The sequence below is a fragment of the Streptomyces sp. NPDC018045 genome (assembly GCF_044327445.1).
GTDB lineage: Bacteria > Actinomycetota > Actinomycetes > Streptomycetales > Streptomycetaceae > Streptomyces.
In genome coordinates this window covers 1-115,343 of sequence record NZ_JBIRFL010000020.1, presented here as the reverse complement: position 1 = coordinate 115,343, position 115,343 = coordinate 1, and the positions used below count along the sequence as shown (strand labels likewise).

Sequence of the window (115,343 nt, the reverse complement as noted above, 5' to 3'; positions counted from 1 at the left end):
CGCGGTCCTCAACCGGGCGAGCGCGCGCATCGGGACCACGCTGGACGTGGCCCAGACCGCGCGGGAACTCGCCGAGGTCGCGGTCCCCGACCTCGCCGACGCGGTCTCGGTGGACCTGCTGGAGCCGGTCACCCGTGGCCAGGACCCCACCCGGGGAGCGTACGTGCCGGTGCACCGTACGGCCGTACGCTCCGCCGTACCGGAAGGGCTGGACGTGATGTACCCGGTGGGCGAGGTGTTCCGCTTCGCTCCGGGGACGCCGCAGGCCCGGTGCCTCACCGCGCAGCAGCCGATCCTCGAACCGGATCTGGAACACAGCCCCGGCTGGTACATCCAGGACCCCGAACGCTCGCAGCGGGCCCTGCGCCTGGGCGCCCACTCGCTGATCGTCGTGCCGCTGGCCGCCCGCGGCCTGGTGCTCGGTCTGGTGAGCCTGTGGCGGGCGGAACGGCCGCAGGCGTTCGAGCAGGACGACCTCGTACTGGCCCAGGAGTTCGTCTCCCGCGCCGCCATCTGCATCGACAACGCCCGCCGCTACACCCAGGAGCACCACGGGGCACTGACCCTGCAACGCAGCCTGCTGCCGCGCGAGCTGCCCGAACAACTGGCCGTCGAGGTCGCCCACCGCTACCTCCCCGCCGACCCCGCGGCGGGTGTCGGGGGCGACTGGTTCGATGTCATCCCCGTCTCCAGCGCCCGCGTCGCCCTGGTCGTCGGCGACGTGGTCGGCCACGGGCTGCACGCCGCCGCCACGATGGGCCGGCTGCGTACGGCGGTGCACACCCTGGCCAGCCTCGACCTCGCGCCCGACGAAGTGCTCTCCCGCCTGGACGACCTCGTCAACCGGCTCGCCGAGGAGCAGGAGACGGCCGGCGGCGGCCCGCAGAGCCCGCAAGTCATCGGTGCGACCTGCCTGTACGCGGTGTACGACCCGGTGTCCCGCCGCTGCACCATCGCCCGCGCGGGCCACGTACCGCCCGCCGTGGTGGACCCCGACGGGCGGATGAGCCTGCCCGACCTGCCCGCGGGACCGCCGCTCGGGCTGGGCGGCCTGCCGTTCGAGTCCGTCGAACTCGAACTCGCCGAGGGCAGCCTGCTGGCCCTCTACACCGACGGTCTGCTGGAGGTGCGCAGCCGGGACCTCGACGAGGGGCTGGCGCTGCTGCGCGAAGCACTGGAGCGGCCCGCCCGCCGCCTGGAGGACTGCTGCAAGGCGGCGGTCGACGCGCTGTTGCCCGTCCACCCACGGGACGATGTCGCGCTGCTCCTCGCCCGTACGCGCGCGCTGCCTCCGGAGAGCGTCGCCTCGTGGGAACTGCCCGCCGAACCGACCGCCGCGGCGGAGGCGCGCGAACTGACGGCCGAGAAGCTGACCTCATGGGGCCTGGAGGAGCTGGCGTTCACCGCCGAGCTGGTGGTGAGCGAGCTGGTCACCAACGCCTACCGGTACGGCGGCACCCCGATCACCCTGCGGCTCATCCGCGACCGTTCACTGATCTGCGAGGTCTCCGACCCCAGCAGCACCGCCCCGCATCTCAGACGCGCGCACAGCACGGACGAGGGCGGGCGCGGTCTCCTCCTGGTCGCCCAACTCACGGACCGCTGGGGCGCCCGCCACACCCGGGACGGCAAGACCGTGTGGACCGAAATGCCGCTGCCGTCCTCGGTGAGTGACTGAAACCGGCTGGTACGCGCGCTAACGCTGGGTCTTCGCCGCGTGTCGTCCCTGTAGCGAGGCGGCGGGCTGGGTGGCCGCGAACGAAGGCCGGGGCGGCCGCCGCCCCCGGATCGCGTTGCGCCTCGGACGTCACCGGGGCTGAGGAGGCGGGTACGGCAGCCGGTACGGGTTCATGACCGGCCCGTGCCAGGACGCTCCGGCCCGGCCTGCCCGCTCTGTCCGGCCGCCCGCCGTGAGACCAGCCCGGCCGGCCCGTCCCGCTCACCTTGTTCGACCTGCTCGGATGACCGGCTCGGCGGCGTTGTCAGACCCTCGTGTCACGATGACGGACATGACCACACCTGAACGCGCTTTCCCTCCCATGCTGGCCGATGAGCGGGCCACCTTGGAGGGTTGGCTTGACTTCTACCGCACCACCCTCGCCCAGAAGTGCGACGGCCTGACGGAGGAGCAGCTCCGCGAGGCGTCGGCGGAGCCCTCGCCGCTCACCCTGCTCGGCCTCGTCCAGCACATGGCGGAGGTCGAGCGACACTGGTTCCGCAGGGTTCTGGACGGGGCGGACATCCCGCCGATCTTCAGCACCGACCCCGACATCAGGCCCGCCGACCGCGGGTTCGCGCTCGCCGAGGACGCCACGTACGCCAAGTCCCGCCTCATATGGCAGGCCGAGATGGAGCACGCCCGGGAGAACGGCGCCGCCCACGCGCTGGAGGACACCGGCCTGTTCCGGGGCAGCCAGGTCAGTTTGCGCTGGATCTACTCCCACATGATCGCCGAATACGCCCGCCACTGCGGTCACGCCGACCTCATACGGGAGCGCATCGACGGCAGTACGGGCGTCTGACCACCGCCAGTCGCCGGGGAGCCGGTTCCGGCCGGGACACGGGGGAGCCGGGCCCCGGCGGAAGCGGGGGCCGGGGAAGCGGGCACCGCCGGAGCCGGAGCCGGAGCCGGGGTCGGTGGAGCTGGGGCCGGGGGTGGGGCAGAGGCAGGCGGTGAGACGGATTCACGTACACCGCGGGGCGGTCGGGACCCAGCAGACTGGCGCGCAAGCACGCGTCACCGCGCCACCGGTGCGGTGCGACGGCAGCGGCACCGCACGCCGGCACCGCACGCCGGCGCGGCCGCCCACCGCACCCCAGGCCACACCGAGCGGAGGGCATCGTGACGGACGACTCGACGGCACAGGACCGGCAACTGCTGCACGACTACTCGCGGGAAACCCACGACCCGTACGTCCAGCGCCTGCTCGGGGAACTGCTCGGTCACGTCAACCGGGCGGACTTCGAGCGGACGGCGGGCGCGGGCGGCGGCAACACGCGCGACCTCGGCGCTGCGCCGGGGCCGGGTGTTCGCGGCGTTCGGGGGTGTTCGCGGCGCAGCGCCGGGGCCGGGTGTGCGTGGCGGTTCGGGGCGCGCAGTGCCGCGCCGGGGTCGCGCGTTCGCGGCGGCCGGGGCGCGCCTCCGGCCTCCCGCCCCACCCACCGGCCGCCGACGGGTGCGCCTCCGGCCCTCGCCCCCCGATGGGTGCGCCTCCGGCCTCCCCGCCCCACCCACCAGCCGCCGATGGGCGCGCCTCCCCACCCCCCCGATGGGCGCGCCCCGGCCCCCGGCCCCCCCGGCTGACGGGCACGCCCCGGGTAAAGCCTTCCCCACGTTGTCGTAAGCGGCCGCCCATCCACCGCGCCCTCGTCGCCCCGCGCTCACCTCGCCCCACCCGCCGAACCCGCAGTTCAGCGCCCCGCCGGGCCGTCAAACGCCTCCAGCCCGCCGCGCGTTGAGCGGATCGGCCTGTGTTACGGCCAGGTTGACGGTGCGGCACGCGAGGAACACCCTCGTTATATAGGTGCTCGATACAACTGACCCGCGAGGGCGTCGAGCCGCCGGACATCGCCGTGCCCGCGCACGGCTCCGCTGCCCGGCGGAACCGCCTCGCGGTCGGACACAGGAGGACATGGCATGTGTGGCATCACCGGCTGGATTTCCTTCGATCGTGACCTGCGTTCCGAGCGGGAGACCGTCGACGCGATGACGGAGACGATGGCCTGCCGAGGGCCCGACGACCGTGGCACGTGGGTGCAGGGCCCGGCCGCCCTCGGCCACCGCCGCCTCGCGATCATCGACCTGCCGGGCGGACGCCAGCCGATGACCGCGCAGAAGGCGGACGGCAGCCCGGTGGCCATCGTCTACTCGGGCGAGGCATACAACTTCCACGAGCTGCGCGAGGAACTCGCCTCCCGGGGACACCGGTTCGCCACCGAATCCGACACCGAGGTCGTGCTGCGCGGCTACCTCGAATGGGGCGAGGCGGTCGCCGAGCGGCTCAACGGCATGTACGCGTTCGCCGTCTGGGACCAGCAGCGCCAACGGCTCGTCATGATCCGCGACCGGATGGGCATCAAGCCGTTCTATTACTACGAGACGCCCGACGGCGTACTGTTCGGCTCCGAGCCCAAGGCGATCCTCGCCAACCCGCTCGCCGAGCGCGGCATCGGCCTCGACGGCGTCCGCGAACTCTTCGCCTTCGTCAAGACACCCGGCCACGCCGTGTGGGACGGCATGCACGAGGTCGAACCCGGCACGGTCGTCACCGTCGACCGCGGCGGCCTGCGCCGGCACGTGTACTGGTCGCTGGAGACCCGCGCCCACGAGGACGACCGGGACGCCTCCGTGGCCCACGTCCGTACGCTGCTCGACGACATCGTCCGCCGCCAGCTCATCTCCGACGTCCCCCGGTGCACCCTGCTCTCCGGCGGCCTCGACTCCTCCGCCATGACCGCGCTGGCCGCCCGCCAACTGGGCGCGGTGGGGGAGACCGTCCGCAGCTTCGCCGTCGACTTCGTCGGCCAGACCGAACACTTCGTGGCCGACGAACTGCGCGCCACCCCCGACACGCCGTACGTCCACGACGTGGCCCGCCTCTCCGGCACCGACCACCAGGACATCGTCCTGGACTCGGACGCCCTGGCCGACCCCGAGGTGCGCGCGAAAGTCATCCGGGCCCGCGACATACCCATGGGCTTCGGTGACATGGACACCTCGCTCTACCTGCTCTTCAAGGCGATCCGGCAGCACTCGACCGTCGCCCTCTCCGGAGAGTCGGCGGACGAGGTGTTCGGCGGCTACAAGCAGTTCTTCGACGAGGAGGCGCGCCGGGCCGACACCTTCCCGTGGCTCGTCCGCGTCGCCGAGCACTTCGGCGACGACGGCGACATCCTCGTCCCCGCGCTCGCCGACTCCCTCGACCTGCGCTCGTACGTACAGGACGGCTACCGGACCGCGGTCAAGGACGTGCAGCGGCTCGACGGGGAGAGCGACTTCGAATACCGGATGCGCACGATCTGCTACCTGCACCTGACCCGGTTCGTGCGCATTCTGCTCGACCGCAAGGACCGCGCGAGCATGGCCGTCGGCCTGGAGGTACGGGTGCCGTTCTGCGACCACCGGCTGGTCGAGTACGTCTACAACACGCCGTGGGCTCTGAAGTCCTTCGACGGCCGCGAGAAGAGCCTGCTGCGCGAGGCCACCGCCGATGTGCTGCCGCGGTCGGTGTACGACCGGGTCAAGAGCCCGTACCCGTCGACGCAGGACCCCAAGTACGCGGTCGCGCTCCAACAGCACGCCAAGGACCTGCTGGCGCGCTCCTCGCACCCGGTCTTCGAGATCGTCGACCGCGACTGGCTCAAGCGGGCCGTCGAGCACGCCGCGCCGCAGGTCACCCAGGCGTCCCGGAAGGGCCTGGAGAAGACGCTGGATCTGGCCCTGTGGTTGGACATGTACCAGCCGCGCCTTACTCTTTCCTGACCCGAACCGGGCGGCGCGATGGGCTGAGCGATGACAATCGGTGACGATGCGGCACTCCAACTGGTGATCTCCCTGCACCGACTGACCCGCAGCCTGCGCAGGGCCGCCGCCGCGGGCGGCATCCAGCCGACACAGTTCGCCGTCCTGGCCATGCTGACGCAGCGTGGCCCCTCCCGGATCGGCGAGATCGCGGCCTGGGTCCCTTGCTCCCAGCCGACCGCCACCGCGGCCGTACTGGGGCTGGAGGCCGCCGGGCTGATCCGCCGCGAACCCGACCCCACGGACGGACGGGCCAGCCGCGTCCTGGCCACCGGACGCGGTGCCACCGCGCTCGCCGACGTCGCACGCCGCGAGGCCGAGGTGCTCTCCAAGCGCCTCGGCTCGCTGCGCCCCGACGAGATCCGCCAACTCGCAAAGATCGAACCCCTGCTGCGGCGTCTGGCGGAAGCGACGGACTGACCGGGCGGGGGCGAGGGACGGCCCGGCCGGCCGAGGGGGCGCGGGCAGCCGCCCCCCTGTCCGGCCCGCCATCGTCGTCCCACCCCGACTGCTCCCGGTTCGCGCGGGTAGACGGAGCCGGGGCGGCGAGATCCGCTGTTTCCCCGGTGCGATGGACCAGGCTGGGAGCATGACGGAGCGATCATCGACGACCGGACCGTCCGCGAAGGAGGGGACCGGAACGGAGGGGACCGGACCGTCCGCGAAGGAAGCGCACGGGACGGAAGGAACCGGACCGGAAGGAACCGGACCGGAAGGAACCGGACCGGAAGGAACCGGACCGGAAGGAACCGGACCGTCCGCCACGGAGGGGGCTTGGACGGGAAGCCCCGCGACGCAGGGGCCCGGAACGGGACCGCTCCCACCGGAGCCAGCCCCGCCCGCGTCCGCCCCCACATCCGTCCCCACACCCATGCCCGACGCGCGGCGCTGGACCGCGCTCGCGGTCATGCTGTGCGGGACGCTGCTGGCCAACCTGGACGTGTTCATCGTCGTGGTGGCCGTCCCGTCCTTCTCCCGTGACCTCGGTGCCGGCGCCGGCCAGCAGCAAATGGTCCTGGCCGGCTACCAGCTCGTCTACGCACTGGGCCTGATCACGGGCGGACGCCTGGGCGACAGATACGGCATCTTCCGTGTCTTCGCCGCGGGCATGGCCGTGTTCGTCCTCGCCTCGGTGGGGTGCGCGCTGGCGCCCACCGCCGCGGCGCTCGTCACGGCCCGGCTGGTCCAGGGAGCGGGTACGGCGCTCCTCGTACCGCAGGTCTACAGCGCCGCCCGCACCCTGTTCGGGGAACGCGAGCAGCGGGCGGCCTTCGCCGCGACGGGAGTCGTCATGGGGCTGGGAGCGGTGTCCGGGCAGTTGCTGGGGGGCTGGCTCATCGGCGCCGACCTGTTCGGCCTGGGCTGGCGCTCGGTGTTCTGGGTGAACGTGCCGATCGGGCTGGCGGCACTGTGCGCGCTGCCCTTCGTGGCCGTACGGGGTGGCCGCCGGCGGATGGGCCTGGACGGCGCCGGGCTGCTGCTCGGCGCCGTCGCGCTGGCGGCCTTCTCCGTACCGCCCGCGTTCGGCCGGGACCTGGGCTGGCCCTGGTGGATCTGGGTGTGCCTGGTCCTCTCCGTACCGGCGGGCGCCGCCTTCGCCCGCCACGAACGCCGGGCCCAGCGCCGGGACCGGGCCCCACTGCTGCCGCCCGCCCTCCTGACGGGCCGCTTTCCCACCGGCCTGCTGCTGATCGCCCTGTTCAACAGCGGCCTGAACGCCTTCTTCCTCGTCCTCGGGCTGCATCTGCAACAGGGCCTCGGCTGGGCGCCGATGGAAGCGGGCAGCGCGATGCTGCCCCTGGCCGGTCTCTTCGCCGTGCTGTCACTGCTCGTCCCGCGGCTGCGGAAGGTGAGTTCGAGGCATTTGCTCGTCCGGGGCGGTGCCACGGCCGCCTTCGGGTACGCGGCAGCCGCCGGCAGCGCCCTGTCCCAGCACCCGGGCTGGCTGCTGTGCTCGCTCGCCGTCATCGGCGCGGGCCAGGGTCTGTTCATCACTCCGGCCCTCACCGCGACCCTGCGTACCGCGCCGGAACGTTTCGCGGGCTCGGCCTCCGGCGTGGTCTCCACCGTCCAGCAGACAGCCGCCGCGGTCGGCGTCTGCCTCCTGGGGCTCATCTACTACGGCCTGACCGACTCCGGAACCGCCTCAGCCCCCGCCTTCGCCCTCACCTCAATCGCCATCGCCGCCCTCTCCGCCTGCGCCGCGGCACTGGCTCTCCGGCTCCCCGGTTAGTCCCTCAGCCCCCACGTACCGCCCCCACCTGTACGCATCCCCCGCCCCGCCACCTCGCCCGTACCCGTCCCGGTCACTCACCGACACGCATGGGCCCGAAGCGCGCGGGTAGTCGAATGCCGGACCGGACCAGCCCAGTTGACGGAGCAGCACCTTCAGCAAGCGTCTCACCGGAGGTACGCATGTCCAGCACGACGGCACGGGCCGATGATGTGATCGCCCGACTGCTGCCCGAAGTCTCCGCCTTCATCGACCGGCAGTTGGACGACTACCCCGACGCCTGCGGGCCGCTGCGTATCACCGTGCGGACGGTGATCGACCAGGGCCGCCACGAACGGAACGAGACCGCGCTGCCGCTGCTGACCCACGCGGCCATCACCGGCGTCCCGGAGCCCGCCGTGCCCGTCGCCGCCGCGCACGCGCTGTGGTGGCGGGCGGCCAACGCCTTCGACGACATCGCGGACGGGGACGCGGGGCCCGCGATGTACGGCATCGGCACCGGGCCCGCACTGATGGCCGCACTCGAATGCGGCCACGGGCTGCCGTTGCGGGCCCTCGCCGCCCTCGACCTCCCGGCCGCCCTGCGCGAGCGCCTGGTCAGCGACTACCTCGACGGCTGGACCCTGACCAACGACGGGCAGATAAGGGACCTGTTCAACACCGCGGCGACGGCCGACCCGCAGGCCGTGCTGACGACGTACGAGCACAAGAGCGGCTCCGCGTACGCCATGGCCTGCGGCATGACCGCGCGGATCGCCGGCTGTGACGACGCCGCGGTCGACGCGTGGCGCACCTTCGGGCACGCGGTCGGCACGCTGCTGCAGTTCCGCAACGACGAGGAGGAACTGCGGGACGAGCGCGAGGAGGACATCCGCAACGGCACCGCCACCTACCGTCTGGTGTGCGCCCTGCGGCAGCTCTCCGGCGAGGAACGGCAGCGGGCCCTCCGGCTCGTGCGGGAGGCGGCCGACAGCCCCGACGGGCGGGCGGAGATCAGGGCGATGCTCCTGGACCCCGCCGTGCAGGCCGCGACGCTCGCGGTGCGCGACGGCCTGCTCCGGCGGGCCCACGATCTGCTCGACCGGCTGGCCGTGCCCTCGGAGTTCACCACGGCGCTGCGCTCCCTGGTCGACACCGCCGCCGCGCGGGCGACCCCGGCGGACCGGGCGGATACGGCGGCCGACCCCGGCACCGATGTGCCGTCCCCTGATACGTCATTCCCTGATACGTCGTCGGCGCGCGCGGCTTCCGGCCGGCAGTCGGTGCTCACGGCCGGCCACGCCGAGTTCCGCGCGAACTGAGGAACGCGGCCACCGGTCCGTACCACAACAGTTGCCCGGACCACCCGGACCACCCGGACCACCCGGACCCGCCGGCCCGCCCAAACCACCCAAACGATCCGCCACGCCGCCCGCCCTCCCCGCCCCACCGCCCCCCGGAGGACCCCAGCTCGATGCCTGTTCCCTCCGCACGCCCGCATGCCCTCATCGTCGGTGCCGGCATAGCCGGTACGGCCGCGGCCTTGGCGCTGCGCGCTGTCGGCTGGGACGCGACGATCGTTGAACGGGCCCCGGCCCGACGCAGAGGTGGTTACCTGGTCTTCTTCCGTGGTGACGGCTACCGGGCGGCCCGCCGCCTGGGCGTGGCCGACGACCTGCGGGACCGGCTCGGCCCGGACAGCCGGTGGTTCGAGATCGACCGCCGCGGGCGCACGCTGCCGGGCATGCGCCTGCCCGCCGACGCGCGCCGCCGCTCCCTGACGCTGCTGCGCAGTGACATCGAGGCCGCGCTCCACGACCGTCTGCCCGACGACGTCCCGATACGGTACGGCCGCACCCCGGTACGCGTCAGCCAGGCCCCCGACCACGTGCTGACCACCCTCGACGACGCCACCGAGATCCGCTCCGATCTGCTCATCGGTGCGGACGGCAGCCACTCGGCGGTACGCCGGCTGGCCTTCGGACCCGAGCGGGCCTACCGCTACGACTTCGGCCATGTCGTCGCCGCCTGCATGGTCGGGCGGTCGCTGCCGGGGCTGGCCACGGGGGACACCGCCGTCATGCCCGACGCGGGGCGCGCCGCGTGGGTGGCCGGGTTCCGGGACTGCGGGCCGGTCGCGTACTTCCTGTACCGCAGCGACGACCCGGGGGCCGAGCTGAGGCAGTCGTCGGCCGCCGTACTGCGCCGGGTCTTCGGCGACCACCCGGGCCCGCTGATGCCCGGCCTGCTCGACGCGGCCGAAGCCGCCGGGGCCGTCCACTTCGACCAGGTCAGCCAGATCCGGATGCCGCGGTGGACGGACCGCCGCGTGGCCCTGCTGGGCGACGCGGCGTGGAGCCTGAGCCTGTACTCGGCGTACGGTGCCTGCCTGGCCGTGGAGGCCGCCGCGAATCTCGCGGACGAGGTCGCCGTACGTGACGGGCGCCCGCTCGTCCGGGCGGTCGCCGCATGGGAACGGCGGACCCGTCCCACGGCCCGCCACCACGCCGACCGGGCGCGCCGTATGCAGCACCTGTTCCTGCCTGCCAACCGCCAGGTCGCGCGGGTCCGCCGTGCCGCGATCCGGCTGTCCCACAGCCCGCTCACCCGGCCGCTGGCCCTGCGCCTCCTGCCGCAGCCGCTGTAGCGAGTGCCGATGCCCCGTGCCGGGGCCGGCCATGGAGGCGCCGAGGCGTCCGCCGGGGAGCGGGGGAGGGGGCGGCGCTCGCGAGGGGCCGGTTGGAGTAGCGGTGATGACCTGCTGTGCGGGTCGTCGTTCTCTGACCATGACAAGTCAAAGGACAGTCCCTACCCTTGCGGTCATGGCCGCAGCAGTAGCGGCAGCGTTCGTCGGTGCGGCCCCCGCGTCGGCCGGCGGGCTCATCGTCATCGGGTCCCCGTCCCACAACAACACCTGCATGAACGGCCCGCGGATGGACGCGCGGGGGGACGCCGGGGACGGCACCGGGAGCGTCGCCGGTCTGCTCGGGCAGATTCCTTTCGGCAGTCCGCTCAACCACTGCGGCAGTGCCGATCTGCCCGGCAACAAGCAGGGGAACGAAGCCCCGGACGACGACCCCGGCCTTGAGCACACGTCGTCCGAACCCGTCGTCGACAACCGGTACCCCGGGACGGGGCAAGTCGACTTCCTCAAGCTGCTGAGGTGACCGGGGCGGGCCGGGGCCGGAGCGGGGACGGGCAAGATCCGGGCCGGGACCGGGCCGGGGCCGAGACGTCAACGCCGTGCCCCTCTCCGCCCGCCACAGCCGCCCGCACCCTTCCGTATCAATGGAACACGTTCTACTGTGCCCACGACCCATTACCCGACGGCCCGTCAGAAATGCCCACCGCGCCACGCCGCGCCCACCGTGCCCACCGTCCGCGCCGCGCCCGCCGTGCGCCCGGGCGCGTACGCGTACGTGTCACCGCGTGAGCCGGGCCGGTCAGACCAGGAGGGGCCGTGCACCTCGAATACACCCCGGAACAGCAGCGGCTGCGGTCCGAACTGCGGGAGTACTTCGCCGCCTTGGTCCCCGACGACGCGTACGCGCGATTCCACGGCCCCGACGCCGCCGCACCGGACGCACCGGGGGAAGCGCCCGCGACGCGGGGCCCGAGCCCGCAGAAACGGTTCTACCGTGAGACGATCCGGCGGCTCGGGGCGGACGGGTGGCTGGGGGTCGGCTGGCCCGAGGAGTACGGCGGCCGGGGCCTGACACCGATGGAGCAGTTCATCTTCTTCGACGAGGCCGCGCAGGCGGGCGTGCCGCTGCCGCTGATGGCGCTGAACACCGTCGGGCCGACCATCATGCGGTACGGCACGGACGAGCAGAAGGCGTACTTCCTGCCGAAGATCCTCTCCGGGGAGATCGACTTCGCGATCGGGTACAGCGAACCGGAAGCGGGCACGGACCTGGCGTCGCTGAAGACCCGGGCCGTACGCGACGGTGACGCCTACCTCGTCGACGGACAGAAGATCTGGACCACCAACGGCGACACGGCCGACTGGGTCTGGCTCGCCGTACGCACCGCCCCCGTCGAGGACGGTGTGCCGCCCCACAAGGGCATCAGCCTGCTCCTCGTGCCGACCTCCGACCCCGGCTACTCCTGCACCCGCATCAACACCCTCGCCTCGCACGACACCACCGCCAGTTACTACGAGAACATCCGGGTCCCCCTCACCCGCCGCGTCGGCGAGGAGAACCAGGGCTGGCGCATCATCACCAACCAGCTCAACCACGAACGGGTGACCCTCGCGGCGCACGGCACGATGGCCGTCCGCGCCCTGCACGACGTACAGCGCTGGGCCGCCGGAACGAAGCTGGCCGACGGCCGGCGGGTCATCGACCTCGGCTGGGTACGCGGCCGGCTGGCCCGTACACACACCAGGCTGGACGCCATGAAGCTGCTGAACTGGCAGATGGTCGACGCCCTCCAGCACGGCACGCTCGCCCCCCAGGACGCCTCCGCGGCCAAGGTCTACTGCTCGGAGGCGCGCCGCGACGCGTACGCCTGGCTGATGGAGGTGGTGGGCGCGGCGGGCCCTCTCAAGGACGGCTCGGCCGGCGCGGTCCTGCACGGCGAACTGGAACGCGGCTACCGCTCCTCGGTCATCTTCACGTTCGGCGGCGGCAACAACGAGATCCAACGCGAGATCATCGCCTGGATCGGCCTGGGAATGCCGCGGGTACGGCGTTAGCGCACGGCGCGCCCCCGCCCCCTCCCCACCCCCTCAGCGCCCTACACCGCGTGCCGGCGCGCCGCCATACTGGGCGGGCGTAGGGGGCGGCTGGACGCGGTGGGGACGGGGGCGCGGGCGGGCGATGGTGGAGAGCAGGCTGGTTCAGGGGCGTTATTGGTTGCTCGACCTGATCGGGCGCGGGGGGATGGGGGAGGTGTGGCGGGCGCGGGACGAGTCGCTGGGGCGGCAGGTGGCCGTCAAGTGCCTCAAGCCGCTCGGGCCGCGGCACGATCCGTCCTTCATGCGGGTGCTGCGGGAGCGCTTCCGGCGGGAGGCGCGGGTGGCGGCGGCCCTCCAGCACCGCGGTATCACGGTCGTGCACGACTTCGGCGCGGACGACGGGATCCTGTTCCTGGTGATGGAGTTGCTCGACGGGCGCAATCTGAGTCAGTTGCTGGAGGACAACCGGCATGATCCGCTGCCCGTGCCGGACTTCGCCGACATCGCCGAGCAGGTCGCGGCGGCCCTCGCGTACACCCATGAGCAGTCGATCGTGCACCGCGACCTCAAACCCGCGAACATCGTGCGGATCGCCGACGGAACGGTCAAGATCTGCGACTTCGGCATCGCCAGGCTGGGGCACGACATCGGTTTCACCGCCCGGCTGACCGGTACGGGCGTGGCGATGGGCACGCCGCACTACATGTCGCCCGAGCAGATCGGCGCCGGTACGGTCGATCACCGCAGTGATCTGTACTCGCTCGGGTGTGTGCTGTACGAGCTGGCCACGGGCGTGCCGCCGTTCGACCTCGACGACGCCTGGGCGGTGCTCGTCGGCCACCGTGACACGGCGCCGGAGCCGCCGCGCGGGCACCGCCCCGATCTGCCCGAAGCGTATGAGCGCATCGTCCTGGACCTGCTGGCGAAGGATCCGGAGGACCGGCCCCGGGACGCCGCGGAACTGGTGAAACGACTCGTCTCCGCCCGCCGGCCGCCGGAGTACCCCACTGTGGGCGCGACGCTCCCCGCGCGACCGGCCGGCCGCCCGCCGACGCGTGCCGCGCACCGCCTGCCGTCCTGGACACAGGGGATGCGTGGCGGCTCACCGGCCGGCCTCCGCGCGCCCCGGACATCCGGCGCCGACGGGGCCGCCGAACTCACCGGCGCGTGGACGAGCGGCCTGCCGCCGCTCAGCCGTGACACCCCGGCGCCGTACGCCCCCGAGCGCCCCGCCCCCTCGCCCGCGCACCTCGCCGCGCTGGCCGCCCGCCACAACGCGGGGCTCAGCCTCGGCCGGCTCGGCCGCTGGGCGGAGGCGGGGGAGGTGCACCGCGCGGTCGCCGCCGAACGGGAACACGCGCTCGGGCCCGACCACCCCGACACCTTGGCGAGCCGGTTCGAGGTGGCCTTCACCCTCGCCCGGTCCGGCCGGCCCGCGGACGCGCTGCGCGAGTACGAGCGGGTGGCCGCCGGGCGCGGGCGGAGCCTGGGCCCCGAACACCTGGACACCCTGGCCGCCCGTCAGGAGACGGCGTACGCGCTGGGCCGGCTCGGCCGTCACTTCGAGGCGCACCAGGTGTACGTGTCCGTCCTGGCGGCCCGGGAGCGCACGATGGGCCCCGAGCACCCGGACGCGCTGCGCTGCCGGCACAACCTCGCCTTCAACCTCAGCCGTCTCGGCCGGCTGGAGGACGCGTACCGGATGGCGCGCGACGTGGCGTCGGCGCGTGCCCGGGTGCTGGGGGCGCAGCATCCGGACACCCTGGTGACGCGGTACGAAGTGGCGTACCTGCTCGGCCAGTTGGGCCGGTGGGCGGAGGCGCTGCACACGTACCGGGAGGTGGCCGCCGACCGGGCGCAGGCCCTGGGGCCCGGACACCCCGACACCCTCGCCGCCCGTTACGAGGTCGGCATAAGCCTGGGGCGCCTCGGGCGCGGTGCCGAGGCGCTGGAGCTGTACCGGGACCTCGTCGACGCCCGTACGGCCGCGCAGGGCCCGGCCGACCCCGAGACGCTGCGCGCCCGGCACGGCCTGGGCGTCAACCTCGGCCGCCTCGGGCGCTGGGAAGAGGCGCTGGCCGAGGCCCGGTCGGTGGCCGGGCTCCGCGAGCAGGTGCTGGGCGGCGACCACCCCGACACCCTTGTCAGTCGCCGGGAGATCGCGGTGGCCCTGGGGTGGCTGGGCCGCTGGCCCGACGCGCTGGCGGTCTACCGGCAGGTCGCCGCGGCCCGCGAACGGGTGCTGGGCGGCGACCACCCCGACACCCTCGCGAGTCGCAGCGACGAGGCCCAGTGCCTGGAGCAGCTCGGGCGCTCCGCCGAGGCGGTGGCGCTGTACCGCCGGGTCGCCGCGCTGCGGCAGCGGCGCGCGCCGGGCCGGGGCTGAGCCGGTGCGCGGAACCGGCGGGGCGGTGGGGCGCCGGGCCGGGGCCGAAGGCCGCGCCCGGCCCGGCGTCCGCTCAGCGCACCGGGTGCACCCGGTAGAGCACCGTCGCGTGCGCCGGCACCCGTGCGGAGATCGTCCCGGCGGTGCGGGAGGTGCGCTTGGTGACCAGGTCACGCAGCTCGTACGTGCCGCCGCCCTTGGACAGTCCGGCCGTCCTCGCCGTGATGGACAGCGTCCGCGGCGCGTCGCCCGAGTTGAACAGCGCGACCGCCCGGTCACCGTTCTGCAGCGGCTTGGACAGCACGTCGTACCCGGGGCCCTGCTGGACCACGCGCCCCTGGACGCCCTTCGGGTCCTGGTCGACGGCGATGACGTCCCGGTTGCCGAGGACCTTCAGCGCGGCCGGTGAGATCTTCGTCAGGTCGGTGCTGGAGATCAGCGGTGCGGCCATCATGGCCCACAGCGACATCTGGCTCTGGATCTGCCGGGTGGTCAGCCCGGAGTCACCGGCGAGCAGGAAGTCGGGGTCGTTCCAGCGGCCCGGCCGCTGGAAGTCCGCCAGCTTGGCGTTGTACGCGTAGTTGTACTTGATCGACGACCACTTCCTGGCGCCGCTGTGCTTCTCCACCGCGATGTCGCGGCCTTCCCGCCACAGGTTGCCGACCTGCGACGACCAGCGGATGACCTGGTGCCAGACCGGGTCGCCGTCGTACTGGAAGTAGGCGGGTGCCGACACCGAGAAGACGATGTCGCGGCCGGTTCTGCGCAGGGCCTGGCTGACCGCCCGATAGGCGTCGTGGTAGGTCCGCTCCTTCGTCTTGCCGGGGGCGGTGGGCAGGTTGCAGCCGTCCATCTTGAGGTAGTCGACCTTCCACTTCGCGAAGAGGTCGGCGTCCTGCTGGTAGTGGCCGAGGCTGCCCGGGTACTTCTCGCAGGTCAGCTTGCCGACATCCTCGTAGATGCCGAACTTCAGGCCCATCCGGTGCAGTTCCCGCCCCACGTACGCCATGCCGCGCGGGAACCGGGCCGGGTCCGGGACGAGGTTGCCCTTGGCGTCGCGCTGCTTGAGCATCCAGCAATCGTCGACGGTGACCGTGTCGTAGCCCTTGGCCGCGAGGCCGGACTTCACCAGGGCCCGCGCGTTGCCGAAAATCACCTTCTCGTCGATGTCGCACATGTAGTACGACCAGTTGTTCCAGCCCATCGGAGGTTTCGGGGTGAGGTTCGGGTAGGCCGCCGCGGCACGCGCGCCGGCCGCGGGCCCGGCCGGGCTTGCCGCGGTGGGGGTGGCCGCCGCGGGAAAGGCGGCGGCCGCGGACAAGACACCCGCCGCACTCAGGGCGGCGGCGCTCAGGCGGGTCAGGGTGCGCCTCGGGGGACGCGTTGCCGACAGAACGTGCACAGGTCACCTCACGGGGGGACGGAGCAGGCCGATACAACGCATCGTCGGACGTTAGGAACGTAGGAGAAGGCGGGGCAAGGCGCCGCGCTGCGGGGCTCCCGGAATTCAGCCGTCCGCACCTGGCGGCGGCGATCACCGCGTGCTACCAAGAGGCATGCCGGAACGGACTTCGTACGACGTGGTCATCGTCGGCGGCGGGCACAACGGCCTGGTCGCCGCCGCCTATCTCGCCCGCGCCGGGCGCCGGGTGCTGGTCCTGGAACGGCTCGGCCACACCGGCGGCGCCGCGGTCTCCACGCGCGCCTTCCGCGGTGTGGACGCGCGGCTGTCCCGCTACTCGTACCTCGTCAGCCTGCTGCCACCGAAGATCGTGAGCGACCTCGGCCTGCGCTTCGCGGTCCGCGGGCGCACCGTCTCCTCGTACACGCCCACGGTACGCGGCGGCCGCCCCACCGGCCTGTACGTCAGCACCGACGAGGCCGCGACCCGCGCCTCGTTCGCCCGGCTCACCGGCTCGGACCGGGAGTACGCGGCCTGGCGGCGGTTCTACGGCATGACCCGGCGGGTCGCGGAACGCGTCTTCCCCACCCTCACCGAGCCGCTGCCGGCCCGTACGGAGCTGCGCGCCCGTATCGGCGACGAAGCGGCCTGGGAGGCGCTGTTCGAGCGGCCGCTCGGCGAGACGGTCGAGGCGGCGTTCGCCGACGACCTGGTACGGGGTGTGGTGCTCACCGACGGGCTGATCGGCACGTTCGCGCACGCCCATGACCCGACGCTGGTGCAGAATCGCTGCTTCCTCTATCACGTCATAGGCGGTGGCACCGGCGACTGGAACGTGCCGATCGGCGGCATGGGCGCGCTGACCGACGCGCTCGCCGACGCTGCCCGCACGGCCGGCGCGGAAATCGTCACCGACTGCCCGGTGACCGGGATCGCCACCGACGGCCGTACGGCGGAGGTGACCGGCGCGCACGGCACGGTCGGCGCGCGCCACGTCCTGGTCAACGCCGCCCCGCACACCCTCGCCGGGCTTCTCGGCGAAGCTCTCCCGGAGCCCGCCGAGGGCGCCCAGCTCAAGGTCAACATGCTGCTCACCCGGCTGCCCCGGCTGCGGGACACGAGCGTCGACCCGCGCCTGGCCTTCTCCGGAACCTTCCACGTCGCCGAGGGCTACGGGCAACTGGAGACCGCCTACCGGCAGGCGGCGGCCGGCGGACTTCCCGCCGCGCCGCCCTCGGAGCTCTACTGCCACTCCCTGACGGACCCCTCCATCCTCGGACCCGGTCTGGTCCGCCAGGGCTACCAGACCCTGACCCTCTTCGGCCTGCACACCCCGGCCCGCCTCTTCACCGCGGACCACGACGCCACCCGGGAGCGCCTGCTCGCGGCGACTCTCGCCCAGCTCGACGCCGTACTGGCCGAACCGCTCACCGACTGCCTGGCCACCGACGCGGACGGCCGCCCGTGCATCGAGGCCCGCAGCCCGCTCGACCTGGAACGCGACCTCGGCCTGCCGGGCGGTCACATCTTCCACCGGGAGCCGGTGTTCCCGTACGGCACGGAGGCCGACGGGGACGACGTGGCGGCCCGGTGGGGCGTGCGGACCGCGCACGCCAATGTGCTGCTGTGCGGCGCGGGCGCGGTCAGGGGCGGCGGGGTGAGCGGAATTCCGGGCCACAACGCCGCCATGGCCGTCCTCGGCCGGGAATGACGGGCGGCGCCTCAGGCGGCGCCGATCGGCCGGCGGCCCGTGAGCCCGGCCGCCCGTACCGCCCCCGCGGCGGCCCGTACGGCGCTGTTGACCGCGATCTCGCCGCGCATGCCGGGCGCCGCGACCATGTCCCCGGCCAGGAACAGCCCGTCCCCGCGGTCGATCGTCGGCCGGTCCCGCCAGGTCAGCCCCGGCAGGTCCAGCGCGCCGGTGCGGCCGCGCGCGGTGCCCTGGCGCCGCCACACCGCGCGGTCGCGCCATCCGGGCACGGTCACTTCGGCGAGGTCCGCCAGCCGCTGCCGGGCGCCGGGGAGGCTCTCCCCGGCGCGTACCGGCATGTCGAGCTGGAACAGTGACGTGCCGCGCGGCGCGGTGGTCGGGTCCTGCATCGAGTAGCTCTCGTGGAAGCCGCCCGCGTCCAGGTCGAAGGTGAGGAACCGATCCTTCTCGCCGTGCGGTACCGCGAGGTCCAGCAGGACGCAGTGACCGCTCTCCCAGTGCAGTGAGGCGTCGCCCAACAGGGCGCGCGCGGACGAGAGTTCCGTCGCCACGACGGTGGGGCCACCCGGGAGGCAGGTGATCCGGGAGCCCAGCTCGACGCGTACGCCGAGCTGCCGGGCGCGGACCGCCAGCCGGTCCACGACCGCCTGCCAGCCTCCCACCACCCACCGTACGGTCGGCACCCCGGGTGCGAACACACGGCGGATCAGTCGCCACACGAACGCCGCCGAGAGCCGGCCGGTGTCCGCGTCGTACGTCACGGCGGCGATGGCGTTGGCCGCGGCGCGCGCCGCTTCCGTGCCGAAGTGCCGGGACGCCCAGCCGTGGAAGTCCTCGTCGACGGGGGCGGTACGGAACCGGCCGACCGTGATCATCCGCAGGAACCCGGCCGGTGGCCGGAGCGCGCGCCGCCCGTCCCGCACGAAGGAGACCCGCAGCAGGTCGCGGGCCGACGGCCGCCCCAGCCGGCCGGTCAGGCCGCGTTCCGCCAGCCAGGTCCAGTGCGGGCCGTCGCAGTAGAAGACGTGCGGCCCCTCGTGGGCGACGTAGGGCGCGGCCGTGGCGCGGCCGCGCCCGCCCAGTGAGCCGTGCGCCTCGTGCAGCGTCACGGCCGCCCCGGCCTCCGCGCAGGCGATGGCGGCCACCAGGCCCGCCGTACCGCCGCCGATGACGGTGATGTCCGTCCGCATGCCGTGCCTCCCTGGTCCACTGTCTGCATCTCGCCCTCGGGACGGATCGCGCCCCGGCGGATGTGACATCGGGAGCGGCCCGCTTTTTCTGACGGAGTATCAGAAACCCTCTTCCCCCGTACGCGTCCCTGCGGCATCCTGCGGCCATGCAGACGGAGCTGAGCAACCGGCTGGGAGTCGAGCACGCCGTCTTCGGGTTCACCCCGTTCCCGGCGGTGGCCGCCGCGATCAGCCGGGCCGGGGGCTTCGGCGTGCTCGGCGCGGTCCGCTACACGGCCGCCGACGACCTCGCCCGCGACCTGGACTGGATCGACCGGCACACCGACGGCAGACCGTACGGCCTCGACGTCGTGATGCCCGCGAAGAAGGTGGCGGGCGTCACGGAGGCGGACATCGAGGCGATGATCCCGCCCGGACACCGCCGCTTCGTCCAGGAAACCCTCGCCGCACACCGGGTGCCCGAACTGCCCGCGGGCGAGGCGTCCGGCTGGCGTATCACCGGCTGGCTGGAGCAGGTGGCCCGCGCCCAGCTCGACGTCGCCTTCGAGCACCCGATCCGGCTGCTGGCCAACGCGCTCGGCCCACCGCCCGCCGACGTCGTCGAGCGCGCCCACGCACACGGCGTCCTCGTCGCCGCCCTCGCGGGCAGCCCCCGGCACGCGCGGCATCACCGGGACGCCGGCATCGACATCGTCGTCGCCCAGGGCTACGAGGCCGGCGGCCACACCGGCGAGATCGCCACCATGGTGCTCACCCCGGAAGTCGTCCGTGCCGTGGATCCGCTGCCCGTGCTCGCGGCCGGCGGCATCGGCACGGGCGAGCAGATCGCCGCCGGTCTGGCGCTCGGCGCCGAGGGCGTCTGGCTCGGCTCCGTCTGGCTGACCACCGAGGAGGCCGGGCTGCACTCCCGGCGGCTCACCGAGAAACTTCTCGCGGCGGGCTCCGGCGACACCGTCCGCTCGCGCGCGCTGACCGGCAAACCCGCCCGCCAGCTCCGCACGGCGTGGACGGACGCCTGGGACGACCCGTCCGGTCCCGAGCCGCTGCCCATGCCCCTCCAGGGGCTGCTGGTCGCCGAGGCCGTCTCCCGTATCCAGAAGTACGAAGTCGAGCCGCTGCTGGGCACACCGGTCGGCCAGATCGTCGGGCAGATGAACTCCGAACGCAGTGTGCGGGCGGTCTTCGACGACCTGACCCGCGGGTTCGAGCGGGCCGTCGACCGTATCGACCGCATCGCCGGGCGCGGCTGAGCCGAGGAGGACACCCATGTCGGCATCCATGGCATCACCACCCCCCAACGGCTTCTGGGCGCAGGCCGCCGCCGACCCGGGGCGTACGGTCCTGATCGCCCCGGACGGCGCGAAGTGGACCGCCGCCCGGCTGCACGCCGCCTGCAACCGCCTGGTGCACGGCCTGCGCGCCGCGGGCCTGGAGCGGGGCGACGCCTTCGCGGTGGTGCTGCCCAACGGTGTGGAACTCTTCACCGCCTACCTCGCGGCGTCCCAGGCGGGGTTCTACCTCGTGCCGGTCAACCACCACCTGGTCGGCCCGGAGATCGCCTGGATCGTCGGTGACTCGGGCGCCAAGGCGCTGATCGCGCACGAACGGTTCGCCGACGCGGCCCGTGCCGCCGCCGACGAGGCCGGGCTGCCGCCGCGACACCGCTACGCCGTCGGCGAGGTGCCCGGTTTCCGGCCGTACGCCGCACTCCTCGACGGACAGCCGAAGACCGCCCCGGCGGACCGCACCCTCGGCTGGGTCATGAACTACACCTCCGGCACCACCGGCCGCCCCCGGGGCATCCGCCGCCCGCTCCCCGGAAAACCGCCCGAGGAGTCCCCGCTCGGCGGCTTCCTCGGCATCTTCGGCATCCGGCCCTTCGACGGCAACGTGCACCTGGTGTGCTCACCGCTCTACCACACCGCCGTACTCCAGTTCGCGGGCGCGTCCCTGCACATCGGGCACCAGGTCGTCCTGATGGACAAGTGGACGCCCGTGGAGATGCTGCGCCTGATCGACACGTACCGCTGCACCCACACGCACATGGTGCCGACCCAGTTCCACCGCCTGCTCGCCCTCCCGGAGGAGGTACGGGCGCGCTACGACGTGACCTCGATGCGGCACGCGATCCACGGCGCCGCGCCCTGCCCCGACCACGTCAAACGGGCCATGATCGACTGGTGGGGGAGCTGCGTGGAGGAGTACTACGCGGCGAGCGAGGGGGGCGGGGCCTTCGCCACGGCCCAGGACTGGCTCAAGAAGCCCGGTACGGTCGGCAGGGCCTGGCCCATCAGCGAACTGGCGGTCTTCGACGACGACGGCAACCGCCTGCCGCCCGGCGAACTGGGCACCGTCTACATGAAGATGACCACCGGCGGCTTCAGCTACCACAAGGACGAGGGCAAGACCCACAGGAACCGCATCGGTGACTTCTTCACCGTCGGCGACCTCGGGCACCTCGACGAGGACGGCTACCTCTTCCTCCGCGACCGCAAGATCGACATGATCATCTCGGGCGGGGTCAACATCTACCCTGCCGAGATCGAGGCCGCCCTCCTCACCCACCCCGCCGTCGCCGACGCGGCGGCCTTCGGCGTCCCGCACGACGACTGGGGCGAACAGGTCAAGGCCGTCGTCGAACCCGCCGACGGGTACCCGGCCGGGCCGGCGCTCGCCGACGCGATCCTGGCCCACTGCGCGGAGCGGCTGGCGGGCTACAAGCGCCCCAGGTCGGTCGACTTCATCGCGGCCCTGCCCCGCGACCCCAACGGCAAGCTTTACAAGCGGCGGCTCCGCGACCCGTACTGGACGGGCCGGGAGCGCGCCGTGTAGAGCGGCTACCGCTGCCGGACGCGCACCACCCGCAGCTCCGGCGAGGCGAGCACGTCCCGCTCGCAGAACCGCGAACGCAGCAGCCGGTTCGCCGAGTACAGCTCGGTCTGGTCGCTGTAGTGCGGCGAGCGCGGATTCGAGGACTGCGAGTACGTCAGCAGCGTACGGGCGTCCACCGGGCAGCCGCCGCCCTGGAAGGACACCGCCTGGATGTAGCTGGAACCGTGCCGCACCTCGGTGTAGCCGCCGCCCGCCGGATCCCACTGGCCGGCGGTCATGTTCCAGACGCCCAGCCCGTGCGCGCCGCCGCTGACCGGGATGCGCTTGCCGTTGCGTACGACGAACTGGTGCTCGCCCAGCGGGGCGGCGAGCGGGATGCGGGCGGCGCGCAGCTCGGCCACGGCGTCGGCGAGCGCGGTCGCGAAGCCGGGCGCGGCGGTGTTCAGGGTGCGCGGGGTGCGCACGGGGTCGGCCGGGTCGAACGGCGTCCTCCACAGGTCGGCCGGCGGCACCGTGGCGGACAGCCGGCGCCAGAACCGGTCGAAGAGGAGCGCGCCCTTGCTGTCCGTCCGCACCGTACGGTCCCAGGCGCCGATCACCCGGCACGCCTCGGACACGTCGACGGCCTTGCCGTCGCGGCCGGTCGCCGTGCCGCCGGGGAGCGCGGCGCAGGCCCGCGCGGTGTCGGCGGCAGCCAGGTCACCGGCGGGCACCCGGTTGGCGAACTGCTGGCGCCGGAGGTCGGCCGGCGTCAGCCCGCCCCGCTTCGCCATGGCGGAGACATCCTCCAGGGCGCCGCGGGTGCGCAGTTCGCGCGGGGTGCCGAGGTCGCCGAAGACGCGCGGGTAGCCCGTCACCGGCCGGTCCGCGTTGGCCAGCCACGCACTGTCGTTGGAGTTCTCCACGTACGGGGCGTCCGCGAGCGTGGGCATCGCGGACGGGCCGAAGATGCCGGGCTGTACGGCGTCCCGGTCGCGGCCCAGCGTGCAGCCGGAGCGCGCGCCGTCCAGCACGGCCAGGCCGGAGAGCGGGTACAACTCCCGGCCCAGCGCGGTGGAACAGCGCTCCGCGAGGTCGTCGGTGATGCGCGGCAGCACCTGCGACTGGGAGAAGAGCGTGCGGCCCGCGGAGTCGGAGGCGATGGTGTTCACCCAGGGCATCCCCTGCGAGCGGCGCAGCGCGCGCTGCACGCCCGCCACGTCACGGGCCTTGCCGAAACCCAGCCCGGTGTCGAACATGCGCAACTGAGCCGCGTTGGGGTCGTTCAGCGCGTACGCCGTGCGGTCCGTCCACGGCAGGCCGAGATCACCGTAGCCGGTGGTGACCGGGCCGTACCGGGTCCACCACTGGGTGCGCCGGACGTCCGCGCCGCCCTTGACCGCGACGGTGACGGTCCGCCGCGTCATCCGCTCGGACTTCCCGTCCACGAGGTACGCGGTCGGGTCGGCGGGGTCCAGGGTGAGCTGGTGGATGTTGAAGGGCACGCCGGTGGAGACCGTGTGGCTCCAGGCGACCTGGGCGTTGTGGCCGATGGAGGGGGTGGGGGCGCCGAGGATCGAGCCGCCCGCGATGTCGAGTTCGCCCGGGATGGTGACCTGCGACTGCCAGAAGCGGCGGCCGCCGTGCCACGGGTAGTGCGGATTGCCCAGGAGCAGGCCACGGCCGTTGGCGGTGGCCGTGCCGCGGAAGGCGACGGCGTTCGAACCCATGTCGCCCGCGCCGTGCGCCAGACGGGAACGGACGGCCGATACGGCCTTCCGTGGGTCCGGCTGCCGGAACGGGCGGCCCTCGGGCGCCTTCCCGGCCGCGGGCGGCGCGGCCGCGGTGATGCCGTCCACCGCGCTGCCCTGACCGGAAGTGATCGCGAGCGCGTGGGCGCCGGCCGCCACGTCGAGCCGGGTGACGGGCTTGACCCAGGGCTTGCCCGCGCAGGCCGGATCGGTGATCTTCTGCTGCGCCAGCCACGCGTTGTACCCGGCCGCCCAGCCGCGCATCAGCTCTTTCATGTCGTCGCTCGGGCCGGCCGGCGCCGGCTGCCGCAGCAGCTTGTCGACGGTGCCCGCCCGTCGGACTCCCTTGAAGAAGAGGTCGCTGGCCAGGTTGGTGCCGGCGGAGGAGTGCGTGCCGTCGGGTCTGCCGTCGGCGCCGAAGTACCGGGAGCGTTCGCCGCGTACGGTGACGAAACCGTCCGCGAGGGTGCAGACCTGGTCGGCGGCCTGAGCCCAGCCGACGCCGAAGCCCAGGTCGGGGTAGTCGTCGGCGACGATGTGCGGAATGCCGTACTCCGTGTAGCGGATCTCGGCCGTGAGGCCGCCGCCCGACGGGTGGGACGCCTCGGCGGCGGCCGCCGCGCCCGGAGCGGGCGCGAGCGCCGCTCCGGACAGCAGCACCACCCCGGCCACGGCGAGCCTTCTGAGTCGGTCGCGCATATCGGGTGATCTCCCTGTGGTCCTGGCGTGAGCCGTACGTGTCTCATCAGTCAACAGTTGGGAGTGCGGAGGCCGTTGAGGATATCCGCGATCGATCGTCGGGGCGTCGCACACCCCACCCTTTGGCGCGGAACCTCCCATCCCGTCCCGCCTTGCGCCCTTGACCAGGCCCGGGCCGGGGCACAGGATCGCGCCATGACGGGAGTGCGGGCGAACACGGTCGACGGAGTCCTGCGGCGCAGCGCGCACCGGACACCCGGCCGCACGGCGGTGCGCTACGGCGACCGGTCCTGGACCTATCGGGAACTGGACGACGGGGTGACGGCCGCCGTGCGCGCCCTCCTGGACAGCGGGGTGCTGCCCGGCGACCGGGTCGCCGCATACGGGCACAACTCCGACGTGTACCTGATCGGCTTCCTGGCCTGCGCCCGCGCCGGGCTGGTGCACGTACCCGTCAACCACAACCTGGCCGGCGACGAACTGCGCTACCTCATCGAGCAGTCGGGCAGCTCCCTCGTCCTCAGCGACCCCGCGCTGGAGCACCGGCTGCCGCCCGGCGTCCGCACCATGGCGCTGCGCGACGCCACCGGGTCGCTGCTGGAACGGGCGCGGGAGGGGGTGCCTGAGGGGGTGGCGGGCGACCGGGTGGGGGGCTCGTACGGTGCGGGTGGCTCGTACGGGTCGGGTGGCCCGAGTGGGCCGTACGGTGCGGGCGGCTCGGGTGATCCTTACGGCCCGTACGGGTCGGCATCGGACGAACTGGTCCAGCTCCTCTACACCTCCGGCACCACCGGGCTGCCCAAGGGCGCGATGATGACGCACGGCGCGCTCGTCCACGCGTACACGTCGGCGATCGTCGCCCTGGACCTGAAGGCGACCGACCGGCCGGTGCACAGCCTGCCGCTCTACCACTCGGCGCAGTTGCACGTGTTTCTCATGCCGTATCTCGCGGTGGGCGCGGAGAACGTCATCCTCGACGCGCCGGACCCGGAAAGGATTTTCGAGCTGGTGGAGGCGGGGCGGGCCGACAGCCTCTTCGCTCCGCCCACCGTCTGGATCGGCCTCTCCCGGCACCCGGGGTTCGCCACGCGCGACCTCGGCGGCCTCCGCAAGGCGTACTACGGCGCGTCGATCATGCCGGTGCCCGTCCTGGAGCGGCTCCGCGCCCGGCTGCCCGGCCTCGCCTTCCACAACTGCTTCGGGCAGAGCGAGATCGGCCCGCTGGCCCTCGTCCTCGGGCCGGACGAGCACGAGGGCCGGATGGACTCGTGCGGCCGGCCGGTGCTGTTCGTGGCCGCCCGGGTGGTGGACGAGGAGGGTGCCGAGGTGCCGGACGGCACCCCCGGGGAGATCGTCTACCGCTCGCCCCAGCTCTGCTCGGGCTACTGGGACAAGCCGGAGGAGACGGCGGCGGCGTTCCGCGACGGCTGGTTCCGCTCGGGGGACCTGGCCGTGCGGGACGCGGCGGGCTACTTCACCGTCATCGACCGGATCAAGGACGTCATCAACTCGGGCGGTGTGCTGGTCGCCTCACGGCAGGTCGAGGACGCGCTGTACGCGCATCCGGCGGTCGCCGAGGTGGCGGTGATCGGGCTGCCCGACGAACGCTGGATCGAGGCGGTGACCGCCGTCGTCGTGCCCCGTACGGAAACCGGGGCGCCGGACGAGGCAGAGCTGATCGCGGCCGCGCGGGAGCGGCTGGCCGGGTTCCAGGTGCCCAAGCGGGTGCTGTTCGTCGAGGCGCTGCCGCGCAACGCCAGCGGCAAGATCCTCAAGCGCGCACTCCGGGAGAGGTTCCGTTCCGGCGGGAGCTGAACGATTCTGTCGCCGGCCGGCCGCGGAGGGCGATTGTCAGACCCCCCTGCCATGCTGAAAGTGCCGGGGGAAAGGCACCGACCGACACCGCGTGTTCCCCGGTGACGAGGGCGTACGTGCTCGCTCGGCGGCCGCCCGCGTCGCGCCGCGACGACAGGACGCCGAAGGAGATCATCATGCTCACGACCCGGTACGTCCCGGGCGCGCCGAACTGGCTCGACCTCGGGGCTCCCGACATCGACGCGGCCGCCGCGTTCTACGGCGACGTCTTCGGCTGGACGTTCCGGTCGGCCGGCCCCGACGCCGGCGGGTACGGCTTCTTCCAGCTCGACGGGAAGACCGTCGCCGGGGCCGGACCGCTGACCGAGGAGGGCGCGAGCCCGGCCTGGACCGTCCACTTCCACAGCCCGGACGTGGACGCCCTGGCCAAGACGGTGGAGCAGGCCGGCGGCACGGTCCGCTTCGGCCCGTGCGATGTGTTCACCGCCGGCCGGCTGGCCGGATTCACCGACCCGACCGGCGCCGATTTCGCGGTCCGGCAGCCCGGCGACATCCAGGGGTTGGACGTGGTCAGCGTCTCGAACGCCATGTGCTGGACGGAGCTGTACACGACCGACGCGGCCGCCGCCAAGCGCTTCTACCGCACGGTCTTCGGGTGGGAAACGGCGGACAACCGGGTGGGCGAGAACATGATCTACACGGTCGCCTCGCCCACCGGCACCGACCCGTCCGGCGACGCCGGCCACGCCGGCATCCTGCAACTGGGCGCAGAACACCTGGAAGCGGGCTCCACGCCGGAGTGGCACCCGTACTTCGCCGTCGAGGACTGCGACGCGACGGTCGCCGCCTCCACGGAGCGCGGCGCGACAGCCATCGTCCCGCCGGCGGACGCCGAAGGCATAGGCAGGCTGGCCATGCTGCTGGACCCGTTCGGCGCTCCGTACGCACTGCTGACGCCGAGTACTCGGTAGGGAGAGAGGGGGAGGGGCCTGGGAGGGGGCGTGGCTGCCTTGGGTGCGGACGCCTTAGCTGCGGATGCCTTTGGGGGGCGGCTGCTGTAGGTGCGGCTGCTGCGGGTGCAGGTGCAGGTGCGGGTGCGGGTGAGTTGGAGGTGGGAGGGGGCGGGTGGGCCGGGGGGGAGGGAAGAGAGCGGGGGAGGAGTTGCCGCAGCTCAGGCGCGTGCGTCTACGATGCGCTTCAGTTTGCCGACGGAGCGTTCCAGGGTTTCCGGGGGGACGATTTCGACGGCGATCGAGACGCCGATGCTGTCCTTGACGTCGCGGGCGATCTGGCCGACGGCGGCTGTCCGTTGTTCCGGGGTCGCGTCCGGGCGGGCTTCCGCACGTACGGTCAGGTGGTCCATCCGGCCCTCCCGGGTCAGCCGTAGCTGGAAGTGCGGGGCCACGCCCGGTGTACGCAGCACGATCTCCTCGACCTGGGCGGGGAAGAGGTTCACGCCCCGCAGGATGATCATGTCGTCGCAGCGGCCGGTGACCTTCTCCATCCGGCGGAAGGCGGGGCAGGCGGTGCCGGGCAGCAGCCGGGTCAGGTCCCGGGTGCGGTAGCGGACCACCGGCAGGGCCTCCTTGGTCAGCGAGGTGAACACCAGCTCACCGTGCTCGCCGTCCGGCAGCGGAGCGCCGGTGACCGGATCCACCACCTCCGGATAGAAGTGGTCCTCCCAGATGTGCAGCCCGTCCTTGGTCTCGACGCACTCCTGCGCGACGCCGGGCCCCATGACCTCCGAGAGGCCGTAGATGTCGACCGCGTCGATCGCGAAGCGCTCCTCGATCTCGCGGCGCATCTCCTCCGTCCATGGTTCCGCGCCGAATATCCCGGTCCTGAGGGAGGTGGTCCGTGGGTCGATGCCCTGCCGTTCGAACTCGTCGAGGAGCGTGAGCATGTAGGATGGTGTCACCATGATGATCTCGGGCCGGAAGTCGCGGATGATCTGCACCTGCCGCGCGGTCATCCCACCGGAGGCCGGGACGACCGTACAGCCGAGCCGTTCGGCGCCGTAGTGCGCGCCGAGACCGCCGGTGAACAGGCCGTATCCGTAAGCGATGTGCACCTTGTGCCCCGGCCGGCCGCCTGCCGCGTGGATCGAACGGGCGACGACATCGGCCCAGACGGAGAGGTCGTGCTCGGTGTAGCCGACGACCGTCGGGCGGCCCGTCGTCCCGCTGGAGGCATGGATACGACGGATCTCGTCCTGCGGTACGGCGAACATGCCGAAGGGGTAGTGGGCCCGCAGATCGTCCTTGACGGTGAAGGGGAAGCGGGGCAGGTCCGCGAGTGACCGGCAGTCGTCGGGGCGGACTCCGGCCTGGTCGAAGGACTGCCGGTAGAAGGGGACGTTCTCGTACGCGTGCCGCAACGAGGCGCGTAGCCGCTCCAGTTGGCGGGCCCGCAGTTCCTCGGCGGACATCCTCCGCACCGCGTCGACCGTGACCGCGTACGCAGCCGTAGCCGTAGCCGTAGCCGCAGCCGTACCTGCGCCCGCGCCCGCGTTCTGGGCCGGGCCGCATCCGCCCGTCCCTCCGCGCGTGCCTCCGTCCGTTCCCGCGCTCGGATCCGTCGTCGACCCACCCCTGCTTCGCCCATCCGGCATGTGTGTCACCGTTCCACGTCCCGACCGATCATTCGGTAGCTGAGTGGGGTCCAAGTAATCAGCGGGCGGCGAACGCGTCAAGGGGCGTGACGAAGCCCCTCGTGGGTAGCTTCGAGCGCATGAGTGACGTTCAGAAGATGCAGGTCGGTGACGTCCGCCTGGCATACCGGTGTTGGGGCGACGCGGACGCGCCCCCGGCGGTGCTGCTGCACTGCCTCGGTGAGGACGGTGAGGACTGGCGCGGCGTGGTCGGTCAGCTCGCCACCACCCACCGGGTGTACGCGCTGGATCTCCGGGGGCACGGCCACAGCGACTGGCCGGGGGAGTACGGCTTCGAGCGGTGGCGCGACGATGTGGCCGGGTTCCTCCGGGAACTGCGGCTGGGGCCGGTGGCGCTCATCGGTCACTCCCTCGGCGCGATCGCCGCGCTGCTGCTGGCCGCCGACCGGCCGGAGCTGGTGGAGCGTCTGGTGCTGGAGGAGGCCGTACCGCCCCTCCCGGCGTCACCGCCGCAGGAGATTCCGGACCCGCCGCCGGGCCCGCCGGGGTTCGACTGGCAGGCCAAGGTGGCCGTGGTGGCGCAGCGCAACGCGCCGGACCCCGCGTGGTGGGACGGTCTGGCGAAGATCACCGCGCCGACTCTGGTGATCGCCGGCGGCTCCACCAGCCACATCCCGCAGCAGCACCTCCGGGACATGGCCGAGCGCATCCCGGACTGCCGGCTGGTGACGGTCGAGGGTGCGGGCCATCTCGTGCACGAGGAGCGGCCCTTGGAGTTCCTCGACGCGGTCCGGACGTTCCTCGTTCCCAGCCCTTGAGGCCCTGGGCTTTCGGGGAGGCCTGCCTCCTGAGGGCCCAGGGCGCGCCCACGCACGGCGTAATGCCGCAGCGGTGTTCCTTTCCTGTGGTGCCCTGACCGCGCACCCCTCGAAAGGAACATCATGCGTCCATCACTTCGTATGACCATCCGCGCGGCGCTCGGCCTGCTGGCCGCCGTGGCCCTGTCCGGCGCGGTGCTGCCCGCCGTGGCGCACGCCGACTCGGACGACGGAGCGGGCTCCCGTCCCGCCTCCGGTAATCACGGTGGGTTCGAGCCACCCTCGCAGAACGGGTTCCTGTTCCCGGTCGACGGCCTCGCCAAGAACGCCAACGTGGGCGTCACCAGCGTGTCCGACCACGACTGACCGGGCCTCGTCCGGCCCGGTCCGCCCCCGGGAAGCCGGCAGAGGTCACCGCCCCTGCCTGCCCGCCCGGCCGCGTGCCCCGGTCGCGTCCCCCATTGTGTGCCCGGTCGTGTGCCCCGGCCGCGTGGCCGGGGCGGTGCATCCGCGGGATCTTGTTCACCTGAGGGGACGCAGATCCGCATGGCGTCGTCTTCGGGGCGCGCCGGACTCGCCAAGATGAGCCGGTGATCACTAACCCTCGTCATCGCCGACGGTGCCGCCGGTCCGCCCCCTTCGTGCTGGGCGCGGGCGTGCTGGCCGTACTGTCGCTGCTGCCGTCCTCCGCGCTCGCCGCACCGCCGGCCCCGGACACGGCCGCCTGGGACCCGGCCGCACCGGCCGCGTCCGCCCCGGACGCGGCCCTCGGGCGTACGGTCATCGCCCCTACCGGTGCCGAACGCCGGGTCTCCGCCTACCTGGACGGCATCAGGAAGCGGCCCGCCGCGCTGCGCGCCTTCTTCCGCGGCCTGCCCAAGGGCGGCGATCTGCACAACCACCTGTCCGGCGCGGCCTCGACCGAACTGCTGATCAAACTGGCCGGGGACGACGGCCTCTGCATCGAGACCAGGACGATGACCGCCCGCCCCGCTCCGTGCGGTCCGGGGACGCGTCCGGCGGTGCAGGCCCGGAAGGACCGCGCGTTCCACCGGCAGATTCTTCGGGCCTGGTCGATGCAGGACTTCTCGTCGGCGTCCGGTGAGTCCGGGCACGACCACTTCTTCGCAACCTTCGGGAAGTTCGGCGAGGTCACCTGGCGCAACGGCGGCAAGCTGCTGGCCGATGTCGCGAACTCGGCGGCCCGGCAGAACCAGTTCTACCTGGAGACGATGCTGACGCCCGCCTCCGACGGCGGCAAGAAGCTCTCCCAGCAGGTCGGCTACCACGCCGACCTGCGCCGGATGCACCAACTGCTGGTGTCCGGCGGGAAACTGGACAAGCTCGTACGCGAGGCGGGCCGGGAGATCGACAAGGGCACCGCGGAGTTCCGCAAGGCGGCGGGCTGCGACACCGCCAGACCGGGCCCGGGCTGCCGGCTGACCGTCCGGTACATCTCGCAGGTGTCGCGCGGCGGTACGCCCGAGCGGGTCTTCACCCAGATGGCGCTCGGGATGCGTCTCGCCGAACGCGACCGCCGGTACGTCGCGGTGAATCTCGTACAGCCGGAGGACGAGAAGAACGCGCTGCGCAACTACCGGCTGCACATGCGGATGCTGGACTACCTGCACGGGGTCTACCCGCGGGCCCACATCACGCTGCACGCCGGTGAACTCGTCCCCGGCCTGGTCAAGCCCGAGGATCTGCGCTTCCACATCAACGAGGCGGTGCGCACCGGACACGCGGAGCGCATCGGCCACGGCGTCGACATCGCGCACGAAGACAACGCGCCCGACCTCCTGCGCACCATGGCGCGGCGCGGTATCGCGGTGGAAGTGCCGTTCACGAGCAACCGGCAGATCCTCGGGGTCTCCGGCGCCGACCATCCGTTCCCGCTCTACCGGCGGTACGGCGTACCGGTCGTGCTCGCCACCGACGACCCCGGGGTCTCGCGCAGCGACATCAGTGGCGAGTACCGGTACGCGGCTGCCACCTACGGCCTCCGGTACCGCGAACTGAAGGATCTGGCGCGCGCTTCCCTGGACCATGCCTTCCTCCCGGGCCGCGGGCTGTGGGGCGATCGGAATCATGGGCAGCGTGCGTATGAACTGGCGAGCCCGTGCCGCATGGAGCGGCCCGGAGCACGTGAGCCACGTGCGGCCTGCACGCGGTTCCTCGCCAAGAACCTGAAGGCCGCCCTTGAGTGGCGCCAGGAGGTCGCTTTCGCCCGTTTCGAGCACCGCATTCTGCACGCGAGGCGCTGAGCGGTACGGAAGCAGCCGGTGCGGGAGCGGGTACGCCCCTCGCTCCCGCACCGCCCGCAGTAGGATCACCGCGGCATGTCCACGCCGGGGCGCCGTAGCGCGCAGCGATACGGGTACGGACGGCCGGTGACGACCAGCGAGTGGCCGGGAGGGCTGACGGTGGCACGGAACGCGCGAACACCCCTGCGCAGGCTGGTGACCACGGCCGCCGCCGCGACCGCCCTCCTCACCGCCGCACCGACGACGGCATACGCCGACCCGGCACTCGCGACCACACGCACCGCCATGCCACGCGCCACTCCGGCACCCGCGACACCACACACCCCCACGGCACGCGCCACTCCGATGCCCGCCACAGCGCGCACCGCACCCGAGTCGGCGTCCCGGGGCGCCCACGCGCTGCGCCCCCTCGCCGTCCTGTCCGCCCGCCGCCTCGCCACCGCCGACCTGGTGGCCGCCGCCAAGTGGGGCACGGACAGCCCCGTCGACGACCCGGCGCGTGAGCAGCAGGTGCTGGACGCGGTGGCGCGGCGGGCGGCGGAGCTGGGCACCGACCCGCGGTGGGCCGCCCGGATCTTCCGGGACCAGATCGAGGCGAACAAGACCGTGCAGCGCGAACTGCACCGCCGGTGGGCCGCCGACCCCGCTCAGGTTCCGGCCGGGCGGCCGGACCTCGGCGAGGTGCGCGAGGAGATCAACCGCGTCACCGACGCGCTGGTACGGGCGATCGCCGCGTCCGGGGAGGCGCGGACGTCACCGCGCTGCGTCCCCTCACTGGCGGCCGCCGCCGCGCACGTACGGCATGAGCGGCGCTTGGACGCCCTGCACACGGTGGCGCTGGCCCGGTCCGTACGATCCGTGTGCGGCAGCGAGAACCGGCCTCTGACGCCATGACCGGCCTCTGACGCGACCGGACTCTGACACCACGAACGGGACCCTGACGCCTCGGATCGGCCCCCGACGCCACAGGCCCGCACCGCCATCACGCCCCGTCGCGCGGCTGTGGTGGCCGTGGCGGTCGCGTCCGCGCGCCTTCCGGTGTCAGGAGCACCGGCAGTTCGCGGAGGCCGTTGAAGACCACCGACGGGCGGCGGGCGGGCGGGCGCTCCGGGTCGTGCAGGGCGAGGCCGGGGAAGCGCGCGAAGAGCGCGGGCAGGGCGACGGCCGCCTCCAGCCGGGCCAGCGGTGCGCCGAGGCAGTGGTGGATGCCGTGCCCGAAGGTGAGGTGGCGGGTGGGGGTTCGGCTGATGTCGAAGCGCCCGGCCTCCGGCCCGTGCTGCCGGGGATCACGGCCGAACGCGGTGTACGAGAGCATCACCGGATCGCCCGCGCGGATGGTCCGGCCGGCCACGTCCACGTCGCACAGCGCGTAGCGGAACGGGAAGTGGGCGACCGGCGGGTCCCAGCGCAGCACCTCTTCGACCACCGCGCTCCACGGCACCTGTCCGCCCCGCGCGAGGGCGAGCTGGCCGGGGTGGGTCAGCAGCGCGTACACGGCGTTGACCAGGAGGTTCACGGTGGTCTCATGGCCGGCCACGATCATCAGCAGCAGCGTGTCGACGAGTTCGGCCTCGCTGAGCGTATGGGTGCCGGGGGCCACCAGCGCACTTGTCAGGTCGTCCCCGGGCCGGTCCCGCTTCTCGCCGAGGAGACCGGCGAGCGCGGCGCGCAGCTCGCGGTGGGTGGCCAGCGCCTCGGACGCGTCCGACGGGGCGCCGAACAGGGCCCCGCACAGCGACCGCAGCCGGTCGCGGCGGCTGTCGGGCACGCCGAACAGCTCACAGATGACCCGTATCGGCAGCGGGTGGGCGTAGCGGGCCCGCAACTCGACCGGTTCCCCGGGCGGGCCCGCGGCGAGGCCGTCCAGCAGCTCACCGGTCAGCTCCTCGACGCGCGGCCTGAGCTGCTCCACGCGGCGCGCGGTGAACGCGCGGGCCAGCGGCGCGCGGAGCCGGGTGTGGTCGCCCGCCGTCGCGGTGGTCATGTTGGCGACGGTCAGCAGCGGCGCCAGCGGCCAGGAGCGGGGGACCTCACCGCTGCGCCAGGCGCGCCAGGCGCCGATGTCCTTGACGAAGCGGCTGTCCGCCAGCACCGCCCGCCCGGCCTGATGGTGGGTCACCAGCCAGGCGGACACCCCGCCGGGCAGCAGGACGGGCACCACCGGCCCCGCCGTGCACAGCGATGCCGTGCCGGAGCGGGGATCGTGCTCAGCGGGGTCGAGCCGTACCCGGATGCCGTACGTACCGGAGGGGGCGCCTCCGAGCTCCGCGCCGTCGAAGTCCATGCTTCAGGTTAGAACCGCCGCCGGGCCCCTTCCCACCCTTGGCGCGGACCCCGGTTTGCTGCATTCGGGGGGCACGTCGTGTGCCAAGCGGGTGAAGGGACGGAACCGGTTGTCGACCCGGCGCGGGGCGCGGGCAACCGTGCGGGTGTCCCCTTCCTCCCACTCAGGAGAACCCCTCATGTCGAAGATTCTCGCCGTCATACCCCGGCCAGGCGCGGCGCACACCGGTTCCCGGGTGTGTCAGCCGCGCCACCCTCACCGCCGTACCGTCTGAACCAGCCGGTCAGAGGCTCCGGCCGCCGTCGGGGCGGCGGCCGGAGCCCGGCCCGTACGACGCGGGAACCGTGCCCCACGGAGCCGGCACCTGCCGGAGGGCCCCGGAAGCCCCCTGACAACCTGACAAGACGACAGGCCCCGAAAGAGACGACCCGCCCCTACGAAACGCCACGTCCCCCCACACCCCCCTACACACCCACCCCTACACACCCACCCCTACACACCCACCCCTACACACCCAGCCCTACACACCCCCCACCCCCGAAGCCACCGCCTTCGCCCACCGGTAGTCCGCCTTGCCGCTCGGGGAGCGCTGGATGTGCTCGGTGAAGACGACCGAACGCGGGATCTTGTACCCGGCCAGCCGCGTGCGGCAGTGGTCCTGCACCGCCTCCAGGTCCAGTGGCGCGGCCCCGTCGCGGAGTTGCACGACCGCGGCGACCCGACTGCCCCACCGTTCGTCCGGTACCCCGGCCACCAGCGCGTCGTACACGTCCGGGTGGGCCTTCAGCGCCTGCTCGACCTCCTCCGGGTACACCTTCTCGCCGCCCGAGTTGATGCACTGCGAGCCCCGGCCGAGGACGGTGACGACGCCCGCCTCGTCGACGGTCGCCATGTCGCCGAGGAGCACCCACCGCTCGCCGTCCGCCTCGAAGAACGTTTCGGCGGTCTTGCGCGGGTCGTTGTAGTAGCCGAGCGGTACATGCCCGCGCAGCGCGAGCCGTCCCACCTCGCCCGGTGCCACCGGGGCGGGTACGGGGGCGGCCGGGTCGACCACCGCCGTGTGCGCGTTGACGCGTAACCGGAAGCCCCGGCCGGGCCCGGAGTCACCGGTGGCGGTGCCGTTGAAGCCCGACTCGGAGGAGCCGAAGTTGTTGAGCAGCAGGGCGCCCGGCACGAGCGCGGCGAACTGGGCCCGTACGGTCTCCGAGAGGATCGCCCCGGAGCTGCTGACGCTGAACAGCGAGGAGCAGTCCGTGCCCTTGAGCGGCCCCGCCAGCGCGTCCGAGAGCGGCCGCAGCATCGCGTCGCCGACCAGCGAGATGCTGGTCACCTTCTCGCGCTCGACGGTGCGCAGCACCTCTTCCGGTACGAACTTGCGGTGCAGGACCACCTTCTGGCCGAAGTGGAAGGCGATGAAGGCGGTGAGGGTGGAGGTGCCGTGCATCAGCGGGGGTGTGGGGAAGAAGACGAGTCCTTCCCCGCCGGCGGCGACCCGCTCGGCCAGTTCCTCGGGGCGCCGTACCGGTTCGCCGGTCGGCGCGCCGCCGCCCATGCCGGAGAAGAAGATGTCCTCGTGCCGCCACAGCACGCCCTTGGGCATTCCGGTGGTGCCACCGGTGTAGATGACGAGCCGGTCGTCGCGGGAGCGCGGTGCGAAGCCGCGGTCGGGGGAACCGGATGCCTCGGCGTCCGTGAACGGCACCGGGGTGATGGCGGGCGCCGGGGCGTCCGCGGGCGGCGTACCCACCCGTATGAGGTGGCGCAGCCGCTCCGCGCGCGGCAGCGCGGCCGCGACCCGGCCGGTGAACTCCGCGTCGAAGACCAGGGAGACGAGGTCGGCGTCCCGGTAGAGGTAGGCCAGCTCGTCCTCGACATACCGGTAGTTGACGTTGACCGGTACGGCACGGATCTTCAGGCAGGCATAGAGGGTCTGGAGGTACTCGACGCCGTTGTAGAGATGCAGGCCGACGTGGGAGCCGGGGGTGACGCCGTGCTCGCGCAGGTGGTGGGCGAGGCGGTTGGCGGCGCGGTCCAGCTCGGTGTACGTGAGCCGGCGCTCCGCGCCCGTACCCGGATGGTCGAGGAAGACCAGCGCCTCGCGGCCGGGAACCGTGTCGACGACCGACTCGAACAGATCGGCGAGGTTGTATTCCACGTCTCCTCCAGTACGGGCGGCGGCGTCGGCTCGCGGTCATTAGAGCGCCGCGCGCCGTACGGGGGAAGGGGCGGAGCGCACGAAACTGACTGACTGTCAGAAAACTCTTGAAGTCGGCCCCCGGCTGCTGCAACCTGTTCTACGTTCCGGGCGGACGGGCGTCGGCCGGACGGCGGCGGACAGGTCCGGTACGCGACCGTACGCACAGGAGGACGCATGGGCGGGACCGAACACCTCACCGTGGCACGCGACGGCGCGACCCTGGTGCTCACCCTCGTCCGGCCGGAGGCGAAGAACGCGCTCTCCCTGCCGATGCTGGTGGGCCTGTACGACGGCTGGACCGCCGCCGACGAGGACGACTCCGTGCGCTCGATCGTGCTCACCGGCGCGGGCGGCGCCTTCTGCGCCGGCATGGACCTCAAGGCACTGGCCGGCCGGGGCATGGACGGCGAGCGGTACCGCGAGCGTCTGAAGGCCGACCCCGACCTGCACTGGAAGGCGATGCTGCGCCACCACCGCCCGCGCAAGCCGGTCATCGCCGCCGTCGAGGGGCCGTGCGTCGCCGGCGGTACGGAGATCCTCCAGGGCACCGACATCCGGGTGGCCGGGCGCGGCGCCACGTTCGGGCTCTTCGAGGTACGGCGCGGCCTGTTCCCCATCGGCGGCTCCACCGTCCGCCTCGCCCGCCAGATCCCGCGCACCCACGCCCTGGAGATGCTGCTCACCGGGCGCCCCTACACCGCCGAGGAGGCCGCGCGCATCGGGCTGATCGGCCGCGTCGTGCCGGACGGTGACGCGCTGGGCACGGCGCTGGAGATCGCCGCGCAGATCAACGCGTGCGGCCCGCTCGCCGTCGAGGCGGTCAAGGCGTCCGTCCACGAGTCCGCGGCGATGACCGAGGAGGACGGACTCAAGGCCGAACTGGAACGCGGCTGGCCGATCTTCGACACCGCCGACGCCAAGGAGGGCGCGCGGGCCTTCGCCGAGAAGCGCCCGCCCGTCTTCCGGCGCGCCTGACCGTGCGGCACTCGATCGCGCGGCGTCGGATCGCACGGCACCGGACCGTGCCGCACCTGATCGCGCAGCGCCTGCCCCTGCCGTCCACGTCCCTGCCGTCCACGTCCCGGCCGTCCATGTCCCCGCCGTGCCTGACTCCGCCGTGCGGCCCCCGCCGCGCCCGGCCTCCGTACGGAAGCGAGGAGCCCGTATGCCCCCGACCTCCCGCACCCCCGACGTGCTGTCGGCCCCGCTCGTCGTCGAGTTCCCCTTCACCCGGTCCCTCGGGCCCGTGCTGAGCGCCTTCCTCACGGGGCTGCGCGAGCGGGTCGTCCTGGGGGTCCGGGCCGGTGACGGGCGGGTGCTGGTGCCGCCCGTCGAGTACGACCCGGTCACGGCGGAGGAGATCCGCGACCTCGTCGAGGTCGGCGCCACCGGCACCGTCACCACCTGGGCCTGGAACCCGGCCCCGCGCCGCTGCCAGCCGCTGGCCACCCCGTTCGCCTGGGTGCTGGTCCGTCTCGACGGAGCGGACACGGCGCTGCTGCACGCCCTGGACGCACCCGGCCCGGAGGCCGTGCACACCGGGATGCGGGTACGCGTCCGATGGGCGGCGGACCGTACCGGCGCCATCACCGACATCGCGTGCTTCGAGCCGTACGAGGGCGGAGCCGTGGCACAAGCCGCGCCGCACAGCGGGGAGTTCGCCGACCTCGTCACCGGTGTCACCGTCCCCGCCCGCCTCGACTACACCTACTCACCCGGCCGCGCCCAGACCCGCTACCTCGCCGCCCTCGCCGAGCACCGGACCGTCGGCGAGCGCTGCCCGTCCTGCCGGAAGGTGTACGTACCGCCCCGCGGCGCCTGCCCCACCTGCGGCGTGGCCACCCGCGACCAGGTCGAGGTCGGCCCCAAGGGCACCGTCACCACCTTCTGCATCGTCAACATCAAGGCGAAGAACCTGGACATCGACGTCCCGTACGTGTACGCGCACATCGCCCTGGACGGCGCTGACCTCGCCCTGCACGCCCGGATCGGCGGCATCCCGTACGACGAGGTACGCATGGGCCTGCGGGTGGAGCCGGTGTGGCGCGACGACGGCCGCTACCCGGACCACTACCGCCCCACCGGCGAGCCCGACGCCGACTACGACAGCTACAAGGAGCTGGTCTGATGTCCGCGACAACCGGCCCGGCCGCGACCCCCGCCCCCGCCGAGGCACCCGGCCCGGCCGCGCCCGCGCCCGTGCGCGAGATCGCGGTCGTCGCCTTCGCGCAGAGCGACCACGCCCGCGACACCGCCGAGGTCTCCGAGGCCGAACTGCTGCTGCCGGTGCTCCAGGACGCTCTGGGCCAGGCGGGCCTGCGGGCCGGGGAGATCGACTTCACCTGCTCGGGGTCGTCGGACTACCTGGCCGGGCGGGCCTTCTCCTTCACCATGGCGCTGGACAGCGTCGGCGCCTGGCCGCCCATCGCCGAGTCGCACGTCGAGACGGACGGCGCGTGGGCGCTGTACGAGGCGTGGGTCAAGCTGCTGACCGGCGACGCCGAGACCGCGCTCGTGTACGCGTACGGCAAGTCCTCGTCCGGCGAGGTCCGCGATGTGCTCACCCGCCAGCTCGACCCCTACTGTCTCGCTCCCCTGTGGCCCGACTCCGTCTCCCTGGCCGCCCTCCAGGCCCAGGCCCTCATCGACGCGGGCGACACCGACGAGGCGGCGCTGGCCGGAGTCGCGGCCCGCAGCCGCGCCGATGCGGCGGCCAACCCGCACGCCCAGCTCAGCGGCCCCGTACCGCACGGTCCGTACGTCGTCCGGCCACTGCGCGCCGGCGACTGCCCGCCCGTCACCGACGGCGCCGCCGCCGTGGTCCTCGCGGCCGGTGACACCGCGCGGCGGCTGTCCGGCCGGCCCGCCTGGATCCGCGGGATGGACCACCGCATCGAGGCCCACGGGCTCGGCGTACGGGACCTCACCGACTCGCCGTCCGCCCGGCTGGCCGCCGAGCGTGCCGGGGCCTTCGAGCGGCCGGTGGACACCGCCGAACTCCACGCGCCCTTCACCTCCCAGGAGGTCGTCCTGCGCAAGGCGCTGCGGCTGGACGACCGGGTACGGATCAACCCGTCCGGCGGCGTGCTCGCCGCGAACCCCATGATGGCCACCGGCCTGATCCGGATCGGCGAGGCCGCGTCGCGCATCCGCGACGGGGTGTCGCGGCGGGCCCTGGCCCACGCCACCTCGGGCCCCTGCCTCCAGCAGAACCTGGTCGCCGTACTCGAAGGGGAACCCCGATGAGCGAGTCCGCAGCGCCCGAGATGACAGCGTCCAAGACCACGGCGCCCAAGCACCCAGCCTCCAGGGCCACGGCGTCCAAGCCCGCAGCGTTCAAAGAGCCTGTCGCCGTCGTCGGCGTCGGCCAGACCCGGCACGTCGCCGCGCGCCGCGACGTCTCCCTGGCCGGGCTCGTCCGCGAGGCGGCCCGACGTGCCCTCGACGACGCCGAGTTGACCTGGCAGGACATCGACGCCGTGGTCATCGGCAAGGCCCCCGACTTCTTCGAGGGCGTCATGATGCCCGAGCTGTACCTCGCCGACGCGCTCGGCGCGGCCGGCAAACCGATGCTGCGGGTGCACACGGCCGGCTCGGTCGGCGGCTCCACCACCCTGGTCGCGGCCGACCTCGTCGCCGCCCGGGTGCACCGCACCGTCCTGACCCTGGCCTTCGAGAAGCAGTCCGAGTCCAACGCGATGTGGGGGCTGTCGCTCCCGGTCCCCTTCCAGCAGCCGCTGCTGGCCGGTGCGGGCGGCTTCTTCGCCCCGCACGTACGCGCGTACATGCGGCGTACGGGTGCGCCCGCCACCGTCGGCTCCCTGGTCGCGTACAAGGACCGCCGTAACGCGCTGAAGAACCCGTACGCCCACCTCCACGAGCACGACATCACCCTGGAGAAGGTCCAGGCGTCCCCGATGCTGTGGGACCCGGTCCGCTACTCCGAGACCTGCCCGTCCTCCGACGGCGCCTGCGCGATGGTGCTGACCGACCGCGCGGGCGCGCGGCGGGCGCCCCGGCCCGCCGCCTGGGTGCACGGCGGGGCGATGCGCAGCGAACCGACCCTCTTCGCGGGCAAGGACTTCGTCTCGCCGCAGGCGGGCAAGGACTGCGCGGCGGCCGTGTACCGGCAGGCCGGGATCACGGACCCGCGCCGGGAGATCGACGCGGTGGAGATGTATGTGCCCTTCAGTTGGTACGAGCCGATGTGGCTGGAGAACCTGGGCTTCGCCGCGCCGGGCGAGGGCTGGAAGCTCACCGAGTCCGGGGTGACGGAGCTGGCCGGCGACCTGCCCGTCAACCCCTCCGGCGGGGTGCTGTCCGCCAATCCCATCGGCGCCTCCGGCATGATCCGCTTCGCCGAGGCGGCTCTCCAGGTACGCGGGCAGGCGGGGGAGCACCAGGTCCCCGGCGCGCGCCGGGCCCTGGGCCACGCCTACGGAGGCGGCTCCCAGTTCTTCTCGATGTGGCTCGTCGGTGCCGAGCCACCCACCACCTGAAGCGCGCCCTGTCCGACACCGGGCGCGGTGACTAGGCTGACCGCGACGCCGAACCGGGAGGAGCAGCGACGTGGCCGAGGGCATCGTGGAACAGCGGCTCGCGGACAGGGCCAGGCCGGAACTCGACCTGACGGGCGCCGCGTGGCAGTCGAGCAGTCAGGGGATGGGTGACGTGCAGGTCGCCTTCGTGGAGGGCTGGATCGCGATGCGCAACCGGCGCACTCCGGACGTGCCCGCGCTGGTCTTCACCCCGGCCGAGTGGCGCGGCTTCGTCCTCGGCGCCCGGGACGGCGAGTTCGACCTCACCTGACGTTCCGCGGGGTGGCCCCGCCGGGCCCTGTCCCGGTGCGGGGGCCGGCCCGGGCAGTGGACGCGGGCCCGTATCGGCGGGCGAGCTGGGCCCGTACGGTCTCGACGGCCGTGGGCCCGGGGGCGAGAAGGGCCCGGCGAGGGCGAGGGGGACGGCGGTGTGCTCAGCCCCCGTGGGCGGTGAGGGTGTAGCCCTCGGGGCCCTCGAAGGAGAACACCGGGCCGAAGGGGCTGTCCGCCATCGGGGTGAGGATCTTGACTCCGGCGGCGACGAGCTGGTCGTGGAGCTGGTGGGCGTCCGCGGTACGGAACCACATGACCACCCCCAGGCCGGGCCGGGCGGTGTCGGCGAGGTCGACGCCGGGGAGCAGTGCGCGGATCGCGAACGGGGTCGGCGTGGTGTCGAAGACGACCGCGTGCGGGGGTGAGACGGCGGCCCGGCGCAGGCCCAGGTGCCGCTCGCAGAAAGCCGCTGCCGCGGCCACGTCGCGGACTTGCAGGGCGACGAAGTCGGGGCCGTCGATGGTGGCGGGCACGGGTGCGGAGGCGGGTGCGGGCATGGGGCTTCCTCGCTTAGTGATGTCAGGACTTTGACATCACGGAGACTAGGGCGGCGCCACTCCTGTGTCAAAATGCTGACATGATGGAGAGCGAGCCGCCGGTGCCCCCGCACCCCGCGAAGGACGTCACCCAGCACGTGGGATACCTGCTCAAACGTGCCCAGGCCGCCCTGCGGGGCGCCATGGACAAGGTCCTGCGCGAGCACGGGCTGACCGTGCCGCAGTACGCCACTCTCGAACTCCTGGCCCTGCACCCGGGGATGTCCAACGCCGACCTCGCCCGCGCGACCTTCGTCACCCGGCAGTCCGGAAACGTCGTCCTGCGGGGCCTCCAGGAAGCCGGCCTGATCACCCGCCCCGCCACCGCCGAACACGGCCGCGCCCGGCCCGCCCGCCTCACCGACGCGGGCCACGCCCGCCTGACCGCCGTCCAGGCCGCGGTCTACGCCGTCGAACAGCGCATGGTCGACGCGGTCCCGGCCCAGCGCATGACCGCGTTGCTCACCGACCTCGACCGCATCGCGGCAGCCCTGGAGGAGTGACCCGCCGGCCGTCACCGGCCCCGCCGCGGCGGGCGGAACCGGGTGACCGGACGGAGACGGCCGCCGGCCACCCGGCCGCGCGCGGCCGGAAGACTATGCCCACAGCCCCAGCAGGAAAGGATAGGCGTGCAGCACCGGCGCGGGCCCCTGGATCAGGTCGCGCAGGGTGAAGACGGTGTACTCGGTGCCCTTGGTGGCGAAGAAGTGCACCTCGTCGCCGACCGTGGCGGAGGCGACCGCGTCCGGGGCCTGCCAGCCCTGGGGCAACTGGCCCATCGGCATCGGCTGCACCTCGCGGATGTCCGGCGCGCGGAACCGCCCGTCGATCAGCACCGTGGCCTGCTCGCAGAACAGCAGGTACTGCGAGTCGTCGGGCCGCGCGGGCGCCGCCTCCAGGACCCGGCCGTACGGCTCCAGCTCCCGGGACGGGAAGTACTCCTCGGTCCGGTCGATGCCGTCGTTGCCCTTGTCGGAGAAGGCGACCGTCAGGTCACCCTTGACGCCGAGGTAGGTCCGATCGCTGTGCCGCGGCGCCCGGGTGACGAAGTCGAAGCCGCCGTGGAACTCCTTGGGCAGGTGCGGGAACCGCGTACTGATCTTGCGCGGCCCCTCCTCGACGCGGTTGCGCGAGGAGAACCGGATGACCTCGTCGCCGCGGAAGCCCTCGAAGCGCACGAACGGCGTGGTGTCGCCCGGCACGAACTTGGCGACGGTCCCGAAGACACCCCCGGCGGCCTCCAGCGACGCCTTGAAGACGTGCGTGACGGTCGAGATGATGCCGCCGCCCGGCTCCACCAGCAGGCCGGACAGCGCGTCGAAGATCGGGTCACCGCCGCGCGCCTCGACCGGTTCGAAGATCCACTGCTCGGCGGTGCGGTAGGCACCGGTGTTCTCCGTCGACTGGTCGATCGCCGCGCCCGCGGCGGCGGCGTTGTTGCGCACGTTCATCCACAGACCGCTGTGCAGGTTGGAGATCCGGTACGGGTCCTCGTCGACAAGCTGCCACGACTGGCTGCGGTACGCCGGGGTGTTCTCCTCCTGGTGCTCCTGGACCAGGGGGGTGCCCTTGTCCCTGCCGCACCGGCGGACCTGGAGGTACCCGCCGCTGTGCTGGTTCTGCAGGCGGAAGGTGCGCTCGCCGCCCGGCGCGGAATCCAGCCGCCACGCCTGGGCGGCCCGCTGCGGCCAGTCGAGCAGCCTCTCCTGGACGATGTCCGCTGGGGTCTGTTTGGTGTGGCCCTTGACGGTCAGGTACAGGCCGCTGCTCACGTTCTTGATCAGGTACGTGCCCTTGGCGCTGACGCTCACGGCAACCTCCTGGGAGCGGACGGAAAGATTTCCGGTTCCGGCGTCCCACCCTAGGAGTCCGTTCCCCGGGGCGCGACGGTGCGGCCACCAGACCCGGCCAAGGTCAGGTCCCGGCCCCGGCCCGGTCACGCACCGCCCACGAGGCCCGATTCCCGGCGGCCGTGCTCCGCCGCTCCGGCCGGCGTCCCAGCAACGACCGGAACAGCACGCAGGAAACACCCGGAAAGGAGACTCCCGCCCGCGCTCGGGTGGCCAATTGCCGCGATATCACGGCTGATTGGGGATGGAGCGGGCCCGCTCCAGGGAGTTCGCCGAGACCGGGCCGTGCTCGGCGCGGGGGGCCGGTTCGGCGGCGCGGGACGCGTACGCGGTGGGGGGCTCCGGCGGCTGGCCATGCTGGGTGTCCGCGAGGACCGTGGTGGCCAGGTGCCGCAGCACGTCCGCGTGCGCGTGGAGCATCTGGTGCGTACGGGTGTCCTCGGGGTCGGCGAGCAGGATGCGGGCGGCTGTGTTCACGGCACGCAGTCGCGGCTTCTGGGCCGTACGGTGCGCCCGGGGCAGCGACCGCCAGGCGGTGTTGGCGACGGTGATCAGCCGCCACAGGTCGTTGGTGGCCGGGTCGGTGTCGTAGAACCGCAGGCCGTACCGGCCGACGAGCCAGTACGAGAGGGCCAGCGCAACGACCACCACGAGGTCGAACGTCACCCACGCGCGCGCCAGGTGGTCGCGGTCCATGGCCATGTCGACCAGCAGCGCCACCCCCGCGCCGCCCGCGCCGAAGAGGATGGAGGCGAGGACGCCGAAGAACGCGACGGCCGGAACGATGCCGATCCCGTTCTCGCTGTCCACCCGGAGCAGCCCCTGCCAGTGCGGCGCCAGATAGCGGGCGTAACGGACGGGCTTCGGGGCGGGTTCCGTGACAGCGATTCTCTTCGCCCAACTCACTGCCATCGCTGCACACTCCTTCGTCGGGCACTGACGCACGGCTTCACGCCTCCACCAACGAATAACGGAATTACTGGATACGCTCGGTCGGCTCAAACAACGTTTCTGCTGCGGAGTTTCCTCCCAACAGGCGGGCGCAATGGGGGCGTAGGGACAATTCTGCCGAGGCGCCCGCGCGCGACGGTTCGAAACGCCGCCGGCGTTCCGGCGCCGACCGGAATACACCCGGTCAACAGGCTGATCGAAGGATCAGCCGATCGCCGGGACACGGCATTCCGGCAACCGTACGGGGAACGCGTCACGCAGCTTTTCCCGCCGTCGTCCGAGAACCGCGCACGGGAAAGCACAACGGTCCGAACGGCGAAATGCGACAACCGCCGCGCCCCGGCGGTCCTCCGCGCGGAGGACCGCCGGGGCGCGGGCGGCTGGAGGAACTCAGCGGGCGGAACGGTGCCGGTGGGCGCCGCGGTTGGAGTACGCGTGCCGGGTGGCCGCCGCCGGGGGCCCGGGGTCGAGCTGGCGGATGAGCTGGTGGAAGCAGAGCAGCACGGTCACCGGCGGCAGCCCCGCCACGGTGATGCCCGCCGGGGTGGTGGGCGCCTTGGCGATGCACAGCACCGTGGCCACGGCCGCGAAGAAGATCACGACGCACCACGAGTGGGCGGTGCGGCGCCGGTGGGTGCGGGCCCGCAGGATGGACAGGATGGCGGCCGTCCACGGCCCGTAGACCAGCAGCGGCCAGAGCTGCGCGATGCGCGGCGAAGCGGCCTCACCGGCCAGTGCCCGCAGCGGCGGATAGGACGCCACCGCGGCGAGCAGGGCGACCGCCAGCACGATCAGGGACGTCAGCGCGACGGTGACCACGCTCAGCGTGCGCCGCCACGACAGGGTGCCCTCCTCCCGGCCGGCGCGGGCGGCGTGCAGGAAGGACGGCTTGCGGTGGCTGTGCCGCTCGGCCGCCGGCACGGGGCCGGTGACGGGCGGCTGTTCGGCGGTGTCCAGCAACTGCGCCAGTTCGGCGTCGAGGTCGTCGGGCACGACCATCGGTGCCGCGGCGTAGTCGTCGTAGGCGTCGGCCAGGCTCTCGTGGGCCGGCTGGTCGCGGAAGAGGGGACCGTCGGCGAGACCGAAGGCGGCCGTCAGGTCGGGCTCCGAGGTGACTTGGGCGGGGATCCGGTACCCGTCGGCGGTGGACGGCATCAACAGGTGGAGGGTGGGGGGATCGTACACGGCAACTTCCCTGCGGGCTGGGCGGCGGCGTCGAGGCCCGGGCTGTCAGGCGGCGCGTGCCGCCTTCAGCACCGCCGGGGCCCGGTGCCGTACTCGGCTTCGGTCTGCTGCGACCACAGCGTCGCCTTGATCCGGTCGAGTTCCGCGCCGAGGCGGTCCAGCAGATCGGCGGAGAGTTCCGGGCGGAAGTATTCCCTTTCGCATTCCGCTTCGGCCGCCGGCCGGTCGGTTGCGGGGGAGTCGGAGATGCCAACGGGCTTGAAGAAGCGCCGGCCGAGACGTCGTACCGGCTGATCCACAGGAGTGTCAGGCATACATGCGGAACGAAAAGCACCGACACAAAGGGACGGGTACCCGGTCCTAGTGAACTCAAGAAGACGTGGAGGGTACGAAGAGGCGGTGATCTGAAAGGTGGATGATTCGCTTCCGGTCCACGGCCGGTACGGATGCTCCGCCGGCCCCCGTCCGCCGGTGCGCGGCTCTATACCACTCGCCCCCGCCGTACGTCACCACGGCCAGGAACGGCGTGTGCGGACGGACGGCCCCGGCGCGTCACCACGTCTGCGCGAACGGTTGTCCGCCCCACGGCGCCCACCTCGGAAGCGAAACGATACTGCCGACGTCGGGGCGGCTCCGGCGCGCGCCGTACCGTTTCAGCGTAGGCCGCTCCGGTGAGCTGAACCCCACTCCGACGCGCCCCCTTGAGAAAGTATGTCCATGGGACCGGCAGGGTGCCCCGGGTAGGTAATGGTGCGTCACATCTACCCGCCCCCTTCCGCCCCCGGACCCCGCCCGACGGCGGCCCGGGGCACCGGCCGAACAACGAGGTGGTCCCCGATGGGAATACGTGGAGAGGCGGGCGTCCGCGCACCGCACGGCCCCGCGGCCGCCGCGCCGGACGCCTGGACCGTCTCGACGGCGCCCGGCGGCGTCCCGCTGCTGGGACACGCGCTCCCGCTGTGGCGGCGCCCGCTCGAATTCCTCGCCTCGCTGCCCGCCCACGGCGACCTGGTCGCGATCCGCCTCGGCCCGCAGCGCGTGTGGCTGGCCTGCGACCCGGGCCTGGTGCAGCAGATCCTCATGGACCCGCGCACCTACGACAAAGGCGGGCCGCTGTACGACACGATGCGCATCGTGCTCGGCAACGGCCTGGTCACCTGCCCCCAGCACGCGCACCGCCGGCAACGCCGGCTGGCCCAGCCCTGCTTCCGGCCCTCCCGGATCGCCGACTACGCCACGGTGATGAGCACCGAGATCGACACCGCCGTCCGGGAGTGGCGGCCGGGCCGGACGCTGGACGTCACCGACGCGATGATGGACCTCTCCGCCCGGGTGACCACCGGCGTGCTGATGTCCACCTCCCTCGACCCGGGCATCGCGGCCGAGGTGCGCGCCTGCCTGGCGACCGCCATGCGCGGCGTGCTGCTGCGCGCGGTCGTCCCGCTCGGCCCCTTCTACAAGCTCCCGACCCCCGGCAACCGCCGCTTCGACCGGGCCCTGTCCCGGCTGCACCACATCATCGACGGCATCATCGCCGAACGCCGCGCCCGCCCCGCCGGGCACGACGACCTGCTGGCCACACTCCTCGAAGCCACCGCCGACGGCGCCCCCGCGACCGGCAACGACGCGGCAGCGGACGGCACGTCCGCACCGGGCGCCGGCGCGGACGGCCCGGAAGCCGGCTGCCCCACCTCCCGGGAGGCATCCCACGACAAGGAACCGCTCACCGACCAAGAGGCCCACGACCAGTTGATGACCTTCCTGGTGGCCGGGATCGAGACCACCGCGCTGGCGCTCGCCTGGACCTTCCACCTCCTGGCGACCCACCCCGAGGAGGAACGCCGGCTGCACGCCGAGGTCGACACCGTGCTCGACGGCCGCCCTCCGGCCCCCGGAGACCTGCCCCGGCTCGGCCACGCCCGACGCGTGGTCACCGAAGCCCTGCGCATGTATCCGCCCGGCTGGGCGCTGACCCGCGTCACCACCACCGAGACCACCCTGGCCGGCCACCGGCTGGCACCGGGAAGCACCGTTCTGTACAGCGCGTACGTGCTGCACCAGGACCCGGTGGCCTTCCCCGACCCCCAACGGTTCGACCCCGATCGATGGTTGCCGGAACGCGCGGGAAGCGTTCCGAGCGGTGCGATGCTCCCGTTCGCCGCCGGCAACCGCAAGTGCATCGGCGACCACTTCGCGATGACCGAAGCCGTGCTCGCCCTTGCCGCCATCGCCGCGCGCTGGCGCCTGCGCCCGCCGGCCGCCAGGACCGTACGACCGGTCCCGGCGGCCGTGCTGAGCCCGGGCCCGCTGCCCATGGTCTGCGAGCCCCGCAGCAGGCCGGACGGCGGCGCAGCGCCGGCGGTGCCGCCTCAAGCACCATGAACATGGAGAGAACCATGCAGGCAACAGGCTACGGCGCCCCGGAACACGAGATTCCCGGCCGGTCGGCCGCGGTCCCGTTACGAGGGGCCCGGCCGGAGAACGACCCGCACCCGACGGCGGCGCACTCCGCCGTCGTCGTCCCCCAGCTCTTCTGCCCCATCCCGGCGGCGCCGCACCACGAGACCGCCGGCATCGAACAGCGGGTGGTGGACTGGATGGCGCGGTTCGGGTTCTGCGACAACGACTTCCACCACGCCCAGGTACTGGCCAACCGCACCGCCGAGTGGGCCTGCCGCATCGCGCCCGACGGCGCCACCGACCCGCTCCAGATCGGGGCCGACTGGTCCTGCCTGGGCCTGCTGCTGGACGACGTCTACCTGGACGGCGGGCTCTTCAGCCGGAACCCGGAACGTTTCCTCCCGATGGCCGTCCAGGTGATCCACGGGGCCGACCACCCCGAGACCACCGACGACGCGTCGGCCGACCCCTACACCGCGGCCTTCGGAGAGGTCTCGCACCGCTACCGGCGCCACGCCTCCGGCACGGTCGTACGGCGCTGGGTCGACGGCGTCGCCGAATGGTTTCTCGCCGCGTGCGTCGGCATGGGCCAGCGGGCCTCGGGCACCGTACCGAGCCTGGAGGAGTACCTCGTCATCGGCCCCCGGGACCGCGGCACCAAGGCGTCCATCGCCGTCATCGAGATGGCGGAGGGCACCTCGCTGCCCAACGAGGAGGCCGAGACACCCCGAATACGCGCACTGACCCAGATCGCGTCGGCGCTCGTGACCTTCGCCAACGATGTCTACTCGTACCACCGCGAGGTCAAGGAGCAGTCCCTGGAGTCCAATCTCGTCGGTGTCCTGGAGCACGAACTGCGCGTGCCGCCCCAGGAAGCCATGACCCGGGCGGCCGCGCTGCACGACCGTCTGATGTGCCTGTACGTCACCCTGCGGGACCGGACCGCCGCACGGGCCACTCCCGAGGTGCGCTGCTACCTCGGCCAATTGGACCACTTCATCCGGGGCAACCTGGACTACAGCGCCGTGACCCCCCGCTACCGGTCCGACCCGGGTGCCGCCCCCGATCCGGCGCCCGCGTTCGGTGTCTGGGCGGACTCGCCCAGTGATGGGAGCCTCGAACCGCTGCCGCTGCGCCCCGTCGCGTGGTGGTGGGACCAGTTGAGCCCCGCGATGTGAGCCCGCAGGGGACGCCCGTCCCCCGGCTCCGCGGTCCACGGGGGCCGGCCCGTTCCCGGCGGCCCCCTCGGACCCTTCGGCCTTGTCCCCACGTCCCGGTACCCGTGCCGGCGCCCCGGCGGGCGCGGCCGGGCACCGGCAGGAAGGGTGAACCGTTGTGAGTGCAAAGCCCCGTGTCGTCGTGGTGGGCGGCGGTATCGCCGGTCTGTCCGCGGCCTTCCGGCTCCAGCGGGCCGGCTGTGAGACCGTCGTCCTGGAGAGCGCCCCGCCGGAGCTGGCCGGCGGCCGGATGGCCACCGTCAACGTCTCGGGATTCGCCGTCAACCGGGCGGCGACCATCCTCATCCACAGTTACCGCGAACTGATCCGCCTCATCGCCGCGGCCGGCCTGGCCGGCGAGGTCGTCCCCGGTAGTGATCTGTTCGGCCTGGTCCGCGGCGGCCGGGTGGACCGGGTCCGGCTCGGCTCCCGCCGGCAGTTGGCCACCGGCGGGCTGCTGACCAGCTTCCCCCTCGGCGACGTCGCCAAGCTGCTGCGCGACTACCGCCGCCTCCGCCCGCTGCTGACCCCGCACGACATGTCCCCGATGGCCGCCGCCGACTTCGAGTCCGTCCACCAGTACGCCACCCGCCGCGGCCTGCGGCCCGAGACCCTGGAATATCTGCTCGACCCGCTCGTCTCGGGGCTGTGTCTGGGCGAGCCGGAAGAGGTCTCGGCCGCGATGCCGTTCGTCTTCATCGACGTCATCCTGTGCGGCGGGGGCTTCTTCACCTCCAAGGAAGGCGTCGGCTTCCTGCCCAAGGGGCTGGCCCGGCAGCTCACCGTCGAGTACCGGGCCCGGGTCACCTCCGTCGAGGACCGCGGCGACGAGGTGGCGGTCACCTGGCACCGGCCGGGCGAGGCGGAGCACCTGGAGAGCGCCGCCGCCTGCGTGCTGGCCGTACCACCGCCGCAGGTACCGCCACTCTACGGGCAACTCACGCCCGAGCAGCGCGAGTTCCTGGACGACGCCCCGTACGCCCGCAGCATCCACGTCGCCTTCGGGCTGGACCGCCCGACGGCGGAGCGGGCGATGCTGGTGCAGGCGTCCCGCGTCGAACACCCGGACCTCTGCGCGTTCGTACTGGAGCACAACCTCTCCCCGCAGCGGGTGCCCGCGGGGGCCGGGCTGGTCATGACCCACCTGCGCGGCGCGTGGTCGGACCGCAACTGGGACCTGGGGGACGACAAGGTGGTGGACCACGTTCTGGCGGGCGTGCGGCGGATGGGCGTCCTGCCCGAGCTGGAACGGCACACCACGATGACGCACATCTGGCGCGTCTCGCCGTGTCTGATCGGCCGACGGCCGGGGGACTACCGCGCCATCGCCCGCTTCGCGGCCGGATGCGACCCGCACGGCCGCGTCCAGCTCGCCGGCGGCGACCTGCTGGGGCACTCCACCACCAACAGCAGCGTGTGTTCCGGTGAGCGGGCCGCCCGTCATCTCGTGACCCGGCTGCGTACCGAGGGGGCGCTCCCGCCGGGGCGCCACTGACCTGCGCGCCGGGCGGCGCGACTGGCCTCGGCGCACAACCGGTTCACCCGTAAGAGTGGCTGCTTGTGGGGGTTCCGGGCAGGCCGGGAGGGCTATACGCGGGCGCTTATAGCACGGCCCGGCCCGCTGTGTGCAGCATGTCACTCATCCTGGTTACCGCGGGTCCGTATGGGCGTACGCTCTGCGCTATCGCAGGCAGAGTGCGGCCGTGACGGGCCCGCACTCGCGGCGGGCGGGAGCACCCACGCGGCGAACGGATTCAGTCATGGCCCACGGATGGGAGCAGGCGCGCACCGCGCGGCGGGCCCTGCTCGAACGGAACGCCGAACTCGAAGCCCTGGAGGCGGCGTTGGACCGGCTCTGCGGCCCCGGTGGCGGCCCCGCCGCCGCCCGGCGCGGCGGCCTGCTCACCTTCGCCGCGTCCGCCGGTATGGGCAAGACCGCGCTGCTCGCCGAGGTCCGCGCCCGTGCCGCGGCACACGGCTGCACCGTACTCTCCGCGCGCGGCGGCGAGCAGGAACACGGCATGGCCTTCCACGTCGTACGCCAGCTCGTGCAGCCCGTCCTGGCCGCGTACGACGAGGCGGCCTCCCGCACCGTCCTGGGAAGCTGGTACGACATCGTCGCCCCGGCCCTCGGCCTCGTGGCCGACGCGGGCAGCAGCGTGCCCGACCCGACCGGCGTGCGCGACGGCCTCGACTGGCTGGTCACCCGCCTCGCCGTGCAGCAGGCACCCACCGTGCTGGTCCTGGACGACGCCCACTGGGCCGACCAGGAGTCCCTGGGCTGGCTCACCGCGTTCGCGCCCCGGGCCGAGGACCTCCCGATGCTCGTGGTGGTCGCCTACCGGCCCGAGGAACTGCCGCGCGACGCGGCCCCCTTCCGCAAGCTCGCCGAACGCCACGCCGTCCGCCCCTTCACCCTCACCCCACTCACCTGCGACGCGGTCACCAGCATCATCCGCGAGGCGATCGGCGGCACGGCCGAGGACAAGTTCTGCACCGAATGCTGGGCGATCACCGACGGCAACCCCTTCGAAGCCGTCGAACTCGCCGCCGGACTGCGCGAACGCGGCCTCAAGGGCGGCCGCGACGACCTGCCGGCGCTGCGCGAACTCGCCTCGGCCGTCAAGGGCAAGGGCCTGGTCGACCGGCTGGACCGGCTCGGTGGCCCCGCCGTCCGCCTCGCCTGGGCGATCGCCGTCCTGGGCACCTCGGCCACCCCCGACATCACCGCCGGAGTCGCCGCGCTGGGCGCCGAGTCGGCGGTCGAGGCCGTCGCCCAGCTCCGCGAGGCACGCATCCTGGCCCAGGCCGGCGCCCCGGACGGCGTCCTGCAGTTCGCCCACCCGCTGATCGCCACCGCCGTCCACCGGGCGATCCCGACCGCGCTGCGCGTCGGCATGCACAACATGGCCGCCGAAGCGGTGGTGGAAGCCGGACTGGGACCGACGGTCGCCGCCCGGCACCTGCTGGAGGTGCCCTGCCAGGGAGACGACTGGGTCGTCCACCGGCTGCGCCAGGCCGCGCGGGAGTACGTACGGGCCGGCGCGCCCGACGCCGCCCGCCGCTTCCTGGCCCGCGCCCTGCGGGAGCCGCCCTCGCCCGAGAACCGCGCCGCCGTCCTGTTCGAACTGGGCGCCGCCACCTTCCTCTCCGCCCCCGAGATCACCGTCAACTACCTCCGCGAAGCCCTGGACGAACCGGACGTCGACCCCGAGCTGCGCGAAGCCATCACCTACCGGCTGGCCCAGGCCCTCGCCCACACCGACCAGGTCGCCGAGGCCGCGGCGCTCGCCGCCGACGAGGCCCGCCGCACCAGCCTGCCCGGCACCCGGCTGCGGATGCAGGCCGAGAACTTCGTGTGGAGCGCCTTCCGCGCCGACGAACCGGACTCCGCCGCCCGCTCCCGCAGGCTGGCCCGGCTCGCCGACCACCTCACCGGCGACGGCCTCGCCGAGCGCTACATCCTGGGGCTGCGCGGCTGGGACTGCGTGGTGCACGGCGAGCCCGCCCGGACCGCCCTGCGCTACGCCGAGCGGGCGCTGGTCGGCGGGCTGAGCTGGACCGAGGACAACCGCGGGTTCGAGGTCCCGGTCGCCGTCGCCATGACGTTCATGTACTGCGACCAGCCCGGCCGCGCCGAGGAACTGTTCACCCGCGGCATGGCCGAGTGCGAGCGCAAGGGCTGGCGCGGCGCCCACCTGGCCTTCGGCCACGCCCTGCTCGGCTACATCCGCTACCGCCGCGGCGCGCTCGCCGAGGCCGAGACCCTGGTCCGCGAGGGACTGCGGATCGCCGAGCGGGTCGGCGGCGCGGTGCCCGCCCAGTGGTACGCCATCGGCATCCTCATCGAGATCCTGCTCGCCCGCGGCCGCGTCGAGGACGCCCAGGAGCTCGCCGACCACTTCAGCTACGGAGACGTCGTACCCAACGCCGTCGTCTACCCCGACTCCCGCACCGTCTACAGCGAACTGCTGCTCGCCCGCGGACTGCACCGGCACGCCGAACACCACCTCAAGGCGGTCGGCAGGCGGCTGGATGCCCGCGGCATGCGCAACCCCGCCTGGTGCCCCTGGCAGCTCCACCTCGCCCGCGCCACGGCGCTCACCGACAGCCCGCGCGCCGTCGAGCTGGCCGAGGAAGGCGTACGGCGGGCCCGCAGGTTCGGCACCGCGACGGCGATCGGCGAGGCACTGCACTGCGCCGCCACGGTGATCGGCGGCGGCCGGGCCCTCACACTGCTTGCCGAGGCCGTACGGGAACTGGAGCACTCGCCCGCCGGCCACGCGCTGGCCGAGGCCCTGGTCGACCACGGAGCGGCCCTGCGCCGGGCCGGCCTGTCCCAGGACGCCGCCGAGCGGCTCTACCGCGGACTGGAGGGCGCGGTCCACTGCGGAGCCGACGGCCTCGCGGAACGCGCCCGCGACGAGCTGTCCGCGGCCGGTCTGCGCCCGCTCCAGCTCCACAGCACCGGCACCGAGGCACTCACCGCCCAGGAGCGGGCGGCCGCCGAACGGCTCGCGCTGGGCTGGACCACCAGCCGCATCGCCGAGGAGCTGGCCACCCCGGAGACGGTCGTGACCCGCCTGCTGTCCAGCGTCTGCCGCAAGATGGGCACGGACTACGAGGGCCTGCCGCGGCTGCTGGAGACATCCGCCCCGGGCTCCGGGCCGACCGCGCCACCGCTGGGTTGACGCCGGGCCCGCAGGCCGTCGGCAGCCACGTACGATGGCGGTATGTCCTTCCTCCGCCGCCGCAGCGCAGCCACGCCCGCCGGGCCTGACTTCGACGTCCTCGCCATGGACCCCGGGGACTGGCCCGGCAATCTCGGAGCGGGGCTGCTGCCCGCCCCCGACGGGAGCTGCCAGGGGGTCTTCCTGCGCTACGACCTGTTCGGCGGCCGTGGCCCCGCGATGATCATCGGCAACCTCCCGGAGGGCTCCCCGGCGCGCGACCTGGCGGACGGCCAGGTGCCGTTCGAGGTGGCGCAACTCCTCGCCGCACTCGGCAACGACGAGCCGGTCACCGTCGTCGAGACCGAGGACACCCCGGTCATGCACGACGACAATCTGCTGATCGTCAAGCGCGTCAAGTGCTCGGAGGGCCGGATCTCCTGCGCGCAGTTCGACCGCAGCGACGGCGTGCTGGTCACCATCGCGAGCTGGGACCGGCCGATCACCGACGACCTGTACGCCCTGCTCAAGCCGCTGCCCGCGGAGATGTTCCAGCAGGGCTGAGCGCCGTCCCCGGCCGTCCACCGGGCACGGCGCCGTCCGGCCGCTAGCGGTGCGAAGACCGTACGTCGACGTCCGCCGCCCGTACGTAGCCCACCCGGTGCCCCGCCTGGATCTCGTAGTAGACGTCCTGGCCGCGCACGACCGCGTGCCGGGACAGGTCGTACGTCGGGGCGTAGAAGTACTCGCCGCGCACCCGGTTGCCGACGGCGTAGCGCTGGCCGGCCAGGAGCTTGTACGGGAGCGGGGTGACGGCCTGTACGGGCACGCCCGCCGGATAGGCCGCCTGCTCCGGATACGCCCGGCCGTAGACCGGGATGTCCGCCCGGCCCGCCTTCGGCGTGATCACCAGACCCTGCGCGTCGACCGCGGTGGGCTGCTCCGGCGGATTGTGGAACCACGCTTTCTGCCCGAGGTACCAGATGGCCGTCCACTCGCCCCGGCGCTCCGCGACCGCGTACCGCTGGCCGGTGGTGGCGCGGGCGCCGGTGTCGTTCACGCCGGTCGTCGACGGACCGCCGTCCGGCCGCAGCCCGATGTCCCTGACCAGCGGGGCGCTCGCACTCGGCGCGGTGTGCAGGCGCACCGCGGTCGACCCGTGCGGCGCGCACGGCTGCCCCGGCTTCCCGCAGTCGGTGTAGCGGGGCCGGTGCAGGTCGTAGTCGGGGCGGATGGTGACCAGGCCGCCCCTGGGGCCCGCCGTGCGGACGAACGGCTTGCCCAGCAGCCGGAAGTAGTGCGCCCAGTCCCAGAACGGGCCGGGGTCGGTGTGCATCCCCTTGATCGTGGCGGGTGTGGTGCCCGGCACGTTGTCGTGGCCGATGATGTGCTGCCGGTCCAGCGGCAGGTCGTACTTGCGCGCCAGATGGCGCACCAGCCGTGCCGAGGCCCGGTACATCGCTTCGGTGTACCAGGCGTCCGGAGCCTCCAGAAATCCTTCGTGCTCGATCCCCACGGAGTGCGCGTTGACGTACCAGTTGCCCGCGTGCCAGGCGACGTCCTTCGTCGGCACGTGCTGGGCGATCAGCCCGTCCGAGGACCGGATCGTGTAGTGCCAGGACACGTACGCCGGGTCCTTGATGAGCTTCAGCGCCGTCTCCCACGACCCCTCGGTGTCATGGATGACCAGGGCGTCGACCCGCTGGTCCCGCGGCCGGTCCGCCTTGTCGTGGTTGCCGTAGTCACCGTCGCCGAACTCCTCGTACGGCGCGGGGACGGACACGCAGGAGACCGTGTGCGGGCATTCGAGGCGGGAGCCGCCCGCCGGCGCGGCGGACTGCAGCCCGAGGTGCCCGAGCCCGGACCGGTCCGCCGCCACCCCCGGCGCGGCGGGCAGCGTCACCCGCTGGCCCGAGTCGGTCGTACGGGACTGCCCCTGCCGCAGGACGTCGTACACGTCGTCGGCGAAGCCCGCCGCCGTCCGGACGTCGTCGGCGCCCGAATAGCGGGCGACGGCCCCGTACCACCGGGCCGGGTCGGCGGAGCGCGGCCCCACGCGGCGCTGCTCCGCGGCCAGCAGCGCGGCGCCGCCGCGGATGTTGGCCGCCGGGTCCCGCCGCAGCCGTTCGGCGGGCAGCCCGGTCAGCCGCGCCGCGCGCTCCAGGGTGCGCAGCCGGGCGGGCGGCTCGGTGGGGGCCGGCAGCCGCGCGCCGGCCCGCTTGCGGGCGCGGGAGCCGTCGCCGCGGGGGTCCTCGTCGCCGTCGCTGTGGTGCGGCCGCTCGGCCAGCGCCGTACGGGCATCGGTCAGGTGCATCGGGCCGTAGCCGCCGGAGACGCTGGGCGCGCCACCGTGCCCGTCCCAGCGTGACTCCAGGTACGCGACGGCCAGCAGCACGTCCCGTGGGACGCCGTACCGCGCGGCGGCGTCGGCGAACGCCTGCTGGAGGGCGCCGGCGGCGGGCCGCGCCGCCGCGGCGCGGGGCTGCCCGGCCGGGGCGGACGGCGCGGCGGAGACCAGGGGCAGCAACAAGGCCGCCGCCGCGACGGCGGTGGCGGCCCTGCGCGTTCTGGAGCGGGGGGTGCTCTTCTCGTCGGATCCTCGCAACGCAGCCTCCTGTGGCCGACCGGAACGAGCCGGGGCGTCTGGCGGATGGTGTGCATACGGCCGTGCGCGGAAGGGATTCCTACAGCTATCGCCTGGCCGACGATCCGTCAATCACCGTGCGCCACACGGGTTTCGTATGTCAGCGCGCCGCTCGCAACCCCGTGCGGGTACGCGGGTCCGGCAGTCCCGGACACACGTGAGCGGCACGCCCTGTACGGCGTGCCGCTCACCTACCCCCTTGGCGGATCAGCGGGTGCCGACCGCCGCCCGTACCGCACGGCGTGCCATCTGGCAGTCGTCGTGCAGTCGGCGCAGCAGCAGCCGCTGCTCCTCGCCCGCCGCAAGCGCACCGGGGTGTCCCGGCCCCGGCGTGCCCGTCGGCGTGGGCTCGCGCATGGTGCGCTGCACGGCGGTCTCGTAACGCCGTATTTCGCGGGTGAGCACCAGCATCAGATTCACCAGGAAGGCGTCCCGCGCGGCCGGTCCGGCGGCCTGTGCGAGCTGGCTGATCTGGCGGCGCGCCACAGGGGCGTCACCGAGCACCGACCACAGCGTCGCGAGGTCGTAGCCCGGCAGGTACCAGCCGGCGTGGTCCCAGTCGAGCAGGACGGGGCCGGCGGGGGAGAGCAGGACGTTGTTGAGCAGCGCGTCGCCGTGGCAGAACTGGCCCTGGGTGTGGGCCAGGCCGCGCAGCAGTTTCTGCAGGTCGCCCAGGTCGCGGTCGGTCAGCAGGCCGAGGTCGTGGAAGCGCCCGATCCGCCCCGCGTAGTCCAGGGGCGCGTCGAACATCCCGGCCGGCGGCCGCCAGAGGTTGACCCGGCAGATCGCGCCGAGCGCGGCCCGTACGTCGGCGCGCGGCGGTGCTTCGGTCGGGTGCCGCTGGAGGGAGGCGACCCGGCCGGGCATCCGTTCGACGACCAGGGTGCAATGGTCGGGGTCCGCGGCGACCAGCCTCGGTACGCGCACCGGCGGGCGGTGGCGTACGAAGGACCGATACGCAGCTATTTCGTGCCGGAACCGCTCGGCCCAGGCGGGGGAGTGGTCCAGTAAACACTTGGCGACCGCGGTCGTACGGCCGGTGGTGCCCACCAGGAGGACGGACTTGCCGCTCCGGCGCAGCACCTGGACCGGATGGAACTCGGGACAGATGCGGTGCACGGAGGCGACCGCGGCGCGTAGCTGAGCGCCTTGGGGGCCGGACAAGTCGAGTCTCCCGCTGAGCGGTTGGGCGCCTCCCCCCTGCACCCGCCGGTTGCGGCCGCCGGTGAGGCCGGAGACCGCCCCCGGAGACTGGGAGGGGTCGAGATACGGTCCGCTCCCCGGAGGCTGCGGACGGTACGGCCGGTTCGGGGCGCTCACGGCGGACGATGCTGCGTACATGGGTGAGACAGATCCCTTCGTGCGCCGACGAGTTGCGGTGCCGCTCCCGGCCCGGCGACCCGGGGCCCGAAGGCCCGGGATCCGGTGTCCGCACCCTGGGGAATGCGGTACCGACACCGGGCCGGAGGCTGCACTTCTACAGAACACGCGGGCGCGGGTGGCAGACCATCTGGCGGACCCTGGCGAACCCTGGCGAATGCTCGCGGGCGTCCTCGGCGGGCCGTTACTGTCAAGTCAGTCGAGGAACCTGGGGGCTTGACGTGGACAGGGAGCCGAACACCCGTCTCGCGGACCTTTTCGGCCTGGCCGGCTGGTCCAAGGGCGAGCTGGCGAGACTGGTCAACCGGCAGGCGGCCGCCATGGGGCATCCGCAGTTGGCGACCGACACCTCGCGGGTCCGGCGCTGGATCGACACGGGGGAGACCCCGCGCGACCCGGTGCCCAAGGTGCTGGCAGCCCTGTTCACCGAGCGTCTCGGCCGTGTCGTAACCATCGAGGACCTCGGGTTCGGTCGTTCCGGGCGCGCGGGGAGGAAACATGCCACGGACGGTCTCCCGTGGCCGCCCGAGCGAACGGCGGCGGTCCTCACGGAATTCACGGGAATGGACCTCATGCTCAACCGACGCGGCTTGGTGGGCGCGGGCGCGGCGCTCGCCGCGGGCTCCGCACTCAGCAGCGCCATGCACGACTGGCTGCACACCGATCCGGCGCTGGCAGCCGACGCCCCCCGATTCGACGACCCGTTCACCGCCGACACCATCGACCAGGTCGGTTTCGACCGCTACGAGGCGGCCCCCGTGGGGTCGCAGGAGATCGACGCCCTGGAGCGCTCGGTCGAGGTCTTCCGCGCCTGGGACGCGGCCCGCGGCGGCGGGCTGCAGCGCAAGGCCGTGGTGGGCCAGCTCAACGAGGTGGGCGGCATGCTCGCCTACCGCCACCCCGACCATCTGCAGCGCAGGCTGTGGGGGGTGGCGGCCAACCTCGCCGTCCTGGCGGGCTGGATGTCCCACGACGTGGGGCTGGAGCCCACCGCCCAGAAGTACTTCGTCATCGCCGCCCACTCGGCGCGCGAGGGCGGCGACCGCCCGCGCGCGGGCGAGGCGCTCTCCCGGGCGGCCCGCCAGATGGTGCACCTGGGCCGCCCCGACGACGCCCTGGACCTGATGAAGCTGGCCAAGTCGGGTTCGGGCGGTGAGACCCTGCCCCGGACCCGCGCGATGCTCTACACCATCGAGGCGTGGGCCCAGGCGAGCAAGGGGCAGGGCCAGGCCATGCGGCGCACCCTGGGCGAGGCGGAGGAGCTGTTCGTCTCCGACCGGGGTGACGTGCCGCCGCCGAGCTGGATGCAGATGTTCGACGAGGCGGACCTGCACGGCATGCAGGCGCTGGCCTTCCGTACGCTGGCCGAGCACGACCCCAGGGCGGCGAAGGTCGCCCAGGCGCACGCCAAGCAGGCACTGCGGCTGCGCGACGACGGCCGGCAGCGGTCGCAGATCTTCGACTACCTCTCGCTGGCCTCCGCCTGCTTCATCGGCAACGACCCCGAACAGGCCGACCGCTACGCCCGGCTGGCCTTGGTGTCCATCAAGGAGAACTCCTCCCACCGCACCTGGGACCGGCTGCGGGAGATGTACCGGCTCACCGGTCAGTACGCGGACTACGCCAAGATCCAGGATCTGCGGGAGGAGATCCAGCGGGTCATGCCGAAGGCCAAGGGGAAGGGCCTGGGCCCGGGGATCGGTCCGGTGGGCACCAACCTGCGGATCTGACCGCGACGGTGCCGCTCTCCGGCACCTGCCGGGCCAGGATCATCCGCTCACCCTGGCGATCAGCACACACGCGTCGTCCTCGCGCTCGGTACTGCCGAACTCCTCGGCGATGATGCGGACACAGTCCTGCGCGTTCCGCGCCGAGGCGAACCGCGGTGCCAGCGACAGGAGGCGCTCGGCACCCTCGTGGGGCGCGAGCGCGCCGTGCGACCGGCGCGGCACCAGACCGTCCGTGTGCAGCACCAACAGGTCGCCGGACCGCAACTGCTCGCGACGCTGCGTGTAGGCGGCTCCGGTGGTGGCACCGAGCAGGACGCCCTCCGGGGGGCTCAGCGGGCTTCCCGTGCCGTCCCGGAACAGCAGCGGGGCGGGGTGCCCGGCCTGGGCCCAGACGAGCTGACGGGAGGCGGGGTCGAAGCGGCAGCAGACCGCGCTGCCCAGGGCGGGCTGGGTGGAGGTGTCGAGCAGTTGGTTCAGGTAGCCCATCAGCGGGCCCGGATCCTGGCCGGACACCGCCATGCCGCGCAGCGCGCCGAGCACCATGGCCATGCCGGACGTGGCGGTGGCGCCGTGGCCGGTCAGGTCGCCGACGCTCAGCAGCGTCCTGCCGTCCGGGAGTTGCAACGCGTCGTACCAGTCACCGCCGATCAGGGCGCTGGTGCCGGAAGGGAGGTAACGGGCGGCGAGGTCGAGCGCCACGGGCCCGCCCTGCGGGAACCGCAGGGAGCCGCGCCACGGCGGCAGCACGGCTTCCTGCAGCTCGACCGCAAGCCGGTGTTCGGTCTGCGCCATGTGCCGCTGGCGCTGCAGCGAGTCACGGGTCTCGCGCACCGCCCGCTGGCTGCGACGCAGCTCGCTGACGTCGCGCAGCACGGCCCACATGCACGCCGTGCTGCCGTCGGCTTCGAGCACCGGCTCGCCCACCATGTGCACCGTACGGACGCTCTGGTCGGACCGTACGATGCGGACCTCGCCGTCGATCGGCCGGCCGTCCACCAGGCAGTCCGTGACCATCGTGGTCAGCAGTTGCTGGTCCTCGCAGAAGACCAGGGACGGCAGCTCGTCCAGTGTCAGGGGGCCCTCGGCCGGGTCCCGGCCGAAGATGCCGAACAGCTCCTCCGACCAGCTCACCTCGTCGGTGAGCAGATTCCACTCGGCGCTGCCGACCCGGCTGAGCAGCGAGCCGGGCGGGTGACCGGCGGGCTCGGGCGGCGCCACCGGGAGCCGGTCCTCGTCCGCCGCCGCGGCCGCCCCCGGGTCGGTGGGCAGGCCCTCCCGGAGCTGGTCCAGGTGCCCGCCGAGGTCGTCGAGGTGGTGGACGGCGAGGTCGCACAGCGCCCGCTGCCAGCGGAGCTGGGGGTCGTCGGGCCCGTCACCGCCCGCCGAGGTCTCCCGGCGTACGGCGTCCAGGCCGCCCCGCAACCGGCGTGCCTGGGTGATCAGGGCCTCGACCACGTCGCGCTCGGGCGGCTGGGCGGCTGGTCGGTCCGCGAAGAGAGGGGACGGCATGACGTACTCCGATATCAGGCGGCGCCGGGGCCTGGTCTGACGGAAGGGCCGGTAACGACTGTTGCACAGGCTGCGACCGCCCGTAAGGGATTTGGCATTACCCGATACGGTGGTGCATTCGGCATATGCCCCCGGCCTCCCTGGGGGCAACCCTCGGCCGAATCGGCGGAAGGAAGCGTTCCAGGCTAGGCTGCGCCCGCCGTAGCGCGCTCGCCACCACCGATCCATGGTGGGAACGACGCATACGACCCGCGGTCACCGGCAAGAATGCCGGTCAGCGGAAATCCCGTTGCCAGCCTGCCCCCCGCACCGGATGCTGACCTCATGTTCGATCCAGACATAGCGCCCAGTGGCACCCTGCTCGGCCTCCTGCAGCGAGGCCGCGGCGACGGGACCCTGCATGCCCTCGCGGCGCCGCGGGCCGAGGCGCTCGCGGCACTGAACGACAGCGTGCTGCGCGACCCCCGGCGCGACTGGCAGGTCGAGAACCGCTCCCTGTACTACGCGCGCCTCTACATGCAGCTCGACGGCGGACTCGAAGAGATCGAACGGCATCTTTTCCACCCCGACGACCTCACCGACCCCGGTGAGGAGCGCACGGGCCTGGCGCTCGCCGTGCTCGGCCACCTCGCCTCGTACGGCCGGGACGCGGCCCTCCTGCTGCTGCGCAGCTACGCCGCCGCCGGGACGAACTGGCGCTGGGCCCTGGACGAGCTGGCGCTGCGGGACGACGACGCGGGCCTGGCGACCCTCGCCCCCGCCGTCCTCGCCCGCTTCCCGCGGACCGCCGAGGGCGACACCGAGCTGGCCGCCGCCGTACGGGACGCCTTCGAACCCCGCCCGTGGCGGCTGTGGGCCGAGGACCCCCGCTACGGCGAACGCATCCGCGCCGCCCGTGAACAGGGCTGCTTCGACCGCTGGCAGCGCCAGATGCGGCCCGCGGGCCCCCGCCCCGGCTGGAGCGTCACCGAGGTCCTCGACTGGGCCCAGGAGGGCCTGGCGCTGCACCCCGAGGAGTGGCGCCAGGTCCCGGCCGCCCGCTGCCTGGCGGCCGTCGCCGGCCCCGAGGACCGCCCCGAGCTGGTGCGCGCCGCGCGCACCGGCCCGGACGCCGCCCGCGCCGCCGCCCTGCGCCACCTCGCCGAGCGCGACGACCCGGACGCCCTCGACCTCATCGAGGCCGCGGCCGCCGACCCCTTCTCCAGCCGGCCGCTCGCCGAGGCCGCGCTCGCCGCCTTCGAGCGGATGCGCGGCCCGGCCGCCATCGAGCGGGCCCGCCGGTGGGCCCGCCGTCCCGACCGCCTCGGCGCGGCCGGTGCCACGATGCTGGCCCGCCGCGGCGGCCGCGGCGACGCCGACCTGGTGCTGGCGGCCCTGCGCCGTACGGTACGGACCGAGGGCCCGAACGCGGACGGGCTGTGGGAGCTGGTGGACGGGGCGGGCCGGCTGGGCGTGGCCTGTGCGGCGCCGGTGCTGCGCCACATCTACCGCGAGACCTCCTCCTCCCACCTCAGAGGCCGCGCCGCGGGCGCGCTGGCCGGCACCGACCCCGGGTTCCCGGCGGGCTTCGCCGTCGAGTGCCTGTGGGACTGCGAGGAGAGCACCCGCGAGCTGGCCGCCCGGCATGCCGCGACCGGCGACGACCGCGTCGTGGAGCAGTTGCGCCGGCTGGCCGCCGACCCGGCCGAGGAGGCCGAGGTGCAGACGGCGGTACGCAGCCGCTTCGGGCCGGACGCACCGGCGCTCTGAGCGCGCCGGGGGCGCACCGGCCGCCACGCCGCCGCCGGTGCGCCCGGCGCGGGCGCCAACGCTCATGGGACGTTCTCCGGCTGGACAGATCCACGTGGCCGGGGCCACGCCCGGCGGGCCGACAACAGCCGTATGCGTGTTGTCATCGTCACCGAGTCGTTCCCGCCCGACGTCAACGGCGTCGCGTACTGCGCCCTCGAAACCGCCCGGCACCTGGTCCGGCGGGGTCATGACGTGCTCGTCGTCGCCCCGGCCGGCGCCGGCGGGGCACCGGACGGCGGGCCGGCCCGCCCCTGCCCCGTCGTCCGGGTGCCCTCGGTGCCGCTCCCGGGTTACCCGCAGGTCAGGGTGGCGCTTCCCAGCCGCCGGCTGGCCGCCGCGCTGGACGGGCACCGCCCGGACGTGGTGCACCTGGCGAGCCCGTTCGTCCTGGGGGCCCGCGCCATGGCCGCCGCCGCGCGGCGCCGCGTGCCCGCCGTCGCCGTCTACCAGACCGACCTGGGCCGCTACGCCCACGCCTACCTGCGCACCGGAGGCGCCGCGGCCTGGTGGCGCCTGCGGAGGGTGCACACCGCGGCCGACCGGACGCTCGCCCCGTCCACCTCCGCCCTGCACGACCTGGCCGCGCACGGCGTGCCCCGGCTCCGGCTGTGGCCGCGCGGGGTGGACTCCGCGCGTTTCCACCCCGCCCGCCGCGACAACGTGCTGCGCGGCTCGCTCGCCGCGGGCCGGGACGTGCTGGTGGGGTACGTCGGACGGCTCGCCCCCGAGAAGGAGGTGCGGCTGCTGGCCCCCGTCTCGCGACTGCCCGGCGTACGGACCGTGGTGATCGGGGACGGCCCGAGCGCCCCCGGTCTGCGCGCCGCCCTGCCCGGTGTGCGCTTCCTGGGGAGCCGCACGGGCGACGAACTGGCGCGGCTCGTCGCCTCCCTGGACGTGTTCGTGCAGACCGGCCGCTACGACACCTTCTGCCAGACCGTCCAGGAGGCGATGGCGGGCGGCGTACCCACCGTGGCGCCCGCCGCGGGCGGCCCGCTGGACCTCGTGGAGCACGGCCGTACGGGGCTGCTGGTGCCGCCGGGGAGCGGGGCGGCACTGTGCGACGCGGTCCGGCTGCTGGCCGGCGACCCGGCGGCGCGTGCGCGGCTGGGCGCCGCGGGCCGTACGGCGGTCGAGCACCGTACCTGGGAGGTGGCCGGCGACGAACTGCTGGGCCACTACGAGGACGTGCTCGCCGGCCGGACGGCGGTGGCGGCATGACGGCGCGGCCGGACACGTCCGCGCGGTGCGTGCCCGACGAGACCCGGTACGTCGGTGCCGGGCTGCGCATCGTCCGGCTCGCGAACTTCCTGACGCCGGAGTCCGGCGGGCTGCGGACCGCCCTGCGTGCCCTGGGCGCCGGATACCGCGCCGCCGGACACGACCCGGTCCTGATCGTGCCGGGGCCGGCCGCCCGCGACGAGGACACCGACCAGGGGCGGGTGATCACGCTGCCCGGTCCGGTCCTGCCCGGCACCGGCGGCTGCCGCGTCCTGGCCGACCGGCGCGGCGTGCGGCGCGTGCTGGAGGCGCTGGCCCCGGACCGCCTGGAGGTCTCCGACCGGACGACGCTGCGGTGGACCGGCGAGTGGGCGCGGCGCTCCCGCGTCCCGGCGGTGATGGTGTCCCACGAGAGCGTGGACGGCGTGCTCCGTACCTGGGGCGTGCCGCGCGGCCCGGCGCGCGCCGCCGCCGACCGGGTCAACGCCCGGACCGCGCACGCCTACAGCCGCGTGGTGTGCACGACGGAATGGGCGGCGGCCGAGTTCATCCGGGTCGGCGCGCGCAACGTCGTACGGGCGCCGCTGGGCGTGGACCTGACGGCCCGGCACCCCGCCCTGCGCAGCCCGGAGCTGCGGCGGCGGTGTGCGGGCGGCGCCGGGGTGCTCCTGCTCCTGTGCTCGCGGCTGACGCCGGAGAAGCGGCCGGGGCACGCGCTGGACGCGCTGGCGGAGCTGCGGTGGCGCGGTGTCGACGCGGCGCTGGTGGTCGCGGGGGACGGGCCGCTGCGGTCCCGCCTGACGGCCAGGGCCCGCGCCGAGCGGCTGCCCGTGGCGTTCCTGGGGCAGGTCACCGACCCGGGTGAGCCGGCCGCCGTTCAGGCCGGCGCGGACGTGGCCCTGGCGCCGGGACCGGTGACGACGTTCGGCCTGGCGGCCCTGGAGGCGCTCGCCTGCGGCACGCCGGTCGTGGCGAGCGCCGCGTCGGCCCTCGCCGGTCTGGTCGGCCCCGGCGGCGCCACCGCCCTCGACGACGGCGCCTCCTACGCGGACGCGGTACTGCGGGTCCTCGGGCGCCCCGAAGCGCACCGCCGTGCGGCGGCCCGGCGGCGCGCGGAGGGCTATGGCTGGCGGCCGGCCGTGGCCGCCTTCCTCGCGGCCCACGACGCCGCCGTGGCGCCGCCGGAGGGGCCGGGCGGTCCGGTCCCTCCGGCCGCGCGTCCGCGACGCGGGGCCGGACGGTGTTGACGGCCCGGCGCCCGGGCCCGTACGGGCAGGTCAGGCCGACGGTTCGCCCTCGACCCGCCGGGACCCGAGGCGCAGCGGTGGCTCCGGCGCGGCCGGGGTGCTCTCCGGCCGACGGGACCAGCGGGCGGCGATCACCGCGCAGACCATCAACTGGAGCTGGTGATAGAGCATCAGTGGCAGGATGACCAGGCCGGCCGCGCCGCCGAAGAGCACCGCCGCCATCGGCAGTCCCGTGGCGAGGCTCTTGTTCGAACCGCAGAACACGATGGTGACGCGGTCCTCCCGGCAGAACCCCAGCCGGCGGGCGGTCAGTGAGGTCGTGACGAGGGCCGTGGCCAGCAGGCCCGCGGCCAGGAGCAGCAGGGCGAGCAGCCGGGCGGGGGTGACCTGCTGCCAGATCCCCTCCGCCATGCCCTTGCTGAAGGCCGTGTAGACGACGAGCAGGATCGAGCAGCGGTCCAGTAGGCCGAGTGGTTTCCTGTGCCGGGTGAGGCGGTCGCCGATCCACCGGCGCAGCACCTGCCCGGCGAGGAAGGGCAGCAGCAGATGGGTGGCGATGGACAGCAGGCCCGCCGCCGAGAAGTTGAGGGCGGAGCCGATCAGCCAGGCCGCGAGCAGCGGGGTGGCGGCCATGCCGAACAGGCTGGAGTACGTACCGGCGCAGATGGCGGCCGGGACGTTGCCGCGGGCCGTGGAGGTCAGGGCGATCGAGGACTGGACGGTCGAGGGGACGACGCACAGGAAGAGCAGTCCCGTGTACAGCCGGTCGGTGAGCAGGAACGGGACGAGGCCGCCGGCCGCCAGGCCCAGCAGCGGGAACAGCACGAAGGTGCTCGCCCCGGTCAGCAGGTGGAGCCGCCACTGCCGTAGCCCGTGCACCGCCTCCCGGGTGGACAGCCGGGCTCCGTAGAGGAAGAAGAGCAGGCCGATGGCGAGGTCGGCGGCGGTGTCGGCGGCCACGGCGCCCCGGCCGGTCGCGGGCAGCAGGGTGGCGAGCAGGACGGTGCCGAGAAGCGCCGCCACGTAGGGGTCGATCGCCCGCGTCAGCCGGCGCGCCGTCCGGGCGGCCGGCGCCGGGTCACTCATCGTCGCCCGTCTGCCAGGGCGGGTGCCCGACGCGCGAGGGGTCGGCGCCGGGGCCGTTCGCGTCCCGGGTGTGTACGTCGATGGCGCCGCCGCCCCCGTCGTGGTCGCTGCCGGCCGTGCCCTTGCCGGCGAGCAGGGTGTTGAGCGTACGGTCGACCTCCAGCCAGGAGTCCGCCGAGGAGTTGTCGACCACCAGGAGGCCGATGGCGGTGCTCGCGCGGGGCGGCGGGGGTGCCTCCTCGTCGTCCTGGGACTCGCACGGTGGGGACGGCGGGCGTGGCGGGACCGCCGGCGACGGCGTCGCGGCCTGGGCGGCGGCGCCGCCCCACAGCACGCTCATCACCGTGGCGACGGCGACGGACAGCGCGGACGGGCGCACGGCCCGGGACCGCGTGGCGCGGTCCCGGAGCCGTCCGGCGCCGCCCCGGAAGGGGTTCGGTGCCATGCGGACAACCTCATCTCAGACGGGAGCCGGTTCGCGGCGCGCGTGATGCCTGCTGATGTTCTTCTCCAACAGCTCGGTGGCGCACCGCAGTTCGACGCTGCCGGTCTGGCCCGTGACGGGCAGCCGGCCGTCGGCGTTCTTCAGGTCGGCCAGCGCCCCGTCGATGGCGCCGTGCGCGGCGAACAGGCACGGGGTGCTGTAGATCGCCACGTCCACGCCGAGGTCGGTGAGTTCGGACAGCGACAGGCGTGGCGACTTGCCGCCCGCGATCTGGTTGAACAGCAGCGGTTTGCTGCCCACGACGGACCGGATGCGTTCGATCCACTCCACGCTGCGCACCCCGTCCACGAGGACGACGTCCGCGTCCGTCTCGGCGAGCGCCGCCGCCCGCCGGACGATCTCCGCCTCCTCCGTGGCGTCCGTACGGGCCACCACGACCAGGTCCTTGCGGCTGCTCAGCACCAGGTTGAGCTTGTCCAGGTACTCCTCCAGCGGGAGGATCAGCTTGCCGTCCGCGTGACCGCACCGGCGGGGTCTCTTCTGGTCCTCCAGGATCACGCCGGAGGCTCCGGCGCGCTCCAGGCTCTGGACGACGTGGCAGGCCACCTCGGGGTCGACATAGCCGTCGTCGATGTCCACCAGCAGGTGATGGGTCGGGAAGGCCAGCCGCAGCCGTTCGGTGAACTGCACCATGTCCGGCCACGCGATGAATCCGATGTCGGGCAGGCCGTAATACGATGCGGCGAACCCGAAACCGGAGACGAACATGCCGTCGTAGTGCTGGGCGGCGATGGAAGCCGAATACATGTCGTAGATACCGATGAGCGGTGTGGTGCGAGGCGACCGGACCGCCTCGCGCAGGGCGCTGCCGTACTGCATGTTTCTCCCGCCTCCCGGACCCGCCGGGCGCGGGTCCTTGGGGTGTTCTTGACCCGACGGTCCCAGGAAACCAAGAGGGAGTAAAAGGATTCCGGGAAGCAACACCCATTTGAGGAAAAGCCGCAGGTCGCAGCGGTAATTCAGGAATTCATACGGGATGATGGACGGACCGCGGGAGTGACGTTTCGGCAGGGGTTCGCGGGGGCGTAAAGGCGATGAGCTGAAATGCGCCGGAGGCTGCCGGCCGTTCCCGCGCGGTCCGCCGCGCCCGTCCGGGCGGGCGCCGCGGCGCACGACAGCGGCTGTGCCGGGTCCGCTGCCACAATGGCGGTATGACGGGACGCTGGGAGTTCTGGATCGACCGGGGCGGCACGTTCACGGACGTGGTGGGGCGGCGGCCGGACGGGTCGCTGGTCACCGGCAAGCTGCTCTCGCACCGCCCCGGAAGCACCGAGGACGCCGCCGTCACCGGCATCCGGTCGATGCTGGGGCTCGCCCCCGGCGAACCGGTCCCCGCCGAACGGATCGCCGTCGTCAAGATGGGCACCACCGTCGCGACCAACGCCCTGCTGGAACGCACGGGCGAGCCGACCGTCCTGGTCACCACCGAAGGCTTCCGGGACGCGCTGCGCATCGCCTACCAGAACCGGCCGCGGATCTTCGACCGGCGGATCGTGCTGCCCGAGGCGCTGTACGAGCGGGTGATCGAGGTCCCGGAGCGGGTGGACGCGCGGGGCGCCGTCGTCCGGCCGCTGGAGCCGGACGCGGTACGGGCGGAGCTGGCGCGCGCGTACGCGGACGGGCTGCGCGGCGCGGCGGTCGTCCTGCTGCACGGCTACCGCCACACCGGCCACGAGAAGGCCGTGGCCGCCCTGGCGAAGGAGGCGGGCTTCACGCAGGTGAGCTGCTCGCACGAGGTCAGCCCGCTGATGAAGCTGGTGCCGCGCGGCGACACCACCGTCGTGGACGCCTACCTCTCACCGATCCTCGGCCGGTACGTCGACGAGGTGGCGGCCCAACTCCCGGGCGTACGGCTGATGTTCATGCAGTCCAACGGCGGGCTGCGGGAGGCCGCGCACTTCCGCGGCAAGGACGCGGTGCTCTCCGGGCCGGCCGGCGGCGTCGTCGGGATGGCCCGCTCCTCGGCCGAGGCGGGCGACGGCCACGACCGGGTGATCGGCTTCGACATGGGCGGCACCTCCACCGACGTGTCGCACTACGCGGGCTCCTTCGAGCGGGTCTTCGGCAACGAGGTCGCGGGCGTACGGATGCGGGCGCCCATGATGAACATCCACACCGTCGCGGCGGGCGGCGGATCGGTTCTGCACTTCGACGGGCGGCGTTACCGCGTCGGCCCCGACTCGGCCGGCGCCGTCCCGGGCCCCGCCTGCTACCGGCGCGGCGGCCCGCTGACCGTCACGGACGCCAACGTGATGCTGGGCCGCGTGCAGCCGGCGCACTTCCCCGCGGTGTTCGGGCCCGACGGCGACCAGCCGCTGGACGACGCGACGGTACGGGAGCGTTTCGTCCGGCTGGCCGAGGAGGCGGCCGAGGCCACCGGCGACCGGCGCGGCCCCGAGGAAGTGGCCGCCGGGTTCCTGGACATCGCCGTGCTGAACATGGCCAACGCGGTCAAGAAGATCTCCGTCCAGCGCGGTTACGACATCACGCGCTACGCGCTCACCAGCTTCGGCGGCGCCGGCGGCCAGCACGCCTGCGCGGTCGCCGACGCGCTCGGCATCGGCACGGTCGTGGTACCGCCGCTGGCCGGTGTGCTGTCCGCCTACGGCATCGGGGTCGCCGACGCGACGGCCATGCGGGAACAGGCCGTCGAGGTGGAGATCGACCCGGAGTCGGACGCGACGGACGTGGCCGAGGTGCACGGGGTCTGTGACCGGCTGGCCGACCGGACCCGCCGCGAACTGCTCGACGACGGCGTGCCGCGGGAGAGCGTCACGACCCGGGCGCGTGTGCTGCTCCGCTACGCCGGTACGGACGCCGTGATCGGCGTGCCGCTGGACACGCCGCGGGCGATGGCCGCCGAGTTCGTCCGGGCGCACCGCGCGCGCTACGCCTTCACGATGGACAAGCCACTGATCGCCGAGGCCGTCTCGGTCGAGGCGGCCGGCGCGCCGGGCGGCACGGCCGGGCACGAGGTGCCGACGGGGGAGCGGGCGGGGAAGCTGCGGCCGGTGGCGACGGTCCGGATGTTCGCGCGGCGGCGCTGGCAGGACACCGACCTGTACGCCCGCGGCGACCTGCGCCCCGGTGACATCCTCACCGGTCCCGCGATCATCGCCGAGGACGACGCGACGACGGTTCTCGACCCGGGCTGGCAGGCCCGCGCGGGGGAGCGCGGCCATCTGCTGCTGACCCGGACGCGGCCCCGTGCGGACGGCCCCGCGGTCGGCACGGACGCCGATCCGGTCATGCTGGAGGTGTTCAACAGCCTCTTCATGGCCATCGCCGAGCAGATGGGCGTCCGGCTGGAGAACACCGCCCATTCGGTCAACATCAAGGAGCGACTGGACTTTTCCTGTGCTCTTTTCGACCACGAGGGCAATCTCATTGCCAACGCCCCGCACATTCCCGTGCACCTCGGCTCGATGGGGGAGTCCATCAAGGAGGTGCTCCGGCGGCGGCGCGACGCGGGCGGCATGCGACCGGGTGATGTGTACGCGGTCAACGACCCGTACCACGGCGGCACGCACCTGCCGGACGTCACCGTCGTCACCCCCGTCTTCGACGACGCCGGCGGGGAGCTGCTGTTCCTGGTCGCCTCGCGCGGCCACCACGCCGAGATCGGCGGCATCACCCCGGGCTCGATGCCCGCCTTCAGCCGCACCATCCAGGAGGAGGGCGTCCTCTTCGACAACTGGCTGCTGGTACGCGACGGCAGGTTGCGCGAGGAGGAGACGCGCGAGCTGCTCGCCGCCGGGCCGTACCCCTCGCGGGCGCCGGACGCCAACATTGCGGACCTGCGGGCCCAGATCGCCGCCAACGAGAAGGGCATCCACGAACTGCGCGAGATGATCGGGCAGTTCGGCCTGGACGTGGTGCGCGCCTACATGGGGCACGTCCAGGACAACGCCGAGGAATCGGTACGCCGGATCATCGCGCACCTGGAGGACGGCGCGTACCGCTACGAGACCGACGGCGGCGCGGTGATCCAGGTGGCGCTGACCGTGGACCGCGCGGCACGCGGCGCGGTGCTGGACTTCGCCGGGACCTCCCCGCAACTGCCCGGCAACGCCAACGCGCCCAGTTCGGTGGTGATGGCGGCGGTCCTCTACGTCTTCCGTACGCTCGTCGCCGAGGACATCCCCCTCAACAGCGGCTGCCTCAAGCCCGTCGAGGTCCGCATCCCGACCGGCTCGATGCTCGCGCCGGAGTTCCCGGCCGCCACGGTCGCGGGCAACGTGGAGACCTCGCAGGCGGTCACCGGCGCGCTTTACGCGGCGCTCGGCGTGCAGGCGGAGGGCTCGGGCACGATGAACAACCTCACCTTCGGCAACGACCGGGTCCAGTACTACGAAACCGTCGCCAGTGGCTCGGGCGCGGGAGACGGCTTCGACGGCGCGGACGCCGTGCAGACCCACATGACCAACTCGCGGCTGACCGACCCCGAGGTGCTGGAGTGGCGCTACCCCGTACGGGTGGAGAGCTTCGCCGTGCGCGAGGACAGCGGCGGTGCCGGGCGCTGGCGGGGCGGCCGGGGCGCCGAACGCCGCCTGCGCTTCCTGGAGCCGGTGACGGTGGCCCTGCTCACCGGCCACCGCCGGGTGCCCCCGTACGGCATGGCGGGCGGCGGGCCCGGCGCGACCGGTGCCAACCTCGTCCGCCGGGCCGACGGCACGGAGGAGGCGCTGGACGGCTGCGACGTGGCGGAGATCGGCGCGGGGGACGTGCTGGTGGTCCGCACGCCGGGCGGCGGCGGGTACGGACCGCCCGGCTCAGCCGGAAGCGCGTGAGCGCCGGGGGACGAAACGGACCGGCGTGCCCGGTACGGCCTGCGCCGCCGCGGCGAGGAAGCGCTCCGGGACGACGCCGACGACCGGGTAGCCGCCCGTCGTCGGGTGGTCGTTGAGGAAGAGCACGGGCAGGCCGTCCGGGGGGACCTGGAGGGCGCCCAGCGGCATGCCCTCGCTGGGGAGTTCGCCGTCCACGGCGCGCTCCAGGGGCGGGCCCTGGGTGCGCAGACCGATGCGGTTGCTCGCCGAGGAGACGCGGAAGCGGCCGGTGGCGAGCGTGCGCAGGCCCGCCTCGGTGAACCAGGCGTCGCGCGGGCCCAGCACGCACGGCAGCACCAGTTCCGTGCGCGGCGGTCCCGAGCGCGGGACGGCGTCCACGGAGGCGGGCGGGCCGTACGGGGTGCCGAGCGGCAGCACGCCGCCGTCGGACAGCGGCGCGGGCCCGACGCCGGAGAGCAGGTCGGCGGCGCGGCTGCCGAGCACCGGCTCCGCGTCGACGCCGCCCGCGAAGGCGACGTACGAGCGCAGTCCGGCGGTGGCCGGTCCGGCGTCCAGCACCGCGCCCGCCGGGACGCGTACCGGCGCGCCCCATGGCGCGGGGCGGCCGTCGACCGCGACCGGGCAGGGCGCGCCGGTGACCGCGGCCACGGTGTCCGTGCGGACCCGTACGGCACAGCCGGTGAGGGTCGTCTCCAGGGTGGCGGACGTCTCCGGGTTGCCCACGAGGCGGTTGGCGAGCCGGTGGGCGGGCTCGTCCAGGGCGCCCGCACGCGGCACGCCGAGGTGGGCGTGGCCCGCGCGGCCGAGGTCCTGGACGGTGGTCAGGGCTCCGGCGCGTACGACACAGAAGGCGCGGTCGGTCATCGGGCCTCCCGGGACGGTGTCGAGACCGGGATGAAACGGACGCGTGTGCCGGGGGAGAACAGGGCCGCCGGGTCGCGGTCCGGGTCCCACAGGGCGACGTCACTGGTGCCGATGAGCTGCCAGCCGCCGGGTGAGGAGCGCGGGTAGACCCCGGTGTAAGGGCCCGCCAGGGCGACCGAGCCGACCGGGACCTTGGTGCGCGGTGTGGCGCGACGCGGCACGTGGTGACGCTCCGGCAGGCCCGTCAGGTAGCCGAAGCCGGGGGCGAACCCGCAGAAGGCGACGTGGAATTCCGTACCGGAGTGGATGCGGACCACGTCCTCGGGCGTGGTGTCCCACAGGGCGGCCACATCGGCGAGGTCGGGGCCGTCGTAGCGCACCGGGATCTCGACGGCCGGCCGGTCGTCGGCGGTGGCCGGGGGGACGTCCCAGCCGGGCAGGTCGGCGGCCAGCCGTCCGGGGTCGGCCAGCCCGTCGAGCAGGACCGTGCGGGCGGCCGGGACGATCTCGCGGACCGCGGGCAGGGTGCCCGCCGCGGCCCGGCGCAGCAGCTCGGCGTGGAGCGCCTCGACGGCCGCGGCGTCGTCCAGCTCGACGAGCAGCCCGTGGTCGCCGACCGGCAGGGCGCGCAGGGGCAGCCGCGACCGGCCGGCCGGGGGGCGGCCGACGGGGGGAGCGGTGCTCACGCGAAGCTGCCGATCCGCACGCCGGCCGCCGTCAGCCCGTCGCGCACCCGCCGTGCGAGGTCCGCGGCGCCCGGGGTGTCGCCGTGCAGGCACAGCGAGCGCGCTTCGGTGCGTACGGTGCTGCCGTCGACGGCGGTGACGGTGCCCTCCGTCGCCATGCCCAGGGCGCGCTTGACGACCTCGTCCGGGTCGTGGACGACGGCGCCCGGCTCGCGGCGCGGGACCAGGGTGCCTTCGGGGGTGTAGGCGCGGTCGGCGAACGCCTCGCCGACGACGGGCAGGCCGACGCGGCGGGCCGCCTCGTGGAGCTGGGAGCCGGGCAGGCCCAGGATGGGCAGCGGGGTGCCGGCGGTCCGTACGCCCTCCAGGACGGCGGCGGACTGGGCCTCGTCGTGGACGCAGCGGTTGTAGAGCGCGCCGTGCGGTTTGACGTAAGCCACCCGGGTTCCGGCGGCGCGGGCGAAGACCTCCAACGCGCCGATCTGGTAGGCGATCTCGTCGGCCAGCTCGCGCGGCGGTACGTCCATGGCGCGGCGCCCGAAGCCCGCGAGGTCGCGGTAGGAGACCTGGGCGCCGACGGCCACGCCGCGCTCGGCGGCCAGTTCGCAGACCCGCCGCATGGTGCTGGGGTCCCCGGCGTGGAAACCGCAGGCCACGTTGGCGCTGGTGACGACGGACAGCAGGGCCTCGTCGTCGGTGAGCTCCCAGCGTCCGAAGCCTTCCCCGAGGTCGGCGTTGAGGTCGACGAGGGGGGTGGTCACCGGGTCGCTCATGGAAGTCGCAAATCCGTTCCGGAGATGGCCGCCACGCGGGCGGGCGCACAGACAGCAGGTGTTCGGAACCGGCCGGCCCCTATCCGTAGTGGCTCTCCCCCTGAGGGCACTTGGGCCGGCCGGTGGTCAGGCCAACGTAAGCGATCGTTCAACGATCCGACAAGAGGTGTGTTGTCTCGTTCTGCCATCTGGGATTGACTGCCGCTCACAGCACAAGGGGTGCACGTACGGGGCGAAAGCGGGGACGGCGATGGCGGGCGGGATGACACGGGACGATCGGCACAGGCTCGCCGAGGTCTCGGAGCTGGCGGGCGACCGGGTGCTGCTGGGCCGCTCCAGCACCGCCGAGCGGGTCGCCGACATTCTGCGGGACCGCATCACCGAGGGCTACTTCCCGCCCGGTGCGCGGCTGTCCGAGGAGAGCATCGGCGGGGCGCTGGGGGTCTCGCGCAACACCCTGCGGGAGGCGTTCCGGCTGCTCACGCACGAGCGCCTGCTGGTGCACCGGCTCAACCGCGGGGTGTTCGTACGCGTCGTGACGGTGGCGGACCTGGACGACATCTACCGGGTCCGTACGCTCGTGGAGTGCGCCGCCGTACGCAGCCTGGGCGATCCGCCGTACCCGGTGGGGGCGATGGAGGCGGCCGTGGCGGCCGGCGAGACCGCCTTCGAGGAGCGCGCCTGGCGCGACCTGGGCACCGCGAACCTCCGCTTCCACCAGGCGGTGGTGGGCCTGGCGGGCAGTCCGCGCACCGACGAGCTGATGCGCGGGGTGCTCGCGGAACTGCGCCTGGTCTTCCACGTGATGGACGATCCGCGCCGTTTCCACGCGCCGTACCTGACCCGCAACCGGCAGATCCTCGAAGAGCTCCAGGCCGGTGACGGGGCCGCCGCGGAGCGCCTGCTGGAGTCCTATCTGGAGGACTCCAGGGCGCAGCTTTCCGGGGCGTACGCCCAGCGCATCGCGGCGCAATAGGGCGCATCGCAGCGCTGGAGTTCCGCTCCCGTCAACCCCTTGTCGGATCGTTGAACAATCGCCTAACCTCCTCGCATCCTCCTCACGGTCCGCGTGGGGTCCCGTATGCGGAAGGCGGACCCATGATCGTGCTTCTCGGCGTGCTCGTGGTCGTGGTCGGCTTCGCCACCAAACGCAACGCCCTGCTGGTCGTGGGTGTGGCGGGCATCGTCACCGGTCTGCTCGGCGGCCTGTCACCGCGGGAGGTCCTGGCGGCCTTCGGCACCGGCTTCGCCGGCAGCCGGGCGGTGACGATCTTCGCCATCACCCTGCCGGTGATCGGCCTGCTGGAGCGCTACGGCCTCCAGGAGCAGGCCCGCCGGCTGATAGCCCGCTTCGGCAAGCTCACCACCGGCCGCTTCCTCGCCCTCTACATGGGCATGCGGCAGGTCGGCGCGGCCGTCGGCCTGACCCAGGTCTTCGGGCACGCGCAGACGGTGCGCCCGCTGGCCGTGCCGATGGCCGAGGGCGCCGCCGAGCGCAAGCACGGCCGGCTGACCGAGAAGTCCCGGGAGAAGGTCCGCTCGTTCTCCGCGAGCGCCGACAACGTCGGGCTGTTCTTCGGCGAGGACGTCTTCCTCGCCGTCGGCTCGATCCTGCTGATCACCACCTTCGTCAACACCACGTACAACACTCACCTGGAGCCGCTGCACCTGGCGCTGTGGGCCATCCCCACCGCGCTGTGCGCCCTGGCCGTGCACGGCTGGCGGCTGCTGCGCCTGGACCGGTACCTGGAACGCGAACTGGTCGCCGCCAACGTCGAACCCGTCGCCGAGGGAGCAGCCAAGTGATCAAGGCAGAGTGGTTCTACTGGCTCGTCGGCCTGAGCTTCCTGGTGATGGCCTCCCAGATGCTCACCGACCGCAGCAATCCCAAGCGCCTGGGCACCACCGCCTTCTGGGGCCTGCTCGGCGCCGGGTTCTTCTACAGCAGCCTGGTGGTGGACAAGAAGGCGCCGCCCGAGCCGCTGGGCGTGGCCGTCCTCATCATGATCGTCCTGGCGGGCTTCGGGTTCACCGGCCGCGGTACGCCGCGCACCACCACGCCCGAGCAGCGCGAGGCCAGTGCCCTGAAACTGGGCAACAAGCTGTTCGCGCCCGCGCTGGCCATCCCGGTCGTCGCGCTGCTCTGCGCGGTCCTCGTCAAGAAGCTCTCGATCGGCGGTGAACCGGTCCTCCAGGAGGGCAGCGAGACCATCCTCGGACTGGGCATCGGCGCCGTCGTCGCGCTCGTCGTCGGCATGGTCCTGCTGCGCGAGAAGCGGATATCCGTTCCCGTGCGGTCCGGGCGGTCCATCCTGGAGACGATGGGCTGGGCGATGCTGCTGCCGCAGATGCTCGCCACCCTCGGCACCATCTTCCAGGTCTCCGGCGTCGGCGCCCAGGTCGGCAAGGTGACCACCTCGATCCTGCCCGAGGACTCCCTGTACGTCGCGGTCATCGTCTACTGCGTCGGCATGGCCCTGTTCACCGTCGTCATGGGCAACGCGTTCGCCGCCTTCCCGGTGATGACCGCGGCGGTCGGCTGGCCGGTGCTCATCCAGCACTTCCACGGAGAGGCGCCCGCCGTCCTGGCCATCGGCATGCTCGCCGGGTTCTGCGGCACGCTGGTGACCCCGATGGCGGCCAACTTCAACATCGTCCCGGCCGCGGTACTGGAACTGAAGGACCAGTACGGTCCCATCAAGGCCCAACTGCCCACGGCCGGCATCCTGCTCGGCTGCAACATCGTGGTCATGGCCCTGTTCGCCTTCTGACCACATCCACCGCACGACACGCACCGCACGCGGACCGGGGGCGCCGCGTGTCCCACGAACCACAGGGAACGCCATGACGCGGACGACCCGCATCCTGCTCACCGGATTCGAGCCCTTCGACGGCGAAAGCTCGAACCCCTCCTGGGAGGCGGTGCAGGCCGCCGCTGCCGCGCCGCCCGCCGGCCTGGAGATGACCGCCGTCGAACTGCCCTGCGTCTTCGGGCGCTCGCGCACCGCCCTGCGCGAGGCCGTCGCGGAGCACGACCCGGACGTGGTGCTGTGCGTCGGCCAGGCGGGCGGCCGCCCCGACCTGACCGTGGAACGGATCGCCGTCAACGTCGACGACGCCCGTATCCCCGACGTCGCGGGCGTCCAGCCCATCGACGAGACCATCGTGCCCGGCGGCCCCGCGGCGTACTTCGCCGCGCTGCCGGTCAAGGCGTGCGTGGCCGCCGTACGCGAGGCGGGGGTGCCCGCCTCCGTCTCCAACACCGCGGGCACCTTCGTCTGCAACCACGTCTTCTACGACCTGATGCACCTGATCGCGACCGAGCGGCCCGCCCTGCGCGGCGGCTTCGTCCACGTGCCGTACGCTCCCGGACAGGTCACCGGCCGGTCGCTGCCCTCACTCGCGGTGAGCGCCGTCGCCGGGGGCCTGCGTGTGATCGCCGCCACCGCCGCGCGTACAAATACGGACATCAAGGCTGTGGGAGGTGCCACACACTGACCTCGGGGCCCGTGCCGTTTCGTCCGTTGTCAGTGCGAGCGCCTACTCTGTGCGACGTGACTTTTCCTGCCCCGGGGACCGCTGCGTCCCAGCTCAACGGCCCGACCCGGCCCGACGGACCCTCCCGGCCCGCGCCGGGTCCGGCCGCCGACGAGGGCCTGGCCCGCCGGCTGCGCGCCCTCGCGTGCACCGCGCCGCTGCACGACCTGGACGCGCGCAAGGCCAACCTCGCCGGTGAGTACGGGGTGTACGCGATGGCGGAGGTGGCGCTCGCCGCCATCGACCTGGTCACCCTCCACATGGACTTCGACACCGGCGCCGACCACGAGCAGATAGTGGCCAGACTGCTGCCGCGGATCGCCGCGCAGACCCCGCGCCGCCCCGCCGCCGAGCACGAGCGCGTCGCCCGCTGGGTGCTGGAGAACCTCATCAACGTCGGCAGCGTCGACCGCGGCTTCCGCGCCGTGTACGGCACCTTCGGCCCCGAGGGCGAGTACGTCCGCCGCGACTACGACTTCAAGCTCATCGAGGAGGTCCCCGGGCCCGGCGGCGGGGTCTACCTCCGGGCGACCGACGAAGCCGTCAACGTCCTGGTCGGCGCCCTCGACACGGACGTGACGAGCGCCCAGATCGCCGCCGAGGTCAAGCTGGAGGTGCTCATCAGCCGCGGCCGGCTGGCGGACGCCCAGCTCGCCGCCGAGCAGGCCCGCTACCGCACCGTGCAGTACGCCGAGACGCTGCGCCGCACCCTGGACGCCACCCGCCGCAACGTCCGCGCGGTGGACTGGCTGCGCACCGTCCCCGACATGATCGCCGAAGCCCTCGACCACGTGGCCGAGCGTTACCGCCACGAGAACGCGATCCTCACCAACATCCGCAAGGCCCGCGACGAGGCCGAGGGCCAGGAGCACAAGCGGCGCGCCGCCGAGCTGGTCGACATCGTCAAGGACTGCATCCGCCGGCACACCCAGCTCCAGTCCCGGCTGCTGGAGGCGGGCCCCCTCTTCCGCGCCGAGCAGGACCGCCAGGCGTTCGCGCCGCCCGCCGGGCGCTCCGGCCTCGACCTGTACGGCCAGCTCGTCGCCCCGGTCCTGCCGCTGCCCGTGGAGCAGGCGATCCGGGTCACCGACGCCTTCTTCGCGCGCGGCACGGGCTTTCGCACCCAGACCTCCGTACGGCTCGGCGACCTCGTCGGCCTGCTGTTCACGCCGCCGGTCGAGCGCGAGCACCTGGGCGCGGAGATGCCCGAGCCGGATCTGATCGCCACCCCGGACGACAGCCGCTTCTCCGAGGAGCAGCTCGAAGCCGCCACCGCCCTGCTCGACCTGCCCGCCGACGCGCCGCGCCGGCTGTCCGGGCTGCTCGCCGAGGCGCGCCGCGCCGACCCGGACCTGCCGTATCTGGTCGCCCTGCTGGCGGTGCACGCGGCCAGCCCGCCGGTCGGCACGGCCTACCGCCAGGGCGAGCAGCACCTGCTCTTCGCCGTCGACGACGGCACCGTGCTGGACGACCCGGAGTTCGGCGGCGCCGACCTCATCGTCGGCAAGGCCCTGCTGGACGCGGCGGGCATGGCGGCCGACCGTTCGGAGGTGGCGTGATGCCGGCGGCCGGGCAGGGCGCGCACAGGGCGCCGGCAGCAGGGTGTCATCGGGAGGTTCGCATGGAGGTACGGGCGTGAGTGAGTACGGAACGGGCGCTGCGGACGGCGCCGGGGGCGGGGCACCGGCGGACCTCGCCGCCGGTGCGGCGGAGCCGGCCGAGTGGGCCGCCCCCGCCGCCAGGCCGGCCGCCCCGTCGGGCCCCGCGCCCGTGACCCCCGCCGACGCCGCCGACGCCGCGCGGCTGGTCTCCTTCGGGCTCCAGCCCAAGCTGCTGCCCGCCCGGGACGCCGAGTACGGTGAACTGCTGCGCCGCTACCGCGACGAGCCCGCCTTCGCGCGCCTGGCCGACGCCGTCGCCACCGGCCTCGGCCTGGTCGTCCTGGAGGTGTCGCCGCGCGCCGGCATGGCCGTGACCGCCGACGAGGACTCGGTCTTCGCCGTACGGATGGGTGACTACGCCCGCCGCGCGTCCGCCGACTCCGCCGACCGCTTCCTGCACGGCCTGGCCCACCTCGCCGTCGCCGCCATGGCCTTCCCGCGCCCCGAGGACCTCGCCGACGACGGCTACATCGGCCGCATCACCGTCAACGGCGTGGACGCGTTCGTCCGGCAGGCGTGCCGCCGCCTGGAGGAGCGCGCCGAGGAGCAGGGCGAGAACACCGACCCGGCCACCGGCGCGCCCGGCCTCGAAGCCGCCTGGCGGACCTACGCGCGGCGCAGCGCCACCGGCGCCACCAAGGACGCGCGGCGGCTGGCCGGCTCGACCACCGGCATCATCGCCAAGGCCGTCGCCTTCCTCGTCGACTCCGGCTTCCTCCAGCGCACCGGCGACGACGCCGGCGGCGCCTACCGCACCACCGCCCGCTACCAGCTCCAGGTGCGCGACATGGCGGGCAGCGCCGCCATGGCCGAACTCCTGGAGCTGGGCGTCGTCCCCGTGGGCGACGGCAGTCCCACGCTGCTGCCCGCCGAGGACACCGACGACCTCGACCTGGTCTCCGACGCGGGTCTGCCCTTCCACTCCTCCTGACCATCCGGGGCCGGGCACCACCCGGCCCCGGCCCACCCGCCAACGCCCACCGGCCCACCGCCAACGCCCACCGGCCACCGTCCGCCCACACAACGAGAGTCCGCCGCCATGTACGAGCTGTCCCGGGTCCGCCTCTACTCCATCGGGCCCGCCGGTGCGCGCTACGCCGACACCGTGCTGGACCTGCGGGGAGTCGGCGCGCCGGTGCCCGACCCGGCACCGGCGCAGGCGGACTTCTTCGAGGACGAACCGGTCGGCCCGCCGCGCCGGCCCGCCCCCGCCGGCGTCCTCTTCCTGGAGAACGGCGGCGGCAAGTCCGTCCTGCTCAAACTGATCTTCTCGGTGATGCTGCCCGGCCACCGCAACACCCTCGGCGGCGCCAGCTCCGGCGTGCTGCGCAAATTCCTGCTCGCCGACGACTGCGGCCATGTCGCCCTGGAGTGGCAGCACACCCTCACCGGCGAGTCCATCGTGGTCGGCAAGGTCAGCGAGTGGCGCGGCCGGCAGGTCTCCAACGACCCGCGCAAGTTCGCCGAGGCGTGGTACAGCTTCCGCCCGGGGCCCGGGATGAGCCTGGACGCGCTGCCGGTCGCCGAGGCCACCGTCGTCCGGCAGCGCGGCGAGCAGGCCGAGGACTTCTCCGGGGCCCGGGGCCGCCGCCGTACGATGAAGGGCTTCCGCGACGCCCTGGTGGAGGCCGGCAAGAACTACCCCAACCTCGACGTCTCCTGGGTCGAGATCCACGAGCGGTGGAACGAGCACCTCGGCGAGCTGGGCCTGGACCCCGAACTCTTCCGCTACCAGCGGGAGATGAACGCCGACGAGGGCGAGGCGGCCGGCCTCTTCGCGGTCAAGAACGACTCCGACTTCACCGACCTGCTGCTGCGCGCGGTCACCGACACCCGTGACACCGACGGGCTCGCCGACCTCGTGCACGGCTTCGCGCACAAGCTGGGCCGCCGCGCCGAGCTGACCGCCGAGCGCGACTTCACCGCCGGCTCGCTGGACCTGCTGTCGCGCATCGCGGAGGCCGCCGAACAGCGCGAGACCGCCCGTGACGTGCACGCCGGCGCCGAACGCCGCACCCGTACGCTCGCCCGGCGGCTGCACGCCCGCGGCACCGAGGAGCGCGGCCGCGCCGCCGAGTTCGCCGAGCAGGTCGCCACCGCCGCGCACGCGGTCACCGACGCCGAGCGGGTGCGCGAACGCCGCGCGCTGATCTCCGCCGAGATCGCCTACCGGCACGCGTCACTGGCGCTCGCCGCCGCCGAGAAGGACGCCGCCGCCCAGCGCCGCGAGCTGAACGACGCCCGTACGCTGCACGCCGCCTGGCAGGCCGCCGAGACCGTGCTGCGCCACCGCGCCGCCGCCGACCGGGCCACCCGCGTCGCCGCCGCGATCCGCGAGGCCGAGCGGGACGCGGCGCCCGCGCTCGCGGCCCGCACGAAGGCCGCCGGCGAACTGGTGCGCGCCCTCCAGGCCGCCGCCGGCGTCAGCGAGGGCATCGCCAACGAGCAGGAGGAGCGCTCGGCCGCCCTCCAGGACACCAGCGACACCGCGCACCGCGACGCCACCGCCGCCGCCACCCACGCCCAGCGGGCCCGCAGCGAGGCCGAACACCTCAAGCAGCGGCTCGCCGAGGTCGAGCAGGAGACCGCCGAGGCCGTACGGGCGGGCTGGCTCGACGACGCGGCGCCGGACGCCGACCCGGCCCGCGCCGCGCTGGCCGCCTCGGACGCGGAGAAGTCCACGGTCGAGGGCTGGGACGCGGCGCGCGAGGCCGCCACCCGCTCCGCCGACCGGGCCCGGGAGGCCGCCACCCGCCTCGCCGCCGCCGAACTGGCCGCGGCCCGTGCCGAGGACGCGGCGCAGGCCGCGGAGCGGGCGTACGACGCCGAGCGCCGGGCCGCCGAGTCGATCGGCGCCGAACCACGGCTCGCCGACCTCCTCGGACTGCCGCAGGCGCCGCCCCGGCCCGCCGGGGTGCCCGGGCCGCGTACGGGGCGGCCCGCGCAGGACGACGGGGACGCGCCGGAGGACGGCGGCGGTCCGAGCCCCGCCCGGCGCCCCGCCGCCGAGGGCCCGCTGACCGCCGAGGAACTCGACCGCAACGCGGACGACCTGCGCGACCTGCTCGACGAGAGCGTGGCCGCTGCCGAACGCCAGCTCTTCGACCTGCGCACCGCCGCCGCCGACGACGCCCGCATCCTCGGCGCGCTGGGCGACGGCGGCCTGCTGCCGCCCGGCCCCGACGTGCTCGCCGCCGTCGAGTACCTCGGCGAGCACGGCGTCCCCGCGCTGCCCGGCTGGCGCTACCTCGCCCAGTCCGTCGACCCCGCCGACCACACCCGGGTGCTGGCCGCCCGCCCCGAGCTGGTCGACGGCGTCATCATCACCGACCCGCAGACCCACGCACGGGCCCGCGAGGTGCTCGCGCAGGCCGCGCTGCTGCCGCGCTCCACCGTCGCCGTCGGCACCGCCGCGGCCCTGCTCGCGCCCACGCCCGCGCCGGACACCCAGGACAGCGGCGTCTTCCTGGTCCCGCCGAACCCTGCCATGCACGACGAGTCCGCCGCCGACGAGGAGCGTCAGGCGCTGCGGGCCCGCGCCATGGAGCGGGACGAGGAGATCCGCGTACTGGCGGCCCGGCTGGCCGGCGACCGCGCGCTGGCCGCCCGCCTGACCTCCTGGCGTACGGGCTGCCCGCCCGGCCGCCTCGCCGAACTGGCCACCGCCGCCGAGGAAGCCCGTACGGCCGCCGACGCCGCCGCCGGGGACCTGGCCGAGGTCCGCACGGTACGGGCCGAGGCCGACGAAGAGGCCGCCGAGGCCGCGCGGGTGCGCGACGAACGGCAGGAGGCCGCGCAGCGCGCCCGCCGGGTCGCCGACGCCCTCGCCGGGCTCGCCCACCGGCTGCGCGAGCGCGCCTCCTGGCAGGCCCGGCTGCGTGAACTGGCCGACGAGAGTGCCGAGTTGGAGGCGCGCGCCGAGGAGTGCGTGGACCGGGCACGGGCCGCGGACGAGGACCGCCGTACCGCCCAGCGCGCCGCCGACGACGCCCGGCGCACGGCCCACGCGCTGCGCGCCGAGCGCGCCGAGATCGCGGGCGTCCCGGACGACGTCGAGGACGGCTCCGAGCCCGCGACCGCCTCGCTGCCGTCCCTGCGCGAGGCGTACCGCGCCGCCTCCCAGCTCTACGAGAAGGTGGGCGTCGGCGCCGACCTGCGCGCCGAACAGGCCCGCGCCGAAGGTGACGAGAGCGCCGCGCTCGCCGAGCTGAACCGCCTCACCAACAAGGTCCGCACCCGCGCCGAGCAGCTCCTGGACAGCCCCGACGCCGCCGACGGCCCGTCCCGGCAGGCCGCGTCCGCCCGCGCCGAGGCCCTGGTCGCCCGGCTGGAGGCCCGCGCCTCCGCCGCCAGCGAACAGCTCGGCCGGCTGCGCGGCGAGACCGAACGGCTCGCCCCGGCCGACGGGGATGCGCACACCGAGCTGCCCGAGGACATGGTCCCCGCCGACGCGGACCGCGCCAAGGAACTGCTGCGCACCGCGAACGCCGAACTGACCACCGCCGATGACGCGCTGGAGACCGCCCGCGCCGGCCACACCGAGCTGCTGCGCGCCCACCGCTCCGCCGAGGACGCCGCCGCCGGCTTCGACGAGACCGCCGCCATGCTGCGCGACCTGCTGCGCGACACCCAGGAGGAGGAGGGCGAGCGCCCCGAGCCGTACGCGGGCCGCCTGGAGGACGCGCGGCAGGCCGCCGCCGAGTCCCGCCGTTCGCTGCGCGGCTGCGCGAGCGACCTGTCGGCGGCCGAGGCCGCGGTCCGCGAGGCCAGTGACGTCCTGGTCCGGCACGCCAACTCCACCACGTACGAGCAGGTCCGCACGCCCGCCCGGCAGCAGATCCGGGAACTGCCCGCGGCCGCGCTGCCCGACCACGCCGCCAAGTGGGCCGACGCCTTCGCACCCCGGCTGCGGGTGCTCACCGACGAACTCGCCCAGCTCGAACGCAACCGCGACAGCATCGTGGACCGGCTGCGCGGCCTGGTCGAATCGTCGCTGACGACACTGCGCTCGGCCCAGCGGCTGTCCCGGCTCCCCGAGGGGCTGGGGGAGTGGTCCGGGCAGGAGTTCCTGCGCATCCGCTTCGACGACCCGGACCAGGCCACGCTCACCGAGCGGCTGGGCGAGGTGATCGACGAGGCGACGCGCTCGGCGGTCAAGAAGAACAGCGACCTGCGGCGGGACGGCATGTCCCTGCTGCTGCGCGGCGTCAGCGCGGCGCTCCAGCCGCGCGGCGTGGCCGTGGAGATCCTCAAGCCGGACGCGGTGCTGCGCGCCGAACGCGTCCCGGTCGGGCAGATGGGCGACGTGTTCTCCGGCGGCCAGCTCCTGACCGCGGCCATCGCCCTGTACTGCACGATGGCCGCGCTGCGCAGCAACGACCGCGGCCGCGACAAGCAGCGGCACGCGGGCACGCTGTTCCTGGACAACCCCATCGGCCGCGCCAACGCGACGTATCTGCTGGAGCTCCAGCGCGCCGTCGCCGACGCGCTGGGCGTCCAGCTCCTGTACACCACCGGCCTCTTCGACACCACGGCGCTCGCCGAGTTCCCGCTGGTCATCCGTCTGCGGAACGACGCGGACCTGCGGGCGGGGCTGAAGTACATCAGCGTCGAGGAGCATCTGCGGCCCGGCCTGCCGCAGCAGGACCCCGCGTCGGAGCCGGTGCACGGGCAGATCACGGCGACGCGGATGTACCGCCGTCCCGAGGACGAGCAGCCGCGGCCGGAGCGCCGGCCGGATCCGGAGCCGGAGCGCCGGTCCGAGCCGGATCCGGCGGCCCCGCAGCAGCGTCCGGACTCCCCGGCAGCAGCCGGGTGACCCACCGGTGGAAGTCGCCGATGTGGTGCTCGCTGGGGACGAGCACCCCGCCGGCCCGGTAGGCCCGTGAGTCCATCGCGGGCTGGGTCCGCTCGCAGGCCGCGAAGTCCTGGGCGTTGACCCGGTGGAAGAGTTCCACCGACCGGGACAGATCGGCCCCCGAGGCCACCACCTCGGGGGTGTACAGCCAGTCGCACTCCACGACGGTACGGTCCGCGGCCAGCGGGAACATCCGGTGCACGATGACATGGTCGGGCACGAGGTTGAGGAAGACCTGCGGGCGCACGGTGATGGCGTAGTAGCGGCGGTCCTGGCTCTCCTCGATGCCGGCGATCCGGGCGAAGCCGCCGCTGCCGTCGACGGTGAACCCCTCGGCCTCCTCCGCGAACGCCGCGCCGTGTCCGACGAAGTACTGCGCGGCGTACCCGTCCGCGAACTCCGGCAGGACGTCGGTCAGTTCGGGGTGGATGGTGGCGCAGTGGTAGCACTCCATGAAGTTCTCGACGATCAGCTTCCAGTTGGCACGCACGTCGTAGGTGATGCGCCGCCCGAGGTCCAGCCCCGCCATCCCGTACCGCTCGATCGCCTCGGCAGCGCCGAGCCGTTCGCCGACCGTGCCGGAAACCGTCTCCTCGAACGACGGCGGCTCGTCGGCCAGGCACACCCAGACGTACCCCAGCCACTCGCGCAGCCGGACCGGCAGCAGTCCGCGCTCGGAGCGGTCCACGTCCGGCATCCGCCGCAGGTTGGGCGCGGCCACCAGCCGCCCGTCCAGGTCGTACGTCCAGGCGTGGTACGGGCACCGGAGGTTGCGCCGCACCTCGCCGGAGTCCTCGGTGCACAGCCGGGCGCCCCGGTGGCGGCACACGTTGAGGTAGGCGCCGAAGCCACCGCGCCGGTTGCGGACGATCAGTACGCTCTCCCGGCCGACCTGCACCGTGCGGAAGGCGCCCGGCCGTGGCAGGTCGGCGGCGCGCACCGCGCAGAACCACCGGGACTCGAAGATGTGCCGCTGTTCCTGGCGGAAGGTCTCGGGGTCGGTGTAGAAGGAGCCGGGCAGGGTGGTGGTGAGGCTGGAGGCCGGGGCGGCCGCCGCGGAGTCGGTGGTTCCCGCGGTCTCGGGGGCGAGGGTCATCGGACACCTCCTGAGGCGTACGGGCCGGGCGGGGTGACGGGGGCCGGGGCGGCCGCCGTCCGGCGCCCGGGTGCGAACAGGCCGATGGGGTGCGCGGTGTGCCCGGTCAGGGCCAGGTCGGCGAGGATCTCGCCGACCACCGGTACGAATTTGAAGCCGTGCCCGGAGAAGCCGCAGGCCACGGACACGGTGTCGGGGTGCGCGGGGTGCCGCGCGATGACGAAGTGCTCGTCGGGAGTGTTGGTGTACATACAGGTCACGGACTTCAGATGGCGGCCGGGCAGGGACGGCAGCAGCCGGGCCGCCTGCCCGGCCATGGCCCGCACCTCGTCCTCGTGCACGGTCCGGTCGATGGTCTCCGGAGTGCAGCCGGCGCCCCGGCGGAAGAACGCCACCTTCGCGCCGCGCCCCGGGCCGTCGACGGCGGGGAAGCCGTAGATCTGCACACCGCCGGTGTCCTCCCAGATGTAGATGGGGTGCCGTTCCGGGACGTACGGGCCGGTGCCGCCCGTGGGCTCGAACCAGTGCATGATCTGACGCTCGACGGTGAACGCCACCCCGAGACCGGACAGCAGCTCCGGCGCCCAGGCTCCGGGACAGACCACCAACTGCCCCGCCGTGTACGCGTCCTCGGGGGTGTGCACCCGCACACCACGGCCGCCGGGCAGCGCCTCCCACCGGGTGACCGGCTCCTGGAAGCGCAGTTCCGCGCCGCCCTGGGTGGCGAGCTGGAGCTGCGCGGCCACGGTGTTCTCCGGGCGCAGGAACCCCGCGCGGGCCTCGTACAGGGCGATCTCGCCGGTGGCCGGGGCGAGCGTCGGGAAGCGGCGCCGCACCTCCCGCGCGTCGAGCATCTCGTGGGGCAGGTCCCAGGTGCGGGCCGAGCGCAGCGACCCGGCGACGGTACGGCTCTCCGGCGGGCCGAGCATCACCCCGCCGCACCGTGTGGCGATCCGCCGCCCGGTGGCCCGCTCCAGTTCCTCGTACAGCTCGTAGGCGCGCAGCAGCAGCGGCACGTACGCCGGGTCCTCGAAGTACGACTGGCGGGTGATGCGCGAACCGCCGTGGCTGGAGCCGTGCGCGTGTACCGGCCCGAACTTCTCCAGCCCCAGCACGCGGGCGCCACGGGCGGCCAGACGGTGGGCCGCGGCGCTGCCCATGCCGCCGAGGCCGAGCACGATCACGTCGTAGGTGGGGGACAAGCGGACCTCCCGGGTCGCAGGGACGCCCGGCGGGCTCCGGGCGGGGGGCTGGAGTGAGGGGCTGCCCGCGGCGGACCGGGTTCCGGATCGCCCTGGGCCCCTACCTGCGGATGTGGCGCATCTCGGGGTCGAACAACGGCTCCGCGGCGACCGTCGCCGCGGCCTTCTCCCCGAAGTACTCGATGTGCACGGCCGTCCCGGGCACCGCGGCACGCGCCGGCAGCCACGCGTACGCGACCGTGCGGCCGACGGTGTAGCCGTACGCCGCGCTGGTCACATATCCCGAGGGCACACCGTCCACGGACACCGGCTCCTGGCCCATGACGACCGCCGCCGGGTCGTCGAGCGTCAGGCACACCAGCCGGCGCCGCGCGTTGCCGGCCGACCGGCCCTCCAGGGCCGCGCGCCCCACGAAGTCGCCCTTGTCCCTGCGGACGGCCCAGCCCAGACCCGCCTCGTACGGGTCGTGCTCGGTGGTCATGTCCTGCCCCCAGGCGCGGTACCCCTTCTCCAGGCGGAGGCTGGTGAACGCGCCGCGCCCGGCCGCGACCACGCCGTACGGCTGGCCGGCCGCCCAGAGCGTGTCCCACAGGCGCAGGCCCAGGTCCGCGCTCGTGTACAGCTCCCAGCCCAGCTCGCCGACGTACGACAGCCGCATCGCGGTCACCGGCACCTCACCGATGAACGCCTGCCGCGTCGTGAAGTAGCCGAACGCGCGGTGCCCGAAGTCGGTGCCGGTCAGCGGCTGGACGAGGTCGCGGGCGCGCGGGCCCCAGACGCCGACGCAGCAGGTGCCGGATGTGCTGTCGTGGACCCGGACGCCGGCGGGGGCGTGCCGGGTCAGGTGGTCGAGGTCCATGCCGCTGTTGACGCCGACCTGGAAGCGGTCGGCGGCCAGGCGCGCCACGGTCAGGTCGCTGCGGATGCCGCCCGCGTCGTCCAGCATCAGCGTGTACGTGACCGAGCCCGGTTTCCTCGCGAGCTGGTTGGTGGTCAGGTACTGGAGGAAGTCCAGCGCGCCGGGGCCGCTGACCTCCAGGCGCCTGAGCGGTGTCATGTCGTACAGCGCGACCCGCTCACGGGTGGCGCGTGCCTCGGCCGCGGCGATGGGCGACCAGTGGCGGGCGGACCAGGCGTCCCGCTCCGGCAGCGCGATGCCGTCCGCCAGCGGGGCGTTGGCCTCGTACCAGTGCGGGCGCTCCCAGCCGGAGCCTTCGAGGAAGTACGCGCCGAGTTCCCGCTGCCGCTCGTGGAAGGGGCTGACGCGCAGCGGGCGCGGGCGGCGCGGCGGCTGGAGCGGGTGGATGACGTCGTACACCTCGGCGAACTGCTGCCGGCCGCGCTCGGCGACGTAGGCGGGGGAGAGCTGGGCCGCCTCGAAGCGGGTGATCTCGCACTCGTGCACGTCGGTGGCGGGGCGGCCCTCGGTGAGCCACTCGGCCACCGCCTTGGCGACGCCCGCCGCGTGGGTCACCCACACCGCCTCGGCCAGCCAGAAGCCGCGCAGGCCGGGCGCCTCGCCGAGCAGCGGCATGCCGTCGGGGGTGAAGGAGAAGACCCCGTTGAAGCCCTCGTCGACGCGTGTCCCGTCGAGGGCGGGCAGCAGCCACCGGCCGGCGTCCCAGCTCGGGGCGAAATCGTCGGGCGTGAAGGGGAGTGAGGAGGGCATCACGGGCGCGTCGTCGAAGGCGGGCACGGCGGACGGGTCGACGGGCATCGGGCGGTGCGCGTACGAGCCGATGCCGATCCGGCCCGTACCGTCCGCGCCGTGCTCGACGTGCTCCCGGAAGTACAGGTCGCGCTCCTGGAAGCGCAGGATCGGCCGCCGGCCGTCCGGCCCGGCGAACACGGACGTCTTCGCGTACTGGTGGGCCAGCGGCAGCAGCGGTACGGACACGCCCGCCATGGCCCCGATCACCGGGCCCCAGAAGCCCGCCGCCGAGACCACGGCGTCCGCGGGGAAGATGCCCCGGTCGGTGACGACGGCCGTGACCCGGCCGGCGTCCCGCTCGATGCCCGTGACGGTGTGCCGCTCCAGGAAGCGGGCGCCCCGGGCCCGCGCCCGTGCGGTCTGCGCGCGGGCGGCGGGCAGGGCCCTGGCCAGCCCGTCGCCGGGCGTGTGGAAGCCGCCCAGCACCTTGGCGGCGTCCAGCATCGGCCACAGCGCGGCGCACCGCCGGGCATCGACGAGTTCGCCCTCGATGCCCCAGGAGGCGGCGAGACCGGCCTTGCGGTGCAGTTCGGCCCACTGTTCCCGAGTGGTGGCGATCTCCAGTCCGCCGACGGCGTCGAAGCACGGCCGCCCGTCCTCGGTGAGGACGGAGAACTTCTCGACCGTGTACCTGGCAAAGTCGCTCAGCGTCTTGGAGACGTTCGTACGGAAGACGAGTCCGGGCGCGTGCGAGGTGGAGCCGCCGGGCGCGTGCAGCGGGCCCTGCTCCAGTACGGTGACGTCGCGCGCGCCCCGGGCCGTCAGCTCGTCGGCGAGGGAGCAGCCCACGATGCCCGCGCCGATGATCACGATGCGGGGCGGCACCGGAGCGCCCGCGCCGGGCCGGGCGGTCACAGGACCACCACCGAACGCAGCACCTCACCGCGCCGCATCCGCGCGAACGCCGCCTCCACGTCCGCGAGTCCCACCGTCTCCGAGACGAACGCCTCCAGGTCCAGCTTGCCGCTCAGATACAGGTCGATCAGGACCGGGAAGTCCCGGCTGGGCAGGCAGTCGCCGTACCAGGAGGACTTCAGGGACCCGCCGCGCGCGAACACGTCGAGCAGCGGCAGTTCGATGCGCGTGTCCGGCTCCGGGACGCCGACCTGTACCAGGGTGCCCGCGAGGTCCCGCATGTAGAAGCCCTGCCGGAACGTCTCGGGCCGGCCCACCGCGTCGATCACGACATCGGCGCCGTGCCCGCCGGTCAGCGCGCGGACCGCCTCGACGGGGTCGGTCCCACGGGAGTTGACGGTGTCGGTGGCGCCGAAGCGTTCGGCGGCGTCCAGCTTGCCGTCGTCGATGTCCACGGCGATGACCCGGCGCGCACCGGCCCGGGAGGCCCCCGCGATGGCGGCGTTGCCGACCCCGCCGCAGCCGATCACCGCCACCGTGTCGCCGCTGCCCACACCCCCGGTGTGCACCGCGGCCCCGTACCCGGCCATCACCCCGCAGCCGATCAGCCCCGCGGCCTCGGGGCGGGCCGCCGGGTCGGCGCGCACCGCCTGCCCGGCGGCGACCAGTGTCTTCTCGGCGAAGGCGCCGATGCCCAGGGCCGGGGTCAGCGGGGTGCCGTCCAGCAGGGTCATCGGCTGCGCGGCGTTGCGGGAGTCGAAGCAGTACCAGGGGCGGCCGCGGCGGCAGGACCGGCACCGGCCGCAGGGCGCGCGCCAGGCGAGCACCACGTAGTCGCCCGGCGCGAGCCCGGTGACGCCGGGGCCGGTGGCCTCGACGACGCCGGCGGCCTCGTGGCCGAGCAGGTAGGGGAAGTCGTCGCCGACGGCGCCCTCGCGGTGGTGCAGGTCGGTGTGGCACACCCCGCATGCCTGCACGGTGACGAGGACTTCGCCCGGGCCGGGGTCGGGGACGAGGATCGGCAGCACCTCGACGGGGGCGTCCTTCTTGGCGGCGACGGCGGCGCGGGCTTCGTGCGGCATGACTCACTCCTAAACAGCGCCTGCGGGGCAGGGGCGGGTGTGTGGAGCTGGCACGGATGCCGTTATGGGGGATGGCGAGGGCATGCGGGGCCCACGGGCGCGGGCGACCGCACGGGACTCAGGGGAAACCGGAGGAGGCGCGGGGAACCGTGGAGACGGACGAACGCCCGCCGGAATCCCTTGTGTTGCTCATGACGCGCCACGTTGCGTCATGAGAGACATGCTGGAAGTCCGTGAGCGATCCGTCAAGGGGTGACCGGGTGGCCGCCCGTCAGCCCGCGAAACCCATCCGGCGGGACAGGTCGGCGGCCGCCTTCACCGCCTGCCCGGCCAGCTCCACGAGCAGCGGCTCGGCCATCCGGTACGCCGGCCCCGAGACGCCGATCGCGCCGATCACCGCCCCGTCGTGGGCCCGTACCGGCGCCGCCACCGCGTTCAGCCCGAGCTCCAGCTCCTCGCAGGAGCAGGCGTACCCCTCGTCGGCCGCGGCGGTGAGCTGCCGGCGCAGCTCGCCGGGCGTGGTGAGGGTGGTGGCGGTGAAGCGGGCCAGTTGGCGTTCCAGCAGGCGTTCGCGCCGCTCCCTGGGCAGGTGCGCGAGCAGCACCTTGCCGCTCGCGGTGGCGTGCAGGGGCGTACGCCGGCCCAGCCAGTTGTACGCGGTGACCGCCGCGGCGCCACGCGCCTGCATGATGTTGACCGCCGCGTCCCCGTCCAGGACGGCGATGTTGGCGGTCTCCCCGGTCTCGTCGGCGAGCGCCCGGCACACCGGCTGGCCCTCCTGCGAGATGTCCAGCCGGATGGCGGCGGCGCCGGCCAGCCGCAACACCCCGGCCCCCAGGTAGTACTTGCCGCGCTCGCGCTCCTGCTCCACGAGTCCGCGGTGTTCCAGGACGCCCAGGATGCGGAAGGCGGTGGACTTGTGCACCCCCAGCTCCTCGGCGATCTCGGTGACACCGGCCTCGCCGAGGCGGGCCAGGATCTCCAGCACGCTCACCGCGCGGTCCACGGACTGGACGGATCCGGCCGTACCCCGCTTCTCCTCGGACCGGTCGTCGGCCGCCTCGGTCGTCTTTGCCATGGCTTCCCGCGTCACCACCCGTTGGCCCCGGCGGGGCCGTCGAAGGGGGCCCGGCCAAGAAGCGTCGGCGGCCCCTTGACGGCACACTCCCCGGACTGGATTCTGTTGCGCAATGCGCTACGCGATGCGTTATTCAGAACGCCATGATACCGATCAGCGCTGAGGGGGCCAGATGATTCCCGTCTGCCGCACCGAGGACCTGCCCGAAGGCGGGGCCGTACGCATCGAGATCGACGCCGCCACACCCGCCATCGCCGTCTTCCGCAGCGACGGCGCGCTCTACGCCCTCGACGACCTGTGCAGCCATCAGGACGCCTCGCTCTCCGACGGCTGGGTGGAGGACTGCCGGGTCGAATGCCCGCTGCACGCCGCGCAGTTCGACCTGCGCACCGGGATGCCGACCTGCCTGCCGGCCCGCCGTCCGGTCCGCACCCACGAGGTCACCGAGACGGACGGCGTGATCCATGTCCGGCCCGCCGTGCGGGAGTCCACCGTACGGCAGGACGCCTACGCCTGAGGACCGCCGGCGCCGTCGGTGCCTCGCCGGCCGGACGACAGGCGGCACGGGCGTCCGCTCCGAGCCGCCCGGCCCGATCCGCAGGCGACGGGCGCGCCGACGCGGCGCTCGCCGTCAGCCGTCCCGGGCCGTCACGCGGCCGCGCCGCCGACCCGCGATGGACGCTCCCGCGCCTTGCGGGCCTCCCGCCGCGCCTGCCGGCGCTCCCGGCGCAGCGACCTGGCCGTACTGCTCGGCTGCGAGCGCACCCCGTTGCGCTGCACCCACACCTGGCGCGTCACCCAGACGTCCAGCACCGCCCAGGTCGCGACCACCGTGCTCGCGACCGTACTGAGCACCGCGGGGAAGGCGAACCAGGCGCCCGCCATCGTGCAGAAGAACGCCACCATGGCCTGAGTGAGGGTCAGCGCCGCGATGATGACGGCGCGCACCGCCGCCGTCCGCACCGGGTCGGCCATCCGCGGCCGGGCCGCCGGCTCCTCCTGCCACAAGGAGCGCCGGGCGCCGCCCAGGTACGCGTCACCGTCTTCGTGGACCATCTTCGGCGTCACTCTCCCCGTACCCGCGCGTCCCCGCCTGCCCCGTCTTCCGGGTGCCTGCCCGGCTTTCACCCGTCCCATGTCCGTACCGGCACACACCACCGCCCACCATGGGCACGAACGGGGACGCCGGCCGGTTCCCGGCCGAGGTGATTTTCGGCCAACCGTTCCGGCGCAGGGGCGGGCGCGGGCAGGGTGTTCGAGGCCACATGTGTGGGAGGGTTGTCCGGCAATCAGCCGACAACTGCGGACGATCCGCCCCTGACCTGCGGATCCGGCGTCCGGACGGGGCTTCGAACGAGTCCCTCGTCAGTAGTAGGCTCACGCCGTTTGTTGACGGAACACCATCCCCGTGCGCCGGGGTTGACGTAGGGGAGGCCATGCGCTTTCGAGGGAAGACGATCACTCGGAAGATCGCAGCGCTGCTGCTGGTGCCACTGGTGTCCCTCACGGCCATGTGGGCGTTCGCCACGTACCTCACCGGACGCGAGGCCAACCAGTTGCTCGGCGTCGGCAACGTCGTGGCCAAACTCGGCTACCCCGCCGAGGACGCCGTCCAGGCGCTCCAGCAGGAACGGCGGCAGAGCCTGCTCTACCTGGCCGACCGGCGCGGCGCCGACTCGCTGGCCGAACTGCGCGACCGCACCCGCGAGACTGACAAGATCGTCAACAAGCTGCGCGACAACGCCGCCGACCCCGCCGTGCGCGACGACCTCAACGGCGTCGCCGGCGAGCGCATGGACGACATCGTCAAGGGCCTCGGCCGGCTGTCCTCGCTGCGCACCCAGGTCGAGGACAACACCATCTCCCGGGACGCGGCGTTCGAGGCGTACAACAACCTCGTCGACCCCAACTACGAGTTCCTCGCGACGCTGCACGCGCTGGAGAACGTCGAGATGGACAAGCAGGGCCGCGCCCTGGTCAACGTCACCCGCGCCCGCGAGGCCGTCTCCCGCGAGGACGCGCTGATGTCCGCGGCGATCGTCTCCGGCACCATGAGCAAGCAGGAACTGCGCGGCTTCGCCGACCGGGTCGCCGAGCGGCGTGTCCTGTACGCGACCAGCCTGCCCGTGCTGCCCGGCGACGACCGCGGCCTCTTCACCGACTACTGGGACTCCGCACCCGCCCGCGAACTGACCTCCTACGAGGACCGCGTCATCGGCGGCGGCCCCGCCGCGGCCCCCCGCGCCGTCAACGCCGAACGCTGGAACGCCGCCGCGGGCAAGGTCCTCGGCGACCTCCAGCGGATGGGCCGGGAAGCCGGTGACCGCTACAAGGAGCGCGTCGAACCGGTCGCCCTGGCCGTCCTCCTCAAGGCCGGCGTCGCAGGCGTCCTCGGCTTCGTCGCCCTGCTGGTCTCGGTCATCGTCTCCGTCCGCATCGGCAGCAAGCACGTCAAGGACCTGATCCGGCTGCGCAAGGCCGCCCACGAGGTCTCCGGGGTCCGGCTGCCCAGCGTCATGCGGCGCCTGGCCGCCGGCGAGCAGGTCGACGTGGAGACCGAGGCGCCCCGCCTGGAGTTCGGGCAGAGCGAGACCGAGCAGGTCGGGCAGGCCCTGAACACCCTCCAGCGGGCCGCCGTCGAGGCGGCCGTCAAGCAGGCCGACATGCGCCGCGGCGTCTCCGAGGTCTTCGTCAACCTCGCCCGCCGCAGCCAGGTCCTGCTGCACCGCCAGCTCACCCTCCTGGACGCCATGGAACGGCGTACCGAGAACGCCGACGAACTCGCCGACCTCTTCCGCCTGGACCACCTCACCACCCGTATGCGCCGGCACGCCGAGGGCCTGGTGATCCTCTCCGGCGCGGCGCCGTCCCGGCAGTGGCGCAAACCCATCCAGCTCATGGACGTGGTGCGCGCCGCGGTCGCCGAGGTCGAGGACTACGAGCGCATCGAGGTGCGCCGGCTGCCGCGGCTGGCCGTCCAGGGCCCCGCCGTCTCCGACCTCACCCACCTGATCGCCGAACTCCTGGAGAACGCCACCGTCTTCTCGCCCCCGCACACCGCGGTGCAGGTGGTCGGCGAACGGGTCTCCAACGGCTTCACCCTGGAAATCCACGACCGGGGCCTGGGCATGGCCCCCGACGCCCTCCTCGACGCCAACCTGCGGCTCGCCGAGACGCCCGAGTTCGAGCTCTCCGACACCGACCGGCTGGGCCTGTTCGTGGTCAGCCGCCTCGCCCAGCGCCAGGGCGTCCGCGTCTCCCTCCAGCCCTCCCCGTACGGCGGCACCACCGCCGTCGTCTTCCTCCCCGCCGCGCTCCTGACCGAGGACACCGGCCGCGCGGACGACACCGGCAGCCGGCGGATCGACGGCGGCCGGACCGGGGAGCTGGAGGTGCCCGGCGGCAAGCTGGCCGCGCTGGCCCAGGTGCCCGTGCCGCTGCCCGAACCCCCGGGCCGCACCCCGGACGTCATCGACGGGCCGGTCGAACTGGAACCCCCACTGACCCGCGCCGAACTCGTACAACGGGTGGAAGCGGACGACGAGGACAGCCTCTTCCGCGGCCGGCCGGCGCACCGCGGCCCGCGCGACTCCCACCGCGGCACCGACCGGGAGCCGGGCACCCTGCACCGCGCGCGGACCCGCCGCGACGGCGGCACCCCGCCCGTCGCCCCCGTACCGCCCGCGGGCACCCCCGAGCAGCACCAGCAGAGCCGCGACCAGGCCCCGGCCGGCGACGGTCCCACGCCGCTGCCGCGCCGGCACCGGCCACCCGTGCTGGTCTCCGACCACGGCAGGCCGGTCGACGGAGCGGCCCGCGCCGACGTACGCTCCGACGCGGAAACCGACGGCGACACGGATGCGGACATGGACACCGGTACGACAACGGACACGGGCCCCGCCCCGGCCGGCCGGCCCGCCACGACGGCGGGAGGGCTGCCCCGCCGCGTACGGCAGGCCAGCCTCGCCCCCCAGCTCAAGGCCGCGCCCGCCGCACAGGACGAGCCGGACACCGCACCCGCCGACGCCGCGGACGACCGCGACGCCGAAGAGGTCCGCGCCCGCATGGCCTCGCTCCAGCGCGGCTGGCAGCGCGGCCGCCGGGACAACGGCGAGGACGGCGGGCGGGACGGCAGCCCAAGCACAGCACCAGGAACCACATCGGGAGGGGACGGTCGATGACCGCACCGAAGGCAGCAGCGGCCAGTGCCGAGTCGAAGGGCCCGCAGGGGTCGGGCGAGCTGAGCTGGCTCCTCGACGAGCTGGTCGACCGGGTGGGCAGCATCCGCAAGGCGCTCATCCTCTCCAGCGACGGCCTGGCCACCGGCGCGTCCGCCGACCTCACCCGGGAGGACAGCGAACACCTCGCGGCGGTCGCCTCCGGCTTCCACAGCCTCGCCAAGGGCGTCGGCCGGCACTTCGAGGCAGGCAAGGTACGGCAGACCCTGGTGGAGCTGGAGGAAGCGTTCCTCTTCGTCAGCGCCGCGGGCGACGGCAGTTGCCTGGCCGTCCTCGCCGACGCGGACTCCGACGTGGGCCTGGTCGCGTACGAGATGACGCTGCTCGTCAAGCGGGTGGGCGTCCACCTGGGCACCGCGCCCAGGGCCGGGCAGCCCGCCGGCGGCTGACCGGAGGATGACGGCACGGTGACGCCATGACCACAGACGGCGCGGACAGGCCCGGGCAGGGGGACGCCAGTTGGTACGACGACGAGGCGGGCCCCGTGGTGCGCCCCTACGCGATGACCCGCGGCCGCACCAGCACCGAGGCCGAACCACGGCTCGACCTGATCGCCCTGGTGATCGCCGAGGACCGGCAGGGCGAACCGCTCGACGACCAGACCCTGTCGCCGGAGCACGTGGACATCGTCGGCCGGTGCCGCGACGCGCCGCTGTCCGTCGCGGAACTGGCCGCCGGGCTGGACCTGCCGCTCGGCGTCGTACGGGTGCTCATCGGTGACCTGCTGGACGCGGAGCTGGTCCATGTCAGCCGGCCCGTGCCCCCGGCGGAGCTGCCCGACGAGCAGATCCTCCGCGAGGTGATCGACGGGCTCCGGGCGCTGTGACCGCGCGGACGCGCACCGCCGTCCGGCGGTGCCGCCCGCCGGCACGCCGCCCGCGCCGGGCCGGCACCGCACCCCCACGAACTGCGAGGACCGAGGAATGCGAGTGAACAGCACCAGCGGCGAACCGGGAGAAAACGGCCATGGTCTTCGGGCGCTCTGAACGACGCCGCAAGCAGGACGCCCCCGACCCCGTCGCCCTCAAGATCCTGGTGGCGGGCGGCTTCGGGGTGGGCAAGACGACCCTGGTGGGCGCGGTCAGCGAGATCAAGCCGCTGCGCACCGAGGAACGGCTGACCGAGGCGGGCCGGCCGGTCGACGACCTCGCCGGGGTGGAGGGCAAGCGGACCACCACCGTCGCCATGGACTTCGGGCGCATCACGCTCCGCGAGGACCTGGTGCTCTACCTCTTCGGCACGCCCGGACAGGACCGCTTCTGGTTCCTGTGGGACGAGCTGGCCCGTGGCGCGCTCGGCTCGGTGGTGCTGGCCGACACCCGGCGCCTGGAGGAGTCCTTCGCCGCCATCGACTACTTCGAGCGCCGTGGCATCCCGTTCATGGTGGCCGTCAACTGCTTCGACGGCGCGGAACGCTACCCCGCGGAAACGGTTCGCGACGCGCTGGACCTGGACGCCGAGGTCCCGCTGATGCTCTGTGACGCCCGCGAGAAGGACTCCGCCAGGGACGTACTGATCGCGGTCGTGGAACACGCGATGCACGTCGGCGCCCGGCGGCGGGAGCCCGCGCTCCCCTGACAGCGGGGCCCGTCCCCCAACCGGGCGCCGGCCACGGCCCGTCAAGCGCCCGCGAGCACGGCCCGCACCCCGCCGTCCGGGGTGCGGGCCGTCCGCCGGCCGGGGCGGCTACGCGCCGCCGTCGCCCGCCTCGTGCCACCCGAAGCTCCGCTCCACCGCCCGGCGCCAGTTGCCGTACTCGCGCTCCCGCGTCGCCCCGTCCATCCGCGGCGTCCACTCGGTGTCCCGCTTCCAGTGCGCCCTCAGCTCGTCCAGGTCCTCCCACACCCCCGTCGCCAGCCCGGCCGCGTACGCCGCGCCCAGGCATGTCGTCTCCGCGACCACCGGCCGGATCACCGGCACCCCCAGCACGTCCGCCTGATGCTGCATCAGCAGGTTGTTGGCGGTCATGCCGCCGTCCACCTTCAGCGCGGTGATCTGCACACCCGAGTCCTGGTACATGGCGTCCACCACCTCGCGCGTCTGCCAGCTCGTCGCCTCCAGCACCGCACGCGCCAGGTGCGCCTTGGTGACGTAACCGGTCAGGCCCGTGATCACGCCGCGCGCGTCCGACCGCCAGTACGGTGCGAACAGCCCGGAGAACGCCGGGACGATGTAGGCGCCCCCGTTGTCCGGGACCCGCGCCGCCAGGTCCTCGATCTCGTCGGCCGAGTCGATGATGCCGAGCTGATCCCGGAACCACTGCACCAGCGCGCCGGTGATGGCGATCGAACCCTCCAGGCAGTACACCGGGGCCTCCCCGCCGAGCCGGTATCCCGGCGTCGTCAGCAGCCCGCTCCTGGAGGGCACCGGCCGCGGCCCGGTGTTCAGCAGCAGGAACGAGCCGGTGCCGTACGTGTTCTTGGCCTCGCCGACCCGGTAACAGGTCTGCCCGAACACCGCCGCCTGCTGGTCACCCAGCGCCGCGGCCACCGGCACCCCGTGCAACTGGCCCACCGCCGTTCCGTACACCTCCGCCGAGGAACGGATCTCCGGCAGCACCGCCTCCGGCACCCGCATCGCCGACAGGACCGAGGTGTCCCACTGAAGCGTGTGGAGGTTCATCAGCATCGTGCGCCCGGCGTTGGTGACGTCCGTGACGTGCACCCCGCCGTCCGTACCGCCCGTCAGCTTCCAGATCAGCCAGGAGTCGACCGTCCCGAAGGCGATCTCCCCGCCCTCGGCCCGCGCCCGCAGCCCCGGCACGTTGTCCAGCAGCCAGGCCACCTTGGGCCCGGAGAAATAACTGGCCAGCGGCAGCCCGGTGGCCTCACGGAAGCGGTCCTGGCCGTCCGCGCCGCCCAGCTCGTGGCAGAGCCGCGCCGTACGGGTGTCCTGCCAGACGACCGCGTTGTGCACCGGCTTGCCGGTCGATCGGTCCCACAGCACCGTGGTCTCGCGCTGGTTGGTGATGCCGAGCGCGGCGAGCTGGTCGGCGCGCAGCCCCGCCTTGGCGAGCGCGCCCGCCACCACCGCCTGCACCTTGGCCCAGATCTCCTCGGCGTCGTGCTCCACCCACCCCGGTTTCGGGAAGATCTGCCGGTGCTCGCGCTGGTCGACGGCGACGGTCGCGCCGTCCTGGTTGAAGATGATGCAGCGGCTGGAGGTCGTGCCCTGGTCGATCGCGGCGACGTACCTGTCCGTGGTGCCGTCCGTCATGACGTCTCCTGACTCCTCGAAGCTGGTCGGACCGGGTGGGGGAGCGATCAGAAGACCGCGGTGAACACCAGGCCGGAGAGCACCGCGCCGATCAGCGGGCCGGCCACCGGGATCCAGGCGTACGACCAGTCGGACGTGCCCTTGTTGGGGATGGGCAGCAGTGCGTGGGCGATCCGCGGCCCCAGGTCGCGGGCCGGGTTGATGGCGTAGCCGGTGGGACCGCCGAGCGACAGGCCGATCCCCACCACCAGCAGGGCGACGAGCAGGACGTTGATGCCGGACCCGTAGACGCCGGCGTCCGCACCGGGCACCTGCCCGATCCCGATGCCCGCGTTCTCGCCGAAGAACAGCAGCGGCAGCACCAGCGCCACGGTCGCGATGATCTCGGTGACGAGGTTGGCGGCCGGGTTGCGGACCTCGGGGGCGGTGGCGAAGACCCCCAGCGTCGGCTGCGCCTTGTCCGCCTCCCTGTTGGCCGCGAACTGCGCGTAGTACAGCGCCCACGCCAGTACGGCGCCGAGCACCGCCCCCACCATCTGCGCGGCGACGTACAGCGGGACCTTCGGCCACGGCGTTCCGTCCGCGACCGCCGAACCCAGCGTCACCGCCGGGTTCAGATGCCCGCCGGACAGCGGCGCGGCGGTGTAGGCCCCGGCGAGCACGCCCAGACCCCAGCCGAACGCGACGACGACCCAGCCCGCCGCCTTCGCCTTGGAGTGGTGCAGGGTGACGGCAGCGCACACGCCGGCCCCGAAGAGGATCAGAAGGGCGGTGCCGATGACCTCACCGACGAAAATGCCCCCGTTGGAATACATGGCGGCTCCTTGTCCCCGGCCGGGGCAGGGTCCCCGGTCCTCCGTGCAGGGTGCGTACTTCCCGTGCCGCGGGGGAGGACGGCGGACGCTCGGCCGCCGCGCCCCGCGCGGCGTCCGCGTCGAGCGTGCCGGTGCGCCGGAACCGCCCCTGGGGAGTCGGGCAGCGCGCACCGCTGCCACGCGGCCGGGTCGCCCGGCTGTGGCGGTGCCGACGGACACCCGGAAGTGTTCACCGCAGGTGACGGGGCGTCAAGGTGCCGGGTGGTACGGCTCTCGGTCCCCGCGCCGCCGGCCCCGGCGTACCTCGTGACCCCGCACGCCGGGCCGTCCCAGCACCCAACTGCTCGCTCCCGTCAGCGCCTTGGCCGCCTTCTTCAGCGGCGCCAGCGCCGCGGCGGCCTGCGCGTGCCCGGTCACGCTGCCCGGCGCGCACACCACCGTCGCCAGCGACAGCGTCACCGGCAGCCCGCCCGCCGACCACGGCGTGTCCAGCACGGCCGCCGCGAACGGCTCCAGATCGTCCGGCGCGGCCAGCACCAGGAAGTCGTCCCCGCCGATGTGCCCCACCCGCGCGGCGGGCAGTTCCGCCGCCGTCCGGGCCAGCGCCTGCCCCACGGCGCGGATCAGCGCGTCCCCCGCCGCGAATCCGGCCCCGTCGTTGACCTGCTTGAACCCGTCCACGTCCAGCCAGCACAGCGCGAACGCCCGGCTGTCCGCGATCCGCCGGTCCACCTCCGCGTTCACCGCGTCCGAACCGGGCAGCCGGGTCAGCGGGTTGAGCCGCGCCGCCTCCTCGACCCGGCTCTCGGCCAGCGCCCGCAGGATGTCGGCGAGGTGGACGACCCCCATGCAGCGGCCCTGTTCGTCCACCACCGCCACGTCGTCACCGGTCCGGTCGCGGTCGCCGTCCGTGACCACGTCCAGCACCTCCCAGGCGGTGGCGTCGGCGCCGACCGTACGCGGCCGGTCGGCCAGCCGCAGCGCCGGACGGTCGGCGTACAGCGCGTGCCCGTACCGGCCGGACAGCGACAGCAGGAAACGGTCCCGGTCGATGGCGCGTACGGGCACCCCGTCGGGGTCCACCAGCAGCACCCCCGAGACCCCCGGGAACCCCGTCAGATGACTGCGCACCGCCCCTGCCGAGGCGGACATCGGCAGCAGCGCGGCGGGCTGCAGGAACCGCGTCACGGGTGGCCCGGCCGCACCGGCCGCGCCGCCACCGGCGTAACCGCTCGCCACCGGCCCGTACCCGTCGCGCGGTTCCGGCAGATACACATCGGCCGCCGGCCGCCGGGCGGGCGGCGCGAACAGGAACCCCTGCGCGAGCTGCGCCCCCGCCGCGCGCACCGCCGCGTACTGCCGCTCCGTCTCCACCCCCTCCACCGCCAGCACGCTGCCCAGCACCTCGCACAACTGCCGCATCGCGGCCACGGCGGCCCGCCCGCCCCGGTCGTCGTCCAGCCCCGCGCACAGCGAGGCGTCCAGCTTCACCAGGTCGGGTGCGAGATCACCGAGCAGCCGCAGCGGCAGGTCCCCGTCACCGACCCCGTCCGCGCCGACCCGGTACCCGTCCTGCCGCAGCCCCGCCACCGCCTCCAGCAGTGCCCGCCGCGGTACGTGCGTGAACGGCCCGCCGACATCGATGGTGATCTCCCACGGCCGGCGGCCCACGTCGTGCACCGCCTTGCGCAGCGCGGTCAGGCCCGGCAACTCGGCGAGGGTCGCGGCGAACACGTTGACGTGCAGCGGCAGCAGCGTCTCCTGCTGCGCGGCCGACCGTACGGCGAGCCCGGCCAGCCCGGCGTCCAGGTCGGCGGAGCGCCGGGCCGCCGTCAGCACGTCGCCGCTTTCGGGGCGGGCGAGTATCTCCAGGGCGGCGACCGAACCGGTCGCCAGGTTCACGACGGGCTGGAAGGCGAATCGGAGCTGGTCCGTCCAGGCAGGCACGGCAGCAGAATGCCCACTCGGAGCGCGTACGGCGCGTGGTTCACGCACTGTTCACGCACCCTTCCGGCGCACTCGAACGGGCACTCGTGGCGCTCGCGTGCCGCGCCGCCTCATCCGCGTTCCCCGCGCGTCACCATCGGCAGCGGCGGGCCGTCACCCGACCGTCTCCCCGTCGGCTCACCCCGCTGCGGTCACCGCACCGCGATCACCGCCGAGCCGTGCCCGAACAGTCCCTGGTTCGCGGTGATCCCGGCCCGGGCGCCCGGCACCTGCCGCGCTCCGGCCTGCCCGCGCAACTGCCAGGTCACCTCGCATACCTGCGCGATCGCCTGCGCGGGCACCGCCTCCCCGAACGACGCCAGACCGCCGCTCGGGTTCACCGGCAGCCGCCCGCCGAGCGCCGTCGTCCCGTCGCGCAGCAGCCCCGCGCCCTCGCCCTCGGCGCACAGCCCCAGGTCCTCGTACCACTGGAGCTCCAGCGAGGTGGACAGGTCGTACACCTCCGCCAACGACAGGTCGCCCGGCCCGAGCCCCGCCTCCTCGTAGGCGGCGCGGGCGATGGAGGGCCGGTAGGCGACCGGCGGTTCCGGGACGGCGACGGCCGCATCGGTCGCGATGTCCGGCAGGTCCAGGTCCGTACGGGGATAGCGCGGCGTCACGGTGGAGACCGCCCGGATACGCACGGGATCGCGGACGCCCCGCCGGTGCGCGTAGCCCATGCCGCACAGGACCAGCGCCGCCGCCCCGTCCGACGTGGCGCAGATGTCCAGCAGCCGCAGCGGATCGGCGACCACGGGCGACGCGGCGACCTCCGCCGCCGTCACCGGCTTGCGGTACCGCGCGTACGGGTTGAGTACGCCCGCCGCCGCGCTCTTCACCTTCACCCGCGCGAAATCCTCGGTGGTGTCCCCGTACAGCGCCATCCGGCGCCGCGCGTACAGCCCGAAGTAGGCGGGATTGGTCGCGCCCAGCAGCCGGAAGCGCAGCCAGTCGGGATCGTCGGGCCGGTCGCCGCCCGCCGGGGCGAAGAAGCCTTTCGGCGCCGCGTCCGCGCCCACCACCAGCACCACGTCCGCGAGGCCCGCGAGGATCTGCGCCCGTGCGGTGGCGATGGCCTGCGCTCCGGAGGCGCAGGCCGCGTAGACGCTCGCCACCCGCGCGCCCTGCCAGCCCAGCGCCCGCGCGAACGTCGCGCCCGCCACGTACCCCGGATAGCCGCCGCGCACGGTGTCCGCACCGACGACCGACTGCACATCGGCCCACTCCAGCCCCGCGTCGGCCAGTGCCGCCCGGGCCGCCACCGTCCCGTACCCGACGAAATCGCGTCCCCATTTGCCCCAGGCGTGCATCCCCGCCCCGAGCACGACGATGTCACCGCTCACGGCCGCCTCCCGCCCCGTCCGGCGCCACGGGCCGCCACCACCACGTGGTCCACACGGTTTCCGCGTCCTCGTCGAGCACCCCGGGAACCAGCTCGACCGCCATACCGACCGCGAGATCCGCCACGGTCACATCCGGCGCGGTCTGCCCCAGCACCACCATCCGCTCCGCCGCCAGCTCCACCGCGACCAGGGTGCGCGGCCACCAGGGCACTTCGGGGTCCGATACGTAGGGCGGCGGCGGCCGGTAGCGCCCGTCCGTGTACGACCACACCGTGCCGCGCGGCGACAGCGGCACCTCCGTCAGCTCGGTCCCCGCGCAGCCGGGATTTCGGCAGAAGACGTCCTCACGCGGGAAGAAGACACTCCCGCAATCACCGCACCGGGTCCCCAGAAGCCGGAACTCCACCGGATCCCGCCCCTCACCCGGGTCGGTGAACCACCCCGGCACCACCGGCCTGCGCGCACGTCGTCCCACGGCCCCTCCCGGGCCCGTCAACAGGTAGCCCACGACGGCTACCTGACGGGCCGTCAGGAGTGTGCCACGCGTCGAACGCCCCGCGGAACCCACCCGACGGCCCCGCCTCCGCCAAACGAGGGAGGATCACGCCGTTCCGTACGGTCCCGGCTGAACCTGATCCCACCGCACAGCGTCCACCAAGGCAGCGCCCGGACGGGGGCAGGGGCGGGCCGGGGCGCGGGATCCACGGGGGTGGTTCCGCGCCCCGGCTTCCCCTGTTCGGTGCCCGTCGCTAGGTGCCCTCCGCTCAGGGCCCGTCGATCAGCACCCGTCGCTCAGCGCCCGCCGCGACACCGGAAAGTCGAAATACGTGTCAGGGAACGTCTCCGGCGTGAGCGTGTAGTGCCACCACTCCTTGTCGTAATTCCGGAACCCGGCGCGCTCCAGCCCCTGCTTCAACAGCAGGCGGTTCGCCCGCTGCCGGCCCTGCACGCGCGGGTCGAGGGTGTGCGCGAGCGTGTCGAAGCAGTCAAAGCCGGTGCCCATGTCGAGCGAGTTGTCGGGGAACCGCGCCGCCTTCGGCGCGTAGCACTGCGTCAGCGGCTCCCCGGGGACATAAGGGCGGGTGGGCAGGCCCGGCAGCGGTACCAGTGTCAGGTCGACGGTGCTGCCCCGGCTGTGTCCCGACTTCTCGGCGATGTAGCCGTCACGGAAGAGGGTCGACTTGTCGATCCGTGGATAGAACTCGCCCTTCATCCGCTGGTCGTTCACGTCCTTCGCCCAGTCCACGAAGTGGTCCACGGCGCGCTGCGGCCGGTAGCAGTCATAGACCTTCAGCGTGTAGCCACGGCGGAGGAAGGAGACCTGGGCCCGGTGCAGGGCGCGCGCCGCGTCCCGGGTCAGGACGCACATCGGCTGTCGATAGCCGGTGACCGGTACGCCCATGAAGGTGTGCGGGGTGAAGTAACGCATCTCCTGGCGGATCGTCGGGTCCACGTCGCGCAGCGCGACGAATTCCGGGGGCGCTGTCGCCGTCGTACCGGTAGCGGCGGCGGTGCCGCCGGAAGGCCGCGGCGCGGCGGCCACCCCTGGCGGCGCGGTGCCGGTGGTCAGGGCGAGGGCGGTGGCGGCAACGGCGAGGCCGCGCAGCGCGGCAACGTGTCTCGGCATGGGACTCGTCTATCACCGGCGCCGTGCCGTAGGTAAGAGCTTCCCGGCTCCTGGGCCCCGCCTGCCCCCGGCCCCGGGCCGCGCGGATGATCGGCCGACCCGGGGCCGGGGAAAGGGCTCAACAGGAAATGCAGGCGCAGAAGCCGTCGCTCGGATAGCGCCAGAGATAGCCGCAGGACCGCTGGTAGACGCGGCAACTGCACCGGCCTTTCATACACGGATTGTCGTGGCAGGCGCTGCTGGGACAGTAGTTGGATTCGACGCTGCAATTGCAGTTCAGGGCCTTTGCGCCGCGCCGGCCGGCGGGGTCGACGGGGCCGAGCGTCGCGAACAGCAGGTTCGCCTCCTCGGGCCCGAAATGCCGTGCGGCGGACTCGCGGAGAGTCCGCTCGTCCGCGCCGGGGCCGGCGACCCGGTCGAAAGCGAAACTGGATTCCCGGGCGGCGATGTGATGCACCTTTTCGAGCACGCCGCTCTGCTCCGGGGTGAGGTCGGGGTGGGTCCGGCGGTACCGCGCGAGTTGCTCCACCCAGAGCCGGCTGCGGGCCGCGGGCGGCAGCGCGGCCCAGATGGCCTGCCGGTAGTGCATGGGGTGGGCGATCAGCGCGTCGTAGGTCTGCGGGAGGCTGTCGCGGAGCGCCTCGGCCCACCGCTGCGACTCGTCGCTCCCGGCGGCCGCGGCGCTCGCCGCCGTCCTCCCCGTCCCGATGAGGAGGCCCACGGCGGCCGCGGCGCCGCCGGCGAGCCGGAGGAACTGCTTGCGTCCCGGCCCGTGGCGGCCGGCGCAGGTCGTTGAGGGCGCCGACCGTACGGATCGTCGCGCGCGGCCCCAGCCTCCGGACGAGGGCCACGGCCATTCCCGGGCCGACCCAGGCGCGTACCCGATCCGGCCCCACGCGCGGGAGTGTCGGGGCCCAGGGCGCTTGATCACCGAGGCTCTCCATACGCCACCGATGAACGTTCACCCCCGGCCACCACCGTCAGGCAGTCCGCCCGGCAGTCCGCGCACCCGCACCCGGTAGCCGATCTCGCCGCCGCCCTGCCGCTCGACGACCACCTCCCCGCCCTCCAGCCGCGTCTCGAAACGCTCGACCGTCGGCCGCTGCCAGCCGTCACCGGCGTCCGGTACGACCAGGCCGCCACCACTGCGGCCCTCCTCCGGGGCCCACACCTCCAGCTCCGGCGTACCGTCCGGGCCCGCCACCGGCAGCACCGCACCGGCCCGCGCCAGCACCGGAATCCGCGACAGCGGCGCGTCCAGCAGTACCTGCCCGGGGCCGTCGTACGCCGCTCCGTCCGCCGTGTCGTACCAGCGCCCGCGCGGCAGCCGCACCGCCCGCCGCGTCACCCCGGGCCCCAGCACGGGCGCCACCAGCAGCGCGTCGCCCAGCAGGAAGGCGTCCTCGCAGTCGCGCAGCTTCCGGTCCTCGGGCGTGTGCCACCAGACCGGGCGCACATACGGCGCCCCGGACAGCCGCGCCACCTGCGCGAGCGTCACGAAGTACGGCAGCAGCCGCGCCCGTTCCAGCAGCGCCGCCCGCGCGTGCTCCAGCACCTCGGGCCCGTACTCCCACGGCTCCCGCCGCCCCGCGTACTTCGCCGAGTGCGTACGGAACAGCGGCAGGTACGCGGCCGCCTGGAACCACCGCAGATACAGCTCCGGCGCCGGCACCCCGGAGAACCCGCCGACATCAGGCCCGCTGTACGGCACCCCGCACAGCCCCATGCCCACCACCAGCGACAGGGAGGCCCGCAGCCCCGGCCACCCGGTCGCCACGTCACCCGACCACGTCCCCCCGTACCGCTGCATCCCCGCCCACCCCGAGCGCGAGAACAGGAACGGGCGCTCCTCGGGACGCAGTTCCCGCAGGCCGTCGTACCCGGCGCGCGCCATCGCCAGCCCGTACACGTTGTGCGCCTCCCGGTGGTCACCGCCCCGGCCCTCCAGCGCGTGCCGTGCCGAACGCGGCAGTGACGGATCGCCGAACGCCGCGAACGACACCGGCTCGTTCATGTCGTGCCACACCCCGGAGAAGCCCTGCGCCAGCCGCTCCGCGTACAGACCGCCCCACCACTTGCGCGCCCGCGCGTCCGTGAAGTCCGGGAACACCGCCGCGCCCGGCCACACCACGCCCCGCACCTCCCGGCCCCGCGCGTCCCGTACGTACGCGTCCGCCGCGGCCCCGCCCTCGTACACCGCGTTGCCCGGCTCGGCCTTCACCCCCGGATCGACGATCGACACCAGCCGCACCCCCTCCGCGCGCAACTCCCGCGCCAGCCCGGGCAGGTCGGGGAAGGCCGTGCGGTCGACGGTGAAGACCCGGTGGCCGTCGTAGTGGTCGATGTCCAGATGCACGGCGGACAGCGGCAGCCCGCGCTCCTGATAGCCGGAGACGATCCGCCGCACCTCCGCCTGACCGCCGAAACCCCACCGGGCATGCTGCGGACCCAGCGCCCAGCGCGGCGGCAGCGCCGGCGCCCCGGTCAGCGCCGTCCAGCCGAGCAGGACGCGGGCGGGCGTACCGACCAGGACCCAGTACCGCACCGGCCCGCCGTCCATCCGCAGCTCGGAGCAGCCCGGCCGGTCGTGTCCCGAGCCCGCGCCCTCCGTGCCTTCGCGCAGCGTCACCGCGCCGTCCCAGGAGTTGTCGTGGAAGACCAGGTGCGTACCGGCGTCCGCCACCACGAACTGCACCGGCATCGTCACGGACAGCGGATCGTCGCCCGGCACGAACGCGCCGCCCGGATCGGTGTTCCACAACCGGTACGTGCCCCCGCGCAGCCGCGGCCCCGCCGACCGGCCGCCCAGCCCGAAGAACCGGGCATCCGCGGCCACCTCGGCACGCTGCACCCACCGGGAGTCCCCGGGCCGCTCGCCCGGCGCGCCGCCCGCGTCGCCGGGCGCCCGGTCCCACCACCGCGGCGGCAGCTCCCGCCGCAGCACCACACCGCCCGGCGTGCGCACCGCCACCGCGCCGTGCCGCGACACCGTCACCGTCACCCGCTCCGACACCACCCGCCAGCCGCCCTCCGTGTCGGGCTCCAGCACCGCCCGCGCGTCCGGCTCCGGGCACGCCCCGGCCAGCGCGTACGACGGCTCCGGCGCCGCGCCGTCCCAGCCGCAGAACACCGCGCCGCCCGCTGCCACCCGCACCCGCAGCGACGAGCGCGCGAAATGCACCACCCCGCCGCCCGGCCGCGGCTCCGCGCGCACCACCACCCCCGGCACCCGCGCCCGCTCCCGGCCACCCCGCGGCAGCCCCAGCGCGTCCGCGCGGCGCCGCCGCCACGCCGACCGCCACGTCCGCAGCCCCCGCACCGATCCGAGTGCCCTGACGGCCCGGACCGCGCCGGCCGCCCCGTCCCCTAGCGGCCACCGCGCCGACCCCACCTGATCACGCCCGTCCATGCTGCTCAGCCTGCCACCGACGGTCCGCCGCGGGCGCGCCGTTCAGCCGCCGTTCACTCGGGAACCACCAGAACTCCGCCCCCGGCACACCGATGGCGGCCGGGCCGCCCGCCCCGGCCGCCGGATCCCGCTCCCGCCCACGCGCGCACGGCCGCTCCCGCCCACGCGCGCACGGCCGCTCCGGGCCCGCGCCCGCGGCCCGGATATGAGGCCGCCCCTGGCGCACAAGTCGATCACGTGGCATCGTCCTGCCCAGCCGTGTCACACGCACGCGCCCCCGCGCTGCGCCGGGGTGACCCCCCGCCGTACGGGGACACCGCGTACCGCACGCCCACACCGCGTCCACGCAACGCCGCGTACAGCCGGGAGCCGATCATGACCACCGCACCGCAGTCCGCCCCGCAACCGGAACCCCTGTGGCAGCCCGGCCCGGACCGCATCGCCGGCGCCCAGCTCACCCGGTTCCACGACTGGGCGGCCACCCACCACGGCGCCCCCGCCCGCACCGCCGACGACCCGGTGGCGGACTACGCCGCGCTGCACCGCTGGTCCGTGACCGACCTGCCGGGCTTCTGGCAGGCCGTCGCCGCCTGGTTCGACGTCCGCTTCACCACCCCGTACGAGACCGTCCTCGCCGACCGCGCGATGCCCGGCGCCCGCTGGTTCCCCGGCGCCACCCTCAACTACGCGGAACACGCGCTGCGCGCCGCCGAGGACCCGGCCCGCGCCGACGCGCCCGCCCTGCTGTACGTGGACGAGACCCACGACCCCGCCCCTGTCACCTGGTCCGCGCTGCGCGCCCAGGTCGGCTCCCTGGCCGCCGAACTGCGCCGCCTCGGTGTCCGCCCCGGCGACCGCGTCAGCGGCTACCTGCCCAACGTCCCGCAGGCCGTCGTCGCCCTCCTCGCCACCGCCGCCGTCGGCGCCGTCTGGACCTCCTGCGCCCCCGACTTCGGCGCCCGCAGCGTCCTGGACCGCTTCCAGCAGGTCGAGCCGGTCGTACTGTTCACGGTCGACGGCTACCGCTACGGCGGCAAGGAACACGACCGCCGCGACACCGTCGCCGAACTCCGCCGCGAACTGCCCACCCTCCGCGCCGTCGTCCACGTCCCCCTCCTGGGAACTCCCGCCCCCGAAGGCGCCCTGGAGTGGTCCGACCTGACCTCCGCCGCCACCGAACCGGTCTTCGAACAGGTCCCCTTCGACCACCCCCTGTGGGTGCTGTACTCCTCCGGCACGACCGGCCTGCCCAAGGCCATCGTCCAGTCCCAGGGCGGCATCCTGATCGAACACCTCAAGCAGGCCGGCCTGCACTGCGACCTCGGCCCCGACGACCGCTTCTTCTGGTACACCTCCACCGGCTGGATGATGTGGAACTTCCTCGTCGCCGGCCTCCTCGTGGGCTCCGCGATCGTGCTCTACGACGGCAGCCCCGGGCACCCGGACACCGCCGCCCAGTGGCGGATCGCCGAACGCACCGGCGCCACCCTCTTCGGCACCTCCGCCGCCTACGTGATGGCCTGCCGCAAGGCCGGGGTGCACCCGGGACGCGACCTGGACCTCGCCACCGTCAGGTGCGTCGCCATCACCGGCTCCCCGCTGCCGCCCGACGGCTTCCGCTGGCTGCACGACGAGGTCGCCGCCGACCTGTGGATCGCCTCCGTCAGCGGCGGCACGGACGTCTGTAGCTGCTTCGCCGGCGCCGCGCCGACCCTGCCCGTCCACATCGGCGAACTCCAGGCCCCCTGCCTCGGCACCGACCTCCAGGCCTGGGACCCGCACGGCAAGCCGCTGACCGACGAGGTCGGCGAACTCGTCGTCACCAACCCCATGCCGTCCATGCCCATCCGCTTCTGGAACGACCCCGACGGCACCCGCTACCACGACAGCTACTTCGACACCTACCCCGGCGTCTGGCGGCACGGCGACTGGATCACCCGCACCGGCCGCGGCACCGTCGTCATCCACGGCCGCTCCGACTCCACCCTCAACCGCCAGGGCGTACGGATGGGCTCCGCCGACATCTACGAGGCCGTCGAACGCCTCCCGGAGATCCGTGAATCCCTCGTCATCGGCCTCGAACTGCCCGACGGCGGCTACTGGATGCCGCTCTTCGTCCACCTCGCGCCCGGCGCCACCCTCGACGACGCGCTGCGCGACCGCATCAACCACACCATCCGTGCGCAGTGCTCCCCGCGCCACGTCCCCGACGAGATCATCGAGGCCCCCGGCGTACCGCACACCCTCACGGGCAAGCGGATCGAGGTCCCGGTCAAGCGCCTCCTCCAGGGCACCCCGCTGGAGCGGGCCGTCAACCCCGGCTCGGTCGACAACCTCGAACTCCTGCGGTTCTACGAGCGGATCGCCGCCGAGCGCGCCGCCGCCGAGCGTGCGCGGTAGCGGTGTGAGCCGTCGCGGACGGCCGTTGTCAGACCCCCCGATTACTCTCGGTGACGAGTGAAGCTCGTGGAGCGAGCAGCACACACCGACCGAGGGGGAGTCATGACCACACCGTCCCGACGCACCACGCACACCGCCCCGAGCGGGCCCGCCGCCGCACGCCGCATGCTGCGCCGCGAAATCCCCAGCACCGCCGCCGTCCTGGCGGACGCTCAGGACTTCGCGGCCATGCGCCGCTACCGCACCTTCCCGTTCGACGACCACACCGCCTACCTCCAGCAGATGGAGACCCTGCTGCGCTCACTGACCGCCCAGGGCATCCACACCACCGTCGCCCTCTTCGACCCCGTCGCGTACGAGACGTTCTGCACGGACACGGACCTGGACCCCGACCGCCCCGACAGCCGCTCGCGCTACACGGCCGAGCTGGCCTGCACCGGCGCCACCCTGCCGTACACGGGCGAAGCCCTGTCCCGGCTGCTGCCCGCGCTCATCGACGAGGCGGAACGCCAGGCGACCTGGGACCGCGCCACGGCACTCCTCGCCCGCACCGGGGCCTGCGCGGACTGCGGCGAGGACCTCGCGCGGGCCGCCTTCGCCCGCGCCTCCCGCGCGGTCACCAGCCTGCTGGACACCCTCGGCGACGGCACCCACCACCTGGTGTGCAGCGTCCCCGCGAGCGGCGCCCCGCTCCTCGCCGTGCTGCGCGCCGACTCCCGCGACGACGGACGGCTGGAGCTGTCCGAGGCCGCGACCCTCGTGTTCTGCACGGTTCTCGCCGTCGGCGTCGCCCTGCGCAGCCCCGGCGGCATCGTGTCGCGTACGGCCGAGGCCGCCGGGCGCGACACGGTCCGCGGCTGGGCCCTGCGCGACGCCTGGCTGCACCCGCTCAGCGCCGCGGAGGTCTTCACGGCCTACTGCACCGACGCGGACACCGGCGAGCCCGTCCCGCCCGAGCCCGGCGTCGACTACCACCCGGGCCTCGCCCTTCCCGACCCACCACCGACGGACGGCCAAGACCACACCCACCACTGACGCGGCGGCACCTGTCAGAGAGAGGAGGCACGGGGGCAGGGGGCGGTACCCGGGGGTGACCGGGCCGGTCCGGTGGGGTGCGCTCGGCCGGAACGCCGGACGGCCGCCCCGCCACAAAGGCGGGACGGCCGTCCGTACCAGCGTTCTGCTGTGCGGGTGCAAGGTCCGGCCGGGCACTGCCGGGCCGGACCTTGCCGGGGGTCACTCCCCGGAGAGCACCGCCTGCGCGGCGGCGCGCGCGTCCTCGGCGGTGTCCGCGGCCCGCGCCGCGGAGGCGGCGCGCTCGCACTGCGCCAGCGTGTGCTTCGCCAGCGTCGCGCGCACATACGGAATCGACGCCGCGCCCATGGACAGGCTCGTCACGCCCAGACCCGTCAGCACACAGGCCAGCAGCGGATCGGAGGCCGCCTCACCACAGACACCACAGCTCTTGCCCTCGGCCTTCGCCGACTCGGCCGAGAGCGCCACCAGGTCGAGCAGCGCCGGCTGCCACGGGTCCTGCAAGCGCGAGACCGCACCGACCTGACGGTCGGCGGCGAAGGTGTACTGCGCCAGGTCGTTGGTGCCCAGCGAAAGGAACTCGACCTCCTGGAGGATCGACCGGGCGCGCAGCGCCGCGGACGGGATCTCCACCATCGCGCCGAACTTGGCCTGCAGCCCGGCCTCGCGGCACGCGTCCGCGAACGCCTTGGCGTCGGTGCGGTCGGCCACCATCGGGGCCATGACCTCCAGGTAGACCGGCAGCCCCGCGGCGGCCTCGGCCAGCGCGGCCAACTGGGTACGGAGCACCTCGGGGTGGTCCAGCAGCGTCCGCAGACCCCGTACGCCCAGCGCCGGGTTCGGCTCGTCGCCCGGCGTCAGGAAGTCCAGCGGCTTGTCCGCGCCCGCGTCCAGCACCCGCACGACGACCCGGCCCTCGGGGAAGGCCTCCAGCACCTTGCGGTACGCCTCGGCCTGCTTCTCCTGCGACGGCGCCTTCTTGCTGTCGTCGAGGAAGAGGAACTCGGTACGGAACAGCCCGACGCCCTCGGCGCCCGCCGCCACGGCCGCCGGCACGTCCGAAGGACCGCCGACGTTCGCCAGCAGCGGCACCTTGTGCCCGTCCGACGTGGCACCCGGGCCACTCGAAGCCGCCAGCGCCGCCTTACGGGCCTGCGCCGCCTGCTCCAGCTCCGCGCGCTTCTCGGCGCTCGGGTTCACGAAGATCTCGCCCGTGCTGCCGTCCACGGCGACGACGGTGCCCTCGACCAGCTCGCCCGCGCCCGGCAGCGCGACCACGGCCGGCACCCCCAGCGCCCGCGCGAGAATCGCGCTGTGGCTGGTCGGCCCGCCTTCCTCGGTCACGAACCCGAGCACCAGCGTCGGGTCCAGCAGCGCCGTGTCGGCCGGCGCCAGGTCCCGCGCGATCAGTACGTACGGCTCGTCGCTGTCCGGCACACCCGGCATCGGCACGCCCAGCAGGCGCGCGACGATGCGGTTGCGCACGTCATCGAGGTCCGCGACCCGCCCGGCCAGGTACTCCCCGGCTCCCGCGAGCAGCGCCCGGTACGCGGCGAAGGCGTCGTACACCCCGCGCTCGGCGGTGCTGCCGACGGCGATGCGCCGCTCGACGTCGGCCATCAGCTCGGGGTCCTGGGCCATCATGGCCTGGGCCTCCAGCACGGCCTGGGCCTCGCCGCCCGCCAGATTGCCCCGCGCGATCAGGTCGGCAGCCACAGCTTCCACGGCCTTGCGGGCACGCCCCTGTTCGCGCTCCGCTTCCTCGGCCGGAATCTGCTTGGCCGGCGGTTCCAGGACCGCCGTGCCCATGTGCCGCACCTCGCCGATCGCCACACCGTGGCTCACGCCGACGCCTCGCAGCGTTGTCTCCATCTCACCCGTCTCCGGTTGGTGCGGCGGTCACTGCCGCCGCGGTGGTTGTCGTACGTGCCGTCAGGACGGCGGCGGGGCTACTGCCAGCCGAAGAGCTGCTCGCCGGCCTTGACTTCGCCGTCCTCGACGACGTCGCCGAGGGAGTCGGCGGTCGCCTCCAGGGCGACGACCGGGCAGACCGGCGACTTGCCGGCCTCCTCGACGGCGGCCGGGTTCCAGCGCACGACGGCCTGGCCGCGGGTGACGGTGTCGCCCTTGTTGACGAGCAGGTCGAAGCCTTCGCCGTTGAGCTGCACGGTGTCGATACCGAGGTGCGTCAGCACGCCGTGGCCCTCGCTGTCGACGACGACGAACGCGTGCGGGTGCAGCGAGACGACGACTCCGTCGACGGGCGACACGGCCTCCGACGGCTCACGCACGGGGTCGATGGCGGTACCGGGACCCACCATCGCGCCGGAGAAGACCGGGTCGGGCACGGCCGCGAGTCCGATGGCGCGTCCAGCGAGCGGGGACGTCACGGTGGTCATGGGAGTCCTCCCAGGGGTGGAGATCTTTCAGGCCGCCGTCACTACCTGTCCTGGACGGCGCACCGGTCAGAGCGTAAGTCATAAGAAGTGAGGGTTCCGCACGCGCAACACCGCCCCCGGAGCAGTGGCCCCCGGGGAATCGATTTGCCCCGCCCGGCCCAGCGCTGTACTGTCTGACACCTACCCCGGTTCGACAGAACGCGATCACATCGCAAGCGGACAGCGGGTGGCACTCCTTCAGAACTGATCGAGATTTTCGACTCCGTTTCTGCATGTCTGCGGAAAACACGGCGGTACGGAAGAACGAAAAGGCCTGATAGAGTGGTGGAACACCGAAGGGAAGCGCCCGGAGAGCCTGGTGAGACAGGCACAAAGGAAGCGTCCGTTCCTTGAGAACTCAACAGCGTGCCAAAAGTCAACGCCAGATATGTTGATACCCCGTCCGCCGGCAGCAGCCGGGGGATGAGGTTCCTTTGAAAAAGCCCACCGGCACTTTCGGGTGCGGGTGGCACACACAGCGAGGACGCTGTGAACGGGAAG

84 protein-coding genes and 1 pseudogene (1 of these 85 running past the window's edge) are annotated in these 115,343 nt (G+C 73.7%); 49 read left to right on the top strand and 36 right to left on the bottom strand.

Going from position 1 to position 115,343, the window contains the following annotated elements; genetic code table 11:
* The 10 genes from ACH4EB_RS30200 to ACH4EB_RS30155 all read left to right on the top strand — a co-directional run.
* Positions 1-1,678, top strand: partial view of a SpoIIE family protein phosphatase gene (locus ACH4EB_RS30200; protein WP_398351177.1) — the 3' portion only. The gene continues 764 nt to the left of window position 1, outside the view; the window shows 1,678 of its 2,442 coding nt (coding positions 765-2,442); its start codon lies off the left edge, out of view; the stop codon is at positions 1,676-1,678.
* A 331-nt stretch (positions 1,679-2,009) separates the two neighbouring features.
* Complete coding sequence (locus ACH4EB_RS30195) at positions 2,010-2,522, top strand: DinB family protein (protein WP_398351144.1); 513 nt, start codon at positions 2,010-2,012, stop codon at positions 2,520-2,522.
* Between the two features lie 1,115 nt (positions 2,523-3,637).
* The gene (asnB, locus tag ACH4EB_RS30190; RefSeq protein WP_398351142.1) at positions 3,638-5,482 is read left to right on the top strand and encodes an asparagine synthase (glutamine-hydrolyzing); all 1,845 of its coding nucleotides are present in this window, start codon (positions 3,638-3,640) and stop codon (positions 5,480-5,482) included.
* A gap of 30 nt (positions 5,483-5,512) precedes the next feature.
* Positions 5,513-5,941, top strand: a complete 429-nt coding sequence (locus ACH4EB_RS30185) for a MarR family winged helix-turn-helix transcriptional regulator (RefSeq protein WP_398351140.1) — start codon at positions 5,513-5,515, stop codon at positions 5,939-5,941.
* A 451-nt stretch (positions 5,942-6,392) separates the two neighbouring features.
* A complete protein-coding gene (locus ACH4EB_RS30180; protein WP_398351138.1) occupies positions 6,393-7,754 on the top strand; it encodes an MFS transporter in 1,362 nt (453 codons plus the stop codon).
* Between the two features lie 182 nt (positions 7,755-7,936).
* Entirely contained in the window at positions 7,937-9,055 is a 1,119-nt protein-coding gene (locus ACH4EB_RS30175) for a polyprenyl synthetase family protein (protein WP_398351136.1), read from the top strand.
* Between the two features lie 152 nt (positions 9,056-9,207).
* A complete protein-coding gene (locus ACH4EB_RS30170; protein WP_398351135.1) occupies positions 9,208-10,380 on the top strand; it encodes an FAD-dependent monooxygenase in 1,173 nt (390 codons plus the stop codon).
* Positions 10,381-10,555: 175 nt separating this feature from the next.
* Positions 10,556-10,900: a hypothetical protein gene (locus ACH4EB_RS30165; protein ID WP_398351134.1), complete on the top strand. Its 345-nt coding sequence runs from the start codon at positions 10,556-10,558 to the stop codon at positions 10,898-10,900.
* 293 nt (positions 10,901-11,193) lie between these two features.
* Positions 11,194-12,432 (top strand): acyl-CoA dehydrogenase family protein, encoded by a 1,239-nt coding sequence (locus ACH4EB_RS30160; protein ID WP_398351132.1) that lies wholly within the window; start codon positions 11,194-11,196, stop codon positions 12,430-12,432.
* A gap of 124 nt (positions 12,433-12,556) precedes the next feature.
* Positions 12,557-14,800 (top strand): tetratricopeptide repeat protein, encoded by a 2,244-nt coding sequence (locus ACH4EB_RS30155; RefSeq protein WP_398351131.1) that lies wholly within the window; start codon positions 12,557-12,559, stop codon positions 14,798-14,800.
* Positions 14,801-14,873: 73 nt separating this feature from the next.
* Here the strand turns inward: ACH4EB_RS30155 and ACH4EB_RS30150 are convergent, their stop codons facing one another.
* Positions 14,874-16,121 (bottom strand): glycoside hydrolase family 27 protein, encoded by a 1,248-nt coding sequence (locus ACH4EB_RS30150; RefSeq protein WP_398351130.1) that lies wholly within the window; start codon positions 16,119-16,121, stop codon positions 14,874-14,876.
* A gap of 235 nt (positions 16,122-16,356) precedes the next feature.
* On the opposite strand from ACH4EB_RS30150, the gene ACH4EB_RS30145 reads away from it, so the two are divergent.
* On the top strand, positions 16,357-17,913 hold the full coding sequence (locus ACH4EB_RS30145; protein WP_398351129.1) for a phytoene desaturase family protein: 1,557 nt from the start codon (positions 16,357-16,359) through the stop codon (positions 17,911-17,913).
* 11 nt (positions 17,914-17,924) lie between these two features.
* Here ACH4EB_RS30145 and ACH4EB_RS30140 read toward each other — a convergent pair whose 3' ends face one another.
* Positions 17,925-19,103 (bottom strand): FAD-dependent oxidoreductase, encoded by a 1,179-nt coding sequence (locus tag ACH4EB_RS30140; protein WP_398351128.1) that lies wholly within the window; start codon positions 19,101-19,103, stop codon positions 17,925-17,927.
* 146 nt (positions 19,104-19,249) lie between these two features.
* Between ACH4EB_RS30140 and ACH4EB_RS30135 the strand changes: the two genes are divergently transcribed.
* Positions 19,250-20,353 (top strand): nitronate monooxygenase, encoded by a 1,104-nt coding sequence (locus tag ACH4EB_RS30135; RefSeq protein WP_398351127.1) that lies wholly within the window; start codon positions 19,250-19,252, stop codon positions 20,351-20,353.
* A 16-nt stretch (positions 20,354-20,369) separates the two neighbouring features.
* Positions 20,370-21,935, top strand: coding sequence for an acyl-CoA synthetase (locus tag ACH4EB_RS30130; RefSeq protein WP_398351126.1), 1,566 nt, complete (start codon positions 20,370-20,372; stop codon positions 21,933-21,935).
* 5 nt (positions 21,936-21,940) lie between these two features.
* Here ACH4EB_RS30130 and ACH4EB_RS30125 read toward each other — a convergent pair whose 3' ends face one another.
* On the bottom strand, positions 21,941-24,364 hold the full coding sequence (locus ACH4EB_RS30125; protein WP_398351124.1) for a penicillin acylase family protein: 2,424 nt from the start codon (positions 24,362-24,364) through the stop codon (positions 21,941-21,943).
* A gap of 195 nt (positions 24,365-24,559) precedes the next feature.
* Between ACH4EB_RS30125 and ACH4EB_RS30120 the strand changes: the two genes are divergently transcribed.
* Positions 24,560-26,179: an AMP-binding protein gene (locus ACH4EB_RS30120; RefSeq protein ID WP_398351122.1), complete on the top strand. Its 1,620-nt coding sequence runs from the start codon at positions 24,560-24,562 to the stop codon at positions 26,177-26,179.
* A 176-nt stretch (positions 26,180-26,355) separates the two neighbouring features.
* A complete protein-coding gene (locus ACH4EB_RS30115) occupies positions 26,356-27,150 on the top strand; it encodes a VOC family protein (RefSeq protein ID WP_398351120.1) in 795 nt (264 codons plus the stop codon).
* 200 nt (positions 27,151-27,350) lie between these two features.
* On the opposite strand, the gene paaK is transcribed toward ACH4EB_RS30115, so the two are convergent.
* Positions 27,351-28,607, bottom strand: coding sequence for a phenylacetate--CoA ligase PaaK (gene paaK / locus ACH4EB_RS30110; RefSeq protein ID WP_398351176.1), 1,257 nt, complete (start codon positions 28,605-28,607; stop codon positions 27,351-27,353).
* 302 nt (positions 28,608-28,909) lie between these two features.
* Here paaK and ACH4EB_RS30105 point away from each other — a divergent pair, with 302 nt between their 5' ends.
* The 4 genes from ACH4EB_RS30105 (at position 28,910) to ACH4EB_RS30090 (ending at position 32,766) form a co-directional block, all read left to right on the top strand.
* Entirely contained in the window at positions 28,910-29,608 is a 699-nt protein-coding gene (locus ACH4EB_RS30105) for an alpha/beta fold hydrolase (RefSeq protein ID WP_398351119.1), read from the top strand.
* 123 nt (positions 29,609-29,731) lie between these two features.
* Positions 29,732-29,974, top strand: coding sequence for a hypothetical protein (locus ACH4EB_RS30100; protein ID WP_398351118.1), 243 nt, complete (start codon positions 29,732-29,734; stop codon positions 29,972-29,974).
* A 224-nt stretch (positions 29,975-30,198) separates the two neighbouring features.
* The gene (locus tag ACH4EB_RS30095; RefSeq protein ID WP_398351117.1) at positions 30,199-31,872 is read left to right on the top strand and encodes an adenosine deaminase; all 1,674 of its coding nucleotides are present in this window, start codon (positions 30,199-30,201) and stop codon (positions 31,870-31,872) included.
* Between the two features lie 126 nt (positions 31,873-31,998).
* On the top strand, positions 31,999-32,766 hold the full coding sequence (locus tag ACH4EB_RS30090) for a chorismate mutase (protein WP_398351116.1): 768 nt from the start codon (positions 31,999-32,001) through the stop codon (positions 32,764-32,766).
* A gap of 88 nt (positions 32,767-32,854) precedes the next feature.
* Here the strand turns inward: ACH4EB_RS30090 and ACH4EB_RS30085 are convergent, their stop codons facing one another.
* On the bottom strand, positions 32,855-34,156 hold the full coding sequence (locus ACH4EB_RS30085) for a cytochrome P450 (RefSeq protein WP_398351115.1): 1,302 nt from the start codon (positions 34,154-34,156) through the stop codon (positions 32,855-32,857).
* A 520-nt stretch (positions 34,157-34,676) separates the two neighbouring features.
* Entirely contained in the window at positions 34,677-36,311 is a 1,635-nt protein-coding gene (locus tag ACH4EB_RS30080) for an acyl-CoA synthetase (protein WP_398351113.1), read from the bottom strand.
* Between the two features lie 216 nt (positions 36,312-36,527).
* Between ACH4EB_RS30080 and ACH4EB_RS30075 the strand changes: the two genes are divergently transcribed.
* From ACH4EB_RS30075 to ACH4EB_RS30055, 5 genes are all read left to right on the top strand, one after another.
* Complete coding sequence (locus ACH4EB_RS30075; RefSeq protein ID WP_398351112.1) at positions 36,528-37,328, top strand: crotonase/enoyl-CoA hydratase family protein; 801 nt, start codon at positions 36,528-36,530, stop codon at positions 37,326-37,328.
* Positions 37,329-37,518: 190 nt separating this feature from the next.
* Positions 37,519-38,481 carry a Zn-ribbon domain-containing OB-fold protein gene (locus tag ACH4EB_RS30070; RefSeq protein WP_398351111.1) on the top strand — a complete coding sequence of 321 codons (963 nt, stop codon included), beginning with the start codon at positions 37,519-37,521 and terminating at the stop codon, positions 38,479-38,481.
* 71 nt (positions 38,482-38,552) lie between these two features.
* Complete coding sequence (locus ACH4EB_RS30065; protein ID WP_398351175.1) at positions 38,553-39,599, top strand: thiolase domain-containing protein; 1,047 nt, start codon at positions 38,553-38,555, stop codon at positions 39,597-39,599.
* Between the two features lie 20 nt (positions 39,600-39,619).
* Positions 39,620-40,852 carry a thiolase domain-containing protein gene (locus ACH4EB_RS30060; RefSeq protein WP_398351174.1) on the top strand — a complete coding sequence of 411 codons (1,233 nt, stop codon included), beginning with the start codon at positions 39,620-39,622 and terminating at the stop codon, positions 40,850-40,852.
* 70 nt (positions 40,853-40,922) lie between these two features.
* On the top strand, positions 40,923-41,162 hold the full coding sequence (locus ACH4EB_RS30055) for a DUF397 domain-containing protein (protein WP_398351110.1): 240 nt from the start codon (positions 40,923-40,925) through the stop codon (positions 41,160-41,162).
* A gap of 163 nt (positions 41,163-41,325) precedes the next feature.
* On the opposite strand, the gene ACH4EB_RS30050 is transcribed toward ACH4EB_RS30055, so the two are convergent.
* The gene (locus tag ACH4EB_RS30050; protein WP_398351173.1) at positions 41,326-41,697 is read right to left on the bottom strand and encodes a VOC family protein; all 372 of its coding nucleotides are present in this window, start codon (positions 41,695-41,697) and stop codon (positions 41,326-41,328) included.
* Between the two features lie 104 nt (positions 41,698-41,801).
* On the opposite strand from ACH4EB_RS30050, the gene ACH4EB_RS30045 reads away from it, so the two are divergent.
* Positions 41,802-42,263 (top strand): MarR family winged helix-turn-helix transcriptional regulator, encoded by a 462-nt coding sequence (locus ACH4EB_RS30045; protein WP_398351109.1) that lies wholly within the window; start codon positions 41,802-41,804, stop codon positions 42,261-42,263.
* Positions 42,264-42,356: 93 nt separating this feature from the next.
* Here the strand turns inward: ACH4EB_RS30045 and ACH4EB_RS30040 are convergent, their stop codons facing one another.
* The 4 genes from ACH4EB_RS30040 to ACH4EB_RS30025 form a co-directional block, all read right to left on the bottom strand.
* On the bottom strand, positions 42,357-43,571 hold the full coding sequence (locus ACH4EB_RS30040) for an RICIN domain-containing protein (protein WP_398351108.1): 1,215 nt from the start codon (positions 43,569-43,571) through the stop codon (positions 42,357-42,359).
* A gap of 267 nt (positions 43,572-43,838) precedes the next feature.
* Positions 43,839-44,522: a hypothetical protein gene (locus ACH4EB_RS30035; RefSeq protein ID WP_398351107.1), complete on the bottom strand. Its 684-nt coding sequence runs from the start codon at positions 44,520-44,522 to the stop codon at positions 43,839-43,841.
* A 429-nt stretch (positions 44,523-44,951) separates the two neighbouring features.
* Complete coding sequence (locus ACH4EB_RS30030) at positions 44,952-45,746, bottom strand: DUF2637 domain-containing protein (RefSeq protein ID WP_398351106.1); 795 nt, start codon at positions 45,744-45,746, stop codon at positions 44,952-44,954.
* A 65-nt stretch (positions 45,747-45,811) separates the two neighbouring features.
* Positions 45,812-46,060 carry a hypothetical protein gene (locus ACH4EB_RS30025; RefSeq protein WP_398351105.1) on the bottom strand — a complete coding sequence of 83 codons (249 nt, stop codon included), beginning with the start codon at positions 46,058-46,060 and terminating at the stop codon, positions 45,812-45,814.
* A 523-nt stretch (positions 46,061-46,583) separates the two neighbouring features.
* On the opposite strand from ACH4EB_RS30025, the gene ACH4EB_RS30020 reads away from it, so the two are divergent.
* The 5 genes from ACH4EB_RS30020 to ACH4EB_RS30000 all read left to right on the top strand — a co-directional run bounded on the left by ACH4EB_RS30020 (position 46,584) and on the right by ACH4EB_RS30000 (position 54,597).
* On the top strand, positions 46,584-48,128 hold the full coding sequence (locus ACH4EB_RS30020; RefSeq protein ID WP_398351104.1) for a cytochrome P450: 1,545 nt from the start codon (positions 46,584-46,586) through the stop codon (positions 48,126-48,128).
* A gap of 14 nt (positions 48,129-48,142) precedes the next feature.
* Entirely contained in the window at positions 48,143-49,324 is a 1,182-nt protein-coding gene (locus ACH4EB_RS30015; RefSeq protein WP_398351102.1) for a terpene synthase family protein, read from the top strand.
* Positions 49,325-49,481: 157 nt separating this feature from the next.
* Complete coding sequence (locus ACH4EB_RS30010; protein WP_398351100.1) at positions 49,482-50,858, top strand: protoporphyrinogen/coproporphyrinogen oxidase; 1,377 nt, start codon at positions 49,482-49,484, stop codon at positions 50,856-50,858.
* A gap of 265 nt (positions 50,859-51,123) precedes the next feature.
* Complete coding sequence (locus tag ACH4EB_RS30005; protein ID WP_398351099.1) at positions 51,124-54,054, top strand: ATP-binding protein; 2,931 nt, start codon at positions 51,124-51,126, stop codon at positions 54,052-54,054.
* Positions 54,055-54,096: 42 nt separating this feature from the next.
* Positions 54,097-54,597: a hypothetical protein gene (locus ACH4EB_RS30000; protein ID WP_398351098.1), complete on the top strand. Its 501-nt coding sequence runs from the start codon at positions 54,097-54,099 to the stop codon at positions 54,595-54,597.
* Between the two features lie 43 nt (positions 54,598-54,640).
* On the opposite strand, the gene ACH4EB_RS29995 is transcribed toward ACH4EB_RS30000, so the two are convergent.
* Together ACH4EB_RS29995 and ACH4EB_RS29990 are read right to left on the bottom strand one after the other, a co-directional pair.
* The gene (locus ACH4EB_RS29995; RefSeq protein ID WP_398351095.1) at positions 54,641-56,638 is read right to left on the bottom strand and encodes an N-acetylmuramoyl-L-alanine amidase; all 1,998 of its coding nucleotides are present in this window, start codon (positions 56,636-56,638) and stop codon (positions 54,641-54,643) included.
* A gap of 246 nt (positions 56,639-56,884) precedes the next feature.
* Positions 56,885-58,018: an aminoglycoside phosphotransferase family protein gene (locus tag ACH4EB_RS29990; RefSeq protein WP_398351093.1), complete on the bottom strand. Its 1,134-nt coding sequence runs from the start codon at positions 58,016-58,018 to the stop codon at positions 56,885-56,887.
* A gap of 260 nt (positions 58,019-58,278) precedes the next feature.
* Here ACH4EB_RS29990 and ACH4EB_RS29985 point away from each other — a divergent pair, with 260 nt between their 5' ends.
* The gene (locus tag ACH4EB_RS29985; RefSeq protein ID WP_398351092.1) at positions 58,279-59,787 is read left to right on the top strand and encodes a hypothetical protein; all 1,509 of its coding nucleotides are present in this window, start codon (positions 58,279-58,281) and stop codon (positions 59,785-59,787) included.
* A 39-nt stretch (positions 59,788-59,826) separates the two neighbouring features.
* Here the strand turns inward: ACH4EB_RS29985 and ACH4EB_RS29980 are convergent, their stop codons facing one another.
* Positions 59,827-61,296, bottom strand: a complete 1,470-nt coding sequence (locus tag ACH4EB_RS29980; protein ID WP_398351091.1) for a PP2C family protein-serine/threonine phosphatase — start codon at positions 61,294-61,296, stop codon at positions 59,827-59,829.
* 324 nt (positions 61,297-61,620) lie between these two features.
* On the opposite strand from ACH4EB_RS29980, the gene ACH4EB_RS29975 reads away from it, so the two are divergent.
* From ACH4EB_RS29975 to ACH4EB_RS29965, 3 genes are all read left to right on the top strand, one after another.
* Positions 61,621-63,045: a HEAT repeat domain-containing protein gene (locus tag ACH4EB_RS29975; RefSeq protein WP_398351090.1), complete on the top strand. Its 1,425-nt coding sequence runs from the start codon at positions 61,621-61,623 to the stop codon at positions 63,043-63,045.
* 132 nt (positions 63,046-63,177) lie between these two features.
* Positions 63,178-64,305, top strand: coding sequence for a glycosyltransferase family 4 protein (locus ACH4EB_RS29970; RefSeq protein ID WP_398351088.1), 1,128 nt, complete (start codon positions 63,178-63,180; stop codon positions 64,303-64,305).
* The gene (locus tag ACH4EB_RS29965; protein ID WP_398351086.1) at positions 64,302-65,552 is read left to right on the top strand and encodes a glycosyltransferase; all 1,251 of its coding nucleotides are present in this window, start codon (positions 64,302-64,304) and stop codon (positions 65,550-65,552) included. Before ACH4EB_RS29970 ends, ACH4EB_RS29965 begins: the two co-directional genes overlap by 4 nt.
* Before the next feature lie 30 nt (positions 65,553-65,582).
* Here the strand turns inward: ACH4EB_RS29965 and ACH4EB_RS29960 are convergent, their stop codons facing one another.
* From ACH4EB_RS29960 to ACH4EB_RS29950, 3 genes are read right to left on the bottom strand one after another with little or no spacing between them, the layout of a single operon-like run.
* Positions 65,583-66,638: a bile acid:sodium symporter family protein gene (locus ACH4EB_RS29960; RefSeq protein ID WP_398351085.1), complete on the bottom strand. Its 1,056-nt coding sequence runs from the start codon at positions 66,636-66,638 to the stop codon at positions 65,583-65,585.
* The gene (locus tag ACH4EB_RS29955; protein ID WP_398351084.1) at positions 66,631-67,083 is read right to left on the bottom strand and encodes a hypothetical protein; all 453 of its coding nucleotides are present in this window, start codon (positions 67,081-67,083) and stop codon (positions 66,631-66,633) included. The genes ACH4EB_RS29960 and ACH4EB_RS29955 overlap by 8 nt, the downstream gene beginning before the upstream one ends.
* Before the next feature lie 15 nt (positions 67,084-67,098).
* Positions 67,099-67,962, bottom strand: a complete 864-nt coding sequence (locus tag ACH4EB_RS29950) for an oxaloacetate decarboxylase (protein WP_398351083.1) — start codon at positions 67,960-67,962, stop codon at positions 67,099-67,101.
* Between the two features lie 332 nt (positions 67,963-68,294).
* On the opposite strand from ACH4EB_RS29950, the gene ACH4EB_RS29945 reads away from it, so the two are divergent.
* Positions 68,295-71,933, top strand: coding sequence for a hydantoinase B/oxoprolinase family protein (locus ACH4EB_RS29945; RefSeq protein WP_398351081.1), 3,639 nt, complete (start codon positions 68,295-68,297; stop codon positions 71,931-71,933).
* On the opposite strand, the gene ACH4EB_RS29940 is transcribed toward ACH4EB_RS29945, so the two are convergent.
* From ACH4EB_RS29940 to ACH4EB_RS29930, 3 genes are read right to left on the bottom strand one after another with little or no spacing between them, the layout of a single operon-like run.
* Positions 71,916-72,797, bottom strand: a complete 882-nt coding sequence (locus tag ACH4EB_RS29940; RefSeq protein WP_398351080.1) for a biotin-dependent carboxyltransferase family protein — start codon at positions 72,795-72,797, stop codon at positions 71,916-71,918. The genes ACH4EB_RS29945 and ACH4EB_RS29940 overlap by 18 nt on opposite strands.
* Positions 72,794-73,435, bottom strand: a complete 642-nt coding sequence (pxpB, locus tag ACH4EB_RS29935; protein ID WP_398351172.1) for a 5-oxoprolinase subunit PxpB — start codon at positions 73,433-73,435, stop codon at positions 72,794-72,796. Before pxpB ends, ACH4EB_RS29940 begins: the two co-directional genes overlap by 4 nt.
* 44 nt (positions 73,436-73,479) lie before the next feature.
* Entirely contained in the window at positions 73,480-74,256 is a 777-nt protein-coding gene (locus ACH4EB_RS29930) for a LamB/YcsF family protein (RefSeq protein WP_398351078.1), read from the bottom strand.
* Positions 74,257-74,506: 250 nt separating this feature from the next.
* On the opposite strand from ACH4EB_RS29930, the gene ACH4EB_RS29925 reads away from it, so the two are divergent.
* From ACH4EB_RS29925 to ACH4EB_RS29895, 7 genes are all read left to right on the top strand, one after another.
* Positions 74,507-75,232 carry a GntR family transcriptional regulator gene (locus ACH4EB_RS29925; protein ID WP_398351076.1) on the top strand — a complete coding sequence of 242 codons (726 nt, stop codon included), beginning with the start codon at positions 74,507-74,509 and terminating at the stop codon, positions 75,230-75,232.
* Between the two features lie 122 nt (positions 75,233-75,354).
* Positions 75,355-76,062: a DUF969 domain-containing protein gene (locus ACH4EB_RS29920; RefSeq protein WP_398351073.1), complete on the top strand. Its 708-nt coding sequence runs from the start codon at positions 75,355-75,357 to the stop codon at positions 76,060-76,062.
* Positions 76,059-77,027, top strand: coding sequence for a DUF979 domain-containing protein (locus tag ACH4EB_RS29915; protein ID WP_398351071.1), 969 nt, complete (start codon positions 76,059-76,061; stop codon positions 77,025-77,027). The genes ACH4EB_RS29920 and ACH4EB_RS29915 overlap by 4 nt, the downstream gene beginning before the upstream one ends.
* A 73-nt stretch (positions 77,028-77,100) precedes the next feature.
* Complete coding sequence (pcp, locus tag ACH4EB_RS29910; protein ID WP_398351070.1) at positions 77,101-77,754, top strand: pyroglutamyl-peptidase I; 654 nt, start codon at positions 77,101-77,103, stop codon at positions 77,752-77,754.
* 56 nt (positions 77,755-77,810) lie between these two features.
* The gene (locus ACH4EB_RS29905; protein WP_398351069.1) at positions 77,811-79,352 is read left to right on the top strand and encodes a hypothetical protein; all 1,542 of its coding nucleotides are present in this window, start codon (positions 77,811-77,813) and stop codon (positions 79,350-79,352) included.
* 76 nt (positions 79,353-79,428) lie between these two features.
* On the top strand, positions 79,429-80,385 hold the full coding sequence (locus ACH4EB_RS29900; protein WP_398351068.1) for a hypothetical protein: 957 nt from the start codon (positions 79,429-79,431) through the stop codon (positions 80,383-80,385).
* 108 nt (positions 80,386-80,493) lie between these two features.
* Entirely contained in the window at positions 80,494-85,272 is a 4,779-nt protein-coding gene (locus ACH4EB_RS29895; RefSeq protein ID WP_398351066.1) for a hypothetical protein, read from the top strand.
* On the opposite strand, the pseudogene ACH4EB_RS29890 reads toward ACH4EB_RS29895, so the two are convergent.
* The 5 genes and pseudogenes from ACH4EB_RS29890 to ACH4EB_RS29870 all read right to left on the bottom strand — a co-directional run.
* A pseudogene (locus tag ACH4EB_RS29890) lies at positions 85,250-86,407 on the bottom strand (aromatic ring-hydroxylating dioxygenase subunit alpha); the annotation flags it as partial. The gene ACH4EB_RS29895 and the pseudogene ACH4EB_RS29890 sit on opposite strands and share 23 nt — an antisense overlap.
* Entirely contained in the window at positions 86,404-87,609 is a 1,206-nt protein-coding gene (solA, locus tag ACH4EB_RS29885; RefSeq protein WP_398351065.1) for an N-methyl-L-tryptophan oxidase, read from the bottom strand. The pseudogene ACH4EB_RS29890 and the gene solA, both read right to left, overlap by 4 nt.
* A gap of 100 nt (positions 87,610-87,709) precedes the next feature.
* Positions 87,710-90,175 (bottom strand): FAD-dependent oxidoreductase, encoded by a 2,466-nt coding sequence (locus tag ACH4EB_RS29880; protein ID WP_398351063.1) that lies wholly within the window; start codon positions 90,173-90,175, stop codon positions 87,710-87,712.
* Positions 90,172-91,257, bottom strand: a complete 1,086-nt coding sequence (locus ACH4EB_RS29875) for an S-(hydroxymethyl)mycothiol dehydrogenase (protein ID WP_398351061.1) — start codon at positions 91,255-91,257, stop codon at positions 90,172-90,174. Before ACH4EB_RS29875 ends, ACH4EB_RS29880 begins: the two co-directional genes overlap by 4 nt.
* Positions 91,258-91,528: 271 nt before the next feature.
* The gene (locus ACH4EB_RS29870) at positions 91,529-92,335 is read right to left on the bottom strand and encodes an IclR family transcriptional regulator (protein WP_398351060.1); all 807 of its coding nucleotides are present in this window, start codon (positions 92,333-92,335) and stop codon (positions 91,529-91,531) included.
* 172 nt (positions 92,336-92,507) lie between these two features.
* Here ACH4EB_RS29870 and ACH4EB_RS29865 point away from each other — a divergent pair, with 172 nt between their 5' ends.
* Complete coding sequence (locus tag ACH4EB_RS29865) at positions 92,508-92,852, top strand: bifunctional 3-phenylpropionate/cinnamic acid dioxygenase ferredoxin subunit (protein WP_398351058.1); 345 nt, start codon at positions 92,508-92,510, stop codon at positions 92,850-92,852.
* A gap of 131 nt (positions 92,853-92,983) precedes the next feature.
* Here the strand turns inward: ACH4EB_RS29865 and ACH4EB_RS29860 are convergent, their stop codons facing one another.
* Positions 92,984-93,391 (bottom strand): hypothetical protein, encoded by a 408-nt coding sequence (locus ACH4EB_RS29860; protein ID WP_398351057.1) that lies wholly within the window; start codon positions 93,389-93,391, stop codon positions 92,984-92,986.
* Between the two features lie 380 nt (positions 93,392-93,771).
* On the opposite strand from ACH4EB_RS29860, the gene ACH4EB_RS29855 reads away from it, so the two are divergent.
* The 4 genes from ACH4EB_RS29855 to ACH4EB_RS29840 all read left to right on the top strand — a co-directional run bounded on the left by ACH4EB_RS29855 (position 93,772) and on the right by ACH4EB_RS29840 (position 98,151).
* Positions 93,772-96,516: a nitrate- and nitrite sensing domain-containing protein gene (locus ACH4EB_RS29855; RefSeq protein ID WP_398351056.1), complete on the top strand. Its 2,745-nt coding sequence runs from the start codon at positions 93,772-93,774 to the stop codon at positions 96,514-96,516.
* Positions 96,513-96,962 carry a roadblock/LC7 domain-containing protein gene (locus tag ACH4EB_RS29850; RefSeq protein ID WP_398351054.1) on the top strand — a complete coding sequence of 150 codons (450 nt, stop codon included), beginning with the start codon at positions 96,513-96,515 and terminating at the stop codon, positions 96,960-96,962. The genes ACH4EB_RS29855 and ACH4EB_RS29850 overlap by 4 nt, the downstream gene beginning before the upstream one ends.
* Positions 96,963-96,988: 26 nt before the next feature.
* A complete protein-coding gene (locus tag ACH4EB_RS29845; RefSeq protein ID WP_398351053.1) occupies positions 96,989-97,399 on the top strand; it encodes a DUF742 domain-containing protein in 411 nt (136 codons plus the stop codon).
* A 140-nt stretch (positions 97,400-97,539) separates the two neighbouring features.
* The gene (locus ACH4EB_RS29840) at positions 97,540-98,151 is read left to right on the top strand and encodes a GTP-binding protein (protein ID WP_398351051.1); all 612 of its coding nucleotides are present in this window, start codon (positions 97,540-97,542) and stop codon (positions 98,149-98,151) included.
* 108 nt (positions 98,152-98,259) lie between these two features.
* Here the strand turns inward: ACH4EB_RS29840 and glpK are convergent, their stop codons facing one another.
* From glpK to ACH4EB_RS29800, 8 genes are all read right to left on the bottom strand, one after another.
* A complete protein-coding gene (gene glpK / locus ACH4EB_RS29835; RefSeq protein WP_398351049.1) occupies positions 98,260-99,789 on the bottom strand; it encodes a glycerol kinase GlpK in 1,530 nt (509 codons plus the stop codon).
* 47 nt (positions 99,790-99,836) lie between these two features.
* Positions 99,837-100,604 carry an MIP/aquaporin family protein gene (locus ACH4EB_RS29830; protein WP_398351047.1) on the bottom strand — a complete coding sequence of 256 codons (768 nt, stop codon included), beginning with the start codon at positions 100,602-100,604 and terminating at the stop codon, positions 99,837-99,839.
* Positions 100,605-100,853: 249 nt separating this feature from the next.
* A complete protein-coding gene (locus ACH4EB_RS29825) occupies positions 100,854-102,551 on the bottom strand; it encodes an EAL domain-containing protein (RefSeq protein WP_398351046.1) in 1,698 nt (565 codons plus the stop codon).
* 191 nt (positions 102,552-102,742) lie between these two features.
* The gene (locus ACH4EB_RS29820) at positions 102,743-103,933 is read right to left on the bottom strand and encodes a lipid-transfer protein (RefSeq protein ID WP_398351044.1); all 1,191 of its coding nucleotides are present in this window, start codon (positions 103,931-103,933) and stop codon (positions 102,743-102,745) included.
* Positions 103,923-104,384, bottom strand: a complete 462-nt coding sequence (locus tag ACH4EB_RS29815) for a Zn-ribbon domain-containing OB-fold protein (protein ID WP_398351171.1) — start codon at positions 104,382-104,384, stop codon at positions 103,923-103,925. The genes ACH4EB_RS29820 and ACH4EB_RS29815 overlap by 11 nt, the downstream gene beginning before the upstream one ends.
* A 327-nt stretch (positions 104,385-104,711) precedes the next feature.
* Positions 104,712-105,560, bottom strand: a complete 849-nt coding sequence (locus ACH4EB_RS29810; protein WP_398351043.1) for a M15 family metallopeptidase — start codon at positions 105,558-105,560, stop codon at positions 104,712-104,714.
* A gap of 118 nt (positions 105,561-105,678) precedes the next feature.
* Entirely contained in the window at positions 105,679-106,281 is a 603-nt protein-coding gene (locus ACH4EB_RS29805; RefSeq protein ID WP_398351042.1) for a bacteriocin fulvocin C-related protein, read from the bottom strand.
* A gap of 240 nt (positions 106,282-106,521) precedes the next feature.
* Positions 106,522-108,969 carry a TIM-barrel domain-containing protein gene (locus ACH4EB_RS29800; RefSeq protein WP_398351041.1) on the bottom strand — a complete coding sequence of 816 codons (2,448 nt, stop codon included), beginning with the start codon at positions 108,967-108,969 and terminating at the stop codon, positions 106,522-106,524.
* Between the two features lie 375 nt (positions 108,970-109,344).
* Here ACH4EB_RS29800 and ACH4EB_RS29795 point away from each other — a divergent pair, with 375 nt between their 5' ends.
* Together ACH4EB_RS29795 and ACH4EB_RS29790 are read left to right on the top strand one after the other, a co-directional pair.
* Positions 109,345-111,369, top strand: a complete 2,025-nt coding sequence (locus tag ACH4EB_RS29795; protein WP_398351040.1) for an acetoacetate--CoA ligase — start codon at positions 109,345-109,347, stop codon at positions 111,367-111,369.
* A 102-nt stretch (positions 111,370-111,471) separates the two neighbouring features.
* Positions 111,472-112,404 (top strand): hypothetical protein, encoded by a 933-nt coding sequence (locus ACH4EB_RS29790; RefSeq protein ID WP_398351039.1) that lies wholly within the window; start codon positions 111,472-111,474, stop codon positions 112,402-112,404.
* A gap of 201 nt (positions 112,405-112,605) precedes the next feature.
* On the opposite strand, the gene ptsP is transcribed toward ACH4EB_RS29790, so the two are convergent.
* Complete coding sequence (gene ptsP / locus ACH4EB_RS29785) at positions 112,606-114,276, bottom strand: phosphoenolpyruvate--protein phosphotransferase (RefSeq protein WP_398351038.1); 1,671 nt, start codon at positions 114,274-114,276, stop codon at positions 112,606-112,608.
* A 77-nt stretch (positions 114,277-114,353) separates the two neighbouring features.
* Entirely contained in the window at positions 114,354-114,803 is a 450-nt protein-coding gene (locus ACH4EB_RS29780; protein WP_398351037.1) for a PTS glucose transporter subunit IIA, read from the bottom strand.
* Between the last annotated feature and the right edge of the window lie 540 nt (positions 114,804-115,343).

Coding starts and splice junctions, on each gene's coding strand:
- ACH4EB_RS30195 (WP_398351144.1), top strand. CDS start 2,010: ATGACCACACCTGAACGCGCTTTCCCTCCCATGCTGGCCGATGAGCGG.
- asnB (WP_398351142.1), top strand. CDS start 3,638: ATGTGTGGCATCACCGGCTGGATTTCCTTCGATCGTGACCTGCGTTCC.
- ACH4EB_RS30185 (WP_398351140.1), top strand. CDS start 5,513: ATGACAATCGGTGACGATGCGGCACTCCAACTGGTGATCTCCCTGCAC.
- ACH4EB_RS30180 (WP_398351138.1), top strand. CDS start 6,393: ATGCCCGACGCGCGGCGCTGGACCGCGCTCGCGGTCATGCTGTGCGGG.
- ACH4EB_RS30175 (WP_398351136.1), top strand. CDS start 7,937: ATGTCCAGCACGACGGCACGGGCCGATGATGTGATCGCCCGACTGCTG.
- ACH4EB_RS30170 (WP_398351135.1), top strand. CDS start 9,208: ATGCCTGTTCCCTCCGCACGCCCGCATGCCCTCATCGTCGGTGCCGGC.
- ACH4EB_RS30165 (WP_398351134.1), top strand. CDS start 10,556: ATGGCCGCAGCAGTAGCGGCAGCGTTCGTCGGTGCGGCCCCCGCGTCG.
- ACH4EB_RS30155 (WP_398351131.1), top strand. CDS start 12,557: ATGGTGGAGAGCAGGCTGGTTCAGGGGCGTTATTGGTTGCTCGACCTG.
- ACH4EB_RS30145 (WP_398351129.1), top strand. CDS start 16,357: ATGCCGGAACGGACTTCGTACGACGTGGTCATCGTCGGCGGCGGGCAC.
- ACH4EB_RS30140 (WP_398351128.1), bottom strand. CDS start 19,103: ATGCGGACGGACATCACCGTCATCGGCGGCGGTACGGCGGGCCTGGTG.
- ACH4EB_RS30135 (WP_398351127.1), top strand. CDS start 19,250: ATGCAGACGGAGCTGAGCAACCGGCTGGGAGTCGAGCACGCCGTCTTC.
- ACH4EB_RS30130 (WP_398351126.1), top strand. CDS start 20,370: ATGTCGGCATCCATGGCATCACCACCCCCCAACGGCTTCTGGGCGCAG.
- ACH4EB_RS30125 (WP_398351124.1), bottom strand. CDS start 24,364: ATGCGCGACCGACTCAGAAGGCTCGCCGTGGCCGGGGTGGTGCTGCTG.
- ACH4EB_RS30120 (WP_398351122.1), top strand. CDS start 24,560: ATGACGGGAGTGCGGGCGAACACGGTCGACGGAGTCCTGCGGCGCAGC.
- ACH4EB_RS30115 (WP_398351120.1), top strand. CDS start 26,356: ATGCTCACGACCCGGTACGTCCCGGGCGCGCCGAACTGGCTCGACCTC.
- paaK (WP_398351176.1), bottom strand. CDS start 28,607: ATGTCCGCCGAGGAACTGCGGGCCCGCCAACTGGAGCGGCTACGCGCC.
- ACH4EB_RS30105 (WP_398351119.1), top strand. CDS start 28,910: ATGAGTGACGTTCAGAAGATGCAGGTCGGTGACGTCCGCCTGGCATAC.
- ACH4EB_RS30100 (WP_398351118.1), top strand. CDS start 29,732: ATGCGTCCATCACTTCGTATGACCATCCGCGCGGCGCTCGGCCTGCTG.
- ACH4EB_RS30085 (WP_398351115.1), bottom strand. CDS start 34,156: ATGGACTTCGACGGCGCGGAGCTCGGAGGCGCCCCCTCCGGTACGTAC.
- ACH4EB_RS30075 (WP_398351112.1), top strand. CDS start 36,528: ATGGGCGGGACCGAACACCTCACCGTGGCACGCGACGGCGCGACCCTG.
- ACH4EB_RS30070 (WP_398351111.1), top strand. CDS start 37,519: ATGCCCCCGACCTCCCGCACCCCCGACGTGCTGTCGGCCCCGCTCGTC.
- ACH4EB_RS30060 (WP_398351174.1), top strand. CDS start 39,620: ATGACAGCGTCCAAGACCACGGCGCCCAAGCACCCAGCCTCCAGGGCC.
- ACH4EB_RS30045 (WP_398351109.1), top strand. CDS start 41,802: ATGATGGAGAGCGAGCCGCCGGTGCCCCCGCACCCCGCGAAGGACGTC.
- ACH4EB_RS30035 (WP_398351107.1), bottom strand. CDS start 44,522: ATGGCAGTGAGTTGGGCGAAGAGAATCGCTGTCACGGAACCCGCCCCG.
- ACH4EB_RS30025 (WP_398351105.1), bottom strand. CDS start 46,060: ATGCCTGACACTCCTGTGGATCAGCCGGTACGACGTCTCGGCCGGCGC.
- ACH4EB_RS30020 (WP_398351104.1), top strand. CDS start 46,584: ATGGGAATACGTGGAGAGGCGGGCGTCCGCGCACCGCACGGCCCCGCG.
- ACH4EB_RS30015 (WP_398351102.1), top strand. CDS start 48,143: ATGCAGGCAACAGGCTACGGCGCCCCGGAACACGAGATTCCCGGCCGG.
- ACH4EB_RS30005 (WP_398351099.1), top strand. CDS start 51,124: ATGGCCCACGGATGGGAGCAGGCGCGCACCGCGCGGCGGGCCCTGCTC.
- ACH4EB_RS30000 (WP_398351098.1), top strand. CDS start 54,097: ATGTCCTTCCTCCGCCGCCGCAGCGCAGCCACGCCCGCCGGGCCTGAC.
- ACH4EB_RS29990 (WP_398351093.1), bottom strand. CDS start 58,018: ATGTACGCAGCATCGTCCGCCGTGAGCGCCCCGAACCGGCCGTACCGT.
- ACH4EB_RS29980 (WP_398351091.1), bottom strand. CDS start 61,296: ATGCCGTCCCCTCTCTTCGCGGACCGACCAGCCGCCCAGCCGCCCGAG.
- ACH4EB_RS29975 (WP_398351090.1), top strand. CDS start 61,621: ATGTTCGATCCAGACATAGCGCCCAGTGGCACCCTGCTCGGCCTCCTG.
- ACH4EB_RS29970 (WP_398351088.1), top strand. CDS start 63,178: ATGCGTGTTGTCATCGTCACCGAGTCGTTCCCGCCCGACGTCAACGGC.
- ACH4EB_RS29965 (WP_398351086.1), top strand. CDS start 64,302: ATGACGGCGCGGCCGGACACGTCCGCGCGGTGCGTGCCCGACGAGACC.
- ACH4EB_RS29960 (WP_398351085.1), bottom strand. CDS start 66,638: ATGAGTGACCCGGCGCCGGCCGCCCGGACGGCGCGCCGGCTGACGCGG.
- ACH4EB_RS29955 (WP_398351084.1), bottom strand. CDS start 67,083: ATGGCACCGAACCCCTTCCGGGGCGGCGCCGGACGGCTCCGGGACCGC.
- ACH4EB_RS29950 (WP_398351083.1), bottom strand. CDS start 67,962: ATGCAGTACGGCAGCGCCCTGCGCGAGGCGGTCCGGTCGCCTCGCACC.
- ACH4EB_RS29945 (WP_398351081.1), top strand. CDS start 68,295: ATGACGGGACGCTGGGAGTTCTGGATCGACCGGGGCGGCACGTTCACG.
- ACH4EB_RS29940 (WP_398351080.1), bottom strand. CDS start 72,797: ATGACCGACCGCGCCTTCTGTGTCGTACGCGCCGGAGCCCTGACCACC.
- ACH4EB_RS29930 (WP_398351078.1), bottom strand. CDS start 74,256: ATGAGCGACCCGGTGACCACCCCCCTCGTCGACCTCAACGCCGACCTC.
- ACH4EB_RS29925 (WP_398351076.1), top strand. CDS start 74,507: ATGGCGGGCGGGATGACACGGGACGATCGGCACAGGCTCGCCGAGGTC.
- ACH4EB_RS29920 (WP_398351073.1), top strand. CDS start 75,355: ATGATCGTGCTTCTCGGCGTGCTCGTGGTCGTGGTCGGCTTCGCCACC.
- pcp (WP_398351070.1), top strand. CDS start 77,101: ATGACGCGGACGACCCGCATCCTGCTCACCGGATTCGAGCCCTTCGAC.
- ACH4EB_RS29895 (WP_398351066.1), top strand. CDS start 80,494: ATGTACGAGCTGTCCCGGGTCCGCCTCTACTCCATCGGGCCCGCCGGT.
- ACH4EB_RS29875 (WP_398351061.1), bottom strand. CDS start 91,257: ATGCCGCACGAAGCCCGCGCCGCCGTCGCCGCCAAGAAGGACGCCCCC.
- ACH4EB_RS29870 (WP_398351060.1), bottom strand. CDS start 92,335: ATGGCAAAGACGACCGAGGCGGCCGACGACCGGTCCGAGGAGAAGCGG.
- ACH4EB_RS29865 (WP_398351058.1), top strand. CDS start 92,508: ATGATTCCCGTCTGCCGCACCGAGGACCTGCCCGAAGGCGGGGCCGTA.
- ACH4EB_RS29860 (WP_398351057.1), bottom strand. CDS start 93,391: ATGGTCCACGAAGACGGTGACGCGTACCTGGGCGGCGCCCGGCGCTCC.
- ACH4EB_RS29855 (WP_398351056.1), top strand. CDS start 93,772: ATGCGCTTTCGAGGGAAGACGATCACTCGGAAGATCGCAGCGCTGCTG.
- ACH4EB_RS29850 (WP_398351054.1), top strand. CDS start 96,513: ATGACCGCACCGAAGGCAGCAGCGGCCAGTGCCGAGTCGAAGGGCCCG.
- ACH4EB_RS29845 (WP_398351053.1), top strand. CDS start 96,989: ATGACCACAGACGGCGCGGACAGGCCCGGGCAGGGGGACGCCAGTTGG.
- ACH4EB_RS29840 (WP_398351051.1), top strand. CDS start 97,540: ATGGTCTTCGGGCGCTCTGAACGACGCCGCAAGCAGGACGCCCCCGAC.
- glpK (WP_398351049.1), bottom strand. CDS start 99,789: ATGACGGACGGCACCACGGACAGGTACGTCGCCGCGATCGACCAGGGC.
- ACH4EB_RS29830 (WP_398351047.1), bottom strand. CDS start 100,604: ATGTATTCCAACGGGGGCATTTTCGTCGGTGAGGTCATCGGCACCGCC.
- ACH4EB_RS29810 (WP_398351043.1), bottom strand. CDS start 105,560: ATGCCGAGACACGTTGCCGCGCTGCGCGGCCTCGCCGTTGCCGCCACC.
- ACH4EB_RS29800 (WP_398351041.1), bottom strand. CDS start 108,969: ATGGACGGGCGTGATCAGGTGGGGTCGGCGCGGTGGCCGCTAGGGGAC.
- ACH4EB_RS29795 (WP_398351040.1), top strand. CDS start 109,345: ATGACCACCGCACCGCAGTCCGCCCCGCAACCGGAACCCCTGTGGCAG.
- ACH4EB_RS29790 (WP_398351039.1), top strand. CDS start 111,472: ATGACCACACCGTCCCGACGCACCACGCACACCGCCCCGAGCGGGCCC.
- ptsP (WP_398351038.1), bottom strand. CDS start 114,276: ATGGAGACAACGCTGCGAGGCGTCGGCGTGAGCCACGGTGTGGCGATC.
- ACH4EB_RS29780 (WP_398351037.1), bottom strand. CDS start 114,803: ATGACCACCGTGACGTCCCCGCTCGCTGGACGCGCCATCGGACTCGCG.